Here is an 84,313-nt window from a genome sequence, read left to right as displayed (position 1 = left end):
AAGCCCGGGGCCGGGCTGTGCCCGGTGCGCGGGCACTCCAACGTGCAGGGCGACCACACGCACGGCTACGAGGAGTTCGCCGCCCAGGCCGGCGACGTCGACTGGCAAGAGGTCGAGCAGGTGACCGGCCTGCCCCAGCAGCAGGTGGAGCGGATCGCCGGGATGCTGATGCGTTCCGAGCGGACCGTGTTCTGCTGGGCGATGGGCCTCACCCAGCACAAGAAGAGCGTGCCGACGATCCGGGAGATCGTGAACCTCGCGCTGCTGCGCGGCATGATCGGCAAGCCCGGGGCCGGGCTGTGCCCGGTGCGCGGGCACTCCAACGTGCAGGGCGACCGGACGATGGGCATCTGGGAGAAGATGCCGGACTCCTTCTTGGACGCCCTCGACGCGGAGTTCGGCATCAAGTCGCCCCGGCACCACGGTCTGGACACTGTGGATTCCATCCGGGCGATGCGCGAAGGCAAGGTGAAGGCGTTCATCGGCCTGGGCGGGAACTTCGTCGCCGCCAGCCCGGACACCGGCGCCACCTCCGAGGCGTTGCGCAGCTGCGAGCTGACCGTGCAGATCTCCACCAAGCTCAACCGCTCGCACGTCACGCCCGGCAAGACCGCGCTGATCCTGCCGACCCTCGGCCGCACCGAACGGGACGTGCAGGCCTCCGGGCCGCAGTTCGTCACGGTCGAGGACTCGATGTCCGTGGTGCACGCCTCGCGCGGGCGCCTGGCCCCGGCCTCCCAGCACCTGCTGTCGGAAGTGGCCATCATCAGCCGGCTCGCCCGGCACCTGCTCGGCTCGGACCACCCGGTGCCGTGGGAGGAGTTCGAGCGCGACTACGACACGATCCGCGAGCACATCGCCAACGTCGTCCCCGGGTGCGCCGACTACAACCGCAAAGTCCGCCAGCCGGACGGGTTCGTGCTGCCGCACCCGCCGCGGGACTCCCGCACCTTCCCGACCAGCACGGGCAAGGCGAACTTCACCGTCAACGTTCCGGAGAAGCTGCACATCCCCGAAGGCCGGCTGCTGCTGCAGACCATGCGCAGCCACGACCAGTACAACACCACGATCTACGGCCTGTCCGACCGATACCGCGGCATCGAGGGCGGCCGCCGAGTGGTGCTGGTGAACTCGGAAGACCTGGAGGAGTTGGGCTTCCGGGACGGCCAAGTCGTCGACGTGGTCTCGGAGTGGACCACATCGGACGGAAAGCAGCAGGAGCGCCGGGCGCCGTCGTTCCGCCTGGTCAGCTACCCCACTCCGAAGGGGTGCGCGGCGGCCTACTACCCGGAGGCGAACGCCCTGGTGCCGCTGGACTCGGTGGGCGAGATCTCCAACACCCCGGCGTCGAAGTCGGTGGTGATCCGCCTGGAAGCGCGCTGACCGGGAAAGCACGTCGTCGAGCGGGGCTGCCGCACCGAGCGGCAGCCCCGCCGCGTTTTCCGGTCTAGAACAACTCGACCACTTTGCGGACCAGTTCGTAGAGCCCGTAGGCGAACGGGAGCCCCACCCAGGCCCAGGAGAAGATCAGCAACGCCCTGCTGTTCATGCCACACCTGCTGACTGCTCGTGGTACTTCGAGGACACCGGGCGGATCAGCTCGTTGGCCGTGAAGCCAACCGCCAGCAGCCCGGCCATCAGGTAGAGCGACGTCGTGTACAGATCGGATCCGGTGAGGCCGTGGAGCGCTTGGGCGTCGGCCACCGCGTTCACGATCAGCGGGCCCAGCACCCCGGCCGCCGACCAGGCGGTGAGCAGCCGCCCGTGGATCGCACCGACCTGGTACGTGCCGAACAGGTCGCGCAGGTAGGCCGGCATGGTGGCGAATCCGCCGCCGTAGAACGACAGCAGCAGCATCGCGCTGATGACGAAGATCGGCACCGCGGTGTCCCCGAGGAACGCGATGACCAGGTACAGCAGCAAACCGCCGCCGAGGTAGAGCCGGTAGACGTTCTTCCGGCCGATCGCGTCCGACACCGACGACCACACGAAGCGACCACCCATGTTCGTCAGCGACAGCAGCGCGACGAACCCCGCGGCGGTACCGGCCGCCACCGGCGTGCTGCTGCCGGCGAAGAAGTCGGTGATCATCGGGGCGGCTTTCTCCAGGATCCCGATCCCCGCGGTCACGTTGCAGCACAGGACCACCCACAGCAACCAGAACTGCGGGGTGCGCAGGGCGTTGCGGGCGGAGACGTTGGCGGTGGTGACCATTCGCCGAGCGGGCTGGTCGACGGTTCGGGCGGCCGTCCACTCGGGGCTGGGCACCCGGATGAGCAGCACCCCCAGCGACATGAACACCGCGTAGGCCAGTCCGTGCACCAGGAACGTCAGGGCGATGCCCGAGCGGTCGCTGCCGAACGCCTCCAGCATCTGCGCCGACCACGGGGAAGCGATCAGCGCACCGCCGCCGAATCCCATGATCGCGATGCCGGTGGCCATCCCGGGCCGGTCCGGGAACCACTTCATCAAGGTCGAGACCGGAGAGATGTAGCCGATGCCGAGCCCGACACCACCGACCACTCCGTAGCCGAGCACCACCATCCAGTACTGCCCGAGGAGCATCCCGAGCGCGGACACGAGGAAACCGGCGGAGAAGCAAGTGGTGGCGACCGCCATGGCCCACCGCGGTCCCCGTCTTTCCACGGTGGTGCCGGCCACCGCTGCCGACAGTCCCAGCATGACGATGCCCAGTTGGAACGGCAGAGCGCTCATGGTTCCGCTCAAGCCCAAGCTGTCCTCCAGCGGGGGCTTGAAGACGCTCCACGCGTAGACCTGGCCGATCGCCAAGTGCACCGCGAGCGCCGCCGGTGGAACCAGCCAGCGGTTCCAATCAACGGGCGCAACGGCGCGGGAAGGACTGAGCAGGTTGACGGCCATGAGCCCTCCCACGGAAGCGGCGTGGATCACAGTTCCGGACGAGGATACTGGGCGGAGGCGCCGAAGACGAGCAGATCGGAGGGGAACCATGGGACGCGTGACCACGCGACGTCCTGTGCTGCGGGTTTCCGCGGACAGCACCCGCACTCGACCGGACACCCTGGCCGCCGAAGAACCCCTGGAGATCCGGGTCAACGGGCGGCCGCTGACGGTGACCATGCGCACCCCGGGCAGCGACGTCGAGCTCGCCCACGGTTTCCTGCTCACCGAAGGCGTGATCAACGACAAAGCGCAGCTGCTCACCGCGCGCTACTGCGACAGCCCCGGCCCCGATGGGCGCAACACCTACAACGTCCTCGACATCCAGCTCGCCGACGGGGTGGCCTTGCCGGACACGTCGGTGGAGCGCAACTTCTACACCACCTCGTCCTGCGGGGTGTGCGGCAAGGCGGCGCTGGACGCGGTGGTCCTGAGCACGCACTACCCGCCGGCGGACGATCCGGTGCGGATTTCCGCGGAGACCGTCTTCGCCCTGCCCGACCGGTTGCGGGAAGCGCAACGGGTCTTCCAGTCCACCGGGGGGCTGCACGCGGCCGGCCTGTTCGACTCCGACGGCGAGGTCCTGGTCGTCCGGGAAGACGTCGGTCGGCACAACGCGGTGGACAAGGTGCTCGGCTGGGCCTTGCTGAACGGGCGCATCCCGCTCACCGGGTGCGTTCTCATGGTCTCCGGCCGCGCTTCCTTCGAACTCGTCCAGAAAGCAGCGATGTCCGGCATCCCGGTGCTGACCGCGGTGTCCGCTCCCTCCTCGCTGGCCGTCGAGCTCGCCGAGGACCAGGGCATGACGCTGGTCGGTTTCCTGCGCGGCAGGTCGATGAACATCTACACCGGACAGCACCGCATCCACCCGGTGGGGTGAGCCCGCACCTGCTTCCCGGCCGATCCGGACAACGGTCGGGACAGGAGGGAAACCGCGCATTCGGCTCGACAGCGGAAGAACCTCTCCAACCGCGCCGCGGCGAACTCCCCCGATCGGAATGAGATTTCGCTCACGTACCATGAAGTGGTACTGCGCCGGCGGGGACCAACGGAACAACTCTTTCCGATGGCAATATGGTCACGAAGTGCTATCGGTCCAACGGGAGATGGAATGCCGCACGACGGCCCAGTCGGGCTGAGCCGCCGCACGGTGATGACCGCAGGTTTCCTCGGTGCCGCTTCGCTGAGCCTCGGACTGACCCGGAGCAACAGCGCGCCGGAACCGCAACCGTCCCAGCTCAACAACCAGCCGAACGTGCTGGTCGAGCAGGTGTACTCCCAAGCCCGCAACAGGCACGTGGACCTGGTGACCATGTACCCGAAGGGGCACGTGCGCCAAGAACTCCCGGTGTGCGTGATGCTGCACGGCCGCTTCGGGGACGCCCGCAACTCGGCAGCGGGCCTGCCGGCCTGGCTGTCCTCAGCGGTCCACGAGCACGGCCTGCCCCCCTTCGCCATCCTCACTGTGGACGGTGGGGGCAACACCTACTGGCACCGCCGGCTCGACGATGATCCGATGTGGATGTTGCTGGAGGAGCTGCCGAGCTGGATGGCCGAACGCGGGCTCGGCGGTCCCCGCGGTCTTCCGTTCGCGGTGTCCGGGGTTTCGATGGGCGGCTTCGGGGCGCTGCTGTACGCCCGCCGCCGCCAGGAGCGCGACGAACCGCTGCGCGCGGTCGCGGTGGTCGCGCCCGCCCTGCTCACGTCCTGGGAGCAGATGCGGAAGCGGCGCGCGTTCAGCAGCGAACAGGAATGGGCGGAAGTGGACCCGCTGCGGCACATCGACGCCCTGGGCGACGTCCCCATCGGAGTCTGGTGCGGGACGCACGACCGGTTCATCGAAGGGGCGCGGGAGTTCATCCGCCGGGCGGACCCGGAGTACGCCTCCACCACGCCCGGTGGCCACAACAGCCGCTACTACCGCAAAGCGCTGCCGGAGCTGGTCAGGTTCGTGGGACGGCACTTGAAGAGCTCAACGGCACACGAGTGAGGCGGTTCCCCGCAGCACCTGGCGGCTCCGCGTCCGCAGCAGCTTCTCCGCTTCCTCGAAGCGGTCGCAGACCGGTGTGGACCCGTAGAGCACCCAACGGAGCACCGACGGCCACGGGCCGTACCCCGATGCGGTGGTGAGCCGCCCGCCGTCCAGCACCACGTCCATCTCCACCTGGAGGGACTCGGCCAGGCGCCGCGCTTGGTACATGGTCAGCTGCGGATCCCCGGTTCCCACGACCAACCTGGTCACCCCGGCTGCTCGCCGGACCGCTGCCGCACCGGTCTCGTGCAACCGCTCATCGCACTCGAGCGGGGCCACCAGCAGCACCCGGTCGGCTCGGCGGAAATCCGGTTCGACCGTGGCCGCGTGCTCCAACCACAGCGCAGCACCAGCGGAGTGCACCACCACCGCCAGTTCGGCTTGCGGTGGGACCGCGGCCAGCTGCTCCCGCAGCACCAGCATCCGGTCGTCCGGGGCAGCGGTGTTCGCCGGCAACGGCATGCGGACGTCCACGTCCTGCTCCCGGAGTCTTCTGGTCAGCCAAACCACCCAATGCCAGGGGCCGGGGTCCGGCTCACCGGGAAGCACCAGGACACGCAGCTCAGTCATGATGTGTTGCTTCCGGGATCGGTGATCAGCTCAACTCCATGATCACCGATCGCTCCCGGAAGGGCTGGCTGTACACGCCGCTCAGGCGGACTTTTCCCGGCGCTCCCGCCGCGACGTCTGCCGCGCCACTATGGTCGGGTTGACGTTCTCCCGGACCGTCTGCTCGGTGATCACTACCTTCGCCACGTCGTCCCGGCTCGGGATGTCGTACATGACGGGCAGCAGCACCTCTTCCAGGATCGCCCGCAGACCGCGCGCACCGGTGCCCCGCAGAATCGCTTGGTCGGCAATGGCTTCCAGCGCCGTCTTGGTGAATTCCAGTTCGACATTGTCCATTTCGAACAATTTCTTGTACTGCTTCACCAAGGCGTTCCGCGGTTCGGTGAGGATCCGGACCAGCGATTCCTTGTCCAGGTTCGTCACGCTGGCCACCGTGGGAAGCCGGCCGATGAATTCCGGGATCAGACCGTACTTGATGAGGTCTTCCGGCATCACGTCGGCGAAGTAGTCCGTGGTGTCCACATCGGTCTTGGACCGCAGCTCGGCGCCGAAGCCGACGCTGTGCTTGCCGACGCGCTCTTCGACGATCTTCTCCAGGCCGGAGAAGGCACCCGCGACGATGAACAGGACGTTGGTGGTGTCGATCTGGATGAACTCCTGGTGCGGGTGCTTGCGGCCGCCCTGCGGGGGCACGCTGGCGACGGTGCCCTCCAGGATCTTCAGCAGCGCCTGCTGCACGCCCTCACCGGAGACGTCCCGGGTGATCGACGGGTTTTCACTCTTCCGAGCGATTTTGTCGACCTCGTCGATGTAGATGATGCCGGTTTCAGCGCGCTTGACGTCGTAATCGGCGGCCTGGATCAGCTTGAGCAGGATGTTCTCGACGTCCTCGCCCACGTAGCCGGCCTCGGTCAACGCCGTGGCGTCGGCGATGGCGAACGGCACGTTGAGCATCTTGGCCAGCGTCTGGGCCAGGTAGGTCTTGCCGCACCCGGTCGGGCCGAGCATCAGGATGTTCGACTTGGCCAGCTCGACCGGTTCCTCGCCCCGGTTCTGCCCCCGCTCGGCCGCTTGGATGCGCTTGTAGTGGTTGTAGACCGCGACCGAAAGATTCCGCTTGGCGGCGTCCTGCCCGATGACGTACTGGTCGAGGAAGTCGTGGATCTCCGCCGGCTTGGGCAGCTCGTCGAGCTTGACGTCGCTGGTCTCAGCCAGCTCCTCCTCGAGGATCTCGTTGCAGAGATCGATGCACTCATCGCAGATGTACACGCCGGGGCCGGCGATGAGCTTCTTGACCTGCTTCTGACTCTTCCCGCAGAAGGAGCACTTCAGCAGGTCCCCGCCGTCACCGATACGTGCCATGACCGCTGACCTCGTCCCCTCCGGCACGCCGCCCTTCAGCGCGCCTGACCGTAGCTCTCTTCGACGGTACCTGCCGTTCCCCGGGTTCGGGGAGACTCATAGTGTCCGCCATCTCGCGGAACAGGAAAACCACCTCTTCGTCCCGGCGTGTCGCGCCGGCAGAGCAGGCGTGATACCGCAGGTGGCGGTGGCACACCGGAGCCGGCCGGTGGCCGAAGTCACAGCCAGCCGGCCTGGCCCGGCTTCCGGGGGAGCCCACCGCGTCCGCGAACGCGGCCGCGCTGACCGGGCCCGCCCCCGGAACGCCGCAGCTCGCTCGAGCGACGAGTCAGCTCTGCTGCTGCATCGCCGAGAGCTTGCGGTACGGCAAGACCTCATCGACGATGCCATACTCCACCGCCTGCTCAGCGGTGAGGATCTTGTCGCGGTCGATGTCGGTCGCGATCTGCTCCTTGCTCCGGCCGGTGTGCTTGGCCAGCGTCGACTCCAGCAGGTCGCGCATCCGCTGCACCTCGGCCGCCTGGATCTCCAGGTCGGAGACCTGGCCGTAGATGCCCTCCACCGACGGCTGGTGGATCAGCACCCGCGAGTTCGGCAGCGCCATCCGCTTGCCCTTGGTGCCGGCGGCCAGGAGAACCGCCGCGGCCGAAGCGGCCTGCCCCAGGCAAATGGTCCGGACGTCCGGGCGCACGTACTGGATCGTGTCGTAGATGGCCAGCATCGCGGTGAACGAACCACCCGGGGAGTTGATGTACATCTGGATCTCCCGGTCGGGGTCGTCCGACTCCAGGAACAGCAGCTGAGCCATCACATCGTTCGCCGACGCGTCGTCGACCTGAACACCGAGGAACACGATGCGTTCCTCGAACAACTTGTTGTACGGATTCGACTCCTTGACCCCGTACGCGGTGCGCTCGACGAACGAGGGCAGGATGTACCGGGACTGGAGAGGCTGGAACGAGCTCACGACAGGTGACTCCTCATTACTAGATCCGAGACGACGGGTGGTCAGCTGCTCGGGAGATTTGCTGCGGTCGCGATGTGGTCGATGAAGCCGTAGTCCTTGGCCTCTTCCGCGGTGAACCACCGGTCGCGGTCGGAGTCAGCGATGATCTTCTCCACCGGCTGGCCGGTGTGCTCCGCGATCAGCTCGGCCATCTCCTGCTTGTTCTTGGAGAACATGTTCGCCTGGATCGCGATGTCCGAAGCGGTACCGCCCAGGCCGGCCGACGGCTGGTGCATCATGATCCGCGCGTGCGGCAGGGCGAACCGCTTTCCCTTGGCCCCGGCAGACAGCAGGAACTGCCCCATCGAGGCAGCCATGCCCATCGCAACCGTCACCACGTCCGGCTTGATCAGCTGCATGGTGTCGTAGATCGCCATGCCCGCCGGCACCGACCCGCCCGGCGAGTTGATGTACAGCGAGATGTCCCGCTCGGGGTCCTCGGCCGCCAGCAGCAGCAGCTGCGAGCAGATCTGGTTGGCGATGTTCTCCTCGACCTGGGTCCCCAGGACGATGATCCGCTCCCGCAGCAACCGCTCGTAGACCGAGTCGTTGAGCGAGAGCCCACTGGTCGTCGACCGCATGTACGGCGCATCGGACGCCGGAACACTCTGGTGCGTCACGTTTCCCTGCCTTCTCCCTTGACGGGCCTTTTTGCGCCGAGGGCTTGACACCCAGGGCCCACCTCCTAAGTGGACCGATGTCACCAGTTCGGGTGACCCTGTGGTGCCCCGGTCGCTCTCGGATGATCCGCTACAACATGACCCTAACGAACGTGGGCGGCACTAGCTTCCCAGTACCGCCCACGTTCGCTCAGAGCATGCGTGTTCATTTATCGCAGGGCTGGATCACTCCGCCTTGCTGGACTCACCCGACTCACTCGATTCGGCCTCGCCCGAGCTCTGCTCGCCCTCGGAAGAATCCTCCTGCTGGGTGCCGAACAGCTCGTCCATGTCCAGGGTGTTGCCGGAGGCGTCGGTGACGGTCGCCTGGCGAACCACCGAGAACAGCGCCTTGCCGCGGCGCACCTCGGCGAAGATCGCACCAAGCTGGCCGGCCTGCTGCGCCTGCTGCACGAACTGGTCGGGGCTCATGCCGAACCGCTGGGCCTGGTAGATGATCCGCTCGGTGAGCTCGTTGTCCGAAACGGTGATCCCCTCGGCGTCGGCGATGGTGTCCAGCAGCAGCTGGCTGCGGACCGCCTTCTCCGCCTCCTCGCGGGTCTCGTTGTCGAACTCCTCGCGGGTCTTGCCCTGCTGTTCGAGCCACTCCTCGAAGCGCTTCTCGTCGTGGTCGAACGGGTGGATCGCGTCGTGGACGCGGACCTCGATCTCGGACTCGAGGACCTTCTCCGGAACCGGGATCTCGGTGGACTCCAGCAGCGCGTCCAGCACCTTGTCACGGGCCTGCACGCCCTGCTGCATCTTCTTGACCCGGCTCAACCGCTCGCGCAGGTCGTTGACCAGCTCGTCGATGGTGTCGAACTCGCTGGCCATCTGCGCGAACTCGTCGTCGGCCTCGGGCAGCTGCCGCTCCTTGACGGAGTTCAGCTTGACCGTCACCTCGGCGTCGCGACCGGCGTGCTCACCGGCGACGAGCTTGGTGGTGAAGGTCTTGGTCTCCCCCGCGCTGGCGCCGATCAACGCGTCGTCGATGCCTTCGACGAGCTGGCCGGAACCGATCTCGTAGGAAAGCCCGCTGGTCTTGGCGTCCTCGACTTCCTGGCCATCGACGGTGGCCGAGAGGTCGATGCTGACGAAGTCGCCTTGCTGTGCCGGGCGGTCCACACCGGTGAGGGTGCCGAACCGGGCGCGCAGCGCGTCGAGCTGTTCGGTCACCTCCTCCTCGGTGACCTCGACGTCGTCCACACTCACCGTCAACTCACCGAAGGCGGGCACGGTGATCTCGGGCCGGACGTCGACCTCCGCCTTGAACGCAAGCTGCTCGCCGTCCTCGAGCTTGGTCACCTCGATGTCGGGGCGACCAAGGGTGCGCACCTCGCTGCTGTTGACCGCCTCGAGGTACTTCTCCGGGACCGCTTCGTTGACGACCTCGTCGAGCACGGGGCCACGACCGATGCGGCTCTCCAGCACTCGTGCCGGCGCCTTGCCGGGGCGGAAGCCCGGGATGCGGACTTGCTGTGCGAGTGCCTTGTACGCGCGGTCGAAGTTCGGCTTGAGCTCGTCGAACGGCACCTCGACGTTGATCCGGACGCGCGTCGGGCTCAGGTGCTCGACGGTGCTCTTCACGTGGTCTCCTAGTGCGAACGTGCTTCATCCCCCGGCGCTGCCACCAGGCGCGGCTCCTCCACGCCCACATGCCGGGCTGACCTCCGAGTCTATTGCTTCGATCCGGGTGCGGCGGGCCGGGGTTGCAGATACCTGGTCGGGACGTCCCGCAGCGCGGCCGGTCCATGTGCTTGAGTGGTGCTGTGCGTGACGCCGAAACCTGCGCCGGCCTGTCCGAAGCGCTGGCCGAACCACTGCCCGGCACCGCCGCGGTCGCCCGCGGTTGGTTGTGCCTGGAACAGCCCGGCCCGTGGGGCCGCAACGCCGTGGCGGAGAGCCGACTGGACCCGGAACTCGGCCAGGAGCTCACCGCCCGGGCCGAGGCGCACGGCCTCCGGGTCCAGCTGATCCGCCACCCCGCCCGGAAGACCCCGCAGCCGCGCCGCCGGGTGCTGCTGGCCAACACCCACCCGCGGCACTGCTGGCTGCGCGCCGCCGACGTCGAGGACCCGGCCGAGCTGCTCGACCTGGACTTCGCCGGGATCGCCGCCGGGGAGCACGGCGGTTTCGGCCACCCGGCCACCGAGCCGGTGCTGCTGGTGTGCACCAACGGGCGCCGGGACCAGTGCTGCGCGCTGCGCGGCCGGGCGCTGGCCGGTGCGCTCAGCGACCAGTACGGCGAGCAGGTGTGGGAGACCAGTCACACCGGCGGGCACCGGTTCGCCCCGGCCGCCGTGCTGCTGCCCACGGGCTACACCTACGGCAGGCTCGGGGTGCCCGAAGCGCAGGCGGTGCTGTCCGCGGCGCTCGCCGGGAAGGTGGCGCTGGAGCACTGCCGGGGCCGTTCCACCTGGTCGCAGCCGGCCCAGGCGGCCGAGCTCGCCCTCCGGGAACAGCTGAGCGAACACCTGGTCGACGCGGTGGTCGTGGAGGACGACGAGGACGGCGCGGTCCGGGTGGGCCACCAGGACGGGCGGCGGTGGCTGGTGGAGGTGCGGCAGGACGAGCTCGATCCGCCCCGCCCCAACAGCTGCGGGAAGGAACCAGCGCGCCCCGTCGCCCGCACCGTCACCGGCATCAGCCTCCTGCGGACGGACCGGAGGGAGAACCCGTCCCAGCGGGGGTGACCGAGGTCACAATCCCCTCCATCTGGGTCGCGTTCTGCTGCTCCGGGCCGGGCACCAGCAAGGACACCGCCACCAGGAACGCGACAGCGGTGCCCAGCACCGCGCACACCACCACGGCGGGCAGGCGTACGCGGCGCGGACTGCGACTCCCCTCGTGCACGCTCGAGGAATCGCAAGCCCGCGCCGACTCGTTACCGCCAGAACCGGACAAAGCAGTACAGATAACAGAACGGCGGAGCGGCTGCCCACGACAGCTGCTCCGCCGGAATGGTCGGGGTGGCGGGATTTGAACCCACGGCCCCTCGCACCCAAAGCGAGTGCGCTACCAAACTGCGCCACACCCCGTTCGCTCGCAGCGTTCCCCTGGGGGGCTGCTTGCAAAGAGCTTATCGCGACCCGTTAAGCTAGGGGACACAAGGTCGGGAACCGCTCCCGGTTCCCGATCAACGCGGGTGTAGCTCAATGGTAGAGCCCCAGCCTTCCAAGCTGGTTACGCGGGTTCGATTCCCGTCACCCGCTCTGCGCCACCCGTGCCCTCCGGTCATCAGCCGGAGGGCACGGGGTTTTCTGCACCTGGCCTCCCCGTGCGAGCAGCCCAGCGGGCCGTGACCCGAGCGCGGAAGCCGCACCATGCGAGCTCCACCACATCGAGCACCCCGCGCGCACCGGAGCCGAACTCCGCACGTCCACTTCGGACCCGGGTGGTCGCGGCCACAGCCGCGCCACGGCTGGCCTCCGCGCAGCGTCCAGAATTCGCCGCGAGAACAGCGGAAAACCGGTTCGGCAGGTGCGGGCTGTCAACTTCCGAGCCGGCAGGGCACCATGTGTGCGTGACCGACATTCCACACGCCGCCCAGGTCCGCAACCACACGCGCTGGCGTCCCGGATGGAACACCGGGCGCACCAGCTACGCGTGGCTGCTGTCGCTCACCGACCAGCCAGGCCTGCGCACCCTGGTGAACCAGTACCAGTACGCGCTGCGCGACCTGCCCGGATTCGACTTGGTCCCGTTGGAATGGCTGCACATCCTGCTGCAGGAAGTCGGCTTCACCGACCAGGTGGGCGACGACCAGCTGCACCGGCTGGTGGCAGCCGTGCGGGAGCACCTGGCCGCAACCCCGGCCCCGACGCTGGCGTTCCACCACGCGGTGGTGCTGCCCGAATCCCTCGCGCTGCCGGCCGAGCCGCAGTCCACAGTGCTGGAACTGCGGCAGCTGATCAGGCGGACCTGCCAGGACGTCCTGGGCGAAGACGCCGTCCCGCCGGAACCGGAGGAGACCGAGCGCTACCTGAACATCGCGCACTCCACCGACGAAGGGCCGGCGATCTTCGCCGTCACCGCGCTCAGCGCCACGCCGGTCAGCCCGACCACCGCCAAGGCGACCGGGCTGTCCCTGGTCCGGCTCAACCGCGACCACTCCAATTCGGAGTGGGAAGTCGTCGAAGAACTGCCCTTCGGGGGCTGACGCACCCGCCCCGGTGGAGAAGCCGCCCGCAGCGCGGCGGACGCGGCTAGTCCTTCTCCAGCCCCTCGATCACCGCCCGGGCCAGATCGGTACCGGCCATGTCGACCTTCAGCCAGCCCTCCGGGGCGTCCGGGCCGATGTTCATCTGCATGTGCTTCTCCAGCAGGTTGGCCACCAGCGGGGACGCCTCGGGCGGAACGGTCGCACCGTTGCGCAGCGCGTTGATCGCTCGCTTCTTGTCTTCCTGTGGAGTTCCCATGCTTCCTTCTCAAGAGTCGTCCGCACGTCCAGGACCACCAGCAGAGTAGCGAGCGGCGGGAGGTCCTGGACCGTCCCGCACCGATCATCCCGCGACCAACGGACGGGCGGCATCGTGATCCACCGCTCACCCCCGCGAGCAGGTACCGTCGGAACAAGCCAGTTGGACGGCTCGAACTGCCTCGCGCAGTGCAGGAGCCGGAGAACACGGGAGGCAGCAAGTGACCGCCGTCATCGTCATCGTGGTCGCTTTGGCAGTGATCGTCGCCGCCATCTGGTGGTCACGGCAGCGTGCCATAGCGCGGCAGCAGCAAGAACTCGAGGACGCCAAGGCCGAGGCCCGGCGCTGGGTGGAGCGCCTGGGCGGGCAGGTGTTGAACCTGATCGGCACCAACGAGGCGGCGAAGCAGGCCTTGGCCGACGCCTCCGAACGGCACAACGCCGCCGCATCGCAGCTGGAGCAGGCCAAGACCGCCACCCAGTGCCGGCTCACCACCGAGACCGCCCTGGAAGGCCTCTACTACGTGCGGGCCGCCCGCACCGCCATGGACATGGACCCGGGTCCGGAACTGCCGGACCTGAACGGGCAGCGCAGCGCGGGCCGGGTCACCGAGTTCCGCGAGGTCGAGGTGGAGGGCGAGCGCCAGGCGGCTTCGCCGACGCCGACCGCGCAGACCCCGCACTACTACCCGGGCGGCCAGGTCGCCGGCCGGCCGGTCCCGGAGGGCTGGTACAGCCAGCCCTGGTGGAAGCCCGCCCTGGTGGCCGGGGCCTGGGGTGTCGGCTCGTTCATGCTCACCAGCGCGCTGTTCGCCGGCATGGCGGGAGTCCCGGCCGCCGCCTACGCCGAGGGCTTCGAGGACGGCATGGGCGCCGACGGCGGCGATTTCGGCGACCAGGGCATGGACGCCGGCGACGCGGGCGACAACGACTTCGGGGACTTCGACTTCGGCGGCTTCGACGGCTTCGGCTTCTAACCCGCCGGCTCGGGCTGGCAGGTCGGGCACCAGTAGAGCTTGCGGCCGGCCAGCTCGGCGGTGGCGACCGGAGTCCCGCAGAGCAGACAGGGCAGACCGGCCCGGCGGTACACGTAGACCTCACCGCCGTGCCGGTCTTTTCGCGGCGGGCGGCCGGTCGCTTCCGGGGTGTGCTCGGGCCGGACGGTGTCGATCCGGCCCGCTTTGACCCCTTCGGCCATGAGCACGACCAGGTCGGACCAGATCAACTCCCAGCGTTCCCGGCCCAACTCGCGGCCGGGGGTGAACGGCCAGATGCCGTGCCGGAACAGCACTTCGGCCCGGTAGACGTTGCCCACCCCGGACAGGACCTTCTGGTCCATCAGCAGCGCGGCGATGGTGGTCCGCGAGCGCTGGACCCGGTGCCACGCGCTTTCCGGATCGGAGTCGTTCCGCAGTGGATCGGGGCCGAGCCGCTCGCGCAAGGCCGCGACTTCGGCGTCGGTGAGCAGCTCGCACGCGTTCGGGCCGCGCAGATCGGTCCAGTGGGTGGGCCCGATGATCCGCATCCGCACCTGGCCCTGGGGTTCGGTCACCGGCAGTTCGGCTTCCCGGAAGGTCCCGTAGAGACCGAGGTGGACGTGGACGGTGCGGTCGGGACCGTAGACGTGGAACAGGTGCTTGCCGTGCGCCTCAGCGCTTTCCAGCACTGAACCGTCCAGGATCGCTGCCTCGGCGGCGAACCGGCCTTGCGGGCTGAGAACGCGCACCGGGTGGCCGGCGAACCGCTCCTGGTGCAGGTTGGCCAGCCGGTGCAGGGTGTGACCTTCGGGCATCTTCCGTTGTGCTTTCCAAGCCGTGGCGGGCCCACGGCGCCAGTGGCCGGCTGCCGGAGCAGCCGGCCGGCTGCGAAGTGCGGACTGCGCTGCTGGGCGTCAGTTGCCCGGCAGGGCCGGCGGGTTGCCGGTCTTCTCGTAGTCCGCCAGCAGGTCGATCCGGCGCTGGTGCCGGCCACCTTCGAACTCGGTGGTCAAGAACGCCTCGACGATCTGCTCGGCTTCCTCGACGGTGTGCATCCGCGCACCGATGCCGGCGAGCAGGGCGTTGTTGTGCTGGCGAGCGAGCTTGGCGGTCTCGGTGTTCCAGCACAGGGCCGCCCGAGCACCGGGCACCTTGTTCGCGGCGATCTGCTCGCCGTTGCCGGAGCCGCCGAGGACCAGACCGAGGCTGCCTTCGTCAGCGACGACGCGGCGCGCGGTCTCGATGCAGAACGGCGGGTAGTCGTCCTGGGCGTCGTAAACCGCCGGGCCGATGTCGGTGACTTCGTAGCCACGCTCGGTCAGCCACTTGACGAGGTGGTTCTTCAGTTCGAAGCCTGCGTGGTCAGAGCCGATGTAGACGCGCACGCGGGCAGTGTGCCAAATGACCTCGAGGTGGTGCGCACCCCGGTGCGGTTTCTCCCCTCCTGGCGGTGACCGCCCGGTCGCTCACCGCGTGTTCAATGGGACTCGTGCGAACGCAGGAGGACCGGGTGAGTTGGGAGGAGATCGCACCGGGGGTGCTCATCCGCCGCTACGGCGAGCTGGGTCTCACCGTGGGATTGGTCACCGGGGAGGATTCCGCCCTGGTCGTCGACACCCGCGGGGACCACGTGCAGGGCGGCGAGCTGGCCAGCGCGGTGCGGGAGGTGACCGCGCTGCCGTGGCAGGTGGTCCTCACCCACGGGCACTTCGACCACTGCTTCGGCACCTCCGCTTTCCTGCCCGCACCGGTGTGGGCGCACCGGGACTGCCCGGCCTTCCTGGCACGCACCGCCGAGCGGCAGCGGCGCGAGTGGGTCCACCACTACCGGCAGCGCGGGGACGACGCGACCGCCGACGCGCTGGCGGCCTCCACCCCGACCACTCCTTCCCGCCTGGTGGCGGACTCGGCGCTGCTCGACCTGGGCGGCCGGACGGTGCACCTGCGGCACCTCGGCCGCGGGCACACCGATCACGACCTGGTGGTCGTCGTGCCGGATGCGTCGGTGGTGTTCGCCGGTGACCTGGTCGAGCAGAGCGGGCCGCCGGACTTCGAGGACGCCTGCCCCGCGGAGTGGCCGGCCGCGCTGGGGGCGTTGCTCGAGCTGGACGCGCAGATCGTCGTCCCCGGGCACGGGGATCCCGTGGACCCCGAGTTCGTCCGCGCGCAGCGGGCTCAGCTGGCCGAGTTGGCGGAATTGCGCGACGCGGTCCGCAGCGGCCGGATCTCCCGCGAGCGGGCCCTGGACCGCTCCCCCTTCCCCGTTGAGACCACTCGGACTGCACTGGACCGCTGAACCACTGCTCCGTTCAGAGCAATCGGGACAGCTGTTGGCATGCATTTTCCGAATGGGGGAACCAGACGTCCCCCGACGGAGTCATGCTTGATCAGGTGCGTCGGCAGCGGGCCGCGTGGCCCAGCACTCGTCGGGGCGGGGGAGCATGGTCGGGAACCTGAGCGCTGCAGCGCAGCGGACTCATCGACACCGGGGCGTCACCGGGGATTCCTGCGCGCGCGACCGGAAACCGCGAGGGGGACCGGTCCTTCCCGCGGTGCTCGAAAACCCGCCCGTTGACCGGTCTTCTCACCGTTCCTGCTGTTCTTCCTGGACCGGAGTCGCCCACCCTCCTGGACGCACCGAGCTGCCACCGTCGCCGCACAGCTTTTCCATTCCCACCGGTCGGCCGACGAAGCCCGTCGGTTGGTTCACCGCGCTGGCCGCCGAGAGGAGCATGTGATGCCCGACCAGGTCAACGTCGTGGTAGAGGACATTCGCCAGCAAGCCTCCACAGTGGATGGTGTGGTGAGCCAGCTCGACAACGCCGTCGCTGCTTCCCAACAGGTTTCGCTCGACAACGACGCCTACGGAATTCTTTGCCGCCCGTTCGCTTGGATGCTGGACCCCGTTGAGAAGCACGGGATCGACACGCTGAAGAAAGCCGTCGAAGCGATGCGGGAGACGGCCGAGAACCTCCGGGCCACCGCGGCCGACTACCAGTCCACTGATGACAGCAACAGCAAATGATCGGCGGGATCGAGATATGAGCAACGACCTCGTCGTCACCAAGGAGTCCCTGCCCAAGGACCCCAACGAGACCCCCGACTCGATCAAGGGCATCGGCATCGCCGAATCGGTCCACGACGTGGCCAGCCTCAACGACGGTTCGAGCTGGGTGGAGGCCGGTCTGGCCTACGGCGGGCTGGCGATGGAGGCCGTCAGCGTCGCGGTCGACCCGATCGGCACCCTGCTGTCCTACGGGCTGTCGTGGCTGATCGAGCACGTCGAACCGCTGCAGGAGGCCCTGGATTGGTTCGCCGGTGACCCCGACGGGGTCAAGGCATATGGCGCCACCTGGGAGAACGTGTCGAAGGCCGTGCAGCAGGCGGCCACCGAGTACAACGAGGCGGTCAAGGCCGACACCGCGCAGTGGGTGGGCCCGGCCGGGGACGCCTACCGCCGCTACGCCGCCGAGAAGGGCGAGGCGCTCAACGGGGCCGCCGAGCTGGCGGGCACGATCAGCTCGGTCGTGACGATCATGGGCGAGGTCGTCTCGTTCGTGCGCGATTTCGTCCGCGACCTGGTCGCCGACTGCGTGTCCCGATTGATCACCTACGCGCTGGAGGCGGTGTGCACGCTGGGACTGGGCACCCCGGTGATCGCCGCGCAGGCGACCTCGTTCATCTCCAAGACGGTGGCCCGGATTTCCGAGGTCGTCCAGAAGCTGCTGAAGACCATCAACAACGTCTCGCCGAAGCTGGGCAAGATGGTGGAGGTCTTCGGCGACATCATCCAGGCGCTCGGCAAGGCCGGCAAGAAGGTGATGGACGCCCCGGGCAAGCTCGCCGACAACTTCGCCGAGGCCGCCTGGAAGAAGGTCGACGACACCTTCGGCACCAATGTGGTGGGCCGGCACAAGGCCAAGTTCGGCGACGGCGGCGGTGGTCCGGACGGCGGCTCCGACACCACCGATTCCCCGGACAGCAGCTCGAAACGGCCGGACCGGGAAGGGCGCAGCGACAACACCGCGGACACCGACTCGCCCAGCACCGACCGGCGCGACTCGACCTCCCGGACCAGCGACGCGGACTCCCCGAGCACGTCTCGGACCACCTCGTCCCGGGATTCCGCTGATCCCGCAGACCCGAGGAGCGCTTCCCCGGGACGGCCGCCCTCGGATTCCGGTCCGTCGAGCAGGCCGGACTCGCCGTCCGGTGAGCCGACGAGCAGCTCCGGCGGCCCGGGAACCTCGAGCCGGCCCTCGTCCCACGTGGACACGAGTTCCAGTTCCTCGGGCGGGCACTCGAGCGACTCCAGCCCTTCGAGCAGGGCGCCGGCCAGCTCGGAAGCAGGTTCCTCTCCTTCCGGCGGGCGCACGACCACGATGTCGGGGGATTTGTCCAGCCCGCCGCCGACCGGTCAGCAGAGCAGCGCTTCCCCGGACACCGGTTCACCCTCGGGTGGTGGCCCGTCCTCGGCGAGTGCGCCGAGCTCCGGAGGCGGTCCTTCCGCTGGTGCGGGGCCGAGCCGGGTGGAGACGTCTGACCCGGCGACCACGTCGTCTTCCGCAGCCCAGCCCCCGCAGGCACCGGAAGCACCGCAGGCGCCGCAAACGCCCACGCCGAGCGCGCCGCGCGCCGACCAGCCGGCGGGCACCGCCACGCCGATGGCCTCTCCAACCGCCACCCCGACCAGTGCGGGCGGGCCGACGCCGGGTGGTGGCGCTCCCAACCGCCCGGGGGCGGGCGGTGGCTGGACCGGCACGCCGGGCAGCCCGGGAGCTGCCGGGCGCCCGTCGTCCACCCCGGAGGTTCCGCGACCGCGAGAGGCGGATGGTTCCCGGCCGGACACCGGCCGACCGCACAGTCCGGAGCGGCCGCAAGGTTCTCGACCGGACACCAGCCGTCCGAACGCTCCGGAACGACCGCAAGGTTCTCGACCGGAAGCCGGTCGTCCGCAGAGCCCGGAACGACCGCGCGGTTCCCAGCCGGACGCCAACCGGCCGCACGCCCCGGAGCGACCGCACGGGTCTCAACCGGACGCCAGCCGGCCGCACAGCCCCGAACGGCCGCAGGGGTCCCGGCCGGACGCGCCGGAACGACCGCGCGGTTCCCACCTGGATGCCAATCGACCGCACACCCCGGAGCGGCCGCACGGGTCTCGGCCGGACGCTTCGCCGCAGCGCAGTTCGAGCACCGGGCCGCAGAGCGCGTCCCAGCCGCACAGCCCGACCACGCCTGGGGCGCGTCCCGATGCGGGCACGAACGCCCCGACGGTGCCTCCGCAGCGGCAGCCCGGTGGGCCGGACTCTCGAGACCCCGGGATGCCGGGGCAGCAGCCACCGGCTTCTCGAGGCGACGCCCCAGCGCCGGGGTCGACCCGACCGGACGCTGCCCGGCCGGGGGCTTCCGGGGACAAGCCGGCCTCCGGGCAGCGCCCCGGACCGGAGCCGCGGGACGCCGGGCCGGGTCGGCGACCGGACGCGGCGGACCAGAAGGCACCGGACCAGCGCAGTGGAACGGATCCCAAGGCGGACGCCCCGCGGGACTCCGCCAAGGGCGACGCGCCGCGGGATGCGGATGCGCCGGACAAGCCGAAGGGCGACGGCCGTCCCCACGATGCGGACGCCGACCAGCCGCGCCCGGGCACCCCGGAGTACGAGCAGAAGATCGACCACGCGGTCGACCACTTGCGGAACAACCGCACGGACGCCGGGGCTTCCGGGCACACCGATCCGAACCTGCAGGACTTGGCGCGGCGGGTACCCGATGACGGCAAGCACTTCACGGTTGACGCGCACATGCGGCCGGACGGGCGGATCGAGCTGGGCGGCCGCTCGTACAGCCCGGACGAGTTCGCCGACGTGCTGCGCCGACTGCCGGAGTGCGACGGCAAGCCGATCCGGTTGATCAGCTGCAACTCCGGGGACTTCGCGGCCGATCTGGCCCGCAAGCTCGACGTGCCGGTGACCGCGCCGCGGGGCTTGGCCTGGACCGACGGCAACGGCCGGGTGTTCTCCAGCAGCCAAGGTCCGGACGGCAAGCCCGGCTGGCCGCCGGACGGTGGCTGGGACACCCACCACCCCAACGGCACCAAATCGCCGGCCAGCGACGACGGCTTCCACCCGTCCCGCCACGGCGAAGACCCCGGCGAACGGCCGGACGACGTTGAAATGCGGGGAGAACCCTTCGATGCCCCACCCGAGCGGCGTGTAGTGGAGATCATCGTCCATAAGGAAGATTTTCCGGACGACGATTTTCCGGATCCGGATGTCTACGGGAGTACCGCTGGCAACCGTCATCAAGCGTTCCCGGACCCAGTCACCGATTGGACTCGCCCCGATGATGCAACATTCGAACGCCCGGAGGGGCATGAGGAGGGCAAGAGCCCTATCAAGATCCCTGACCCATCGAACCCCGAGCCGTTCACTGCGCTTGACTCCAAGACGTCGCTGAGCTCGTTGTCGAATGCTGGGTTGCTCCAACCCAACACTCGCTACGACATCGAAGGGCGCGGCAGTTTCTTCACCGATGAGAGCGGGAAACTGAAGTGGGCCGAAGTCGACACCACGGCCCCGGGATACGTCCGACCGAACATCGAACTTCAGGAGCCCGCTCCTAACGCGCAGTACCGAGTCGACGACAACTGGACCTTCAACACGAACGAGCACGGCCAGACAGAGCGAATGTCGGGGAGCCCTCACTTCAAGGGCAGCCCGAACGCTCTACCGAGCGACCGGTATTACCGCGACCCGAGCTCGCAGACCAAAGCGGCCGACGAGGGGCGCGAGGTCTACCCCAATCGACACTGGGCTGGCGGGCACATGGCTGCTCATGAAATGGGTGGCCCTGGCGAGTACATCAACATGTTCCCGCAGATGGCTGCCTCCAACAGCGGCCACAACAGAGAAGGCATGACTGTTGAGGCTTCTTGGCGCTCCCTCGAGCGGTACCTGGCAGAACACGCCAAGACTCCAGGCTGCAGCGTTGACCGAGTCGAAGTGGTCGCTGAACGCGACCGTGACGGCATACCCACCGAAGTGCTCTACCGTTGGATTGAGACAAAGGACGGCGTCTCTAAGGTCGTGGAGGCCTGGTTCCCCAATCGACCTGACTTCAACTACGGCGAGTGGAAGAGCTACAAGAAATGACAGAGGACCACCGAGCTCAGGAGATCGAAGACCTCAAGAAGGCAGTGGCCGACGCGCTCGTCGCGAAGCTACCGCCGGAATGGGCGGAGCTCCAGCTGACCTTTCGCGGCAGCAGCACGATCTGCCAGCTGTCGCTCAGCGGATCCACCACGACCGGTGAACAGCTTTTGCTCTCACCACCTCGAGAGGTCTCGGCCCTCCTTCGGCAACTCCGCGCGGCCATGTACGAACCCGGTGTCGGAACCTGGTTCTCCGTGCAGATCACGCTGCGGCGCGGCAGCAACACCGACTTCCGGTTCAACTTCACAGAAGACCCGAAGTGGTCACCGCCGGTCGCACCCACGGTGTTCGCGCTGGACCAAGAAGCTTTCCCGCGCGAAGCCGACCACATTCCAGGTTGGTTGGCCGAACGGTTGGAGGAGGCTGCTGCTTTCGAACAGAACTACCAGGCCTCCGACGAGACTGAGGCACGTTGAACCCGGCAGCGCAGCACGCATAGACTGCGCTTCGTCGACACACCGAGCGACCCAGGAGCAACACTGATGACGCACCCCGGTGGACTAGGGCCGGAAGGACAGAAAGAGCTGCTGGACGAGCTGGCCTCTGTGCTGCTCGCATCCGCACCGGGCAACTGGGAGCTCATCGTACTCGAGTACAAGTGCATCGGTCGCCACGTCGAAATCCGTGTTGGCGTGAAGGATTCGAATGGCCAGCCGATCAGCTGGGAGCCGCCTGCGGAAGTGGACAAGATCTTCTGGCGACTTCGGGTCGGCATGTACCGCGAGGGGCACGGGACCTGGTTCTCCTCGTTCTTCAGGATGCGCCAGCCCGGCACCTACGAGGTCTTCTACAACTGGGACAACGAGCCACGATGGACTGCGGACGCTGAGAGCTTCGCGAAGGAGCAGGAACTGTTCCCGCGCAGCGACGAACGGACACCCGAGTGGTTCCGCCAACGCCTCGCGGGGTCCTGAGAGTCTTCGAATCCCTACAAGCGACCATCCTTGCAGAACGTCTCTGATGCTGATCACGAACGCGAGGTTGGGTTCGAGAAGAAGGCCACCGATGTTTAGCTGAAGCTTCTCTTCAGCGTTCTGCGGCAGCTTTCGCCCTCGATCCAGCGCGGGATGTCTGCTGCCCGCTGAATCCCGACGGCGATTCGCGCAAACCCGCAATAGCCGGCGGCCAGGGTGGCTACCCTTGTGCTGCGCAGAACAACACTCGGCATTGAAAGGCCACATGCTCGGCACGAAGACTCGTGAACTGCTGGACAGAGCGCGTGGTCCGCTCGGCCCAAGAGCGTCCGTTGACTTCAGCAGCGAGCACGGGCCGCCCGTGGAGTTGGCCGAGCTGTTGTCCGAGATGAACGGATTCTTCGCCTTCAACGCCGGCCTCCAGGTCTTCCACTCCGGTGGCGAAGGCGTCGGCCCGGAACTGTCCTACTGGAACTCCGGAGAGGCGTGGAAGGACGCGTTCGAAGGATTGGCCGATGACTTCTTCTGCTTCGGCCAGGACATCCTCGGCATGCAGTTCGCGATCAAGAACGGTTCCGAGATCGTCCGCTTCGATCCCGAGAACGCGCGCAGCTACCCGATCAGCAACTCACTCGAAGACTGGGCAGCCTGGCTGCTGAGCAGGCCGAACATCAACGCGACAGCCACCCTCGCCAAAGTTTGGCAGGACCGGAACGAAGCGCTGGACCCCAACGAGCGGCTCATCCCGCTGAAGTCCTTCGAGCTCGGAGGTGAAGTCAGCCTCGACAACCTCGAGGCCAAGGACGCGGTCGAAGCCATGCGCATCCGCGGACCCATCGCAGTCCAGCTCCACGACCTCACACCCGGCACCGAGATCAACCTCACCCCCTGACGTGGCCGACTACCCGATCGAGTTCCCTGACCCGCTTGAGAGCTTCAAAGGTTCCACGTGGGCAACGGGCCCAGAACGCTCCCGCTGCAGCCGCACACGGCACCGGCATGCTCTTCGCGGCAATGAACTGGTCGACCTAACGGAGAGATGAGCGATGACAGTCGTTGAGCGCCACCCCATCGACACCGCAGTCGCCAGGGAGAGAGTGTCCGGGCTCGCGGAAAGCTTCGAAAGCATCCTCCCCGACGTGGAAGACGACGCCTCGTGGCTGAGGACCCTGCTCAACATCGCGCTCATGCACCTTGGCAACCAGTGCGCCATCGATCCCCCGGCCGACAAACTGGAGACGTGGGTCGCCTTCACCCACGTCACCCAGGTCTCGTCAGCGATCTTCGCTGCCGCCACCGCGGAAACCGAGCGGGTCGAATGCTTGATCGATCAGCAGAGAGTGTCAATTCCCACCACGGGAGTCAATACCTACAGCAATGCCGCTCGTTGGCAGACCGCTCTCTGGTTCGCCACGATCTGTCGCGACCACGACCGCATCCGGGCACTGTGCAACGTCGACGAGACCACGCTCCGCACCGAATCAGACAACTTCGACGACTACATCTACACATGGATAGCCGCCCTGCAGGCGTACTTCCGCGGAGAACACGAGAACGTTCCTCGCCTGCTCGAGGAAACCACTCGCCTGCTGGCCCCGGAAAACACAACGCGGACCCATCCCGACCTGCTCAACCAGATCGCGCGGCCACAACTGCTGCTGTTCCTGCAACTGGTCAGCAATGACGAAGCCGGGTTCAACGAGATGCTGCGCGAAACCCTGGAAGCACACCGGGACTTCTGGACAGCCGACTCGAAAGCCCGCACGAACCCCGTCGGATACATCGCTGCAGCACCACTGGCCATGGTCACCATCGCCCACGACCTGGACCTCACCATCGACGTCGAATCCGACTACCTCCCCCACCACCTCATCCGCGGCAGCTGGATCAGGGGTTCACGTTCTGGTTCCCAACGATGGAAGAAAAAGCTCGTGAAGGATGGCGGGTGATCCGGGTCGACGAGGACGACCTCGACAGCGAGCCGTACGGGCCAGTGCTGCACCGGGAGAAGCCGTTCACGGGAGAGACCGAGGACCGGCTGCCCGACGGCACCCTCGTCTCGCGGACGACCTACGTCAACGGCTTGCCGGACGGACCGGAGAAGGAGTGGTACAACGACGGCAGCCTCCGCTCGGAAGGCCAGTTCCAGCGGGGTGTGCCCGTCGGCGTGCAGCGCACCTGGAACCCGGACGGCAACCTGGTCCGCGAGATCGAGTTCAGCGACGGCGGTCGTGTCCTCCACCGCCGCGGCTTCGACACAGCCGGGAACGTGCTGTGGGAAGACGCGGGCTGACCGCCTCCCCAGCGCAGACTCCTCCGGAACTGCGATCCCAGTGGCGCAAGTCAGGCCTGACGGCGCACTCCGGAGAACATCCCGGCTGGTGCCGCGCACGACCCGCGAATTCCTGAACAACGGATTTCCCGCTCCACAAGGCGCGCAAGCGGAAAAGAACAACAGCAGCACGCCACACACCGGATTGCTGCTACAACCGAATACCCGAGACCTCTCGGACAAGACGAAGCAAGAGGTGTGCAGACACGATGACGACAGCAGTGCCACGCCACGTCGACACACCGCAGAACATCGAGGAACGCATCGCGGCACTGTCGGAGAGCATCAATGACTTCTTCGAGTCCCTTGACCAGGCGACCACCATCACCGAGCTGATCGCCCGGTACTCGCTCCAGCGCACGCAGTGGCACCTGCTGATCGACCCCACAGCCGAGCAAGTCCCCACGTACTCAAGCCTGCTCATCTCAGCCCGCGCAGGCGCAGCATTCTTCAAAGCAGCCACCACCACCCAAGACCGCTTCGACTACCTGCTGCGCACCCCCATCACCCTCGACGCCACCGGCCCCACCCACAGCCACACCCCCGCGATGTGGCTGGACGCACTCGCCACAGCCATCATCTGCCGCACCCAAGGACTCGTCGCAGACATCTGCGAATACCCCACGAACCTGCTGCAAGGCAACTTCGACGACTACATCTTCGCCTGGGTCGACGCACTGAAAGCCTTCTTCACAGGAGACGACGACCTCTACCCGAAGATCAACCGCAGCATCGAACTCACCGACCCCGAACAGCTCCCAGGACTACCGGGAGAAATCGCCCTGCACCGGTACTACCCATCGATGAAACTGCTGTTCAACCTCGCAGCAGGAAACGCCCAAGCCTTCAACGAAGACCTGCACGAAGCACTCCAACTGCACCGCCGCTTCTGGACCGCCAACGAAGAACGCATCTCCCTACCGAGCGGCTTCTTCGCCCTCATGCCCACCGCCCTGGCCGCCGTCGCCCACGACCAAGGCATCCCCATCGAAGTCGAATCCGACTACCTACCCCGCAACTTCGTAACCAACTACTGGGTCCAACAATCCCGAGAAGACCTCCAACAGTCCTGAACTGCCCTAGCTCTGCATTCGCCCCAGGTGGTCCGCGGTCCGCGTGGTCTCCGGGAGGCGGTACCGCGGGGCCAGGCGGAGGACCAGGTCGCAGGCCGCGTCGAGGGTGAAGCGGTGGCCGATCGACACGAACACCGGCTTCACGCCCTGCTGCGTTCTCAACGCCCGCCCGACGACCTCGCCGTCCAGCTGCAGCGGTGACCAGTCGCCGCGTTCCTCGCCGGGTGGCTCGTAGCGGCCCATCGCGGTCTTGCCCACCCCGATGCTCGGCAGATCGGTCAGCACACCCAGATGGCAAGCGAGACCGAAGCGCCGCGGGTGCGCCAGGCCCTGGCCGTCGCACACCAGGACGTCGGGGCGCACCGACAGCTCATCCAGCGCGTCCAACAGCGGCGGCGCTTCGCGGAACGCGAACAAGCCCGGCACGTAGGGGAACTCGGCCTCACCGCGCACCACGGCACTGTCCACGACGGACAGCGTCGTCACGTCCAGGACGGTCACCACCGCGACGAGGTCGTCCCCGTCGCGGTAGGCCACGTCCAGGCCCGCCGCCGTGCGGATCTGCGGCGGTTCTTCGACGCGGACCAGCGAGCGCAGGTGCTCCTGGATCGCGACGGCTCCGGTCTCCGTCTTCGGCCACGGGTGCAGGTCGCGGGGCACGCGCAGATCGTAGTCGGGAACGCGGGGACCGACCGGAACGGCTTCCGCGCTCCCGATCTGTTCGCTCAGCGCTGGATCGACTTGATCTCCAGGAATTCTTCGAGGCCGTACCGGCCGAACTCGCGGCCGTTGCCGGACTGCTTGTAGCCGCCGAACGGCGCCTTCGGGTTGACCCGCCCGCCGTTGACGTCCACCTGCCCGGTGCGCATCCGCTTGGCCACCGCCAGCGCGCGCTCGTCGGAACCGAAGACCGCGCCGGCCAAACCGTAGTTGGTGGCGTTGGCGATCCGCACCGCCTCGTCCTCGTCGGAGTACGGCAGCACCGACAGGACCGGCCCGAAGATCTCCTCCTGGGCGATCGTCATCTCCGGTTCGACGTCGGCGAACAAGGTGGGCTGCACGAAGTACCCGCGCTCGATCCCCTCAGGACGCTCCGGTCCACCGACGACCAGCTTCGCGCCCTCCTCGATCCCCTTGTGGATGTAGCCGACGACGCGGTCCCGCTGCGCGGCCGACACCATGGGGCCGATGCGGGTGGTCTCGTCGGTGGGGTCCCCGACGTTGTACTTGGCCACCGCCGCAGCGGCCAGTTCCAGCGCCTGCTCGTAGTGGGACTCGGGCACCAGCATCCGGCTCAGCGCGTTGCAGCTCTGGCCGCCGTTGGAGAAGCACCCGGCGACCCCGAGCTTGACCGCTTTCACCAGGTCGGCGTCGTCCAGGATGATGTTCGCCGACTTGCCGCCGAGCTCCAGCGCCACGCGTTTGATCGTCTGCGAGGCCACTTCCGAGACGCGACGGCCGGCGCGGGTGGAGCCGGTGAACGACACCATGTCCACGTCCGGGTGCGCCGCCAGGGCCTCGCCGACCTCCGGGCCGGTGCCGTGCACGAGGTTGAACACGCCGTCCGGGACGCCCGCCTCGGCGAGGACGCTGGCGAAGAGCTGCGCGGTGAGCGGGGCGATCTCGCTGGGCTTCAACACCACGGTGCACCCCGCGGCCAGGGCGGGGACCACTTTGGCCACCACCTGGTGCAGCGGGTAGTTCCAGGGCGTGATGGCCGCCACCACCCCCACCGGTTCCCGCACCACGAGCGAGTTGCCGACCTCTTCGCTCCAGGGGAAACCGGATTCGAGCACCTCGACGATCCCCGCTGACGTGGCGGCCGGGACGCTGGCGTGCACCTGGGTGGCGAACTTGATCGGCGACCCCATTTCAGCGGTCACCGTTGCCGCGATCTCGTCGCGGCGCTGGGCGATCCCCTCGGAGATCCTGCGGGCCACCTCGATCCGCCGCTCCAGCGGTGTGGCGGCCCACTGCTCGAACGCGGATCGGGCGGCGGCCACCGCTGCGTCCACATCGGCAGGTGTGCCCGCAGGAACCGAGGCGATGACCTCTTCCGTCGCTGGGTTGAGCACGTCGATCCGCCGGCCCTCGCCCTCGACGAGGGTCCCGGCGATGACATGACCGGTAGCGGGTGCCGCCATGAAGTCCTCCTCGACTGCAACAGGCAACGTCACAACGAGCCTGTCACAATCCGGGGACTTCGGGTACCGGTCAGATCACCGGCCGTGCCGGCTCTCGGCTCAATCCAGCTGCGGGGACTCGGTGCGGGTGCGCTTGAGCTCGAAGAAGTACGGGTAGCTGGCCAGCGAGACCACCCCGTCGAACATCTTCGCGGCTTCCTCGCCCCGCGGCACCCGGGTGATCACCGGGCCGAAGAAGGCCACCCCGTCGACGTGGATGGTGGGGGTGCCCACCTCGTAGCCGACCGGGTCCATCCCCTCGTGGTGGCTGGCCCGCAGCTCCTCGTCGTACTCGGTGCTGTCGGCGGCCTCGGCCAGCGACTCCGGCAGTCCCACCTCGGCCAGCGACTCCCGGATGACCTGCCCGTAGTCCTTCATGCCCTTGTTGTGCAGGCGGGTGCCCATCGCGGTGTAGAGGGGCTCCAGGACCTCTTCGCCGTGGTGCTTGGCCGCGGCGATGGCCACTCGCACCGGCCCCCACGCCTTGCTCATCAACTCCAGGTAGTCCGCTGGCAGATCGCGGCCCTCGTTGAGCACCGCCAGGCTCATGACCCGGAAGTGCAGGTCGATGTCCCGAACCTTGCGGACCTCGAGGATCCAGCGCGACGTCGCCCACGCGAACGGGCAGATGGGGTCGAAGTAGAAGTCGACCCGGGGCCGGGTGGCGGCAGTCATCAAACCTCCCACAGTTCACTTCGTGCACCACGATCCCGCGCGACTCGCAAACCCGGTTTCGGGTTGCACGGGCGCGGCAATGCACCTGCTATTGATGTCAACTGTGCGTCGCCCGATTCTCTTCCCGCCGACACGCCGGAACCGGGAACCGCCGGCGCACCTCCAGTACCCGAACGTGATTGGATGCTGCGCGAAGGCAAAGCCCGCGAGCGGGCTGTGTTAAGGCAATCCCGACGAGTAACGAGGTGATCCGTGGCCCCGCCGAACCTCACCCGCAAAGAAGCCGAGCAGCGTGCCGCGTTGCTGGAAGTCCAGTCCTACGAGATCGAACTGGACCTTTCCGACGGCGCGGGTGGGCCGGAAGTGGAGACCTTCGGCTCCACCACCAAGGTGCGGTTCCGCAGCAACCAGGCCGGTGCGGACAGCTGGATCGACCTGGTCGCCGCCCGCGTCCACAGCGCCGTGCTCAACGGTGTGGAGCTCGACATTTCCGACTACGACGAGTCGCGCGGCATCAAGCTGCCGGAGCTCGCCGAAGAGAACGAACTCGTGATCCGCGCCGACTGCCGGTACATGAACACCGGCGAAGGGCTGCACCGCTTCATCGACCCGGTCGACAACGGCGTCTACCTCTACAGCCAGTTCGAGACCGCTGACGCCAAGCGGATGTTCGCCTGCTTCGACCAGCCGGATCTGAAGGCCACCTACCAGCTCACCGTCACCGCCCCGGACTCCTGGAAGGTGATCTCCAACGCGCCCGCCGCCGAGATCACCGATGCCGCGAACGGCACCAAGCGGCATGTCTTCGCCACCACCAAGCCCATGTCCACCTACCTGGTGGCGCTGGTGGCGGGCCCCTACGCCGAGTGGCGCGACGAGTTCCCCGGCGAGGACGGCCAGGACCCGATCCCGCTGGGGATCTACACCCGGGCTTCGCTCGCCGAGCACGTGGACGCGGAGCGCCTGTTCACCGAGACCAAGCAGGGCTTCGAGTTCTACCACGAGGCGTTCGGCGTCGCCTACCCGTTCGGCAAGTACGACCAGTGCTTCGTGCCGGAGTTCAACGCCGGCGCGATGGAGAACGCCGGGTGCGTGACGTTCCGCGAGGACTACATCTTCCGCTCCCGGGTCACCGGCTACATGTACGAGCGGCGCTGCGAAACCCTGCTGCACGAGATGGCGCACATGTGGTTCGGCGACCTGGTCACCATGCGCTGGTGGAACGACCTGTGGCTCAACGAGTCGTTCGCCACCTGGGCGAGCGTGCTGGCCCAGGCCGGCGCCACCGAGTACAAGAACGCCTGGACCACGTTCGCCAGCGTGGAGAAGTCCTGGGCGTACCGGCAGGACCAGCTGCCCTCCACGCACCCGGTGGCCGCGGACATCCCGGACCTGCAGGCCGTGGAGGTCAACTTCGACGGCATCACCTACGCCAAGGGCGCTTCGGTGCTCAAGCAGCTGGTCGCCTACGTCGGCCTGGAGAACTTCCTGTCCGGGCTGCGGGTCTACTTCAACCGGCACGCTTGGGGCAACGCCACCCTCAACGACCTGCTCAAGGCGCTGGAGGAGGCGTCGGGCCGCGACCTGTCCTGGTGGAGCGCGCAGTGGCTGGAGACCACCGGCATGAACCTGCTGCGGCCGGAGTTCGAAACCGACGCCGAGGGCAAGTTCACCTCGTTCGCTGTGCTGCAGGGCCCGGCCAAGCCGGGGGCCGGTGAGCTGCGCACCCACCGGTTGGCCATCGGTGTCTACGACGATGACGACAACGGCAAGCTCGTCCGCAAGCACCGGGTCGAGCTGGACGTCGACGGCGAGCGCACCGAGGTGCCCGACCTGGTGGGGGTGCCGCGCGGCAAGCTGGTGGTGGTCAACGACGACGACCTGACCTACTGCTCGCTGCGGTTCGACAACGAGTCGCTGAACACGCTGATCGACCGCATCTCCGACGTGCAGGAGGCGCTGCCGCGGGCCCTGTGCTGGTCCACCGCGTGGGAGATGACCCGGGACGCCGAGCTGAAGGCGCGCGACTTCGTCAGCCTCGTGGTGGGGCCGGAGCGCGACCGGGGCATCGGCGCGGAGAGCGAGATCGGTGTCGTGCAGCGGGTGCTGCTGCAGGCGCAGACCGCCCTGGCCTCCTACGCGGACCCGGAGTGGCAGGCCGAAGGGTGGCGGCGCTACACCGACCGGTTGCTGGAGCTGGCCAACTCCGCCGAGCCCGGCTCGGACCACCAGCTGGCGTTCGTCAACGCGCTGGCCGGTTCGGTGCTGTCGGAGGAGAAGCTGGCGGTCCTGCGGGGCTGGCTGGACGGGTCGGCTTCGCTGGACGGCTTGAAGGTGGACACCGATCTGCGCTGGCGGCTGCTGCAGGCGTTGGTGGCGCACGGCGCTGCCGGTGAGGCCGAGATCGACGCGGAGTTGGAGAAGGACCCGACCGCGGCCGGTCAGCGCAGCGCCGAGCGGGCTCGGGCGCTGATCCCCACCGCGGAGGCCAAGGAGCGCGCCTGGCAGCGGGCGGTCCACGACGACCAGTTGCCCAACGCCCTCAACGACGCGATCATCGCCGGCTTCGCGCACCCGGCGCAGCACGAGCTGCTGGTGCCCTACGTGGAGCGCTACTTCGCCGAGATCGACGACGTGTGGCGGCGCCGCACCAGTGAGCGGGCGCAGCCGACGGTGGTCGGTTTGTTCCCGTCGTGGGAGGTGTCGGAGTCGACCATCGCCGCCGCTGACGAGTGGTTGGCCGGTGAGCACGCTCCGGCGCTGCGGCGGTTGGTCTCGGAGGGGCAGGCCAGCGTGACGCGGGCGCTCAACGCGCGCAAGTTCGACCGCTCCTGACGGTTCGGTGCGGGTGCCGGGGTGGTGCTCCGGCACCCGCACCGGTGAGTCCGTCCGGGGGCGGCCAGCCCAGTCCCCGCTCAACGGCGCAGGCCGTGTCGTGGCACCGCCTGCGCCGGCGAACCCGGACCGGGCTGGCCAGGGACCGCCGGGGCGGCCCCGGCTCGCCGGAAGTGCTGGTGCTCGATGCGGGAAGCCCGGCCGGGCCGGCTGCTTCCCGGTGCACCGCTCAGGAGCCGCTGAACTGGGTGCCGGCGGCGTCGGCGAGCATCTGCAGTCCGCTGACCAACCCGTCGACCAGCTCGCCTTCCTTGAAGGAGGCGACCATGCTCATCGCGGCGAGCTGGCAGTTGCGGTCCGGAATGCGGCGGTGCGCCTCTTCTCCGGTGACGATCTCCAGCTGCCGCTGTCCCGGCGAAACCGCCACCAGCACGCCGATGGAGGCCCGTCCGCCGAGGGAAGCGTGGATCTCTTCCGCTGTCTTGCGGGTGTCCTCCCCCAAGTCGCCCAGGTAGATGGCGAACTCGAGCCCGGTGGTCCGGCTGGCGATCCCCAATGCTTCGTCCACTCGGGAGAGCTCGCTCGGGCTGAACGGCAGGCGAGGTCGGTTGCCCTCGACCCGACGGGCGATGGACAAGCGCCCCTGCTCCACCTCGCCCTCGCCGAGCATTTCGCGGTCTCCGGTGGACCGTTCGGCTATGTCACCAGTTGCCACGTGCGCCTCCGTGAGCGGTGTTGGACTGCGCTGCCGCAGCCTCCGATCCAGTTTCCCCCACCGTGCTCATCAGCCGTTCGGGGTCCGCGACCCAGAGCACGGGATCGTATTCCCAGTCCTCACTGGTCCGGGACCGGGGGGAGGTGAAGCTGGGCCAGAACACCAGCAGCGAGACGATCGCAACAACCGCCACTGGAATGCCCACCAGCATGAGAATGGTTTCCACGGCACTCACGCCAGTACGGTAGCCGATGTGAGCGGTGAGTACGCCCGCTCCCCGCGAGGTGCGGCAGGGGGTTGCTCCGCCGCCGGATCTTCCGTGTCCGCCCCAACACGCACCGCATCCAAGTCGAATTCACCCGAAAAGGTTTTCGGCAACGATTCTTCCGGGTTACCGTTCACAAAACACTACTGAACGTGACTAGTCAGGCGTAGCGCACATCACCTAAAGTAGCTCGAAAAGAGTACCTTCCCTCGATGAGCGGAGCCTGGCCAGAAAGTTGCGTCACCCAGCGAGTTCACCACTCGTTCCCGAGTTCCCAGCCCCCGTTCCACTCCCGCGGACCCGGAAAACCCGTCAACCCGCTCGTGCGTCCGAATTGTTGGGAGGTTTTATGACCAATCCAGAAGGAACCGTCGCGCAGAACGACTTCTCCGAACAGCGGGAAATCCACGAACCGCTGGTGTCGCACGGCGTTCGGATCAGCCGCCGGCCGAGCGGCGTCCGCATCAGCGCCCGCCTGGGCGCGCGGAGCCGCCGGCCGCGCAGCCGAACCGAGCACGAGGGCGTGCGCATCAGCTCCTGACCGTCAAGCTGCCGGTTTTCCCAGGTAAGGCAGCCACTGCGGATCGGCGTCCGACAGCCGGGCCAGCAACCGCCAGTGCCGCCCCCGAGGCGCACGAGGCACCACCGGCAGCTCCCACCCCAGCTCGCTCAGCGTCTTGTCCGCCTTCCGGTGATTGCACTTGGCACAACTGGCGACGCAGTTGTCCCAGCTGTGCGTGCCGCCGCGACTTCGCGGAACCACGTGATCGATCGTCTCCGCCCGGGCGCCGCAGTAAACGCACCGGTAGTTGTCCCGCAGCAGCAATCCCGCCCTGGTCAGGGGGATGTTGCTGTGGTAGGGCACCTTCACGAACCTGCTCAACCGGATCACCGAGGGCACCTCGATCGCCCGACTGGCCGAATGCAGCACCATGCCAGCGGAATCGCAGTGCACCACTTCGGCCTTGCCGCACACCAGCAGCACGATCGCTCGGCGCAGCGGCAACGCGGTCAACGGTTCGAAAGTGGTGTTCAGCAGCAGAACTCGACGCTTGCGCCAGGACGTCTGGCTCTGACCATTGGTCCTCTGCCCGGTGCCGTTCGACGAAGCACCAGGACTTCGCCGCGCTGCCCCTGCGGGAGCGCTCTGCACTGCCGGTTGTCGTCTCGGATGTCGGTCGGGCACGCGACCACCTCCACCGGTATTCGGGCCCAAGTCGACCACAAACTCCTGCCCGAATGCACGTGTGCCGCGTTACGCGGCGGCAAATTGTTCGCCGAGCGACAACATCGCTCGGGCAAATCCATTGTCGGGGAACAACCGCCTCGAGGCGGAGTGATCTCTTCAGCGCAATTCACCACTGCGAACCGACCAGACCGGGGAAAGATCATCCCGCCGTTCCGCGGTGCACGTATCGTCTCGGGCGTGACCGAAGCACGACCAACGCCAATGAACTACCCTCCCGCCGAGCGCGTGGACGTCGTCGACGACCTGCACGGCCGCCGGATCCCCGACCCCTACCGGTGGCTGGAGGACCCCGCCGACCCGCGCACCCAGGCCTGGTCGGCCGAGCAGGACGAACTCGCCCGGTCCTGGCTCGACTCCCTGCCCGGCCGGGAGACCGCGGCGGAGCAGATCCGGTCACTGCTGTCCGCCGGATCGGTTTCCGCTCCGGTGTGGCGCGCCGGACGGGCCTTCTTCATGCGGCGCGAACCCGGCCAGGAGTTCGCGGTGCTGCACGTGCGCGAACCCGACGGGACGGAACGCCCGCTGCTGGACGTCACCGAGCTCGACCCGTCCGGCCTGACGACCCTGGACAGCTGGTCGCCCAGCCTGGAGGGGGAACGGCTGGCCTACCAGATCTCCGTCGGCGGCGACGAGGAGTCGAAGCTCTACGTGCTGGACGTGACCAGCGGCGAAATACTCGAAGGCCCCATCGACCGCTGCCGCTACTCCACCATCTCCTGGCTGCCCGGGGGCGAGGAGTTCTTCTACGTGCGGCGGCTGCCCGCCGAAGCCGTCCCCGAAGGGGAGGAGCAGTTCCACCGCCGGGTGTGGCGGCACCGCGTCGGCAGCGACCCCGACCGGAACGACCTGCTGGTCCTCGGCGAAGGCCAGGACCCCACCTTCTACTACGGCACCCACGTGTCCCGGGACGGGCGCTGGCTGGTGGTCGAAGGCAGCCCCGGGACCGCCCGGCGGGACTCGATGTGGATCGCCGACCTGTCCACCGGCTCCGACCTGCCCGAGCTGCGGCAGGTGGTGGACACCTCCGAGGGCTACCGGGTCTCCTCCTGGGTCGAGCGGGACGGCCGCCTGTACGTGCTGACCACGCTCGACGCGCCGCGCTGGCGGCTGTGCGTGGCCGACCCGGCCAACCCCGAGCCCCGCAACTGGACCGAGCTGATCCCCGAGGACCCCGAATCGGTCCTGGAAGGGGTGCGCTGGTTCGACTCCGGTGACGGCTCACCCCGGCTGGTGGTGCTGCGCACCCGGCACGCCGTGTCCGAGCTGTCCCTGCACGACCCGACCACCGGGGAGCGCACGGCCGACGTCCCGCTGCCCGGGACCGGCCAGGTCACCTCGATCACCACCGTGGACGAGGCCACCGAGCACAGCGAGGACAAGCTGTGGATCGGCTGGACCGACTTCACCACCCCGCCGTGCGTGCACGTCCACTCCACCAGCAGCGGGCGGACCGAGCTGGACCAGCAGGCCCCCGGCACCGTGCGCACCCCGGAGATCCACACCCGCCAGGTCACCTACACCTCGCGGGACGGCACCCCGGTCCGGATGTTCCTGCTGAGCCCGGCACCGGACCCCGACACCCCACGCCCGGCGCTGCTCACCGGCTACGGCGGGTTCTCGCTGTCCCGCGAACCCGGCTACACCCCGACCGCGCTGGCCTGGGTCGCCGCCGGCGGGGTCTGGGCCCTGCCGTCCCTGCGCGGCGGTGGCGAAGAGGGCGAGCAGTGGCACCGGGCCGGGATGCGCGAGAACAAGCAGAACACCTTCGACGACTTCCACGCCGCCGCCGAACACCTGATCAACACCGGCTGGACCACCTCCGACCAGCTGGCCATCTCCGGCGGCTCCAACGGTGGTCTGCTGGTGGGCGCGGCGCTGACCCAGCGGCCCGACCTCTACCGGGCGGTGGTGTGCTCCGCGCCGCTGCTGGACATGGTGCGCTACGAGAAGTTCCTGCTCGGCCGCACCTGGAACGAGGAGTACGGCACCGCCGACGACCCCGAAGAGCTCGAGTGGCTGCTGTCCTACTCGCCCTACCACCACGTGGAGGAGGGCACGGCCTACCCGTCGGTGCTGTTCACCGTCTTCGAATCGGACACGCGGGTCGACCCCAACCACGCCCGCAAGATGTGCGCTGCGCTGCAGCACGCCACCAGCTCCGACCCGGCGAAGCGGCCCGTGCTGATCCGCCGGGAGACCGAAGTCGGCCACGGCGCCCGCTCGGTGTCCCGGACCGTCGGACTGGTCACCGACCAGCTCGTGTTCCTCGCCGAAGCCACCGGCCTTAACCTCGGTTGAGCCTCCGCGGCGCGGCGCGGGTGGGGCCCGCGCCGCGCCGCGGAGGCTGCTGTTCCCCCGACAACAGTGTGGAGACACCCCCGATGAGACCCCCGTTACCGACCCAGCCGTCGATGCTGAGCGAACCCGACTGCGTGACCGACCCCGACAGCTGGTGCGGCACGGTCTTCCACTGGACCGGCAACGAGTGGCTCGCGATGTACTCGGACCTGCTGATCGCCAAGCCACTGCACATCCTGCTGATCCTGATCGGCGCGTACCTGCTGCGCTGGGCGGTGCACCGGATGATCACCCGGTTCATGCAGGGCAACGGGGACCAGCCGCCGAAACTGCTGCAGCCCCTGCGCGAGCGCAAGGCCGGAACCCTCAGCGCCGACCTGCTCTCCGAGCGGCGCCTGCAGCGCACCCGCACCATCGGCTCCATCCTCAAATCGCTGAGCTCCTTCCTCATCTACGGGCTGGCGCTGGTCTACGTGCTGCAGGTGCTGGGTGTGGAAGTGGGCCCGGTGCTGGCCTCCGCGGGTGTGGTCGGTGTGGCCGTGGCGTTCGGCGCGCAGAACCTCGTGCGGGACTTCCTGTCCGGCATGTTCATGCTCGTCGAGGACCAGTACGGTGTCGGCGACGTCGTGGACCTGGGTGAAGCCACCGGCACCGTGGAGTCCGTGGGGCTGCGGGTGACCACGATCCGCGACCTCAACGGCACCGTGTGGTACGTCCGCAACGGCGAGATCCTCCGGGTCGGCAACTTCAGCCAGGGCTACGCCGTGGCGGTGGTGGACCTGCCGATCGCGCACACCTCCGACGTGCGGCAGGCGATCGACGTGGCGACCCGCGTGGCCAGTGAAGTCACCACCAAGCCACCCCTGTCGAAGGACGTGCTGGAGAACCCGGAGATGCTCGGTGTGGAGCAGATCACTGCGGACACGATCATGCTCCGGTTGACTGCGAAGGTTCGGCCCGGCAAGCAGTGGTCGGTGCAGCGCAAGCTGCGGGCGGAGATCAAGCAGGCCTTCGACGAAGAAGGGATCCGAGCCCCTTACCCCGATGGGCGACCGCTCCCGCCGGTGAACCTCAACTAGAGCTTGAGCCAACGCCGCACGGGTCCGATCGGACCGATTGAGATGATGGAGGCGTGACTTCCGTGGAGACGTTCTACGAGCAGGTCGGCGGCGAAGCGACCTTTCGCCGGATCGTGGCCCGGTTCTACCAAGAGGTCGCCAAGGACGAGCTGCTGCGGCCCCTCTACCCGGAGGAAGACCTGGGGCCGGCCGAAGAGCGGCTCCGGCTGTTCTTGATGCAGTACTGGGGCGGGCCGCACACCTACTCGGAGCGTCGCGGCCACCCGCGCCTGCGGATGCGGCACGCACCGTTCAAGATCGGCCCGGCGGAACGGGACGCCTGGTTGCGCTGCATGCGGATCGCGGTGGACGAGGCCGATCTCGCGCCCGAACACCGGGACAAACTCTGGCAGTACCTGGAAATGGCTGCCGACAGCCTGGTCAACTCCTGGTTTTGAATGGCAAGTAGATGCACCTCAACGGTTCAGCGAACAACCAAGTTGAACATCCTTGGTGGTTGAACGCGGTTTACTACCGGATTGACGTCCGGTCCTTCGCCGACTCGGACGGGAACGGGATCGGCGATCTGGACGGGCTCCGCGCCCGGTTGGGCTACCTGGAACTGCTCGGTGTGGACGCGATCGTGCTCGCCGGGACGGGACGGAACGAACCGGCCACGGAATCGTTCGCCGCCCTGGTGGGCGAGGCCCACGAAGCCGGCATCCGGGTGCTGCTGGCGACGGACCTCGACCCCGCCGAGACCGACCCGCAACAAGCCCTCCTGCCGTGGCTGGAGTTCGGCATAGACGGCTTCCACATCGCCCCGCGCGACGACCTGTCCGGGGCCATCGGCAGCGCGGTGGCCGCCTACCCGGACCGGGTGGTGATCGGCAGCGGCAAGGGCCGCTGGCACCTCCACTTCAACCTGGACCTGGCCGTGGCCGGCTTCCAGGCCGAGAAGGTGCAGGACGCGATCGACCGCATCCTGGGCAGCAGCAGCGCCCGACCGGCGTGGGCGATGGCCAGTCACGGCAGCGACCGCATCCGCGACGAAGCAGCTCTCACCCCGGTGCGGGCGATGGCACTGGTGCAGCTCGCCCTGCCCGGCGCGGTGTGCCTGCGGCACGGGGAAGAACTGGGCATCCCGGGCACGCAGCCGATCCCGATGCCGTGGGAGGGCACCGAGCCGCCGTTCGGCTTCTCCCCCGCCGCCGGCGAGTGGTCGGCCATCCCCCCGGAGTGGGCGGATTTCACCGTGGAAGCACAGCTGGAGGACCCGGATTCGACGCTGTCGCTCTACCGGCACGCCCTGGAGACCCGCAGCGCGCACGCCTCCGGCGGCACCAGCGGGATCGAGTGGTACGGCGCCCCGGAGGGTTGCTTCGCGTTCCGGCGCAAGGACACCAACCTGACCTGCGCGCTCAACACCACCGATGAGCCCGTTCCGGTGCCGCCCGGGGAAGTGCTGCTGTCCAGCCGCCCGCTGCTCGACGGGGAGCTGCCACCCGGCAGCGCCGTGTGGTTGGCCTGAGGCAGGCTGGACACCAGCACGTGCCGAGCGCATCCAGTACCACCAGGATTCGATGACGTGACCATGTCCGCTACTGCCCACCGCGGTGACTCCCGCGCGCCGTCCACCCGCAACCGCCTCATCGGCATCGACATCGCCCGGTTCATCGCGGTGCTGGGCATGTTCAACATCCACTTCGGGGTTCCGTTCGTCGACGGCCTCGCCGAGGTCAAGGCGGCCCAGTTCTCCAGTGGACGTTCCACGGCGCTGTTCACCCTGCTGGCCGGGGTGTCGCTGGCACTGCTCTCCGGCCGGCAGGAGCCGCCCACCGGGATCGCGTTGCGGCAAGCCCGGTGGCGGATCGCGGTGCGCGCGGCGCTGCTGGTGGTCATCGGCATCGTGCTGGCCAAAGCCACCGAAGCCACCGGTTTCCTGCTCACCGTGATCATCCCGTTCTACGGGATGTACTTCCTGTTGAGCCTGCCCTTCGTGGGGTTGCGGTCCCGCGGACTGCTGGTGGCGGCGGGCACGGCGGCCGTGCTGGGGCCGCAGCTGTCGTTCGTGCTGCGCAGTTGGATCGAGCGCACCCCGGCGGCGCAAGGCGCGGTGGACGCGATCAACTCGGTCGACCCGGGTCACCTGCTGGCCGACGCCGGGGTGCTCGACCTGCTGCTGATGGACTTCTACCCCGCGGCTTCCTACCTGGCCCTGGTGCTGGCCGGCATGGCCATCGGCCGCATGGACCTGCGGTCCAACCGGGTCCGGTGGGGCCTGGGCGTGGCGGGCCTCGTCGTCTCCACGGCGACGTACGCGCTTTCCGGCTGGCTGGTGCAGCTGGTCGGTGGTGTTCCGGACGTGCTGATCGAGGGCACTGTTCCGGTGGAGCACCCCGAGTTCCTGCTCGCCACCATCTCGCACAGCGGCAGCACGTTCGAGCTGCTGGGCTCGGGAGGGATCGCGGTGGTGATCCTGGCGGTCTGCCTGCTGCTGGCCGACCGCGCCGGCCGGGTGCTCAAACCGCTGGCCACCGCGGGCTCGATGGCCCTGACCCTCTACGCGCTGCACGCGATCGTCATGGCTTGGCAGATCGTGGTCGGCGGCTGGACGTTGAGCGGAGCGCCGGAGTTCTTGGAGGAACTGGCCAGCATGGGCCCCGCGCTGCCGGACGAACCGGACATGCCGGCGTTCCCCCGGGACGGGCACCGGCCGGAGGGCGTGGTGGCGTTCGTCAACACCTACATGCCCGAGCTGTTCCTGGTGTTCTCCGTCCTGTTCGCGGTGGTTTGGCGCCGGTTCTTCCAGCGGGGGCCGCTGGAAGCTCTCGTCAGCAACACCGTCCGCCGAGTGACCGAGCCGCTCTTCCGGGCCACCGCGGAAAAGGCGGACCGGTCCCGCTAGACTAGCAGCGGCAGCAGCGCGTGGCGGCGCCGGACCACCGCGCCGAACCGGGAGTCCAAGCGCAGCCACGAGTCCGTGGCGCTGACCCGGACGATCTCACCGGCCGGCGGCTGCGACAGCAGGAACCCCATGCCGGAGAGCACGAACAGGCAGCGCAGCGGGATCTTCACTTCCATCCCGGAGCCGCTGACGGTGAACACCTCCTGGTCCAGCAGCGCCGCCGGCGGTGTCCCCTTGGGGCCGGGGTTCTCCCGGGCCAGCTCGATGCCCCGGTCGGCGACTTCGTGGACCACTTCGGCCGGCAGCTCGTCGATCCGCTGCCAACCGCGGACCGGAGGAAGTTCAGAACGCCACAGCAGGTCCTTCGGCGCCCCGGGATCCATCACCGGACCACCGGCCACGGTCAGCGTGGCCAGCAGCTCGTTGCCGGAAACGGTGATGTCCGCCGGTTCGACCTCGCCTTCCACCGCGCGGGTGCACAGCGCGTCGAACGGGGTCGCCGCCCACACGTCCACCCGACCGGTGCCTTCCCGGTTGCGCAACCGCACCACCGTCTGCGGGTCCAGCCGCACCGCGCGGGCGATGAAAGCGCCCAGGTCCTCCCGGTCCGCCGGATCGGGGATTCGCAACTCAGGCACGGCTGCGCTCCGGGGTCACCTGCTCCAGTTGCCACTCGGCCAGGAACTCGCGCTCTTCCGGCAGCAACCGGCGCGGTCGACGAGCTTGCAGGTCGTACGGCACCATGAGCGTCTCAGCGGAGGCCACGGCCTCCTGGGCGTAGGCGGTGTAGTCCATCACGAACGAAGCCGCCTTGAGCTCGCGCACCGACATGTGCACTTGGATGGATTGCGCCGACCACTCCAGCGGAGTGTGGTAGTCGACCACCACTCGGGCGACCACCATGCCTTCGGCCATGCCGCGCAGGCCGCGCCGCTGGGCCTCGGTGAACAGCAGCTGCGCGCGCGCTTCCTCCAACAAGGTGATCGTCTTGGCGTGGTTGACGTGGCCGAACGCATCCATGTCGGACCAGCGCAAGGCCACCTCGGCTACGAACGCGCCCACTGAGCTTCCTTCCGTCGTGCTGCCTGCAGCCGGGGAGCGGGAGGCTTCCGGCTCCCCGGAAGCCTCCCACATCTCACCTGACCATATTGCGCATCTGCCGAGCAGCCACGGAAAGGGTGGCCAGGTCGAGTTGCGCGGAAGCGCGGATCTGCTCCAGCGCTCCCTTCGCCCGCGACAACCGCGACTCGTTGGCCGACTCCCACTTGGCGATCTTCTGCTCCGGGGCGTCCTCCGAATCGCTCGTGCTCAGCACGTCGACGGTGATGCCGCGGAGGATCGCGTAGAAGTCGTCCCGCAAGGACAACCGCGCCAGCGAGTGCCAGCGGTCGCCCCGCGGCAGCGCGTTGACCGCCTGCAGCATGTGCTCCACGTCGAGGTGTTCGGAGAGCAGGTAGTACAGCTCAGCGCTCTCCTGCGGGCTGTGCTCGGCGGTCACCGTGCCGTCCTGCTCGGCCAGCTCGGCGATCTCGGTGATGTCCAGCAGCGAGTAGGCGTCCAGCAGCACCGCCACTCGTTCGGCGAGCTCCGCGGGAACGCCCTGCGCGGTCCACCGCTCCACCTTCTCGTCCACCGCCTGAGCGGCCTGGCCGTGCAGCCACCCGCGCACCGAGCCGCACAGCTCCGCCACCACCGGCCGGAACCGGCTGATCGCAGCGCTGATCGTGAGCGGCTGCGGCCGGTTCGACAGCATCCACCGCGAAGCGCGGTCCAGCAGCCGGCGGGTTTCCAGCACCAGCTCGTCCGCGGTCGAACTGGGCACCCGGCCGTCCAGCTCGTCGATCTGCCGCCACAGCTCCCGCAGATCGAAGATGCTGGTCACCGCGGTGAAGGCCCGCACCGCGTCGGTGCAGGAAGCACCGATCTCCTCGGCCAACCGGTAGGCGTAGGAGATGCCGGCGTGGTCCACCATGTCGTTGACCAGCAGGGTGGCCGTGATCTGCCGCCGCAGCGGGTGGTGGGCGATGTTCTCGGCGTAGTGCTGCCGCAGCGGTTCGGGGAAGTACTCCTCGAGCCGGTTGCGGAACGTGTCGGCGTCCAGCAGGTCGCTGTTGAGCAGCTCGCTCTTCAACGCCAGCTTGACGTGCGCCATTAAGGTCGCCAGCTCCGGCGAGCTGAGCCCGGTCCCGGTCTTCTCCAACTGCCGGAACTCCTTGGCGCTGGGCAGGACTTCCAGCTCGCGGTCCAAACCGGCGTGCTGCTCCAGGTAGGCCACCTGCCGGGCGTGCACCGGCAGCAGTTCCGCGGCCTGCGCCCGGGTGACCCCGAGAACCGCGTTCTGCCGGTAGTTGTCCCGCAGCACCAGCTCGGCGACCTCGTCGGTCATCTCCGCCAGCAGTTCGTTGCGCCGCTGCTGGGTGAGCTTCCCCTCGGTGACCAGCTGGTCCAGCAGGACCTTGATGTTCACCTCGTGGTCGGAGCAGTCGACACCGGCCGAGTTGTCCAGCGCATCGGTGTTGATCTTCCCGCCGGTGCGGGCGAACTCGATCCGGCCGCGCTGGGTGAACCCGAGGTTGCCGCCTTCGCCGACCACCTTCACCCGGAGCTCGTTGCCGTTGACCCGAACGGCGTCGTTGGACTTGTCGCCCACTTCCGCGTGGGTTTCCGAGCTGGCCTTGACGTAGGTGCCGATGCCGCCGTTCCACAGCAGGTCGACCGGGGCCAGCAGGATCGCCTTGATCAGCTCCGTCGGCGTCATCTGCTGCACGGATTCGTCGATCCCCAACGCCCGCCGGATGTGCGGGTTCAGCGGGATCGACTTCAGCGAGCGCGACCAGACGCCGCCGCCCTCGCTGATCTTCGACCGGTCGTAGTCGTCCCAAGTGGACCGCGGCATGGTGAACAGGCGCCGGCGCTCGGCGTGCGAAACCGCGGGATCCGGGTCGGGGTCGATGAAGATGTGCATGTGGTTGAACGCGGCCACCAACCGGATGTGCTCGCTGAGCAGCATCCCGTTGCCGAACACGTCCCCCGCCATGTCACCGATGCCGACGACGGTGAAGTCCTGGGACTGCACGTCCACGCCCAGTTCGCGGAAGTGCCGCTTGACGCTCTCCCACGCACCGCGGGCGGTGATGCCCATCGCCTTGTGGTCGTAGCCCACCGACCCGCCGGAGGCGAACGCGTCGCCGAGCCAGAACCCGTACGACTTGGCCACCTCGTTGGCGATGTCGGAGAACTTCGCGGTCCCCTTGTCGGCCGCCACCACCAGGTAGGTGTCGTCGCCGTCGTGCCGGACGACGCCCTGCGGCGGGACGACCTCGCCGCCGACCAGGTTGTCGGTCAGGTCCAGCAGACCGGAGATGAACATCCGGTAGCAGGCGATGCCCTCCTGCTGGTACGCCTCCCGGTCCACCACCGGGTCGCCGGTGGGGGCGGGCGGCCGCTTCACCACGAACCCGCCCTTGGCGCCCAGCGGCACGATGACCGCGTTCTTCACCGCCTGCGCCTTGACCAGGCCGAGGATCTCGGTGCGGAAGTCCTCCCGCCGGTCCGACCAGCGCAACCCGCCGCGGGCGACGGAGCCGAACCGCAGGTGGACGCCCTCGGTGCGCGGCGAGTACACGAACACCTCGTACTGCGGGCGGGGTTCCGGAAGCCCCGGAATCTCCTTGGGTTCCAGCTTCAGCGCCAGGTAGGGCCGCGGCCCGTCGGGACCGGTGACGAAGTAGTTGGTGCGCAGCGTCGCCCGGATCAGGTTCAGGTAGCTGCGCAGGATCCGGTCCGCGTCGATGCTGGTCACCTCGTCGATCAGCTTGGTGACCTCGGCGACCAGGTCGGCTTCGGCGCTGCTGCGCTCCTCATCGGACAGCTTCGGGTCGAACCTGGTCTCGAACAGCCGGACCAGGGAGACCGTGGTGGTGCGGTGCGCCAGGATGGCGTCTTCGATGTAGTCCTGGCTGTAGGCGGTGCCGACCTGCCGCAGGTACTTCGCGTACGCCCGCAGCATCGCGGCCTGCCGCCAGGTGAGCCCGGCGTGCAGCACCAGGGCGTTGAAGCGGTCCACCTCGGCAGCGCCCAGCCACACCGCGCGGAAGGTCTCCTCGAAGCGCTCCCGCAAGCTGTCCAGCTGCGGATCGCCCTCCGCTCCTTCCAGCACCTGCGGGTTGATGTGCAGGCCGAAGTCGTAGATCCAGAAGTGGGAGTCGTCGTCGAAGACGATCTCGTACGGGCGCTCGTCCACGACCTCCACGCCCATGCTCTGCAGCACGGGGAGCACCTGGGAGAGGGTCATCCGCTCGCCGCGCACGTAGATCTTGAAGCGGCGCTCTCCCGAACTGGCGTCCCGGGGCACGTAGAACGCCACGTGCAGGCTCTTCTCGTCGGTGAGGTTCTGCAGCCGGTGCAGGTCCGTCAGACCGTCGGCAGCGGTGAAGTCCTCCTTGTACGCCTCCGGGAACGCCGCCGCGTAGCGGTGCCCGAGCTGGCTGACCATCTCCGAGCCGCGCCGGGGCCGGCGTTTCTGCTCCCGTCCGGACAATTCCGCGTCCACCTGCTCGACCATCTGGTCGTCCCAGGTGTGGATGGCCTCTTCCAGCCGCCGCTGGATCCGCGCCAGATCGGGCTCGACGCTCTGCTCCGGATCCGTGTGCACCGTGAAGTGCACCCGGGCCAGCGCGGACTCCCCGACCCTGGTGCTGTACTCCAGGCCCGTACCGTTGAGCTCGGCCAGCAGCACTTCCTGCATGGCCAACCGGGACGTGGTCGTGTAGCGCTCCCGCGGCAGGTAGACCAGGCAGGAGAAGAACCGCCCGTACGGGTCGTGGCGCAAGAACGGCTTCAACTTCCGGCGCTCCGCGACGGCCAGCACACCGGTGATGGTCTCCTGCAGGGTGGCCGGGTCCGTGGCGAACAGCTCGGCGCGCGGGTAGTTCTGGATCTCCTCCAGCATCCGCTGCCCGGAGTAGGACTCCAGCGGGAAACCGGCCGCGTGGATGACGTCGCGCACCCGCCGTTCGATGTACGGGATGTCCAGCACGTTCTCGTGCAGCGCGGTGGTGGTGAACAAGCCGAGGAAGCGGTGTTCCCCGTTGACCTTCCCGGTGGAGTCGTAAGTCTTCAGTCCAATTTGGAAAGGATGCACCGGACGGGGCACTGTGGACGGCTCGCTCGCCGGGGTGAGCACGAGCAGCTCCTCCGGACCGGTGAGCGGGAGCGAAGCCAAATTCCGCTTGGCGGCAGCATCCCCGCGCAGCACCCCGAGCCCGGAAGCGAGCACCGGGTGGACCTTGGAGTCGCTGCCCTCGTCCAGCTCGTAGTGGCTGTAGCCGAGGAAGGTGAAGTGCCCCGAGGAAAGCCAGCGCAGCAGTTCCGCGGCGTCCCGGACGTCTTCCTCCGGCGGCACCTTCGGCGGGTCCCGGCGCAGCTCCTCGGCCAGGGAAAGCGCGGTCTCCCGCATCCGCTCGGCGTCTTCCACGACTTCGCGGACGTCGTTGAGCACCGCGGAGAGCTCGGCCTCCAGCTGGCTGAGCCGGTTCGTGTCGACGATCTGGTCGACTTCGATGAACATCCAGGACTCGGCCAGCGTGCCCTCCGGCGGCTTCGCCGGATCCGCCCCCGGAAGCACCTCGTGCAGCACCCCGGTGAGGTCCCGCTGCACCACCATGATCGGGTGGACGACCTGCTGGACTCGGGCCCCTTGCCGGACCAGTCCGGCGACGACCGAGTCGACCAGGTAGGGCATGTCGTCGGTGACGATCTGCACCACGGTCGACTGGCTCTGCCAGCCGTCGCGTTCCCGCGTCGGGTTGAAGACTTGCACCACCGGACGCCCAGGAGCGCGGTTCTCGGCCAACCTGTGGTGCGAGCGCAGCGCACCGGCGAGCTCGGCCGGTTCGTCGACGAGTTCTTCCGCGGGAACGTGCCGGTAGTAGACGCGCAACAGCTCAGACAGATCCGGGGCCAGCTCCACGGCTTGCTCGAGCAGGTGCTTCTTCACCAGCTCCGGGTTCTCCTGCTGCCCAGCCGTGTCAGGGGCGAGCCCCGGCATCGTCCTCTGTTCCGGATTCGAGGTCATCTTAAGGCTGCTCCAATTTGACGGCACCTCGTTGTGCCAACCCGAGTTCCACCTTAAGACTGCCAGCAAATCCAGCGTAGCTGGGCTGCATCGCCGAGAACCGCGTGAACGCCAGGACAACGATCGGTGACCGCGGTGTTAGCGGCGAACACTCGCCGTGCGGTGTCACTCCATCGCAGCTCGGCGGTGCCGAGCAGGCAGCTCTTCTTCCGAAGTGGACGATTTCGTGGACGTGGCGCCGGGCTGGCTGTGCCGGCCTCCTGCCGAGCTCTCCGCCCCACCCTGCTTCTGCTGCCGGCGCCCGTTCTCGTAGGCCACCATCGCTTCGGCCAGCAGCTCGGCCAGACCGGCGTCCTTGCTCAACTCCTCGGCCGAGTCACCACCAGCCTCGGCTTCGACAGGCCGAACAGCCGGCTCGGTGTCCGCTTCCGCGTCCGCGCCCTGGGCGTCCTCCTGGTCAGCAGCGGGAGCGTCGTCCGCGGCCACCGACGGCGCCCATCCCGGTCGGTGCCTGGCCAGCATCTCCACCGCCGGCGTCACCCCGGTGTCCTCCACGGCGCGGCGGCGCCGCCGGCCCTCCCGCTTGGGCAGCTCCGCGAGCTGCAGGCTCGCCTGGATCTCCGCCAGCGACCTGCCCTTCGACCGGCGCCCGCTCGACTCCGACGCGCCCTCGGCCTCGGCGGGCTCGGCGCTCGCCTGCTCCTCCTGCTGCTGGGGAACCGCCGCGGCCTGCTGTTCCGCGGGCTCTTCGGCAGGTTCCGCGGGCACCGCGATGACCGGCAAGATCGTGGTCACGTCGGCACCCGAATCCGGCCGGGCGTCGCTGTCCTCGGTCGGGAATCCCCCGACCTCGACCTCGGTGGTGCGCTCCGCTGCGGCATCCGAGGACGCCGCAGCACCATCGGTCGACTCCGCCGGAGAAACCGCCGGCCACGAACCGGTGGCCGGTTCCTCGCCGCTGGGCTGCTCGACGGCTCGATCCGGATCGCTGCCCGGGAACCTCGGGGCGCTCGCCGTGGTGTCGCTGCCGAGCTCCTGCCGCGGCGCGGGCACCTCCGCCGGTTCCCGCGCCACCCCGGCAGCAGCCGGAGAACCGCCCGCGGCGGAGAACACCGGCTGCTGGGCGTCACCGGCTCGGTCCGCCCCACCCGGGAACGCTTCGAGCAGCCGGAGCCGTGCCGCGTGCACCGCACCACGCCAGCGGCGATCCGCGGAGTAGGCCTTGCGCAGCGCTGCGAGCGCTGCCGGGTAGTCCCCTTCCCGCTCGTGCAGTCGGGAAAGCGTGCCGAGCGCTTCGGTCAACAACTCGTCCAGCTGGTACCGCTCCGCGGTGGCCGCGGCGTCGTTGAGCAGTCGGACCGCTTCGGGAGTGTTGCCCTCCGGCAGGTAGACGCGGGCGGCGAGCACCAACCCCAACCAACCGGTGGGCACCGCCGAAGCCGCCCGCAACGGTTGCGCCAGCACCGAGCGGGCGTTCGCCACCGCTTCCGAGCGCTTGCCCAGCTCCAGCAGGCCTTGGACCCGTTCGTAGGTCAGCTGGGCGTGCACCTGCCCGCCTTCCGCGGCCGGGTCCCCCAGCCGCCTGAGCAGCCGGGTGCCCGAGTCAACCACTTCCACCGCCCGGGCGAAATCACCCCTCCGGCGGTGCAGTCCAGCGCGCACCACGTGCACCCGGGCCTGCAGCACCTGCACGAGGTCCCGGTTCACCGCGGGGAGCTGCGCGTAGAGGCGCTCCGCCTCGTCCAGCGCCGCGAACCGCTCCTCGTCCTGGTGGTGCGACGGGAGGCACGAGCCGACCACCAGCAACCCGTGCGCCCGCAGCTCCGGATCCACCTGCTGGCTGCGCAGCACCGGATCGATCACCCGCAGCGCGACCTCGTGACTGCACGCGCTGCCAGCGCACCAGGCCAACTCGACGCGCAGCTGGGCAGCGATCTCGCGCTCGCCGGCGGACTCGGCTTCCCGCACCGCGGTCAACGCCCGCCGGGCGGTCACCACACCGCGCCCCAGCCGATTGGCGGCGAAGAGAGCGAGACCTTCCGCTCGCAGCCAGGTCGGAAGGTCCCCAGACCGCTTGGCGAGCGCAGCCGCGCGATCACTGAGTACCAGTGCCAGCTCGGGAACCCGCCACCGCATCTGCCAGGCGGGCTCGAGCAGCTCTGCTGCTGAGCCAGTGCGCTGTAAACCGGGCTCGCTCGCCAAGGCGCCTCCGTTCAGCCCCGGGTCAGCTTCCGGTGCACGACCCGGTGCGGACGGGCTGCTTCCGCTCCCAACCGCTCGATCTTGTTCTTCTCGTAGCCCTCGAAGTTGCCTTCGAACCAGAACCACTTGGCCGGGTTCTCCTCGTCACCCTCCCAAGCGAGGATGTGCGTGGCCACCCGGTCCAGGAACCACCGGTCGTGGGAGATCACCACAGCGCAGCCGGGGAACTGCTCCAGCGCGTTCTCCAGCGAGCTCAGCGTCTCCACGTCGAGGTCGTTGGTCGGCTCGTCCAGCAGGATCAGGTTACCGCCCTTCTTCAGGGTCAGCGCCAGATTCAGCCGGTTGCGCTCACCACCGGAGAGCACACCGGCCGGCTTCTGCTGGTCAGGACCCTTGAACCCGAAGGCGCTGACGTAGGCGCGGGAAGGCATCTCCACCTGTCCGACCTGGATGTAGTCCAAACCGTCGGACACGACTTCCCAAACCGTCTTGTTCGGGTCGATGTTCTCCCGGTTCTGGTCCACGTACGAAAGCCGCACGGTGTCGCCGACGATGACCTCCCCGGCGTCGGGCTTCTCCAAGCCGACGATGGTCTTGAACAGGGTGGTCTTGCCGACGCCGTTGGGGCCGATGACACCGACGATGCCGTTGCGCGGCAGGGTGAAGGACAGGTCGTCGATCAGCAGGCGGTCGCCGAAACCCTTCTTGAGGTTGCGGACCTCGACGACCTGGTTGCCCAGCCGCGGCCCCGGCGGGATCTGGATCTCCTCGAAGTCGAGCTTGCGGGTCTTCTCCGCCTCAGCAGCCATCTCCTCGTAGCGCTGCAGGCGGGAGCGGGACTTGCTCTGCCGGGCCTTGGCGTTGGAGCGCACCCACTCCAGCTCGTCTTTGAGGCGCTTCTGCAGCTTCGCGTCCCGCTTGCCCTGCACCTCCAGGCGCTCGGCCTTCTTCTGCAGGTAGGTCGAGTAGTTGCCCTCGTACGGGTAGGTGCGGCCGCGGTCCAGCTCCAGGATCCAGCCGGCCACGTTGTCCAAGAAGTACCGGTCGTGGGTGACGGCCAGGACGGCGCCCGGGTAGTTCGCCAGGTGCTGCTCGAGCCACAGCACGCTCTCGGCGTCCAGGTGGTTGGTGGGCTCGTCCAGCAGCAGCAGGTCGGGCTTGCTCAGCAGCAACTTGCACAGCGCCACCCGGCGGCGCTCACCTCCGGAGAGGTTCTTGACCATGGCGTCCGGCGGCGGGCAGCGCAGGGCGTCCATCGCCTGTTCGAGCTGGGAATCGAGCTCCCAGGCCTCCGCGTGGTCCAGCTCCTCCTGGAGCCGGCCCATCTCCTCCATGAGCTCGTCGGAGTAGTCGGTGGCGAGCTTCTCGGCGATCTCGTTGAAGCGGTTCAGCTTCTGCTTGATCTCGCCGACGGCCTCCTCGACGTTGCCCAGGACCGTCTTCTCCTCGTTGAGCGGAGGCTCCTGCTCCATGATGCCGACGGTGTAACCCGGGGTGAGGAAGGCTTCGCCGTTGTTCGGTTGGTCGAGTCCTGCCATGATGCGCAGCACGGTCGACTTGCCAGCCCCGTTGGGACCGACGACACCGATCTTGGCGCCGGGATAGAACTGGATGGTCGCGTTGTCGAGGATGACCTTGTCCCCGTGCGTCTTGCGCACGTTCTTCATGGTGTAAATGAACTCGGCCATGCCATGAATCGTAGTTGCGTCCCGCACTCCTCAGCGCACGCGGTCGACGAGCGGGGCGGCGCACTATGAGCAAAGTAACGGCAACCCCCTGGCGGGGAAGGGTCCGCGCTGGTCAGCGCGCCCCGCCATCCCGCTCGGCGAGCTTCTTGAGCATGGCGTTGTAGGCCGCCAGTTCCGCTTCGCCGTCCGCGTCGGCCTTGCGGTCCTGCCGGCGGGCCTCCCGCCGGTCGGCCCGGGCCCACTGGATCAGCAGGGCCAGCAGCACCAGCACCAGCGGCACTTCCCCGGACGCCCACGCGATGCCGCCACCGAGGTTCTGGTCCTCGAGCAGGTCGACGCCCAAGCCCATGGTGCGGTAGAAGGGCTCGCCGATGACGGTCTGCATCATCATCAGCGTGATGCCGAAGAACGCGTGGAACGGCATCGCGACGAACAGCAGCGCCACCCGCCCCAGGTGCGGCAGCGGTTTCGGCGCGGGGTCCACCCCGATCACCGGCCAGTAGTAGATGTAGCCGGAGAGCAGGAAGTGCGCGTTCATCGCCAGGTGCGCCCAGTGCTCCCACAGCGCCAGGTCGATCAGCGGCGTGAAGTACAGCAGGTAGAAGGAGGAGACGAAGATCACCAGCGCCACGAGCGGGTGAGTCAGGAACCGGGACACCGGTGAGTGCACCAGGGCGAGCAGCCACTCCCGCGGTCCCGGCGGATTCCCCTTGCCCGCCGGCTTCAACGCCCGCAGCGCCAGCGAGGTGGGGCCGCCCAGCACCAGGAACACCGGCGCCAGCATGGACAGCAGCATGTGCTGGCCCATGTGCACGCTGAACATCGCCATCGCGTACTTGCCCACCCCGGTGGAGGTGGCGACCAGGATGGTGGCGCAGCCGCAGAGCCAGGCGACGGTGCGCCCCACCGGCCAGGCGTCGCCGCGCTTGCGCAACCGGCGAACCCCGAGCAGGTACAGCACCGCCAGACCGATGGACAGCGTGCCGTAGACCAGGTCGAACCGGGCCTCGAAGAACAGGTCGAACCAAGTGGGCGCGCTCTCCAGCGGATAGCCCAGGACCAGCTCGGTGGTGCTGGGCACCGGCCCGAGTTCCGCGGGCGGCGGAGTCCTCCCCAGCGCCACCGCGATGCCGATGGTGGCGAACATCAGCAGCATCTCCACCGCGCCCAGCCGCAGCAGCACCGCTCGGCCGGCGCCGCTCTCGATCCGCTGCGCGATGTTGCGCCGCTGGAAGTAGCCGAAGACCCCGAGCGCCACCAGCGCGACGACCTTCAGGATCAGCAGCCAGCCGTAGGGGGTGGTGAACAGTTCGGCGGGGGTCACCCGCACCAGGGCGTTGATCCCCCCGGAAAGCGCCATCGCGATCCACGCACCCAGCGCCACCACCGAGAACCGGCGGGTCACCAACGCCAGGTGCGGGCCCTTCCGGGCGCCGTGGGCGAGCAGCGCGATCAAGCCGCCGACCCACAGCGTCGCGCCGTAGAGGTGGAACAGCAGGCTGTTGGTGGCGATGTCGTGCGCACCACCCGCGGCGGAGTGCCCGGTGGCGATCACCGGGAACAACCCCAGCAGGGAGAGCGCGAACATGGTGACCGCCCAGCCCCACGAGAGCACCGCCCGGCACCCGATGGCCAGCACGAACACCAGGATCGCGGTGATCAACCAGGACTTCGCTTCGGCGAGCGCGTCCACCAGGGAAGGCAGCACTTCCGGCTGCAGCACCTGGCTGACCGGACGCCCGGTGGCGTCGGCGGCGATGAACGGCACCATCAGGGCCGCGCCGAGGAACCAGACCGCGGCGCCCCAGCCCGCTGTGCGCACCGCGGCGTAGCCGTGCGCGGTCAACGCCCCGGAGCGTTCGGCTGGGATGCCGAAGGAGGCGAGCAGCAGGGAGCCGATGCTGATGACCGCACCGGTCTCCGCGACGACGCGCACGATCGGCAGGCCGTAGTGGGTGACCGGACCGGGATCGGGCAGCCCGTACAGGGCGTAGGAATCGCCGGCGAAAAGAGCCGTCAGCGCGGCAGCGAGCGCCCCGGCCAGGAGCATCGCTGTGACGATCAAGGTGTTCACGGTTCCGGCGGCTGGGCGCTGCCCCGGCGCTGTATCCCGGACGGTCTCAGCAGACACAATCCGAGCGTAGCCCCAGGACTTCGAAGACCTCCGGAGGGCGGGGCGCGAAGTGAACGAGGACGCAGTGCTCCCGGCTACTGTTTGATCGTGACCTTCGCCCGCTGTTGCGCTTCAGCACTCACCGCCGGACTGCTGTGGGCGCTCACCGGTTGCACGACCGCCATCCCGGGAGAACCGGTTCCGGCTGCCGGGTTCCACGATCCACCGGAGCAGTGGTCGTCCTCCGAGGCCGCGGTACCGGTTCCGCGCGCCACCGACGGTTTCGACCCGTGCCAGTTGCTGACCCAGCAGGAGTTGGCGGTGGCGGGTGGCGGCACCGGGGTGTCCCATCCGGACAACCCGCTGCCGGGCGTGTGCTCCTTCCCGCTCGCCGGGGAGCTCGGGAACACCGCCGCGGTCGGTTTCCACGAAGCGTACGAGTCGGCGCCGCAGCGGCAGCCGCGAGGAGTCCGGACCGAAGTGGAGGGGCACTCGGTGTGGCTGTACTGCGAAGTGGTCGAGACCTATCAGACTTGCACCGCCACCACTGCGATCCGCCGGGACCGCTCACTGCTGACCATGCTGTCGGTGCGGAACGCTTCGGCTGCCGACGTCTCGGATATGCTGTTCCATTTGACGAAAGCTGCTTTGCACAAGCTGCCGCCGGGATGAAAACTGTCAATCAGCTTGCCATTCGGTACCGGCTCGGCAACGGTACGGCGCCGGTGCTTCCGATCCGGACGTCGACCGCTACCCTTGCTTGCTGCAGACAGCGTGGAGAGCGACCAGCCCCCATAGCTCAGCTGGATAGAGCGGAGGACTTCTAATCCTTAGGTCGCAGGTTCGAATCCTGCTGGGGGCGCCAACCCGTCACCCCTGCTGGCGGGGCGCGATTTCAAGATCAACTTCACTTTACCTCACCACTCGTCGCGCCTCACCGGCACTCCCACCTTCGGCGGCACCACCGGGGCCGCGCCGCGCACGCGGCCGACGATCTTCGCGGCCGGTTCGCCCAGCGCGCTGAGACAACGCGCGGATCCCGGTACCTTCGTCGCTGGCGCCAGCAGCCAGCCGCACTCCTCTTCCCCGAGGTGGACCCATGCAGACCATTCCGGAGCAGCACCGGCGAGACGTCGAAGCGCTGTGGGACTACCACAACCTGCACCACGAGCCGGTCCGCTGCGACGCCGGGATCGGGCTCGGCAGCCACGACATCGGCGTCGCCGAGCACGCCGCGGAGCTCTTCCACCGGGGGTACTTCCCCGTCGTGGTGTTCACCGGGGCCAACGCGCCCACCACAGTGGACCGCTTTCCCCGCGGGGAAGCAGTGCACTACCGGGAGCACGCCCTGCGGCTCGGTGTGCCGGACAGCGCGATCCTGGTCGAACCACGCGCCACCAACACCGGGGAGAACATCGAATTCAGCAAGGAACTGCTGTGCCGGCGGCTGCCCGGGATCACCTCGATCATGCTGATCTGCCGCCCCTACCACCAGCGCCGGGCCTACGCGACCGCCAAGAAGCACTGGCCGGAAGTCCGCATCACCTGCTCCTCCCAGCAAGTGCGGCTCGACGAGTACCTGCGGCGCATCGGCGATGTCGACCGGGTCATCAGCATGCTCGTCGGGGAGACCCAGCGGGTGATCCGCTACGCGGAACGCGGCTTCACCGTCCGCCAATCCATGCCCGAGCAGGTCGTCGCCGCCTACCGGCGGCTGGTCGAGGCCGGCTACACGAGAAGGCTCATCCGCGACTAGCACCAGGCCGCGGCGCTCCCCTACCGCTGCGAGGAGCTCCCGCCACGACGCATCAGCACCCACTCCCGCTCCCAGCCCCGCATGGCGTAGCGGCGGGCCAGGCCCTGCACCGCGGCGATCGCCGCGAAGCACGCCGTCTCGATGAGCACGAGCAGCGCACCGGTGGCCACGACCACCGACACCAAGATCGACCCCGGCCCCGCCGGTGGAGTGATCTTGTTCCCGGCCTTGTCCACCCACAGCGTCACCTCGTCCCCTCGCCGGGCATCGCTGCGGACCATGATCTGCTTGGTGTGCAGGCCGTTGTCGGAGCGCCACTGCACCGTGGCGATCGAGTTCCTGCCGGTGTGCCCGTAGCCTCCCGAAGCGGTGACGACCGGTTCCGGGTCGGTCAGCAGCACAGCGGTGACCTGCCGGGACTCGGCGGCGATGCGCTGCGCGCGCAGCGTGAGGTCGGCGTGCAGCGACTTGCCGAACAGACCGGTGGCCGGGACCGCGATGAGGGCCGCGGTCAGCAGCAGGATCGACAACCCGGCAGCGACCCGGTCGATGGGCCGGCACAGCGGATTCCCCGTGAACATCGCGTTCACCAGCCATGCCGCATGAGCTTTGAGCGCAGCGACCATCACTACCTCCCGGCCCGGTCCGACCGAAACCCGTTCCCACCGCTGCCCTTGACCGCAACGGGGTGATCCACTGCGCAGTATGGCCTCGAACGGACCGATCGTTATGGCAACGTGACGATCTATACACTCTCGGTGTAACTCTTTTGGGGCAGAATTGCCGATCTTTCCCTAACGGGGTTGCTGGGAGCGGCGCATCCAGTGCGCCAGCCACTCGGCGATCCGGCTGCGCTTCGGGCGGGTCTGGCCGCGGTAGAGCTCCCGCAGCCACTCGTGCCAGGCGGAGACGTCCGCCCCGGCCTCGCGCAGCAGCCGGCTCACTTCCCGGTAGTCGGCCTGGGTGTGCGACCGGGCCCAGGCCTCCAAGGCCTGGTCGAACCCCGCCTTCACCTCCGTCGCCGAATCGTCCGACCAGGCGATGAGGAAGGCCAGCGCCACCGCGCGGTGCTGGCGCTGCTCCTCAGCGCTGCCGTCCAGCCACGTCTTGGGCAGTTCGCGCACCAGCATCCTCTGCAGCTGCGCCCCGGAGGAGACGACCGCCGCGGCCGACAGCGAAACCCCCAGCAGCTGCTGCACCGCTTCTTCGGCCCGGGCTTGCAGCACGTGCTCGGAAATGCCCTGCAGCTGGAGGTTCTCCGGGAACGTCTTCGCCCGGCGGAGGCTGGTCAGCCACGAACGCATCCGGCTGTCCTCCTCCCACAGCTGCCGCAACCACCCGTGACCGGCATCCAAGTGGTGGCCGAGCAGGCGCAGCACGTCCAAGTAGCGAGCGGACACTGTGGACTTGCTCAGCACCTGGAACGCCCGGTGGGCCAGTGATTCGCTGATCCACGTCGTCGGCAGCGAACCGAAGAACTCGCTCAACTCCTCCACGGTCGGGTCCACAGAGGAGAAGAGGACTTGCCAGATCCGCTCCGCGCGTTCCCTGGTGCCGGAAGCTCGCAGTCGCCGGCAGAGAACGGCCACGGCATCCCGGCGTGCCTGACCGCCCGCGGCCATCGCAGCCCCGGCGACGGTGGCGTCCAATTCGGAAGAAGGATCGCTGAGCGCGGGAACGAGCAGCGGCCACCAGTGCTGCTCGAGATCCTCCGTCGCGGTGGCTCCAGCGGCCAAGCGGCGGTTCAGCTCCTCCCGCAGCAGTCGCAGCAACTCGTCCCGGCAGACCCATTCCTCCGGGTGCACTCGGGCATCCGGGTTGTCCGCCCACCAGGACACGAAACGCTCCGCGGATTCCCGGAACTCCTCGAAACGAGGCGTCACACCGTACTGGGAGGCGATCCGCAGAACTCCGTCCAACTGGCTTCCGGCCGCGGCCCGGCAGGCCTGCTCCACCACCGCGGTGGCCTCGTAGAGCTCTTCCGCCGTCCAGTCCCAGCTCTTGGTCACCTGCCCGGTGGGCGCTCCCGCGTCGAGCTCGTTGCGCAGCAACGCGATTCGCGCTTGCGCTGCCTGGTCCCCGGTGAGCCCGGCAGCGAGTTCGGCCAAGATCGACAGTCCGGGCGAGCCGCCCACCACGGCGTCCAACACCGGCTGCACCGTCCGGGCGCCGGAGTGCTTGATCTGCTCGGTCACCCAGCCGGCCAGCGTCCGCACGTCTTCCGGATCCGCGGGGGATTCCCCCAGCACCCCCGTGCAGCTGGCCAGCCGGTCCGCCGCGGTGGCCGCGACGGCCCCGCGTTCCCGGGCGAACCGGTGGGCCAGTTCGACCGCCTGGACGATCCGTTGTGGATCACCATTGAGGAAACGGGGAACCCAGTGCCGAGCCGCCTCGGTCAGGACGGTGGTCTGGAATTCCCCCGATTCCAAGTCGAAAACGCACACCCCGGCGATGTCTTCCACACCGGTCAATTCACCGGCCGCGTCCGGGTGCACCGCCACCAGCCGGTGTGGACTTCGCAGCGGATCGTCCGAGAGCACTTGGAAACTGGTGCGCAGCGCGGTCTGTTGCGGAAGGAGCAGAGTTGCTGCGGCGATCCAGCGGATCACCGGCTCGACCGCGGCGCTGACGAAAACCCCCCGCGGGGCGTCCGGCGCCTGCGCGCGCTGCACCGCGGAGAGGATCGCGGTCAACCACTCCTGGCCGCGGGGGTTCTCGAGCACCCAGTCCCGCAACAGCTCCGGGTGCAGCGGACCTGATTCCGGTCGTGCGGCAACAGCAGCGCACACCTCGTCCGGGGAATCCGCCCACCACTGGGCCCGCCACAGCTGCGCCGGCCGCACTTCCCCGTAGAGCTGGGCATCAGCGGCGGCGATGGCGTGGACGAACCGGGGTTGTTCCGAAGCAGCGCACTGAGCGGTCACGTACACCCCGTCGTACCAGTGCGCCAGCATCGGCTGACCGTCACCGGTCGGGGTGGCGGCGAAGCGCAGCTGGCCGACCGCTGCCATCGCCTGTCCGGTCGTCCCAGGTGAAACCGCTTGGAACTGGAGCCCGTCTCCGTCGGGGTCGCCCTCTTCCGGGATGCCGCCGGCGTAGAACAGCGACTGGAATTCCTGGGCACCCATGCGCCACTCCGTTCAGACTCTCATGACACGCCGCTGTTGCTGCTTGACCCCAGTTGATCACTAGCCTACCGCTGCACATCCACCGCTTTTCGGTGCGGCATGACACGAAAGGGCTATGCACGACTGCGCATCCGTGCGCGTTTTCCGCGGCCCGGCGACACAATGGCGGTCACCGCTCACCGCCGCCGGACAGGAGTTCGCCATGCCCCCTGAACTCGCCCCGCTTCCCGCGGACTGGCAACGAGCGCTGGCCGTGGTCGCTCATCCGGATGACTTGGAGTACGGGGCGTCCGGTGCGGTGGCCTCCTGGACCACCAGCGGCAAGGAGGTCAGCTATCTGCTGGTGACCCGCGGCGAGGCCGGGATCGCCGGGATGGCGCCGCGAGAAGCGGTCGAGGTCCGCGAAGCGGAGCAGCGCCGCGCGGCGGAACTGGTCGGGGTCAGCTCCGTGGAGTTCCTCGACCACCGGGACGGGGTGATCGAGCCGACTCCCCGCTTGCGCCGCGACATCGCCCGGGAGATCCGGCGCAGGCGGCCGGAGCTGGTGGTGACCCTCAACCACCGGGACAACTGGGGACCCGGCACGTGGAACACCCCGGACCACCGGGCCACGGGAACAGCGGTGCTGGACGCGGTGGCGGACGCCGGGAACGAGTGGATCTTCCCGGAGCTGGTCGCCGAAGGAGCTGCCCCGTGGCGGGGCGTGCGCTGGGTCGCGGTGGCCGCTTCCCCCTCGAGTTCGCACGCGGTGGACATCTCCGAGAGCTTCGAACAGGCGGTGCGTTCGCTGGCCGCGCACCGCGCGTACCTCAGCGCGTTGAGCGACGAGCCGCCCGAGCAGTACGCGCGGCGTTTCCTCGACACCGCGACGAGGCAGTTCGCCGACCGGTTCGGCGGCAAGCGCTGCGTGCCGTTCGAGCTCTTCGAGCTCTGAACCCGCGCGGGGTCGGCCGGCACCCCTTCTGCACCGAACGGCGGGCGTTGGAAATCCGCCACCCCGGAGATCTTGTGATCTGCGGCACTGATGATTACAGTCTGCGAAAACTTACAGCGTTAGTTACCTGTCGCACACCCTTCCGGAGGGCGTAACGATGGCCGCCACCGCAACCAGCGCCCGCAAAGTTGCGTTAGCCAGCCTGATCGGCACCACCATCGAGTGGTACGACTTCTTCATCTACGGAACAGCCGCAGCGCTGGTCTTCAACGAGTTGTTCTTCCCCGCCTTCGACCCCACCGTCGGCACCATCGCCGCCTTCGCCACCTTCGCCGTCGGCTTCCTCGCCAGGCCGCTCGGTGGCGTGCTGTTCGCGCACTTCGGGGACAAGGTCGGGCGCAAGCCCATGCTGATCGTCTCGCTGATGATGATGGGCGTGGCGACCCTGGCGATGGGTCTGCTGCCCACCTACGCCTCCATCGGCGTGTGGGCCCCGGTGCTGCTCACCCTGCTGCGCTTCACCCAGGGACTCGGGGTCGGCGGCGAATGGGGCGGTGCGGCCCTGATGGCGGTGGAGCACGCACCCGAGAACCGGCGCGGGTTCTACGGCAGCTGGCCCCAGGTGGGCGTCCCGGCCGGGCTGCTGCTGGGCAACCTGACCTTCTCGGGGATCAGCGCCAGCGTCTCCGAAGAAGCCTTCATGGCGTGGGGGTGGCGGATCCCGTTCCTGCTCAGCGGGGTGCTCATCGTGGCCGGCTACGTGATCCGGCTCAAGATCAGCGAAAGCCCGGTGTTCGAGAAGGCGATGCAGCAGAAGGAGCAGGAGCGCGCTGAGCGGATGCCGGTGCTGGAAGTGCTGCGCAAGCACCCCAAGACCGTGCTGCTGGCGGCCGGTTCGTTCCTGGCCACCAACGCGACCTTCTACGTCAGCACCACCTGGATCGTCTCCTACACCACCACGGCCCTGGACTACGAGCGCACCACCGTGCTCAACGCCAACTCGTTCCTGGCCGCCACCGACATCCCGCTGATGATGGCGTTCGGCCTGCTCTCCGACCGGCTCGGGCGCAAGAAGATGTCGCTGGGCGGCATGCTGGCCCTGATGTTGTTCGCGGTGCCGTGGATCCTGCTGGTGGACAGCGGCTCGATCGTGCTGTACCTGATGGCCGGGTTCGTCGTGCAGATCTGCCGCACCGCGGTGTACGGCCCGCAGTCCGCGTTCTTCGCCGAGCTGTTCAGCACCCGGCTGCGCTACAGCGGGGCCTCGCTGAGCTACCAGATCGCTTCGATCCTGGGTGGCGGGATCGCCCCGATGATCTGCACCGCGGTCTACGGCGCCACCCAGTCCTCGCTGGCCATCGCCGGGTACGTGGTGGTGCTGTGCGCGATCTCGTTCGGCTCGATCTACCTGCTCGGGGAAACCTACAAGCGGGACCTGACCAGCGAGCGGCCCGCGCAGCGGGAAACCACCGCCTGAGCGGATCCGCGGGGTCTTCCAGCGGGGTGCGGGACACCGCACCCCGCGTTCGCTCAGCCCAGCACCGGCAGTCCGATCGCGGCGTCCACGGCGACCGCGACGAACACCAGCGCCAAGTAGGAGTTGGAGTAGTGGAACAGCTTCATCGGGCTGTAGGGGCGGTTGTTGCGCACCGCCGAGTGCAGCTGCTGGGCGATCACCAGCAGGACCGCTCCGAACAGCACGGCCAGCCCCACGTAGAGCCAGCTGGTGACCGGCAGCAGCAGCAACGTGCACAGCACGGTCGCCCAGCTGTAGAGGAGGATGCGCAGCGAAACCTGCCGTTCGGTGGCCACCGCGGGGAGCATCGGCACCCCGGCCCGGACGTAGTCCTCCCGGTACTTCATCGCCAGCGACCAGAAGTGCGGCGGGGTCCACAGGAAGACCACCCCGAACAGCACCAGGGCCGGCCACTCGACCGTGCCGGTCACCGCCGCCCAGCCGACCAGCACCGGCATGCACCCGGCGGCACCGCCCCACACGATGTTCTGCGCGGTGCGGCGCTTGAGGAGCAGGGTGTAGACGAAGACGTAGAACAGGATCGCCGCGAAGGCCAGCGACGCCGCCAGCAGGTTGGCGCCCGCCCACAGCACCGCGAACGAAGCGATCCCCAGCAGCACGCCGAAGACCACGGCGTTGCGGCGCGGCACCTCGTACCGGGCCAGCGGGCGCTTCTTGGTGCGCTCCATGACCGCGTCGATGTCGGAGTCGGCGACGCAGTTGAGCACGTTCGCGCTGGCGGCCGCCATGGTGCCGCCGACCAGGGTCACCAGCGCCAGCCACGGGGACGGGATGCCGCGCTCGGCGAGGAACATCGCCGGAATGGTGGTGACCAGCAGCAACTCGATGATCCGCGGTTTGGTCAGCGCCAAGTACGCGCCCAGCACGCTGCGACTGCTGGAGGGCGCGGCCGCCCCGTGCGCAGCCATGGGTTTGGCAGTCATCAAGCCCGCGATTCCTCCGATGCCGTGTCCTGGCCGGTGATCGGCTTTCCTTGCTGACGGAGGTGGAACCACCGGGTCACCTTCCGCTCAGCGAAGAAAGCACCGAACGGAACGGTTCCCGCCAGCAGCACCAACAGCATCCGGCCGATCGGCACCGCGAGCTGCTTGGTCAGCACAAAAGCCACGAACAGGTAAACCATGTACAGCCACCCGTGGGCCACGCCGATCATCGAGACCAGCGAATCGCCGCGGACCTGGAGCGGACTGCCCTCGGGCCAGCCGTACTTGAACACCATCGCCAGGCAGAGCAGGATCAGCAGCACGGCCGTCACGTACGCCATGATCCGGTAAAACGTGAGAACACCAGGCTTCACGACAACCCCTCAATCCCGCCTCGTGCCTGCGAACACCGGTGCTCACGAACCGTACGCCACGCTCGGCCCGCCACCGCAGCAGACCTCGAGCAAGAGTGGCCTCGCACACCTTGAAAACCGCTAGACCATCCGGTACGCCTTGGCGACCAGCTCGAAGGAGTGCAGTTTCGCCTCCCGCTGCGGGATCTGCGCGGTGAGCATCAGTTCTTGCACGCCGGTGCGCTCCTGGAGTTCGTCCAGCTGCTCGCGAACCGTTTCCGGCGAACCGTAGACGGCGTCGGCCAGCCAGCTCTCCATGAAGCTGAGGTCGAGTTCAGTGTAGGGATACTCCCGAGCCTCCTGCGGAGTCGGCTGCTTGCCGGGCATCCCCTTACGCAGCTTCAGCATGCCGAGGGCGATCGGGCGGGCCAGCTCGAGCGCTTCCTCGTCGGTGTCCGCGACGATCGTCTGCACACCGATCAGGGCGTAGGGCTCGTCCAGCAGCTCCGAGGGCCGGAACGACTGCCGGTACAGCTCCAGCGCGGGCAGCGTGTTCTGGGCGCTGAAGTGGTGCGCGAAGGCGAACGGGAAACCGAGCTCCCCGGCCAGTTGGGCGCTGAACCCGCTGGAACCCAGCAGCCAGATCGGCGGCCGCTGGCCGCGCGGCACCGATTGGATGGCCGCGTACGGGTGGTCCAGCGGGAAGCTGTCGTCGAGGAAACCGATCAGCTCACCGAGCTGCTGCGGGAAGTCGTCGGCGGAAACCGAGCGGGTGCGCCGCAACGCCCGGGCGGTGGCTTGATCGGTTCCGGGCGCCCGCCCGATGCCCAGGTCGATGCGGCCGGGGTGCAACGCCTGGAGGGTGCCGAACTGCTCGGCGACCACCAGCGGCGAGTGGTTCGGCAGCATCACGCCACCGGAGCCCAGGCGCAGCCGCGTGGTGTGCGCGGCCAGGTGCGCGATCACCACCGCGGGAGCCGAGCTGGCGATGCCGGGCATGCCGTGGTGCTCGGCCACCCAGAACCGGTGGTAGCCCCACTCCTCAGCGCTGCGCGCCAGCTCGGTGGTGGTCTGCAGGGCTTCGGCAGCGGTGTTCCGGGTGCCCACCGGGGACAGGTCGAGGATCGACAGCGGGACGGGGGCTTGCCCGCGGGGCTGGCCCTTCACCTGCTCCGCGGCAGCGGTTTCAGAAGTCGCAGCACTTTCCATCAGCTCTTGAAACCACCGGTCGGTCCCGGTTGTTCCCGGCAGTGCGCCCGATCACGATCAGCGCAGGGCCGGCTCCGGGGGCAGCTCGCTGCCGCGGCGGGCCAGCACCGAATCCCGGATCTCGCCGGCGCGCACCGCCCCGTTGGACAGCAGCGACGAGGTGATGCCGTGGGTGTGCTCGGTGCCGCCCTGCAGGTAGATGCCGCCGGGCAGGTCGGTGGTGGTGCGGACCCGGTAGTCCCGCTCCACTTCCAGTTGACCGTCGGCACCCCGGCAGCAGTCCTGGGCGATCCGACCGAGCAGGCCGGTCAGGTCGCGGGGCCGGTAGCCGGTGGCGTAGATCAGCACGTCGGAGTCGAGCTCGGTGCGCTTCCCGGTGGGCAGGAACTGGACCGAAACCCGCACCCCGTCCCCGGTCTGCTCGACGCAGTCGACCTGGGAGGCGTTGAAGATCCGCAGCCGCTGCTTGCCCTGCACCTTCTCCTGGTACAGCCGGGCGTAGAGCTCTTCGATCAGCTCCAGGTCGACCACCGAGTAGTTGGTGTTGCCGTGGTAGTCCATCAGCATCTGCTTGACCTCGGCCGGGGAGGCGTAGAAGTCGTCCACGGCCGCGGGGTCGAAGATGCGGTTGGCGAACGGGCTGTCGTCGGCCGGGCAGTAGCCGTACCGGCGGAAGACCGCGCAGACTTCGCTGTCCGGGAAGCTGCGGTGCAGGTAGTCGGTGACCTCGGCGGCGCTCTGGCCCGCCCCGACCACGGTGAACCGGCGGGGCTGCTGGCCGCGCAGTTCTTCGATCCGCTCCAGCAGGTCGTAGTTGTGCCAAACGCGCTCTCCCAGCTGCACGCCGTCGGGCACCTTGGGTTCCAGGCCGAGCCCGAGGACCACGTTGCGGCCGCGGTAGGTCACCAGCTGGTCACCGCGCCGGGCTCGGACGGTGAAACCGCTGCCCTCCGCGTCGACCTCGACCGCGGTCGTGCCGTACCGGACCAGGTGGGCGAGCCGGCCAGCCGCCCACGACAGGTAGTCGTGGAATTCGATGCGGCTGGGGAACATCGTTTTGTGGTTGATGAAGTCGACCAGCCGGTCCTTCTCGTGCAAATAGGAGAGGAATGAATACGTGCTGGCCGGGTTCCGAATGGTGACCAGGTCCTTCAAGAAGGACACCTGCATGGTGGTGCCTTCGATGAGCATTCCGTCGTGCCAGCGGAATTCGGGTTTCTGCTCCAGGAAGAGGGCGTGCAGCCGGTCCTCTTCCGCTGCCGTCCGGTTGTACTCCTCGATTGCGATGGCCAGGGCCAGATTCGCCGGACCGAAGCCGATCCCCACGATGTCGTACACGGGACCCTGCTCATCAATCGATGCTGAAGACACGTTGTCCCCTTATCGCCAGCGCCGCAATGCCCGCACCAGGCAATAGCGGGCCATTCCGGGAATCCCGGAAATACGCTGCCTGCCGGTGCCGGACGTGCTCAGTAGTCGCGGTCGTGATTGTGCTTGTCGTGATATTCCGGTTCCGCCATTCCGTTTTTCCAGTAACCGATGGCGAGCACCGATTTGGGGTCCAACCCCCGTTCATTGCGCAAGTGGCGCCGAATACCGCGAACGATGCCAGATTCTCCGGCAACCCAGGCGGAGACGCCTGTCTCGACTGGAATTTCCAGCGACTGCACCGCGGAGATCAACTGCCTGGACTGGCCAGCCGGAGTTCCGTTCCGGTGCAGCCAGGTCCACTGCAGATCCGGTGGGCACTCGATGTGCTGCTCTTCCGCTTCGTCGGCCACTTCGACGAAAACCTGTCCGCGCGCGGTGACGGGCAGCTTTTCCACGATCGCCGAGATGGCCGGCAGCGCGGTTTGGTCACCGACCAGCAGGTACCAGTCGCCAGGACGGCAGGTCTTGCCGCCGGGCCCCATGATGCCGAGCCGGTCACCCGGTTTGGCCTCGCGCGCCCAGCTGGAAGCCACTCCGCGGTGCTCGTGCAGCACGAAGTCGATGTCGAGCTCGCCGCGCTGCTCGTCGTACCGCCGGACGGTGTACGTCCGCATGGTGGGGCGTTCCCGCTGGGAGGGCCAGATGTAGCGGTTGGTCTCCGGGTCGAGGACCGGAAGGACGGGACGTTCTTGCCCCAGCTGCGGGACGAAGACTTTGACGTTCGGGCCGTTGTGCTCGTCCAGGAAGCCGTTGAGCTCCTCTCCGCCCAGGGTGATGCGCCGCATCGACGGAGTCAGGTCCACGGTCCGCAACACCTGCAGGTCTCGTGCCGGAGGGCGCTTGTGCCGAGGTCGGCCCGCGGTAGTCATGCGATGCGTTCCTTCCTGCTCCCGGACGATCAACGTAGCTAAGGCTAGCCTAACCATACATGGGGCGCTTGTCTTCCCCACGGTGGCTCAGATCTCTTGCTCCTGCTTCGCGGCCCCGGAAGACACCGGTTCCACTGGCGCGAAATCCCTGAGCCGCAAGGAAAAAAGGGCACCGACCAGCGCGAAACCGGCGCAGAGCAGCATCGCGGCGTGGTAGGAGCCCAGAGCCGCGGACTGCTGGGCGCCGAGCAGCGCCAGCACGCTCGCGCTCGCCGCCACCCCGAACGCAGAACCGACCTGGCGCTCCACGTTGAACAGCGTGGAAGCGCTGGCGGTGTCGGAACTGCTGATCGTGCTGAAAGCGACCACCTGGAGCGCGGCGGAAGCCAATCCCACGAAGAACCCCGAAGCGAATTGGACGAAACCGGCGAACCAGGCGTTCTCCGCGTGCACCGCGTTCATCAGCGCGAACGAAACCGCCGCACCGCACATCGCCCCGGCGATCAGCAGTCGAGAACCGCACCGCCGGTGCAGCCAGCCGATGAGCTGCGAAGCGACCATCAGCCCGACCGCCTTCGGCAACGTCACCAACCCGGTCTGCCACGCCGAAGCCCCCAACCCGGTCTGGTACATCAGGGTGAATCCGTAGAGCGTGCCGGTGAACCCGGCCACGCAGGCGACCAGCACCAGGCTCGCCCGGCGGAACGAGGCGTCGGTGAACAGCCGCAGCTCCAGCATCGGCTCAGCGGTGCGCAACTGGGTGACCACCAGCGCCACCAGGCACGCCAACCCGGCAAGCCCGGTCCCCCAGAAGAGCAGATCCGCCGGACCGGTGTGCGCCACCGCCTCCAGCGCGAACATCAACAGCCCGAGCGCCGGCACGGACAGCGCGAAACCGAGCAGGTCGAAGCTCCTCCCCGGGCTCTCCACGTGCTCGACCAAGCACAGCGCGCCGAACAGCAGCGCCGCCACCCCGATCGGCACGTTGACGTAGAAGCCCCAGCGCCAGCTCAACTGGTCGACGAAGAACCCGCCCAGGACCGGCCCCAAGGCCGGGGCCACCGCGGTCGGCAGGATCAGCAGCCGGGTGAGCCGCATCCGCTCCTCCGGCGGGTAAGCCCGGAAGAGCATGGTCAGGGCCACCGGGGTGACCACACCACCACCCGCGCCCTGCAGCACCCTGGCGACGGTGAGCTGGCCGAGGCCGGTGGCGGCCCCGCACATCGCCGAAGCCGCCACGAACAAGCCGAAAGCGGCCAGGAAGACCCGTTTGGTGCCGAACCGGTCGCCGAGCCACCCGGACACCGGGATGCACACCGCCAGGCTCACCAGGTAGCCGACGTTGACCGCGGACGTGGCGCTGGGCGCGACGGCGAACTCGCTGCCGATGGCCGGCAGCGCCACGTTGACGATCGTGGCGTCCATGCCGTTCATGAACATCGCGGCGACGTAGACCACGCACACCGCGACCCGCGGGTCCACCCGGCTGGCAAGACCCCGCAGCATCATGAAACGGAGTTGGCCGGCCGCAGATCGGTCCAATTCTCCTCGATGAAGTCCAGACAGGACTTCCGATCCGCCGGACCGTGCGCGATCGTCCACCCCTCGGGCACCTGGATCTGCGCCGGCCACAGCGAGTACTGGTCGGCGTCGTTGACCAAGGCGTAGTACGCGCCCTCCGGATCCTCGAACGGGTTCGTCACCGCGCGCTCCTCTCTGCGCAGCCAGTTCCGCTGTCACCGCCCGGTCGGCCGTCGACCTCCCGCAGCCGCTGATCGACGACTGCCGCGATCTCGGCGATCGGCCCCGGTTGCGTCATGTCCTTGTGCTCGCAAGCGATGTCGTGGTTCTCCACCGCGCCGTCGACGTAGGGCTGCCACATCTGCGCGGTCAGCGATTCCTTCGCCGGGTTCACCGTGGCGGTGAAGAACAGCACGTCACCGTGGAACGTGTCGTGGTCGGCGCTGTTCTCCAGCACCGCGCAGTTGGCGAAGTTGTCGATGATGGCGGTGATGGTGTGCTCCTCGAGGTTGGCCAGGGCGCTGCCTTCCGCGGACAGCACCTCCACCACCTCCCGCCGGGTCAGCGGCTCGTCACCGAGCTGGGAGACGTCGTACCCCGCCATGTAGAGCAGGGCGCGCAAGGCCTCTTCCTCGGTCGGCAGCTCGTCCCACACGTCCTGCGGGTAGGAGTCGAGCATGCACAGCAACCGCACCTCCTCTCCCTGCGCCTGCAGCTGGGTGCTCATCTCGTGGGCGACCACCCCGCCGAAGGACCAACCCAGGAAGTAGTAGGGCCCGTGGGGCTGCACGGTGCGGATGTGCTCCAAGTACTCGGCCGCCATCTCCGCCAAGCTGGCCGCGACCGGCTGCGGCTCGGCCAACCCCCGGGACTGGATGCCGTAGATCGGCCGTTCCGCGTCGATGTGCTTGAGCAGCCCGGAGAACGGCCAGGCCAACCCGGCGGCCGGGTGCACGCAGAACAGCGGCGGTTTGCTGCCCTCGGTCCGCAGCGGCAGCAGGATGTCCAGCGCGTCCCGACCACCGCTGGAGAGCCGTTCGGCGAGCCCGGCGACGGTCGGGGCGGCGAACAGGCTTCCCACGTTGATCTGCACCCCGAGCGCGTCCCGGATGCGGCCGATCAGCTTGGCCGCCAGCAGGGAGTGCCCGCCCAGGTCGAAGAAGCTGTCGTCCACGCCCACCCGGGGCAGACCGAGCACCTCGGCGAACAGCCCGCACAGGATTTCCTCGGTGGGGTTGCGGGGCTGCCCGTTGCCGACCGCCTGCTCCGGATCGGGGGCGGGCAGCGCGCGGCGGTCCAACTTGCCGTTGGGCATCAACGGCAACGCGTCCATGCGCACCACCGCGGACGGCACCATGTAGTCCGGCAGCTCCTCGGCGACGTGGCGGCGCAGCTCGACGGGGTCCGCATCGCCGACCACGTAGCCGACCAGCCGCTTGTCGCCCGGGGTGTCCTCGCGGATGGTGACCGCCGCCTGGCTCACCGCGGGGTGCCGGCCCAGAACGGCCTCGACCTCGCCGAGCTCGATGCGGAAACCGCGGAGCTTGACCTGGTCGTCGGCTCGTCCGGCGAAGTCCAGCGCCCCGTCCCGCCGCCAGCGGACCACGTCGCCGGTGCGGTACATGCGGGAACCGGGCGGCCCGTAGGGATCGGCGACGAAGCGCTCCGCGGTCAGGCCCGGCCGGTTGAGGTACCCGTGGGCCAGCCCGGGCCCGGCCACGTAGAGCTCCCCGAGGACCCCCGGCGGCACCGGGCGCAGCTTCTCGTCCAGCACGTACAGCCGCACCCCCGGGTCGGGCACGCCGATCGGCACCGACGTCGCCGCCTGCTCGGGCGCGCACTCCCACAGGGTGGAGTTCACCGTCGCCTCGGTGGGCCCGTAGCAGTTGAGCATCCGGTACTTGGTCGCCCACCGCTGCACCAGCTCGGCGGGCACCTTCTCCGCCCCGCACAGCACAGTGGACCCCGCGGGGAATTCGGTGTCGTCGGGGAACATCCCCAGCACCGACGGCCCGATCGCCATGTGGGTCACCCGGTGGCGGCGGGTGTACTCGGCCAGCGGCTCACCCGGGACGCGGCGCTCGGCCGGCACCACGACCAGGGTTCCGCCGCTGAGCAGCCCCATGCACATCTCCCAGAACGCCACGTCGAAGCTGGGCGAGGCGAACTGCAGCACCCGGCTGTTGGAGTCGACCCCGACCCGCTCGGCCTGGGTGGCCAGCAGCTTGGCGACGCCCCGGTGCGGCACCACCACGCCCTTGGGCTTGCCGGTGGAGCCGGAGGTGTAGATGACGTAGGCGGGGTCGTCCACCTCGGGCTGCGGGAGCTGCTGCGGCTGCTGCGGGGTCGCGCGCCAGTCCAGCAGCTCGATGTCCAGGCCTTCCCGCGGCTGACCGATCACCAGCCGCGGCCGGGCGTCGGCCACCATGTAGGCCAGCCGATCCACCGGGTAGTCCGGGTCCAGCGCCAGGTAGGCCGCCCCGGCGGTCATCACCGCCAGCAGACTGGTGATCAGCTCCGGCGAGCGGGGCAGCATCACCCCGACGACGTCCCCGGGCCGCACCCCGCGTTCGACCAGCGCTTGGGCCAACCGCTGGACCTGCTCGCCCAATTCCCGGTAGGACAGCTCGACGTCCTCGAAGACCAGCGCCGGCTTGTCCGGGTCGCTGCGCACCCGCTCGGCGAACACCTGCGGGAACGTGACGGCCGGCCCCTGGACGCGCGCCGTGGCGTCGCCCCGCGCGAAGAGCTGGTCGCGCTCCTCGGGGCTGAGGACGTCCAGTTCACCGATCGGCTCGGTCGGCCGGGCGACCGCGGCGGTCAGCAGCCGGACGAACCGGGCGGCCATCGCTTCCACCGTGTCCTGGGTGAACAGGTCGGTGCTGAACTGCACCAGCCCTTCAGCGCCGCCGTCGGCGCGTTCGGTCACGCTGAACGCCAAGTCGAACTTGGCCGCCCCCGGGTCGGCCGTTTCCACCGCCACGTCCAGGCCGGGCAGCTCGACCCGCAGCTCGTCACCGGCCTTCCAGTAGGCCAGCATCACCTGGAACAGCGGGTGGTGCGACAGCGAGCGGACCGGGTTGAGCACTTCGGCCAGCCGCTCGAACGGCAGCTCGGCGTTGTCGTAGGCGGCCAGGTCGGTGCGGCGCACCCGGGACAGCAGCTCGGTGAAGCTCGGGTCGCCCGAGGTGTCGGTGCGCAGCACCAGGGTGTTGACGAAGAAGCCGACCAGGTCGTTGAGCGCGTCGTCCTCCCGGCCCGCGGTCGGGGAACCGATCGGGATGTCGGTTCCGGCGCCGAGCCGGGTGAGCAGCGCGGCCAAGGCCGCCTGCAGCACCATGAACACGCTCACCTGGTGCTGCCCGGCCAGTTGCCGGACCTGCTCCAACAATTGCGGGGAGAGCTCGAACGAAACCGAGTCGCCCTGGTGGCTGGACACCGCCGGGCGCGGGAAGTCGGTCGGCAGCTCCAGCTGGTCGGGCAGACCGGCGAGGGCGTCCCGCCAGAACTCCAGCTGCTCGGCGGCCAGGCTGGTGGGATCGGACTCGTCGCCGAGCAGCTGGCGCTGCCACAGCGTGTAGTCCACGTACTGCACCGGCAGGGGCTGCCAGTCCGGCTCCTGCCCGCGCACCCGCGCCGAGTAGGCGGTGGCGAGGTCCCGCACCAGGGGCCGCAGCGACCACTCGTCGGCGGCGATGTGGTGCAGGAGCAGCAGCAGAGCGCTCTCCTCGGCGCCGCGCAGCAGAACCGCCCGCAGCGGCGGCTGCTCGGCGAGGTCGAAGCCCTGGCGCACCGTCGCGGCCAGCTCGGCGTCCACATCGGAGGTTTCGACGACGGCCAGTTCCGCGGGCTCGTCCAGCACTTGCTGCCGCGGATCCCCGAGGGTGTCGGGGAAGACGGTGCGCAAGCTCTCGTGGCGCCGGGTCACGTCCGCGACCGCCGCCCGCAGCGCGGTTTCGTCGACCTCCCCGGAGAGCCGCAGCACCAGCGGCAGGTTGTAGGTGGCGGTGGCGCCTTCGAGGCGGTTGAGGAACCACAGCCGCTGCTGGGCGAACGACAGCGGGATCTGCTTGGGCCGAGGCATCGGCCGCAGCACGGGACGCGCGGTGCCGGCCCGCAGCTGCTCGGCCAGTCCGGCCACCGTGGGGTGCTCGAACAGGCTGCGGATGGTCAGTTCCGCCCCCAGTTCCGCGCGCACCCTGGCCAGCAGCCGGGTGCCCAGCAGGGAGTGCCCCCCGAGTTCGAAGAAGTTGTCGTCGATGCTGACCTCGTCGGTGCCGAGGACTTCGGCGAACAGCCGGCAGAGGGTTTCCTCCGCGGCGGTGCGCGGCTTGCGCCCCTGCCCCGAGCCGGTCGCGGCGGGCTCGGGGAGCGACGCGGTGTCCAGCTTCCCGTTGGCGGTCAACGGCATCCGCTCGATCGGCACCAGCGCGGCGGGGATCATGTAGTCCGGGAGCCGTTCCGCCAGGTGGGCGCGCAACTCCTTCGGCTCGGCCCGCCCGACGGTGTAGCCCACGAGGCGCTTGTCGCCGTGCTGGTCCGGGCGCACCACCACCGCGGCCTGGGTGACCTGGGGGTGGCTGGCCAGGGCCGCCTCGACCTCGCCCAGCTCGATGCGGAACCCGCGGATCTTGACCTGGTGGTCGGCCCGGCCGAGGTACTCCAGCTGCCCGTCGGCGCGCCACCGGGCCAGGTCGCCGGAGCGGTACATGCGGGAGCCGGGCGGCCCGTAGGGGTCGGCGACGAACCGCTGCGCGGTCAGCGCTCGTTTGCCGAGGTAGCCGCGGGCGACGCCAGCTCCGCCCACGTACATCTCGCCCACCACCCCGGGCGGCACCGGCTGCAGCTGGTCGTCGAGCACGTAGACGCGCAGGTCACCGATGCCCCGACCGATCAGGCTGCCTTCCCGGCGGGCGACCCGCTGCTCGTCCAGCTCCATGCAGGTCACATGCACGGTGGTTTCGGTGATCCCGTACATGTTGATCAACTTCGGCTGCTGCGGGTGCCGCTCGTACCAGCTGGTCAACCGGGAGAGCTCCAGCGCCTCCCCGCCGAAGACGACGTAGCGCAGCGCCAGTTCCGTCCCCGGGTTCTCCCCGTCCGCTTCGATGAGCTGGTAGAACGCCGACGGCGTCTGGTTCAGGACGGTGACCCGCTCCCGGCTGAGCAGTTGCAGGAACTCCTTCGGGGAGCGGCTGATCTCGTACGGCACCACGACCAGCCGCCCGCCGTGCAGCAGGGCTCCCCACAGCTCCCAGACCGAGAAGTCGAACGCGTAGGAGTGGAACAGGGTCCACACGTCGTCGCTGGTGAAGGAGAACCACGGCTGGGTGGCGGTGAACAGGCGCACCACGTTGTGGTGCGGGATGGACACGCCCTTCGGCCGCCCGGTCGAGCCGGACGTGTAGATGACGTAGGCGGCGTGGTCCGGTGTCAACCGGCCGCGCTCTCCCGACTTGAGGTCGCGGGAGGAGTGCCGGGTTATCTCCTCGACGCACCGGTCGTCGTCGAGCACGACCTGCGCGACACCGTCCGGCAACCGTCCATTGTGCTCGCTGTCGGTGATGCACAGCACCGGTTCGGCGTCGGCGACCATGTAGGCGATGCGCTCGGCCGGGTAGCCGGGGTCCAGCGGCAGGTAGGCGGCGCCGGCCTTGAGCACCGCGAGGATGGCGACCACCAGGTCGGCCGACCGCGGCAGCGCCAGCCCGACCAGCTGCTCGGGCCCGATCCCGTGGTCGACGAGGTGGTGGGCCAGCCGGTTGGCCCGCTCGTTGAGCTCGGTGTAGGTCAGCTCGATCCCCTGGTAGCTGACGGCTGTCGCGTCCGGGGTCCGCGCGACCTGTTCCTCGAACAGTTCCGGGAGGGTCTTCCGCGGCGCCTGCTCCACGCCCGGCACCGGCGCGTTCCACTCGTGGAGGATCCGCTGCCGCTCTTCGGCGGAGAGCAGCTCGATGCGATCCACCGGGGTGTCGGCCGGGCAGGTGGCGAACTCGGCGAGGAAGCGCTGGAACCTGGCGCGGTGGTCCGCCAGCTGGTCTTCCGCGTACGCCTCGGGGTTGGCGTTGAACTCCAGCTGCAGGTCCGCTCCGGTGGTGTAGGCGGTGAGGGTCAGGTCGTCGACCGGGCCGGCGGCGACGTTGCGCACCGTCGCCGGGGCTTGGTCGAAGCGCAGGTCGTAGTCGAAGGACTTGATGTTGACCATGGGGCCGAACAGCGGCCGGTCGGTGCCGCCGCCCCGCAGCTGGCGGCGCAGGTCCTCGCCCCGGTAGTGCTGGTGCTTGCGCAGCTGCCGGATTTCCCGGGCCACCTGGGCGACGAGCTCGCCTCGGGTGGTGCCGGGGGCGATGCGCAGCCGCAGCGGCAGCACGTTGACCACCATTCCGGGCACCCGCAGGGCGGAGCCCCGCCGGCCCATCACCGGCAAGCCCAGCACCACGTCGCGGGAACCGGTCATCCGGTGCAGGTACGCGCCGAACGCGGCGACCAGCGCGTCCGTCCACGCAGTGCGGCTCTGCCCGGCGGCCGCTTCCAGCAAGCGCACCGTGCTGCCGGGCAACTCACCGGTCTGCCGGCGGAAGCCGCGCGCCGTCCGCTGGATGCGCCCGGCCAGCGAAACCGCGTCCGGCCAGTCCGCCAGCTGGTCGTGCCAGAACTTCTCGTCCTTCTCGCACTTCTCGGATTCGCGGTAGGACCGCTCGGCCTCCAGCAGGGAGCGGAGCGGTCCGAACGGGTTGGGCTGCGGCTGCTCGCCGGCGGCCAGCGCGCTGTAGACCTCGGCGACCCGCCGCAGCAGGATGGAGAAGCCGTAGCCGTCGATGGCCACGTGGTGGATACGCTGGTACCACCACCAGCGGTGCTCGCCGATCCGGAACAGCGCGCTGGTAGCCAGCTGGTCGCCGGAGGCGAGGTCGACCGGCCGCTGCAGGTCGGCGCGCATCCACTCGTGCGCGCGCGCCTGCGGGTCGGCCGCTGAGGTCAGGTCGACGACGGCCAGCTGCGGGTCCCGTTCGGGCTCGACGATCTGCTGCGGTCCCTCCGGGGTGTCGAGGATCCGCAGGCGCAGCACGTCGGCTTCCCGGGTGACCTGCCGCAACGCGGTCGCGAAGAGCTCGGGGTCGAGCGCTCCTTCGATGTCGAGGTATTCCGCGGTGTTGAACACCGGGTTGCCCTGGTCCAGCTGCTGGGCGAACCAGATCCCGGATTGAGCCGCTGACAGGGGCAAGACCTCGGGTGTCTCCCCGTCGAGGAACTCCGACATCGCACTCCCCACGATCATCGCCAAGATTAAGTAAGGCTTACCTTATTTCATCGGTTCGCGCTGCGACAGATCACGTGGGGTGGCTCACCCGCGCTCGAAAACCATCAACGCCGAGTTCTTGTTCGGCAAACCGATCTCCGCCGTCTTCCGGAAGCCCGCCTTGGTGAAGGCCCGCACCGAAGCCGCGTTGTGCACGTTCGGTTCCGCCACGACCCGCCGGCACTGCGGATCCGCCGCCAACAGCCCTTCGGCCACCGCGCGCAGCAGCGCCGACCCGAACCCGCGGCCGATCGCGTCCGGCTCCCCGATCGCGATGTGCACCCCCAGGTCGTGCGGGTGGTGCGGGTAGCAGCGGGCCAACTTGTCCCGGGTCACCCGGTACAGCTCCAGGTAGGCGACCTCGCGCCCGTCCCGACTGACGATGCAGGGCAGCGAGTGCGCTCCGCCCAGCTGAGTCTCCAGCTCGGCCCGCCACTTGTCCAGCGGCCAGTCCTGGTGCCAGTTGACCGCCACGTGCTCGGTGTTCATCCACCGGTGCACCAGCGCGGCGTCCGGCCCGCCGTCCGCGCCGGTCAACTCCACCGGCCGCAGCGACCACCCCTCCCCGAGGTCGGGCACCGGCACCCCGGGAACCTCCTCGGCGGGCCGCTGCCAGAGCGGATTGGGCACCTCGAAGGCCACCGGCTGCAGCCGGACCTCGCCGCCATCCCGGTACCGCAGGCCGGAGCCGTTGAGCGCGGCACGAGCGGTGACCGTGGGCGCGGCGAGCCAGCGGTCGATCAAGCGCTCGGTCTCCGGATACGCCTCGGCGATCTTGGGCAACAGCCCGGCCAGCTCGTCGAGCAGCTCCCGCTCGGGCACGACCCCGCGCCTGCCCAGCACACCGATCACGGCGAACAACTCTCCGGTCAGCAGCTCGGCGGTCACCTCCTCCGGGACATCGGCGGCACGCGCCCGCAGCACCGGCAGCAGGCGGCTCTCCACGTGCCCGGCCAGCCAAGAACGCGCTTGACCGGCATCGGAGATGTTGCACGCCAGCGCGGCGAGCTCGGCGTTCAGCTCGAGAGGATCGATCTCCCCCCGCAGCGGGGCCCGCACCGCCCAGTCGACCAGCGAGCCGGAAGCGGGATCGTTGATCGGGTCCGACGGCAGCGCCCGGGCCTGGGCGTCCGCCGCACACGCGGCAGCTAGCAGCACCGGCTCGGCCACCGCAACCGGACACTTGCCATTGATCACTCGAACAGGTCCGAATCCGTGCGCCCCGGTGGGGGACGCGTAGCCCACGTCCGTGCGCAACCGCAGGGGGCCAACAGCCACTTCCAAGGGGCCCTCCGTCACCGGAGTGTGGGTTTCGGCCAGCCAGCGGCGCAACAACGCCGAAGAGCGCTGGTGAGCTCGTCCAACCAGCTCAGCGTCAGTTGTCACGGACGTTCTCCCTTCCCGCAAGACAGCCGAGCCTAACCTAACTCCGGGTCAGCGGAAGGGGCTAGCCCCGAGTGGCCGTTCCGGGGCGGACAATGCACTGTGGACTGCAGAACGGAATAAACAGCCTTGCCACCTGACCCGGCGAATCACTACCTGATCAGGTGGTGGCAGTCGCGCCTTGCTGGGCGGAATCATCGAAACCCGCTTACTCTCCGGGACATCGACAACCCCCACTCACCGCCCGGAGAGGAGCCCGTGATGGAAGACGCTGCAGAAGCCGTCGTCCCGCTCCGGCCGGGATTCGACATCAACTTGCGCGGCTTCGACCGCAAACAGGTCATCGAGCACATCGAGCTGCTGGAAGACCAGCTCCGCATGGTCACCATCGACCGCAACGAAGCGGTGCAGCTCAACAACGACCTGCGCAAGCTGTACGACGAGACCAGACGCGCGCTCGATGAAGCGGAACAGCGGCTCAAGCGCATCGAATCCTCGGACACCGGCCTGCCGGCAGCATCTCAGCGTGTGCAGAACATGCTGTCCATCGCCGAAGAAGAAGTCCAGACCCTGCGGGAGAAAGCCAAACGACAGGCTGAAGTCATCCGCAAGAGCGCTGAGACCGAAGCCCGTGAACTGATCAGCCAGGCCGAGCAGACCGCCAGCGAGATCCGCGCGGAGTGCACCGAGCTGATCAACGACATCGACGAGCGGCGCAAGCAGCTGCACCGGGAGCACGAGCAGAAGGCCAGCGACATCCGGCGGCGGGAACAGCGCATGCGGGCGGCCATCCGCGACGAGTACAAGAAGACGATGTCCGCGGCCCAGGAGGAGATCGAGCGGCTCCGCGAGGAGACCGAGCAGGCCTGCCAGCAGCGCAAGGAAGAAGCCGAACGGCTCTACCAGAAGACCATGGAGGAGATCCGGGCCGAACAAGCAGAACTCGCCGAGCTGCGGAACTCGGTCCTCGGTGCGCTCAGCATGGCCAAGGAAACGCTGGACACCTCGGTGGACGCGCTGCGCCACCGCACGGAAGCGCTGCAGCAGGAGGGCGGACCGGCAGAAGGGGAAGCCGACAAGGCCCCGACAGCCCAGGCCGTGGTCCCGGAGCAGCGGGAAGGCATCCGTTCTTTCCTGATCCCGTTCGAACCGGAACACCACACCAACGGCGCCACCCCGCCGGCCGACCCCACCGGAACCGCCCGACAGAGCTGATCGGAGACTCCCGTGGACCTGCTCGTGCTGATGTTCCTCATCGGCTTCACCTTGGCCACCCTCGTTTTCTGGCCGCTGCTGCAACGAGCCAGCCGGCGGCCGGAAAACACCAGCACCAGATCCGCGCCAACCGGCAAGCACGCCCTGCGCCCAACCGCCCGACCGCAACAGGCCGCCAGCGAACTGCTCGAGCGGACGAAGAAGGCGACGTCCGAGAAGGGCGCGCAGGCCGGGCAGGACAGCGCCTCGGCCACCAGCAGCACCCGGATTCGAGTGCAGCTCGCCGAGAAAACCGGTTCGGACCGGCTCGCCGAGAAAACCGGTTCGGACCGGCAGTCGGAGAACGCGGCAGCAGAGTCCGATTTCACCGCCCTGGACATCCCCGAGCTCCCCGCCAACCTGTTCGCCAAGAACTTCGCCGCCAAGTTCAACCGGTCCCGGCAGCGGCTGAACCGGATCCGCACGGAGCTCGACAAACTGTAACCAGGATCACGCCACTTCCTGCGGCCACTGCCCCAGCGCCACCGGCACCCCGGTATTGCTAGGTTCACAGGAGCACACGACGGCTTAACCCGTTGGAGTCACCCTGTGGTCCAGCAGACACCATCGGCCATCTACCTGGTGGCAACCAGTGGTCACCCCAACTACGGGGACGAACTGATCACCGCTACTTGGCTCAAGCACCTGGCCCGGACAGCTCCGGACAGCGAAGTCTGGGTCGACTGCCCCAACCCGGGGCCGAGCTCGGTGCTGCTGGGGCACTTCCACCCCCGCGTGCGGTTCACCGACACCTTCTGGCGACTGTGCTGGGAAGCCCCGTCCGACGAACCGTGGGCCGTCGCTTCCTTCGTGCAGCACGCGATCAACGACCCGGGGTTGGCGCCGCGCTGGGTCGCCGGGATCGAATTGGCCGCCCGCATGGAGCTGTTCCACGTCATCGGCGGCGGCTTCATCAACAGCATTTGGCCGCGGCACATCGGTTTGCTGGCGGCCACCGTGGCGGCCGCCCGCCGCTCCGGTGGGCGCGCCGCGATGACCGGCCAGGGCCTGTGGCCGACGCAGGAGGAAGCCCGCCCGCTGCTGCGGGCCCTCGCCGCCCAGTTCGCAGTGGTCGACGTGCGCGACGAAGCGTCAGCAGGCCTGCTCAAGGACACCTGCGAGGTTTCGCTGACCGGTGACGACATGTTCTTCGGTGTCGAGCCCGGCCTCTACCGCACCGACGACCTGCCCGACGTCATGGTGTGCTTGCAGTCGGACATGCTCCAGGTCAGCGTGCCGGCCCTGGCCGGATTCCTGCTCGACACGCTGCGCCACTGGGAAGTCGCCCCGGAGCAGATCGGCTTCGTGGAAGGCATTCCACGCGTGGACCGGGAAGTCTTCGCGCTCGTGGAGCACGACCTCCCCGGCGCCCGCTTCTACCCGTTCTCCGAAATCATGGCTGCCGGGCTGCCCGCGGCCACCGGGCAGTGCTGGCTGTCCAGCCGTTTCCACATGCACCTGATGGCCGCCGCAGCCGGGGCCCACGGAGTCGCTGTTTCCGTGAACCCCGACTACTACAGCACCAAACACCGCTCTCTGGTCGATCGGGGATCAGGTTGGGGCATCGCCGAAGAACTGCGAGTTCCCGACATGCCCACCAGCGGGGGCTTCCCCCCGGAAACCCTGCGCGCACTGCAGGGGACCAAAGCGGAGCTGGCCCGCACCGTCTACGGGACGAGCGGGGACTGCGACTGACCATCCTGTTCGGATGCTTCGCGATGCCCCATCACGTAGAACGGCGCAGCGGCCAGGACTGGGACCAACAGGCCCATGAGGACAACGAACAGCGAATACGTCACGGCCGTAGAACTTTCATGCCAGGAGGAATGGGAAGAAAAGCAGCCCGCTGTTGATCAGCGGAACCACTGAGATCATCGCCGCGGCCACTGGAAACGTTACCGCCCCGAGCACCGGGGCGGTCCGTTCCTTCAATGCCGAACCCAGGCCTCCGTCGGCCAGCGCTCCTGGGTCCAAGCGCTGTTCCAGAACATCCACTCGTACTCCGCAGCCCGGGTGAACGCCTGCAACATGCGCTCGCCGATCTCCTCCCCGGCACCTGCGGCCAGGCGATCGGTCAATTCCCTGGCGCCCAGCACGGTCCGAGCGAATTCTTCGTCGGCGTACGTCTGGATCCACGCCCGGTAGGCGTGGCCGTCCAGATCACCCACCTTCTCCAAGATCTCCGTCCCCACGTGCTGGTAGACCCAGAAGCACGGCAGCAGCGCGGCCACCAGGACCGGGTACGGTTCGCCGAGCGCGCACGCCCGCAGGTACGAGGTGTAGGCCTCGCACGTGGGGGACGTGGGGATCCCGGCGATGTCCTGTTCGCCCAACCCGAACTGCTCGATGTAACCGGCGTGCAACTGGCGTTCCTCGGCCAGCGCGCCGTGCGCGGCCCCGGCGAGGAATTCCGCCTCCTCGGGCGAGGAAGCGCGGCTCGCCGCAGCCGCCAGCGCTTGGGCGAACCCCACCAGGTAGCGGGCGTCCTGGACGATGTAGAAGGCGAACCGCTCCCTGTCCAGCGAGCCGTCGGCGAGCGCGGTGTTGAACGGGTGCTCGACGATCGCCTGCTGCAGTTCAGCCGTGTGCTGCCAAGCGCGGGCGCAAAAACCGTTCGCGGGCGGATCGGGAAGTCTCATCATCGGCCTCCACAGCGGACTCGAAGTCGGTCACCACCACCGGTGGAAGTGGTGCACCGGCCCGCGCCCGTGCCCCACGTCCAACCGTTCGCTGGCGCGCAACGCCTCGGTCAAGTAGCTCTTGGCCGCGCGGATGGCGCTCAGCCAGTCCGGGTGCTGCGGACGCAGGGCCGCGATGGCCGACGACAAGGTGCAGCCGGTGCCGTGGTCGTTGCGGGTCGCCACCCGCTCCGCGGTGAGGAACTCGCGAACCCCGTCACCGCAGTACACGTCGACGCTGTCCGCCCCGTCCAAGTGCCCGCCTTTGAGCAGCACCTTCTTCGCGCCGAGCTCGCTCAACCGCCCCGCCTGGGCCGGCATCTCCGCCGCGTCCCGGATCTCGGCCTCCCCCAGCAGGTCCGCGGCTTCCGGCAGGTTGGGGGTGATCAGGTCGACCCGCGGCAGCAATTCGTCCCGAAGCACGCCCACCGCTTCCGGCTCCAGCAGCCGGTGGCCGCTCTTGGCCACCATCACCGGGTCGAGCACCACGTGGGGCGGCGCGTAGCGGTCCAGCACGGCGACGACCGCGCGGATCACCTCCGCACTGCCCAGCATTCCGATCTTCACCGCGTCGACCCGGACGTCGTCCAGCAAAGTGGTCAACTGGGCGGTGACGAACTCGGCTGGGATGTCGTGCACCTGCGCGACACCGGTGGTGGTTTGCGCGACCAGCGCCGTCACCACCGACATCCCGTAGGCGCCGTTGGCCGAGAACGCCTTCAGATCGGCTTGCACCCCGGCTCCGCCGCTGGGATCGGTGCCCGCGATGGACAGCACGTTCGGAACCATGACGTCCCTCCGCTAGTACGACCTAGGTCAGGTTCAACGGGTGTGATCTCAGCCCGCACCAGTTCGGGCACCCCGCGTCACTGCCGCCAACCTACTCCACGGCCGGGCAAAACAGAACCTGCCGGACGCAGCGGAGGTCAGTCGATCAACCCCACCACGGCCCCCGGGATGAGCACTTCGCCCGGGCGCACCTGGTGCCACAGCGTTCCGGTGGCCAGCGCGGAGACCCAGCCGACCGTCCGCCCGGTGGCCTCGCCCTCCAACCGCACCTGCGCCAACCGGTCACCCACCTGCACGGGACTGCCGTCGTCGGCCAACCAGCGCATCAGCACCCCCCGGGCCAGGCCGGCCTCTTGCGGATCACGCCTCAGTTCGGGAAAGAGCAGCTCGGTCATCCAGCCCCCTCGAATCGCCGTCAGAGGAGTGATCGCCGCTACCCCGCAGCGCGTTTCTCCACTGCGCGGAAAGGCCCGGAATGGAAAACCGCTGGAATCCCCGCGTTCTCCAGCGACCAAATTCACATCCGCACTACTCCACAGGCAGCTCAGGAAAGCCCACAATGCCGATTAAGCTTGGACAATGATGGAAACCACGACCCAAGCCTCCAGCGTTACCAGTTCCCGCAGCCAGCTTCGCCACGCCGATCCGGCGCTGAACTGGGCTCCTTTGTCGGATCTGACCGCCGCAGCAGCGCAAGCAGCTGGTGATTCGGGGACGGTGGCCATCACCCGCGGCTTCGACCGCACCAGCCGCCAGCGGGCCAAGGCGCTCCGCGACCTGCTCAACGAGCGGGGGCTGGCGGCCATCGAGCTCACCCCGGCGCCGGGCAGTGAGCGACTGGTGGCCGACACCAAGGTCGACGCGGTGATCAACCTGATCGGCGCTGGATCGTGGCAGCCCTACCGGATCGCGGCCAAGTTAGGCGCGCCGGTGCTCACCCCCCGCCCGGGCGAGACCGCGGGCGAGGAGGCGAAGCGGTCGGTGATCGGCCTGTCCACCGACACCGGGGAACGCGACGTCGCCCTCTCGCACGTGGCGCTGCGGTCGGAGGACCCGGCGGAGGCGCAGCTGCTCATCGAGCACGACGGCGAGCAGCTGACCGTTCCCGGCGGCTGGGTGACCATCGCGCTGCAGGAGGAGAACCTGGAGGTCAAGTTCGGCGGCACCGATGTCGCCGAGCGGACGCTGACCGCCCAGCAGGTCCGGGTGGCCGCCACCGGCAGCCTCTACCAGCTGGTTCGCGACGAGATGCCGATCGCCGACTACGAAGGCGCCATCACCTTCGAGGCCGAGCCCAACGCGCTGATCGTCCGACCGGTGTGACACCGGTTCGACCGAGTCGCCAACCCCAGCCGGCAGTTCTCGGCTGGGGTTGTTCGTTGTGCGCTCGTGCTGCCGCCGTGTTCTCCGTCACGTCAAACTGGGCGGCAGGAGGCAGAATCCAGTGGTGAGGCCGGGACCGCGCTGGCCGATCTCCTGCAGTCTTGGCCGCAGCTCTTCCCACCTCATCGGCCAGACGGCATTATCTACTCTCCAGTAGTTAACTGATCGAGAGGTGGAGGCATTGAAGACCTGGGTGCGATCGCTTCGCCGGACCAGCCGCCCCGAGCCACCGGCCGCCACCGGACTGCGGACGACCTGGCTGTTGAGCAAGCACGGCGTCGTGCGCCCCATGCGCCCCGACAAGCTCTGGCGCATCTTCCTGGCTTGGCGCCACTGGGGGACCACCCTGCCGTTCGGCTTCGCCACCGGAGCCATCCGGCACCCGGACCGCCCAGCCGTGATCGACGAACGCGGCGCGCTCAGCTACGCCGAAGTCCACCAGCGCACCACACGCCTCGCCCTCGCCCTGCGGGACCGGCTCCGGCCGCGCGCCCGCATCGGCGTGCTCTGCCGCAACCACCACGGCCTGCTCGAAACCATCGTGGCCGCCACCAAGATCGGCGTCGACGTCGTGCTGCTCAACACCGGCCTGAGCGGGCCGCAGCTGAACGACGTGTGCCGCGAACAGCGCATCGGCCTGCTGGTGCTGGACGGCGAGTTCACCGAACACCTCCCCCACCTGCCCGAGGACCTCGACGTGCTGCTCGGCTGGACCGAAGGCACCACCGAGCACGAGACGCTCGAGCACCTCATCCACACCACGCCCACCGGGTGGCTCCCCAAACCCGCCCGGCACTCCCGGGTGATCGTGCTCACCTCCGGGACCACCGGCACCCCCAAGGGCGCTCGCCGGCCCGACCCGCCCGGCCTGTCCCCGGCCGCGGCACTGCTGTCCCGCATCCCGCTGAAGGCCGGCGAACGCGTGCTCATCTGCGCCCCCATGTTCCACACCTGGGGCTTCGCCGCCTTCCAGCTGTCCACCGTGCTGGGCGCCACCATGGTGCTGCAGCGGAAGTTCGCCCCCGAACGCGCGCTGCGCACCACCCAGCGGTTCCGCTGCACCTCGCTGTTCGCGGTGCCGGTGATGCTGCAGCGCATCCTGGAGCTCCCCCGGGAAACCCGGCAGCGGTACGACCACCGCTCCCTGCGCGTGGTGGCGGTCAGCGGCTCCGCCCTGCCCGCCGACCTGGCGACCCGCTTCCAGCGGACCTTCGGCAACGTCCTCTACAACCTCTACGGCTCCACCGAGGTCTCCTGGGTGAGCATCGCCACCCCGCAAGACCTGCTCGCCGCCCCCGACACCGCGGGCAGGCCACCGCTGGGCACGGTCGTGCGCGTGCTGGACAAGAACGGCAACCCGGTCCCGCCCGGGGTCACCGGTCGCATCTTCGCCAAGAACGAGATGCTGTTCGAGGGCTACACCAACGGCTCCGGCCGCGAAGTCCTCGACGGCTTGATGAACACCGGTGACCTGGGGCGTTTCGACACCGCCGGCCGGCTGTACGTGGTGGGCCGGGAGGACGACATGATCATCTCCGGCGGCGAGAACGTCTACCCGAAGGCCACCGAGGACGCCATCGCCGAACTGCCCGAGGTCGCCGAGGTCGCCGTGGTCGGGGTCGACGACGCCGAGTTCGGCCAGCGGCTGGCCGCCTTCGTCGTGCTGCAGCCGGAGACGAAGCTCGACGCCGACGAGCTGCGAGATCGGATCCGCCCCCGGCTGCCCAAGTTCGCGCTGCCCCGCGACGTGGTCTTCGTGGACGAACTGCCCCGCAACGCCACCGGCAAGGTCCTGGCCCGCGAACTGCGGTCCCGACTCGCCGAGTGACCAGCGGCCACTGCAAGATCCACAACTCGGAGCGCTAGGCTCACTTGAGTGAACGACCGTCTAGTGTGGATCGACTGTGAAATGACAGGTCTCGACCTGCGCAAAGACGCGCTGATCGAGATCGCGGCTCTGGTCACCGATGCCGACTTGAACATCCTCGGCGATGGAGTGGACATCGTCATCCACGCCGATGACGATGTCCTCGCCGGGATGGACGACGTGGTGCGGCAGATGCACGAGCGCTCCGGCCTGACCGAAGAAGTCCGGCGCTCGACCGTCACGCTCGCCGAAGCGGAGCAGCAGGTGCTGAACTACGTGCGCCAGTACGTGCCGGAAAGCCGGTCCGCGCCGTTAGCGGGCAACTCGATCGCCACCGACCGGGGGTTCATCGCCCGCGACATGCCGCAGTTGGACGGGCACCTGCACTACCGGATGGTCGACGTCTCCTCGATCAAGGAGCTGTGCCGCCGGTGGTACCCGCGGATCTACTACGCCCAGCCGCAGAAGGGACTGGCGCACCGGGCCCTGGCCGACATCAAGGAATCGATCCGCGAACTGGCCTACTACCGCCGCACCGCGTTCGTCCCGCAGCCCGGCCCCACCAGCGAGCAGGCGCAGGCCGTGGCCGCTGAACTGCTCAACGGGTCGGACTGAGGTCGACAGCCGGTCAGCCGCCCGAAACGGCCGCTGACCGGGCCTTTCGACCAATGCGCAGACCGGTGTCAGAACACGAAATCGCACACGTTAAGATGTGAGCGTTGCTCCGGCGGAGACCGGTGAGGTCAGCCAGGAGCCGCGGTGGGTGTAGCTCAGTTGGTAGAGCACTGGGTTGTGGTCCCAGGTGTCGCGGGTTCGAATCCCGTCACTCACCCCAGCAGAAAGGCCCCGCTCCAACGGAGCGGGGCCTTTCCCTTCACCGGCTACTTGTTGCCCTGCACCCACTGCTCCCAGGGGATCTGCCAGTCGCCGAACCCGTCCCACGGACGGAGGTCCGGTCCACCGGAGTTGGTGATGATCACCACGTCCCCCTTCTTCAGCAGGTCGTAGACCCACTTGGCGTCCTCGTCGGTCATGTTGATGCAGCCGTGGCTGACGTTGCGCTGACCGAGGTCACCAGCGGCCCACGGAGCCGCGTGCAAGAACTCCCCACCGTTGGAGATCCGCACCGCCCACTTCACCTCGGTGCGGTAACCGCCCTGGTCCAGCGGCAACCCGTAGGTGGTGGAGTCCATGATCTTGGTGGCGTGGTGCTCGGTGACCACGTGCACCCCGTTGTTGGACGGGAAGTCGGGCTTGCCCAACGCCACCGGGATGGTCCGCAGCACCTCGCCGTTCTTCTCCACCGTCATCTGGTGCGTGGCACCGTCGGCGCGGAGGATGACCGAGTCCCCGATGTTGATCGTGGCCTCGCGGTCCTCTTCACCCCACACGCCGTTGCCCAGGTCCCGGCCGTAGACGTCGATGGAGACGCGCACGGTCGTGCCGGGCTTCCAGTACTCCTTCGGGCGCCAGTGCACCTCCCGGTCGTTGAACCAGTAGAAGGCGCCTTCCACCGCAGGCTCCGTTTGGATCTTGATGGCCTGCTCCGCCTTCTCCTTGTCCGGAGCCGGGCTGTCCGAGCTGAAGTAGAAGGCCAACGGCTGTCCGACGCCGACCGTCTGCCCGTCGAGCGGGTTCATCGACACGTAGGTCTGGTTCTCCGGGTTGATCGTGGAGAACTCGGCCTTCTCGGTGACCGTGGAGCCCCCTTCGCCCCGCACCGTGACCTCCAGGGTGTAGGTGCGGTTGTAGCCGAGCTTCTGGCCCACCGTCCACTTGGTGCCGTCCTCGGAGACCTCCCCCGGGATCTCCTCCCCCTCGTCGTTGGTCAGCACGGCCTCGTCGATCTTGCCGTGCTGCACCGTCACCGAAACCGGGTCGGCCGGGGAAACCCCTTCGGCGCCGTCCTCCGGGGAGAACTGCACCACCGGATCCGGCGTGGATTGCTCGTTCTGCCCGCTGGCCCCGCTTCCCCCGCAAGCGGTGACCAGCGCGGCGATCAATCCCAGCACCAGGCAAGCCAGCCAGCGCGAAACTCGCGCACTACCCCCACCGGGATTACGCAACACTTTCATGCGCACAGTCCGTTCACATCAGAAACCCATGTCCACCTGTGATCAGTGTGCAGCACCACTCTGACCACACGTACAGGGGACAGTCACTCACGCAGAGCACACCCCTTCGGGGTTAGCGCTGGTTGTGGAACGCGCGAAGCGGTCCAGACCGTTCCCACCGGGGCTCGCACCGGACCCCGCCCGTTAACC

Annotated in this window: 69 protein-coding genes, 4 tRNA genes and 1 riboswitch; of the genes, 35 read left to right on the top strand and 38 right to left on the bottom strand. The window is 68.6% G+C overall.

The features are described from left to right. On the top strand, positions 1-1,383 hold a 1,383-nt coding region (locus tag SREC43747_RS0104615; RefSeq protein WP_152528310.1), incomplete at its 5' end, for a molybdopterin dinucleotide binding domain-containing protein. Positions 1,384-1,447: 64 nt separating this feature from the next. Here SREC43747_RS0104615 and SREC43747_RS22325 read toward each other — a convergent pair. Together SREC43747_RS22325 and SREC43747_RS0104605 are read right to left on the bottom strand one after the other, a co-directional pair. Continuing rightward, a complete protein-coding gene (locus SREC43747_RS22325; RefSeq protein ID WP_423817357.1) occupies positions 1,448-1,549 on the bottom strand; it encodes an MFS transporter small subunit in 102 nt (33 codons plus the stop codon). Further along, a complete protein-coding gene (locus SREC43747_RS0104605) occupies positions 1,546-2,880 on the bottom strand; it encodes an OFA family MFS transporter (protein ID WP_029719974.1) in 1,335 nt (444 codons plus the stop codon). The genes SREC43747_RS22325 and SREC43747_RS0104605 overlap by 4 nt, the downstream gene beginning before the upstream one ends. An 88-nt stretch (positions 2,881-2,968) precedes the next feature. On the opposite strand from SREC43747_RS0104605, the gene fdhD reads away from it, so the two are divergent. Together fdhD and SREC43747_RS0104595 are read left to right on the top strand one after the other, a co-directional pair. Continuing rightward, entirely contained in the window at positions 2,969-3,799 is an 831-nt protein-coding gene (gene fdhD / locus SREC43747_RS0104600) for a formate dehydrogenase accessory sulfurtransferase FdhD (protein ID WP_029719973.1), read from the top strand. A gap of 231 nt (positions 3,800-4,030) precedes the next feature. Then, on the top strand, positions 4,031-4,909 hold the full coding sequence (locus SREC43747_RS0104595; RefSeq protein WP_029719971.1) for an alpha/beta hydrolase: 879 nt from the start codon (positions 4,031-4,033) through the stop codon (positions 4,907-4,909). Here SREC43747_RS0104595 and SREC43747_RS0104590 read toward each other — a convergent pair. The 5 genes from SREC43747_RS0104590 to tig all read right to left on the bottom strand — a co-directional run bounded on the left by SREC43747_RS0104590 (position 4,892) and on the right by tig (position 10,135). After that, positions 4,892-5,521, bottom strand: coding sequence for an RBBP9/YdeN family alpha/beta hydrolase (locus tag SREC43747_RS0104590; protein ID WP_029719970.1), 630 nt, complete (start codon positions 5,519-5,521; stop codon positions 4,892-4,894). The genes SREC43747_RS0104595 and SREC43747_RS0104590 overlap by 18 nt on opposite strands. 81 nt (positions 5,522-5,602) lie before the next feature. Next, on the bottom strand, positions 5,603-6,883 hold the full coding sequence (gene clpX, locus SREC43747_RS0104585; RefSeq protein WP_029719969.1) for an ATP-dependent Clp protease ATP-binding subunit ClpX: 1,281 nt from the start codon (positions 6,881-6,883) through the stop codon (positions 5,603-5,605). Between the two features lie 328 nt (positions 6,884-7,211). Further along, complete coding sequence (locus SREC43747_RS0104580; RefSeq protein WP_029719968.1) at positions 7,212-7,850, bottom strand: ATP-dependent Clp protease proteolytic subunit; 639 nt, start codon at positions 7,848-7,850, stop codon at positions 7,212-7,214. A 41-nt stretch (positions 7,851-7,891) separates the two neighbouring features. After that, complete coding sequence (locus SREC43747_RS0104575; protein WP_037343053.1) at positions 7,892-8,470, bottom strand: ATP-dependent Clp protease proteolytic subunit; 579 nt, start codon at positions 8,468-8,470, stop codon at positions 7,892-7,894. Positions 8,471-8,734: 264 nt separating this feature from the next. Beyond that, a complete protein-coding gene (gene tig, locus SREC43747_RS0104570) occupies positions 8,735-10,135 on the bottom strand; it encodes a trigger factor (RefSeq protein ID WP_029719966.1) in 1,401 nt (466 codons plus the stop codon). Positions 10,136-10,317: 182 nt separating this feature from the next. Here tig and SREC43747_RS0104565 point away from each other — a divergent pair, with 182 nt between their 5' ends. Then, positions 10,318-11,241, top strand: a complete 924-nt coding sequence (locus SREC43747_RS0104565) for a ferredoxin family protein (protein ID WP_236623029.1) — start codon at positions 10,318-10,320, stop codon at positions 11,239-11,241. Positions 11,242-11,509: 268 nt separating this feature from the next. Here SREC43747_RS0104565 and SREC43747_RS0104555 read toward each other — a convergent pair. Further along, positions 11,510-11,586 (bottom strand) — tRNA-Pro (locus tag SREC43747_RS0104555). 103 nt (positions 11,587-11,689) lie between these two features. Here SREC43747_RS0104555 and SREC43747_RS0104550 point away from each other — a divergent pair. Next, positions 11,690-11,760: transfer RNA gene (locus SREC43747_RS0104550), tRNA-Gly, on the top strand. A gap of 311 nt (positions 11,761-12,071) precedes the next feature. Continuing rightward, complete coding sequence (locus SREC43747_RS0104545; RefSeq protein ID WP_236623028.1) at positions 12,072-12,707, top strand: 2'-5' RNA ligase family protein; 636 nt, start codon at positions 12,072-12,074, stop codon at positions 12,705-12,707. Between the two features lie 46 nt (positions 12,708-12,753). On the opposite strand, the gene SREC43747_RS0104540 is transcribed toward SREC43747_RS0104545, so the two are convergent. Beyond that, a complete protein-coding gene (locus SREC43747_RS0104540) occupies positions 12,754-12,966 on the bottom strand; it encodes a hypothetical protein (RefSeq protein WP_029719963.1) in 213 nt (70 codons plus the stop codon). 220 nt (positions 12,967-13,186) lie between these two features. Between SREC43747_RS0104540 and SREC43747_RS0104535 the strand changes: the two genes are divergently transcribed. Next, complete coding sequence (locus SREC43747_RS0104535; RefSeq protein ID WP_029719962.1) at positions 13,187-13,942, top strand: intermediate filament family protein; 756 nt, start codon at positions 13,187-13,189, stop codon at positions 13,940-13,942. Here SREC43747_RS0104535 and SREC43747_RS0104530 read toward each other — a convergent pair. Together SREC43747_RS0104530 and SREC43747_RS0104525 are read right to left on the bottom strand one after the other, a co-directional pair. Continuing rightward, positions 13,939-14,757, bottom strand: coding sequence for an Fpg/Nei family DNA glycosylase (locus tag SREC43747_RS0104530; RefSeq protein WP_029719961.1), 819 nt, complete (start codon positions 14,755-14,757; stop codon positions 13,939-13,941). The genes SREC43747_RS0104535 and SREC43747_RS0104530 overlap by 4 nt on opposite strands. 99 nt (positions 14,758-14,856) lie before the next feature. Continuing rightward, positions 14,857-15,327 carry a ribose-5-phosphate isomerase gene (locus SREC43747_RS0104525; protein WP_029719960.1) on the bottom strand — a complete coding sequence of 157 codons (471 nt, stop codon included), beginning with the start codon at positions 15,325-15,327 and terminating at the stop codon, positions 14,857-14,859. Between the two features lie 104 nt (positions 15,328-15,431). Between SREC43747_RS0104525 and SREC43747_RS0104520 the strand changes: the two genes are divergently transcribed. The 9 genes from SREC43747_RS0104520 (at position 15,432) to SREC43747_RS0104480 (ending at position 25,469) form a co-directional block, all read left to right on the top strand. Further along, positions 15,432-16,238, top strand: coding sequence for an MBL fold metallo-hydrolase (locus tag SREC43747_RS0104520; protein WP_236623027.1), 807 nt, complete (start codon positions 15,432-15,434; stop codon positions 16,236-16,238). A gap of 441 nt (positions 16,239-16,679) precedes the next feature. After that, a complete protein-coding gene (locus SREC43747_RS0104515; protein WP_029719958.1) occupies positions 16,680-16,967 on the top strand; it encodes a type VII secretion target in 288 nt (95 codons plus the stop codon). 16 nt (positions 16,968-16,983) lie between these two features. Then, positions 16,984-21,090 (top strand): DUF8616 domain-containing protein, encoded by a 4,107-nt coding sequence (locus SREC43747_RS0104510; protein WP_029719957.1) that lies wholly within the window; start codon positions 16,984-16,986, stop codon positions 21,088-21,090. After that, complete coding sequence (locus tag SREC43747_RS20180; protein WP_051387690.1) at positions 21,087-21,566, top strand: hypothetical protein; 480 nt, start codon at positions 21,087-21,089, stop codon at positions 21,564-21,566. Before SREC43747_RS0104510 ends, SREC43747_RS20180 begins: the two co-directional genes overlap by 4 nt. 66 nt (positions 21,567-21,632) lie before the next feature. After that, the gene (locus tag SREC43747_RS0104500) at positions 21,633-22,064 is read left to right on the top strand and encodes a hypothetical protein (RefSeq protein ID WP_029719955.1); all 432 of its coding nucleotides are present in this window, start codon (positions 21,633-21,635) and stop codon (positions 22,062-22,064) included. A gap of 265 nt (positions 22,065-22,329) precedes the next feature. Then, complete coding sequence (locus tag SREC43747_RS0104495; protein ID WP_029719954.1) at positions 22,330-22,956, top strand: SMI1/KNR4 family protein; 627 nt, start codon at positions 22,330-22,332, stop codon at positions 22,954-22,956. A 154-nt stretch (positions 22,957-23,110) separates the two neighbouring features. Further along, positions 23,111-24,013 carry an immunity 49 family protein gene (locus tag SREC43747_RS0104490; RefSeq protein WP_081722423.1) on the top strand — a complete coding sequence of 301 codons (903 nt, stop codon included), beginning with the start codon at positions 23,111-23,113 and terminating at the stop codon, positions 24,011-24,013. Continuing rightward, the gene (locus SREC43747_RS0104485) at positions 24,010-24,357 is read left to right on the top strand and encodes a toxin-antitoxin system YwqK family antitoxin (RefSeq protein WP_029719952.1); all 348 of its coding nucleotides are present in this window, start codon (positions 24,010-24,012) and stop codon (positions 24,355-24,357) included. The genes SREC43747_RS0104490 and SREC43747_RS0104485 overlap by 4 nt, the downstream gene beginning before the upstream one ends. 248 nt (positions 24,358-24,605) lie before the next feature. Then, on the top strand, positions 24,606-25,469 hold the full coding sequence (locus tag SREC43747_RS0104480) for an immunity 49 family protein (protein WP_081722422.1): 864 nt from the start codon (positions 24,606-24,608) through the stop codon (positions 25,467-25,469). A gap of 6 nt (positions 25,470-25,475) precedes the next feature. Here SREC43747_RS0104480 and SREC43747_RS0104475 read toward each other — a convergent pair whose 3' ends face one another. The 3 genes from SREC43747_RS0104475 to SREC43747_RS0104465 all read right to left on the bottom strand — a co-directional run bounded on the left by SREC43747_RS0104475 (position 25,476) and on the right by SREC43747_RS0104465 (position 28,327). Next, positions 25,476-26,129, bottom strand: coding sequence for an endonuclease V (locus SREC43747_RS0104475; protein WP_236623026.1), 654 nt, complete (start codon positions 26,127-26,129; stop codon positions 25,476-25,478). A gap of 65 nt (positions 26,130-26,194) precedes the next feature. Then, positions 26,195-27,613, bottom strand: a complete 1,419-nt coding sequence (locus SREC43747_RS0104470) for an aldehyde dehydrogenase family protein (RefSeq protein WP_029719949.1) — start codon at positions 27,611-27,613, stop codon at positions 26,195-26,197. 99 nt (positions 27,614-27,712) lie between these two features. Then, positions 27,713-28,327, bottom strand: coding sequence for a mycothiol-dependent nitroreductase Rv2466c family protein (locus tag SREC43747_RS0104465; protein ID WP_029719948.1), 615 nt, complete (start codon positions 28,325-28,327; stop codon positions 27,713-27,715). Between the two features lie 252 nt (positions 28,328-28,579). On the opposite strand from SREC43747_RS0104465, the gene pepN reads away from it, so the two are divergent. Further along, positions 28,580-31,162 (top strand): aminopeptidase N, encoded by a 2,583-nt coding sequence (pepN, locus tag SREC43747_RS0104460; protein ID WP_029719947.1) that lies wholly within the window; start codon positions 28,580-28,582, stop codon positions 31,160-31,162. Positions 31,163-31,391: 229 nt separating this feature from the next. Here pepN and SREC43747_RS0104455 read toward each other — a convergent pair whose 3' ends face one another. Both SREC43747_RS0104455 and ctaJ read right to left on the bottom strand, forming a co-directional pair. Continuing rightward, a complete protein-coding gene (locus tag SREC43747_RS0104455; protein ID WP_029719946.1) occupies positions 31,392-31,877 on the bottom strand; it encodes a DUF5130 family protein in 486 nt (161 codons plus the stop codon). Then, a complete protein-coding gene (gene ctaJ / locus SREC43747_RS0104450) occupies positions 31,864-32,112 on the bottom strand; it encodes an aa3-type cytochrome oxidase subunit CtaJ (protein ID WP_029719945.1) in 249 nt (82 codons plus the stop codon). Before ctaJ ends, SREC43747_RS0104455 begins: the two co-directional genes overlap by 14 nt. Positions 32,113-32,491: 379 nt before the next feature. Here ctaJ and SREC43747_RS0104445 point away from each other — a divergent pair, with 379 nt between their 5' ends. Then, positions 32,492-32,683 carry a hypothetical protein gene (locus SREC43747_RS0104445; RefSeq protein ID WP_029719944.1) on the top strand — a complete coding sequence of 64 codons (192 nt, stop codon included), beginning with the start codon at positions 32,492-32,494 and terminating at the stop codon, positions 32,681-32,683. A gap of 3 nt (positions 32,684-32,686) precedes the next feature. On the opposite strand, the gene SREC43747_RS0104440 is transcribed toward SREC43747_RS0104445, so the two are convergent. Further along, entirely contained in the window at positions 32,687-33,367 is a 681-nt protein-coding gene (locus SREC43747_RS0104440) for an HNH endonuclease (RefSeq protein ID WP_408005217.1), read from the bottom strand. 225 nt (positions 33,368-33,592) lie between these two features. Between SREC43747_RS0104440 and SREC43747_RS0104435 the strand changes: the two genes are divergently transcribed. The 5 genes from SREC43747_RS0104435 (at position 33,593) to SREC43747_RS0104415 (ending at position 39,655) form a co-directional block, all read left to right on the top strand. Next, positions 33,593-35,689, top strand: a complete 2,097-nt coding sequence (locus SREC43747_RS0104435; protein ID WP_029719942.1) for a prolyl oligopeptidase family serine peptidase — start codon at positions 33,593-33,595, stop codon at positions 35,687-35,689. 83 nt (positions 35,690-35,772) lie between these two features. Continuing rightward, the gene (locus SREC43747_RS0104430; RefSeq protein ID WP_029719941.1) at positions 35,773-36,768 is read left to right on the top strand and encodes a mechanosensitive ion channel family protein; all 996 of its coding nucleotides are present in this window, start codon (positions 35,773-35,775) and stop codon (positions 36,766-36,768) included. Positions 36,769-36,821: 53 nt separating this feature from the next. Further along, positions 36,822-37,205, top strand: coding sequence for a globin (locus SREC43747_RS0104425; RefSeq protein ID WP_029719940.1), 384 nt, complete (start codon positions 36,822-36,824; stop codon positions 37,203-37,205). Between the two features lie 59 nt (positions 37,206-37,264). Continuing rightward, entirely contained in the window at positions 37,265-38,278 is a 1,014-nt protein-coding gene (locus tag SREC43747_RS0104420) for an alpha-amylase family glycosyl hydrolase (RefSeq protein WP_236623024.1), read from the top strand. Positions 38,279-38,341: 63 nt separating this feature from the next. Beyond that, positions 38,342-39,655: a DUF418 domain-containing protein gene (locus SREC43747_RS0104415; RefSeq protein ID WP_051387696.1), complete on the top strand. Its 1,314-nt coding sequence runs from the start codon at positions 38,342-38,344 to the stop codon at positions 39,653-39,655. On the opposite strand, the gene SREC43747_RS0104410 is transcribed toward SREC43747_RS0104415, so the two are convergent. The 6 genes from SREC43747_RS0104410 to SREC43747_RS0104385 all read right to left on the bottom strand — a co-directional run bounded on the left by SREC43747_RS0104410 (position 39,652) and on the right by SREC43747_RS0104385 (position 51,752). Next, on the bottom strand, positions 39,652-40,293 hold the full coding sequence (locus SREC43747_RS0104410) for a DUF8010 domain-containing protein (protein ID WP_029719937.1): 642 nt from the start codon (positions 40,291-40,293) through the stop codon (positions 39,652-39,654). The two genes, SREC43747_RS0104415 and SREC43747_RS0104410, sit on opposite strands and share 4 nt — an antisense overlap. Continuing rightward, entirely contained in the window at positions 40,286-40,717 is a 432-nt protein-coding gene (locus SREC43747_RS0104405; protein ID WP_029719936.1) for an acyl-CoA thioesterase, read from the bottom strand. Before SREC43747_RS0104405 ends, SREC43747_RS0104410 begins: the two co-directional genes overlap by 8 nt. 73 nt (positions 40,718-40,790) lie before the next feature. Then, positions 40,791-45,731 (bottom strand): NAD-glutamate dehydrogenase, encoded by a 4,941-nt coding sequence (locus tag SREC43747_RS0104400; RefSeq protein ID WP_029719935.1) that lies wholly within the window; start codon positions 45,729-45,731, stop codon positions 40,791-40,793. 165 nt (positions 45,732-45,896) lie between these two features. Further along, positions 45,897-47,726 (bottom strand): tetratricopeptide repeat protein, encoded by a 1,830-nt coding sequence (locus SREC43747_RS19595; RefSeq protein WP_152553660.1) that lies wholly within the window; start codon positions 47,724-47,726, stop codon positions 45,897-45,899. A gap of 218 nt (positions 47,727-47,944) precedes the next feature. Further along, positions 47,945-49,621, bottom strand: coding sequence for an energy-dependent translational throttle protein EttA (ettA, locus tag SREC43747_RS0104390; protein WP_029719933.1), 1,677 nt, complete (start codon positions 49,619-49,621; stop codon positions 47,945-47,947). 112 nt (positions 49,622-49,733) lie between these two features. Further along, positions 49,734-51,752 (bottom strand): bifunctional copper resistance protein CopD/cytochrome c oxidase assembly protein, encoded by a 2,019-nt coding sequence (locus tag SREC43747_RS0104385; RefSeq protein WP_029719932.1) that lies wholly within the window; start codon positions 51,750-51,752, stop codon positions 49,734-49,736. A gap of 90 nt (positions 51,753-51,842) precedes the next feature. Between SREC43747_RS0104385 and SREC43747_RS0104380 the strand changes: the two genes are divergently transcribed. The 3 genes from SREC43747_RS0104380 to SREC43747_RS0104370 all read left to right on the top strand — a co-directional run bounded on the left by SREC43747_RS0104380 (position 51,843) and on the right by SREC43747_RS0104370 (position 53,490). Further along, positions 51,843-52,406 (top strand): DUF3558 family protein, encoded by a 564-nt coding sequence (locus SREC43747_RS0104380; RefSeq protein ID WP_236623023.1) that lies wholly within the window; start codon positions 51,843-51,845, stop codon positions 52,404-52,406. A gap of 116 nt (positions 52,407-52,522) precedes the next feature. Further along, positions 52,523-52,599 (top strand) — tRNA-Arg (locus SREC43747_RS0104375). 234 nt (positions 52,600-52,833) lie between these two features. Further along, positions 52,834-53,490, top strand: a complete 657-nt coding sequence (locus SREC43747_RS0104370; protein ID WP_029719930.1) for a YdcF family protein — start codon at positions 52,834-52,836, stop codon at positions 53,488-53,490. Positions 53,491-53,510: 20 nt separating this feature from the next. Here the strand turns inward: SREC43747_RS0104370 and SREC43747_RS0104365 are convergent, their stop codons facing one another. Then, positions 53,511-54,116 carry an Rv1733c family protein gene (locus SREC43747_RS0104365; protein WP_029719929.1) on the bottom strand — a complete coding sequence of 202 codons (606 nt, stop codon included), beginning with the start codon at positions 54,114-54,116 and terminating at the stop codon, positions 53,511-53,513. 168 nt (positions 54,117-54,284) lie between these two features. Then, complete coding sequence (locus SREC43747_RS0104360; RefSeq protein ID WP_051387685.1) at positions 54,285-56,618, bottom strand: GTPase-associated protein 1-related protein; 2,334 nt, start codon at positions 56,616-56,618, stop codon at positions 54,285-54,287. 202 nt (positions 56,619-56,820) lie between these two features. On the opposite strand from SREC43747_RS0104360, the gene SREC43747_RS0104355 reads away from it, so the two are divergent. Continuing rightward, the gene (locus SREC43747_RS0104355) at positions 56,821-57,552 is read left to right on the top strand and encodes a PIG-L deacetylase family protein (protein ID WP_029719927.1); all 732 of its coding nucleotides are present in this window, start codon (positions 56,821-56,823) and stop codon (positions 57,550-57,552) included. A 157-nt stretch (positions 57,553-57,709) separates the two neighbouring features. Beyond that, positions 57,710-59,029 (top strand): MFS transporter, encoded by a 1,320-nt coding sequence (locus SREC43747_RS0104350; protein WP_029719926.1) that lies wholly within the window; start codon positions 57,710-57,712, stop codon positions 59,027-59,029. A 53-nt stretch (positions 59,030-59,082) separates the two neighbouring features. On the opposite strand, the gene SREC43747_RS0104345 is transcribed toward SREC43747_RS0104350, so the two are convergent. From SREC43747_RS0104345 to SREC43747_RS0104305, 9 genes are all read right to left on the bottom strand, one after another. Continuing rightward, on the bottom strand, positions 59,083-60,012 hold the full coding sequence (locus tag SREC43747_RS0104345) for a heme o synthase (protein WP_029719925.1): 930 nt from the start codon (positions 60,010-60,012) through the stop codon (positions 59,083-59,085). Then, positions 60,012-60,386 (bottom strand): DUF3817 domain-containing protein, encoded by a 375-nt coding sequence (locus SREC43747_RS0104340; protein ID WP_029719924.1) that lies wholly within the window; start codon positions 60,384-60,386, stop codon positions 60,012-60,014. The genes SREC43747_RS0104345 and SREC43747_RS0104340 overlap by 1 nt, the downstream gene beginning before the upstream one ends. A 120-nt stretch (positions 60,387-60,506) precedes the next feature. Beyond that, positions 60,507-61,574: an LLM class flavin-dependent oxidoreductase gene (locus SREC43747_RS0104335; RefSeq protein ID WP_029719923.1), complete on the bottom strand. Its 1,068-nt coding sequence runs from the start codon at positions 61,572-61,574 to the stop codon at positions 60,507-60,509. Positions 61,575-61,631: 57 nt separating this feature from the next. Next, positions 61,632-62,912 (bottom strand): lysine N(6)-hydroxylase/L-ornithine N(5)-oxygenase family protein, encoded by a 1,281-nt coding sequence (locus SREC43747_RS0104330; RefSeq protein WP_081722421.1) that lies wholly within the window; start codon positions 62,910-62,912, stop codon positions 61,632-61,634. Positions 62,913-63,043: 131 nt separating this feature from the next. Continuing rightward, entirely contained in the window at positions 63,044-63,874 is an 831-nt protein-coding gene (locus tag SREC43747_RS19590; protein ID WP_029719921.1) for a siderophore-interacting protein, read from the bottom strand. Between the two features lie 87 nt (positions 63,875-63,961). Continuing rightward, positions 63,962-65,380, bottom strand: a complete 1,419-nt coding sequence (locus SREC43747_RS0104320; protein WP_029719920.1) for a DHA2 family efflux MFS transporter permease subunit — start codon at positions 65,378-65,380, stop codon at positions 63,962-63,964. Then, the gene (locus tag SREC43747_RS0104315) at positions 65,380-65,577 is read right to left on the bottom strand and encodes an MbtH family protein (RefSeq protein WP_029719919.1); all 198 of its coding nucleotides are present in this window, start codon (positions 65,575-65,577) and stop codon (positions 65,380-65,382) included. The genes SREC43747_RS0104320 and SREC43747_RS0104315 overlap by 1 nt, the downstream gene beginning before the upstream one ends. Next, positions 65,574-72,674: a non-ribosomal peptide synthetase gene (locus SREC43747_RS0104310; RefSeq protein ID WP_236623022.1), complete on the bottom strand. Its 7,101-nt coding sequence runs from the start codon at positions 72,672-72,674 to the stop codon at positions 65,574-65,576. Before SREC43747_RS0104310 ends, SREC43747_RS0104315 begins: the two co-directional genes overlap by 4 nt. A gap of 66 nt (positions 72,675-72,740) precedes the next feature. After that, positions 72,741-74,081: a GNAT family N-acetyltransferase gene (locus SREC43747_RS0104305; protein ID WP_051387681.1), complete on the bottom strand. Its 1,341-nt coding sequence runs from the start codon at positions 74,079-74,081 to the stop codon at positions 72,741-72,743. Positions 74,082-74,339: 258 nt separating this feature from the next. On the opposite strand from SREC43747_RS0104305, the gene SREC43747_RS0104300 reads away from it, so the two are divergent. The 3 genes from SREC43747_RS0104300 (at position 74,340) to SREC43747_RS0104290 (ending at position 77,027) form a co-directional block, all read left to right on the top strand. Further along, positions 74,340-75,293, top strand: coding sequence for a hypothetical protein (locus SREC43747_RS0104300; RefSeq protein ID WP_029719916.1), 954 nt, complete (start codon positions 74,340-74,342; stop codon positions 75,291-75,293). A 12-nt stretch (positions 75,294-75,305) separates the two neighbouring features. After that, on the top strand, positions 75,306-75,776 hold the full coding sequence (locus tag SREC43747_RS0104295; RefSeq protein ID WP_029719915.1) for a hypothetical protein: 471 nt from the start codon (positions 75,306-75,308) through the stop codon (positions 75,774-75,776). A gap of 105 nt (positions 75,777-75,881) precedes the next feature. Continuing rightward, entirely contained in the window at positions 75,882-77,027 is a 1,146-nt protein-coding gene (locus tag SREC43747_RS0104290) for a polysaccharide pyruvyl transferase family protein (protein WP_029719914.1), read from the top strand. Positions 77,028-77,260: 233 nt separating this feature from the next. Here the strand turns inward: SREC43747_RS0104290 and tenA are convergent, their stop codons facing one another. The 3 genes from tenA to SREC43747_RS0104270 form a co-directional block, all read right to left on the bottom strand. Beyond that, on the bottom strand, positions 77,261-77,971 hold the full coding sequence (tenA, locus tag SREC43747_RS0104280; protein ID WP_236623021.1) for a thiaminase II: 711 nt from the start codon (positions 77,969-77,971) through the stop codon (positions 77,261-77,263). Between the two features lie 30 nt (positions 77,972-78,001). Next, positions 78,002-78,799 carry a bifunctional hydroxymethylpyrimidine kinase/phosphomethylpyrimidine kinase gene (gene thiD, locus SREC43747_RS0104275; RefSeq protein ID WP_029719912.1) on the bottom strand — a complete coding sequence of 266 codons (798 nt, stop codon included), beginning with the start codon at positions 78,797-78,799 and terminating at the stop codon, positions 78,002-78,004. After that, positions 78,787-78,884: riboswitch (TPP riboswitch) on the bottom strand. (Overlaps the previous gene by 13 nt.) A 52-nt stretch (positions 78,885-78,936) precedes the next feature. Beyond that, positions 78,937-79,194, bottom strand: coding sequence for a hypothetical protein (locus tag SREC43747_RS0104270; RefSeq protein WP_029719911.1), 258 nt, complete (start codon positions 79,192-79,194; stop codon positions 78,937-78,939). Between the two features lie 184 nt (positions 79,195-79,378). Here SREC43747_RS0104270 and SREC43747_RS0104265 point away from each other — a divergent pair, with 184 nt between their 5' ends. The 4 genes from SREC43747_RS0104265 to SREC43747_RS0104250 all read left to right on the top strand — a co-directional run bounded on the left by SREC43747_RS0104265 (position 79,379) and on the right by SREC43747_RS0104250 (position 82,884). Further along, on the top strand, positions 79,379-80,122 hold the full coding sequence (locus SREC43747_RS0104265) for a hypothetical protein (protein WP_236623020.1): 744 nt from the start codon (positions 79,379-79,381) through the stop codon (positions 80,120-80,122). 241 nt (positions 80,123-80,363) lie between these two features. Next, complete coding sequence (locus tag SREC43747_RS0104260; RefSeq protein WP_029719908.1) at positions 80,364-82,010, top strand: AMP-binding protein; 1,647 nt, start codon at positions 80,364-80,366, stop codon at positions 82,008-82,010. A 48-nt stretch (positions 82,011-82,058) separates the two neighbouring features. Continuing rightward, the gene (gene orn / locus SREC43747_RS0104255) at positions 82,059-82,664 is read left to right on the top strand and encodes an oligoribonuclease (RefSeq protein WP_081722419.1); all 606 of its coding nucleotides are present in this window, start codon (positions 82,059-82,061) and stop codon (positions 82,662-82,664) included. A gap of 144 nt (positions 82,665-82,808) precedes the next feature. Then, positions 82,809-82,884: transfer RNA gene (locus tag SREC43747_RS0104250), tRNA-His, on the top strand. A gap of 46 nt (positions 82,885-82,930) precedes the next feature. Here SREC43747_RS0104250 and SREC43747_RS0104245 read toward each other — a convergent pair. Beyond that, positions 82,931-84,124: a L,D-transpeptidase gene (locus SREC43747_RS0104245; protein WP_051387677.1), complete on the bottom strand. Its 1,194-nt coding sequence runs from the start codon at positions 84,122-84,124 to the stop codon at positions 82,931-82,933. Positions 84,125-84,313 lie beyond the last annotated feature (189 nt).

It is taken from the genome of Saccharopolyspora rectivirgula DSM 43747, from assembly GCF_000497205.1.
GTDB classification, from domain to species: Bacteria; Actinomycetota; Actinomycetes; order Mycobacteriales; family Pseudonocardiaceae; genus Saccharopolyspora; species Saccharopolyspora rectivirgula.
The sequence above is the reverse complement of the archived record's forward strand: the minus strand, read 5'-3'. Positions and strand labels throughout refer to the sequence as shown.

Excerpts from the sequence above, each read along its gene's own strand:
- SREC43747_RS22325 (WP_423817357.1), bottom strand. The coding sequence starts at position 1,549 with ATGAACAGCAGGGCGTTGCTGATCTTCTCCTGGGCCTGGGTGGGGCTC.
- SREC43747_RS0104605 (WP_029719974.1), bottom strand. The coding sequence starts at position 2,880 with ATGGCCGTCAACCTGCTCAGTCCTTCCCGCGCCGTTGCGCCCGTTGAT.
- fdhD (WP_029719973.1), top strand. The coding sequence starts at position 2,969 with ATGGGACGCGTGACCACGCGACGTCCTGTGCTGCGGGTTTCCGCGGAC.
- SREC43747_RS0104595 (WP_029719971.1), top strand. The coding sequence starts at position 4,031 with ATGCCGCACGACGGCCCAGTCGGGCTGAGCCGCCGCACGGTGATGACC.
- SREC43747_RS0104590 (WP_029719970.1), bottom strand. The coding sequence starts at position 5,521 with ATGACTGAGCTGCGTGTCCTGGTGCTTCCCGGTGAGCCGGACCCCGGC.
- clpX (WP_029719969.1), bottom strand. The coding sequence starts at position 6,883 with ATGGCACGTATCGGTGACGGCGGGGACCTGCTGAAGTGCTCCTTCTGC.
- SREC43747_RS0104575 (WP_037343053.1), bottom strand. The coding sequence starts at position 8,470 with ATGCGGTCGACGACCAGTGGGCTCTCGCTCAACGACTCGGTCTACGAG.
- SREC43747_RS0104540 (WP_029719963.1), bottom strand. The coding sequence starts at position 12,966 with ATGGGAACTCCACAGGAAGACAAGAAGCGAGCGATCAACGCGCTGCGC.
- SREC43747_RS0104530 (WP_029719961.1), bottom strand. The coding sequence starts at position 14,757 with ATGCCCGAAGGTCACACCCTGCACCGGCTGGCCAACCTGCACCAGGAG.
- SREC43747_RS0104515 (WP_029719958.1), top strand. The coding sequence starts at position 16,680 with ATGCCCGACCAGGTCAACGTCGTGGTAGAGGACATTCGCCAGCAAGCC.
- SREC43747_RS0104510 (WP_029719957.1), top strand. The coding sequence starts at position 16,984 with ATGAGCAACGACCTCGTCGTCACCAAGGAGTCCCTGCCCAAGGACCCC.
- SREC43747_RS20180 (WP_051387690.1), top strand. The coding sequence starts at position 21,087 with ATGACAGAGGACCACCGAGCTCAGGAGATCGAAGACCTCAAGAAGGCA.
- SREC43747_RS0104500 (WP_029719955.1), top strand. The coding sequence starts at position 21,633 with ATGACGCACCCCGGTGGACTAGGGCCGGAAGGACAGAAAGAGCTGCTG.
- SREC43747_RS0104495 (WP_029719954.1), top strand. The coding sequence starts at position 22,330 with ATGCTCGGCACGAAGACTCGTGAACTGCTGGACAGAGCGCGTGGTCCG.
- SREC43747_RS0104490 (WP_081722423.1), top strand. The coding sequence starts at position 23,111 with ATGACAGTCGTTGAGCGCCACCCCATCGACACCGCAGTCGCCAGGGAG.
- SREC43747_RS0104480 (WP_081722422.1), top strand. The coding sequence starts at position 24,606 with ATGACGACAGCAGTGCCACGCCACGTCGACACACCGCAGAACATCGAG.
- SREC43747_RS0104470 (WP_029719949.1), bottom strand. The coding sequence starts at position 27,613 with ATGGCGGCACCCGCTACCGGTCATGTCATCGCCGGGACCCTCGTCGAG.
- SREC43747_RS0104465 (WP_029719948.1), bottom strand. The coding sequence starts at position 28,327 with ATGACTGCCGCCACCCGGCCCCGGGTCGACTTCTACTTCGACCCCATC.
- SREC43747_RS0104445 (WP_029719944.1), top strand. The coding sequence starts at position 32,492 with ATGACCAATCCAGAAGGAACCGTCGCGCAGAACGACTTCTCCGAACAG.
- SREC43747_RS0104435 (WP_029719942.1), top strand. The coding sequence starts at position 33,593 with ATGAACTACCCTCCCGCCGAGCGCGTGGACGTCGTCGACGACCTGCAC.
- SREC43747_RS0104430 (WP_029719941.1), top strand. The coding sequence starts at position 35,773 with ATGAGACCCCCGTTACCGACCCAGCCGTCGATGCTGAGCGAACCCGAC.
- SREC43747_RS0104415 (WP_051387696.1), top strand. The coding sequence starts at position 38,342 with ATGTCCGCTACTGCCCACCGCGGTGACTCCCGCGCGCCGTCCACCCGC.
- SREC43747_RS0104400 (WP_029719935.1), bottom strand. The coding sequence starts at position 45,731 with ATGACCTCGAATCCGGAACAGAGGACGATGCCGGGGCTCGCCCCTGAC.
- ettA (WP_029719933.1), bottom strand. The coding sequence starts at position 49,621 with ATGGCCGAGTTCATTTACACCATGAAGAACGTGCGCAAGACGCACGGG.
- SREC43747_RS0104370 (WP_029719930.1), top strand. The coding sequence starts at position 52,834 with ATGCAGACCATTCCGGAGCAGCACCGGCGAGACGTCGAAGCGCTGTGG.
- SREC43747_RS0104365 (WP_029719929.1), bottom strand. The coding sequence starts at position 54,116 with ATGGTCGCTGCGCTCAAAGCTCATGCGGCATGGCTGGTGAACGCGATG.
- SREC43747_RS0104360 (WP_051387685.1), bottom strand. The coding sequence starts at position 56,618 with ATGGGTGCCCAGGAATTCCAGTCGCTGTTCTACGCCGGCGGCATCCCG.
- SREC43747_RS0104355 (WP_029719927.1), top strand. The coding sequence starts at position 56,821 with ATGCCCCCTGAACTCGCCCCGCTTCCCGCGGACTGGCAACGAGCGCTG.
- SREC43747_RS0104350 (WP_029719926.1), top strand. The coding sequence starts at position 57,710 with ATGGCCGCCACCGCAACCAGCGCCCGCAAAGTTGCGTTAGCCAGCCTG.
- SREC43747_RS0104345 (WP_029719925.1), bottom strand. The coding sequence starts at position 60,012 with ATGACTGCCAAACCCATGGCTGCGCACGGGGCGGCCGCGCCCTCCAGC.
- SREC43747_RS0104335 (WP_029719923.1), bottom strand. The coding sequence starts at position 61,574 with ATGGAAAGTGCTGCGACTTCTGAAACCGCTGCCGCGGAGCAGGTGAAG.
- SREC43747_RS19590 (WP_029719921.1), bottom strand. The coding sequence starts at position 63,874 with ATGACTACCGCGGGCCGACCTCGGCACAAGCGCCCTCCGGCACGAGAC.
- SREC43747_RS0104320 (WP_029719920.1), bottom strand. The coding sequence starts at position 65,380 with ATGCTGCGGGGTCTTGCCAGCCGGGTGGACCCGCGGGTCGCGGTGTGC.
- SREC43747_RS0104310 (WP_236623022.1), bottom strand. The coding sequence starts at position 72,674 with ATGATCGTGGGGAGTGCGATGTCGGAGTTCCTCGACGGGGAGACACCC.
- SREC43747_RS0104300 (WP_029719916.1), top strand. The coding sequence starts at position 74,340 with ATGGAAGACGCTGCAGAAGCCGTCGTCCCGCTCCGGCCGGGATTCGAC.
- tenA (WP_236623021.1), bottom strand. The coding sequence starts at position 77,971 with ATGAGACTTCCCGATCCGCCCGCGAACGGTTTTTGCGCCCGCGCTTGG.
- thiD (WP_029719912.1), bottom strand. The coding sequence starts at position 78,799 with ATGGTTCCGAACGTGCTGTCCATCGCGGGCACCGATCCCAGCGGCGGA.
- SREC43747_RS0104270 (WP_029719911.1), bottom strand. The coding sequence starts at position 79,194 with ATGACCGAGCTGCTCTTTCCCGAACTGAGGCGTGATCCGCAAGAGGCC.
- SREC43747_RS0104265 (WP_236623020.1), top strand. The coding sequence starts at position 79,379 with ATGATGGAAACCACGACCCAAGCCTCCAGCGTTACCAGTTCCCGCAGC.
- SREC43747_RS0104245 (WP_051387677.1), bottom strand. The coding sequence starts at position 84,124 with ATGAAAGTGTTGCGTAATCCCGGTGGGGGTAGTGCGCGAGTTTCGCGC.